Source organism: Natronoarchaeum rubrum, assembly GCF_024494695.1.
Genome location: NZ_JANHDP010000008.1, coordinates 112,462 through 222,147 on the forward strand (window position 1 = coordinate 112,462; position 109,686 = coordinate 222,147).

Sequence of the window (109,686 nt, forward strand, 5' to 3'; positions counted from 1 at the left end):
GGACGATTTCGGCGGTTCGTCGTTTTCGCTACTCCTGTAGCGACTGCACCGGTCCGGAACCGATCTCGCTCGACTCACGTTTCACCTATTCTTTTTGTGACTTGACGGCGTAGCTCGGGCCATGCGTTCCAGTCCGACGGCCGAGACGCTCGCCGCGTTCGCCGTCGTGTTCGTCGTGCAGCAGGCGCTCAGAGTCGTCGCCCCGGTGCTGGAGTTCGCGCTGTTTTACCTCGCGGTACCGCTGGAAGTACGACCGTGGACGCTCGTGACGAGCGTGTACGCACACGATCCGACCGGGCTGGGCCACCTCCTCTCGAACGCCGTCGCGCTGGCGATCGTCGGCTTCGCGCTCGAACGCTACACGACGCGCTGGCGGTTCCACACCTTTTTTGTCCTGACGGGCGCGGCCGCCGGGGCGTTTCAAGTGCTGTTCACTCAGCTGTTGGTTCAGGCGGGGGTCGTCCCACGAGCGGTGCCGGTACTCGGCGCCAGCGGCGCCGTGTTCGCGCTGTTCGGCTACGTGCTGACGGGCAACCGGCTCACCGGGGGCATCCTCGACCGGATCGGCCTCGATCCGCGCTGGCAGCTCCTGCTGTTTCTCGTCGCCGCGGCGCTCGTGACGCTCGCGACGGCCGCTCCCGGGATCGCACTGGCAGCGCACTTCTTCGGCTTCCTGCTCGGGCTGCTGGCCGGACAGGCGAACCTGCTACGGCCGAGCACGTCCGAGCCGGACGCGCCGCCGATGCCCGAGTACTGACCCGTGCGAACGAGTCGCGCTCGTTCGCCGAAACGCAAGCCTGAAATAGCCATCCCGAGTTAACATCTGTTGCTGCGGGCTCGTAGATCAGTGGTAGATCGACACCTTCGCAAGGTGTAGGCCCCGGGTTCAAATCCCGGCGAGTCCATCCCGATTTTTGACGTTGTCAAACTATTGCCGTAGCGCCCGCTGTCGGCGCTGATACGGCATTTTACAAAATCATCTCCGCCCGTAGAAACCGCTCTCGAAACCGAGTGATTGCGCACTCGGTAGTCACACCCGTGCAGGCGGGCGATTCGATCGAAGGGTTTCCGGGGTCTGTGTGCTGTTCGCAGCCCGATCCCCCTGTAGCGCTAGCCGTCTCTCCGGTGAGGCTTACGCTTCGGTTGGGGTCGGCGGGTGCGACGCTACCGAAGCGATTGCGACGCCGAGTCGAGGACGGGCAACGCCTGCTCGGCGGGCGATCCATCCCCGATCGTATCTCCCGGTCTCCGAGCGAAGGACGAACATTCACATCACACGATGGCAAGATTTTTAGTCAGTTGCACGAATTATTACTTCGCGGTGGCCTGGACGCTGCCGCTCGTCGATCCGTTGGCATATCGAGGGTAATACGCAGGAGTTCCCTGTGGGCGGGTGGGTGCCCGCCACTCGCACATATTTGATACGAACAATTACTTCAAAAATATAACATTGCCAACAGCAATTACCGATAGCATACGTGAATTTATATTTCTCAAGCCAGTACGTTCGGTACCAGCACTGCGCTGGGTACCGTACGGCGACCGAAGTCCCGATCGAGCATCCATTGACTGGTATCCAATCGCCGTACGGTACAGGCCTAATACGCGGCCCTCCGGCTGCGGGCGGGTAGATAGCCCCGCCGCCTCACCATCATGTTCTGCCGCATTCATTTTTAGAAAACAGTCGTCACTCACGGGCACGGTCCAGTAGTGGCGCGATAACGCCGCGAATCGGCGAACGCTCCGCGGACCGACCGCCGCGAACTGGCGGGACGTTCGCCGCTGAAAGAGAGTCGCCCGGAACCTAGAAGTGCGGCCCGAAACGTCGTCGAACCATGCTGGACAGGTTGCTCGGACGCGCATCGCTCAAGGAGCGCGTCTCCGAGTTGGAAGACGAACGGGAGAGTCTCCGCGCGCAACTGGAGGCCGAGCAGGAGCGCCGCGCCGACGCCGTCAGCGACCGACAGGACGCCCAGGAGCGGGTCAACCGGCTCGAAGACAAGATCGAACAGCTCGAGGACGCCCTCGATCGCCGGGACGACGCCGACGACGGGATCGAGTTCCGCGGCGTCGAGGAGTTGCGGGGCCCGCGCGTCGACGCCGTGCTCAACCGACTCGAAAGCGTCGAGACCGATCCCGAGGGGATCATGACTGCGATGGTCGACGGCGCCCCCTCCGAGGCCGTCCGCGATGCGTTCGGCGAGCGGGCGCCGCTGGTCGCCCGCGCGGCGCCGTGCCTCGCAGTCACCGACGACGCCGGCGTCGTCTCGGCCGCGCTGGACGTGCCGGTCGCGCCCGAACCGTTCGCGATGTGGAGCGACGGCGTCGAGCTCGACCGCGAGTGGTTCCGCCCGACCGGCCGGTACGCCGTCGCGCTGGTACGGGCCGACCTGTTCGCGCTCGGCGAGTACGACGGGCGCGAGCGCCGCTCCGTCTCGGGCTTTCGCAGCGGCGTCAAGAGCGACCACTCGAAAGGCGGGTTCTCGCAGGGACGCTTCGAGCGCCTGCGCGACGAGCAGATCGACGAGCACCTCGGGAAGTGCCGCGAACGGATCGCCGAGCGCGAGGCCGACCGGCTGTACCTGCTGGGCGACGCCGCGGCGATCGACCGGCTCGACGTCGACGCCGCGGCGACCGACGCCGTCGGCGCGACGGGCGATCCCGAAGACGCGCTCGCTGATGCGGTCCGCGAGTTCTTCTCGGTCCGTCTCTACCGGCTCTGAGTCGTGTGGGGGCGCCGTGAGAGCCCACCGCAGCCCGGTTTTTATCCGCCGCGGCGTCGTAGCGTCTCGCGGGACCGGCGGTTCGACCGATGATATCTATGACGAGTCACGACAGCCAGACCGGCGAGGAGCCGGCGGACGCGACGACCGGGAGCGAGGAGGAGGCATCGTTCGTTCGAAAGCACGTCACCGGCGGCACCGCGGCCATCGCAGTCGGCGGCCTGTCGCTGGTGCGGGCGCTCCGGGCGCTGGGAACGAATTCGCGGCGCGCGGCGTTCCACGGGGCGCTCGGCGCGGCCGGGATCGCGCTCGGGATTGCGCAGCGTCAACGCTCGGATGCCGACGGGACGTCGCCCACGGGACTGAACGAGGGGGAAACGATCACGTTCGAGAACCAGGACGACGAGAACGGCGGCGGGATGGACGAGGGCGAGGCGACGGGCACCTCGACCGACGAACTGAGTAGTTCGACGCCCGACGAGGCCCGCGAGGACGACGGCATCTCGGAGGCGGCGGTCGCCAACGAGCCGGCCGAAGCCGCCGGCCCGTCTTCGACCGATTCCGTCCCCGAGCAGACCGACTCGACCGAACCCGAGGCGACGCCCGAGGACGACCCCGAGGTAGACGAGGAGGTGGCGAGCCTCGAGGACAAAGACGAACGCACGACGCCGGGCGAAAAGGCCGACACGCCCGAGGAAGAGATCGCCGAGGAGACCGACGACGGGGATCCCGGCGAGGACGAGGCGACGACCGCCGACGAGACGACCGACGACGATGACGGCGGAGAGCACCGCGACGACGAGTCGTAACTCGGCGCACCCGACTCGCTTCTGAGGGACGTTACGCGATCAGATAGCCGCCGACGCCGACGAGGATAGCGCCCAGCACGATCTTCAACCGGGCGGGGTCGACGCGGTGGGCGATCGACCATCCCACGACGACGCCAGCGACCTGCGGAACGCCGACGAGCACGGCGTACGGCACCGACACGGCCCCCTGCGCGAAGTATCCCGCGGTCGCGAACCCGGAGATGAAGATCGACTGTACCTGCGCGACGCCGAGCGCCAGCAGGATCGGCACGCCGAGCACGACCAGCGCGGGGACCGCCAGCACCGGCCCGCCGACGCCGACCAGACCGCTGGCGACGCCGAGGCCGAACCCGAGCGTGCCGAGCGCGGCCTGCCCGTCGCGAGTCGACGCGTCGACCGAGACGATCGGTTCGAGTTCGCGCCACTCCCGGTACAGCAGGGTTGCGCCCGTCAGTCCCGCGACGGCGCCGAGCAGGATTCCGAACAGGTTCCGTGAGACGTAGCTGTTGAGCGCCGCGCCGGCCAGCGCGCCGACCACGCTCGCCGAACTGAGGATCGCGGCCATCCCGCGTCCGCCACCGTCGAGCAGTTCGCCGGAACGCGCGTACGCGACCGTTCCGACGAGGCCGGTCACGATGAACGTGGCATGGGCCGTCCCGGCCACCTCGGCGGACGACAGCGGCGTGAGGGCATACAGCGCGACCGTCACGAAGATGCCGCCCGGTCCGATCGTCGTGATGCCGACGCCGGCGACGAGCGCGATCGCGACGAGCGCCGCGATCAGGGCTAGCGAGAGTACCACCCTAGAATCCGCCGCCGGTGATGAGGCCGACAAACTTCTCGACTGCCAGCACCGCGAGCACGATCGCGAGTAGCACCAGCACGGCGTTGACCAGATTCAGCCAGCGGCTGTTGCGGTGTTCGCCCATCGTCTCGCGGTCGTTGACCGCCCAGAACAGCAGGGTGGCGGCGACCGGCAGCGCGAAGATGCCGTTGTACGTCGGGAACAGGATCACCATGTCGACGACCGTCAGGTCGAGCACGGCGCTGACGACCGGCGAGAGGACGCCGATCCCGGTCAGGCCCGCGAAGACGAGCGAGAAGAGCCGATCGCCCTTCTCGACGTCGACGCCGGCGGCCTGCGGGATGATGTACGCCGGCGTCCACATGATCGGAATGATGCTGTTGAACGCGGCGGCGATCACGCCGCCGACGAACAGCACCATCGCCCAGGTGCCGAGCACCTCGACGAGCGCCTTACCCGGCGTGAGGAACGTCTCCAGGGACGTGTAGCCCATCGGGCGCAGCAGCGCCGCCGAGGCGATCAGGATCGCGACGGTCGTGATCCCGCCGACCGCGTACCCGACCGAGAGGTCGCGGCGTGCGGCAGGCAGGTCGCTCTGTTCGGTCCACCCCTTCTGGCCGACGAGGATCGACTCGAGGAAGAAGTTCGGCCACAGCGCCGTCGTCCCGAGCAGTCCGGCGGCCACCGCCAGCGCGCCGAACGAGTCCATCGTCGGGACGAACCCCATCGTGAGCTCCCCGGCGGCGGGGCTGCTCGGGAGCGCGACGATGACGTACACGACCAGCAGCGAAAGCATCATCCCGATCATGATGTTCTCGACGGTGTCGTAGTGCAGCAGTCCGACCGCGATCGCGGCGATCGTCGTCACGACGGCGATCGGCTGCCAGGCGACGGCGCCGCCCAGCAGGAACGAGACGCCGGCGCCGACGGCCGCGACCAGCCCGACGGTCCAGGCGACGCAGCCGATCGAGAGGAACAGCGCGATCGTCACGGCCAGGGGGCGTCCGAGCTTCTCGCGGACGAACACCATCAGCGACTCGCCGTGGATGCCCAGCCGGGCGCTCATGTCCTGAGCCATGAACCCCAGCAGCGCGGCGCCGACGACGGCCCACAGCAGGGTGTATCCGTGCATCACGCCCGCCTGGCTCGCGATGTACACCGATCCCGACCCGAAGTAGCTTGCGACCATCACGAACGCCAGGCCGTACTGCTCGGCCAGTCCGGTGATGCTGTCGAGAAGCGTCGCGTTTTGCGTGCTCATCTGTCAGCGAGTCCTCGTCGGTCGATCTGCAGCGCGGCCCGAACTGCGTCAACTGCAGAGGCGTCGGGGACGTACTGCGCTTGGAAGAAGTGATACGCCTGCTTCCGTCCGTTCGTCGCGGTGGAACAGTGTGGTTCGTTCATCGAATGGGAAGACATCGCCGCCGGATCGTTCGACGGCGGCGCCGCTCGTGGTGGGAGCTCAGTCGAGATGCGTCAACCGCTGTCCGACGCTCGTACTGCGTCGCTCCGGCGTCGGGTGCGACGCCGACAAGAATGATCGGCGCCCCAGGCCCGGCCGCCGAAGGAATGACACTCGCCAGTACGCCACGGAGGGCGGTAAGACTTGAACCAAAACACGTGGGCGAAGCCGACGTTGCGGCGGTTCGCCGGAGATTTCGCGGTTCTCCGGGATCCGATCGGGTGCGGAAAGCGTTATTTGCCACCAGCATCTATCATCGTTTATGATTCCCGACTGCCCGCGGTGCGGCGAGCGGATGCACCTCGACGACGAGACATCCAAGCTCGTCGAGTACCGGTGTACGACCTGCAACACCCGCGAAGTCGAGACGCGAACGGGCCGGCGGACGCTCCGGCGGAGCGCGTCGAACGCGGACTGACCAGCGGCGGCGGCACGGAAGTTCGGAACCGAGGGGCGGCAAACGGCGACCCGGCGCGACGGTCGCTCCCGGTACACTTTTTTGTCACCTGTCGAAAGACGATCCAATGGCCGGAAACAGCAAGTCCGTCGTTCTCGCGGCGCTGTTCGCGAACGGCGCGATTGCGATCCTGAAGTTTCTCGGGTTTCTTCTCACGCAGAGCCCGGCGATGCTCGCCGAGACGTACCACTCGATCTCCGACACCGGGAACCAGGTGTTCCTGCTGATCGGCATCCGGTACGGGGGACAGGAACGGGACCGCGAGCATCCCTTCGGGTACGGGAAGGCGCAGTTCTTCTACAGCTTCCTCGTCAGCGTGTTCCTGTTCGGCATCGCGGGCTGGGAGAGCGCGAAGCACGGCTACGAGGCCGTGATGCACGGCGAGACCACGGCGGCGGAAGGGTCCGCGACGATCCCGGTGATCGCCGCGGAGATCCCCGGTGTCTACATCAACTACGCTGTCCTGCTCGGCGCGATCGTCTTCGAGACGTACGCGCTGATCAAAGCCAGGGCGGCGATGAAAGCCGAGATCGAGGAGAAAGGCTACAGCGGCTACGTCGAGGCGTTCCGCAAGACCAGCCGGACGACGCTGCTGACCGCGCTGACCGAAGACACCATCGCGCTGGCGGGCCTGGGGCTCGCGCTCGCGGGGATCTTCCTCACGCGCTGGACCGGCAACTACATTTTCGACGCCTCGGCGGCGCTGCTGATCGGCATCATGCTGATGGGCTTCGCGCTGGCGCTGGCCTGGGAGAACAAGCGCCTGATCCTCGGCGAGAGCCTGCCGACCGACGAAGAGCAGAAGCTCCGCGCGGCGATCGAGGAGACCGACGGCGTCGCCTCGATCGTCGGTCTGCGGACGGTGTACTTCGGGCCCGAGGAGGTGCTTGTCACCGCCGACGTCGCGTTCGAGGAGGGACTCGACGCAGAGACGGTCGAGCGGCGGATCGACGAGCTGGAAGCGCGGATCAAAGAGCTGAACCCGGACATCGGGAAGATCTACGTCGAGCCGGACGGCGGACAGGCGGCCTGAGGAACATCGAACCGTGCGTGCGACGCCGAATCCGGATCGACGACTGGGCCATCACCGGCCGCCGACCGAGCCGTCACCGGCCCCGAACTGCCGACCGGGCCGTCACCGATCGCCGTGTTCCTCGATCGCTTCGTCGAGCGTCAGGTCGCCGGTCGCGACCCGGCGGGCGAGTTCCTCGTCGATCGTCCGGTTCTCCGAGGAGCGCTCCCGCGACCTGTTTTTGATCACCTGCAGCTCGCCGTCGGTCGGTTCGATCTCCCGGCTCTCGATCACTTCGCCGTCGAGTCGGGCGATGTTGACCGCCGCGAGCACGTCGCCCATGCCGCGGGCGCCCGTGCCGAGGTACGGCGTCGTCCCGGTCTCGTCGACGAGTTCGACGCGGACGTCGTCGAGCGCGTCGACGATCCGAGCGCTCTCCAGGCGGGCGCCGTCGCCGACCCGTACCACCGGGTTCTCGGCGTCGGCGACCTCTCGGCGGACGACCTCGGGCGTGTCCTCCAGCGGGACGTGAAACGCGCCGATCACCATCTCCCCGGCCATCACGGCGACGCCGGGCTTGGTCCCCGGGTCGACGCCGACGACGATCCGACCGCCCTCCTCGCGGAGCAGTGCCATCGCGGCCTCGACGGCTCGTCGGGGGCTCTCGGGGTCGGCCGCCACCGTGTCGAACGCCGCTGCGTCCTCGCGCTCGGCGAACGCCTCGTCGGGGCCCGTGATCACGACGCCGGTCGCATCGGGCAGCTCGTCGTCCGGTTCGACGGTGGTAAACTGGACGCCGCGGTCCCGCAGCTCGTTGACGACGCCGTGGTACACCTCGAAGTCCTCGGTCGCGACGACGATCACTGTCCGGCAGTTGGCGTCGGTCCGTGTTAACTCTTAAGACGACGGCCCGACCGCCGGGTGGCGTCGGGACGCCGTTGCGCCGCGGGTCGGACCGGGTGCGGCCACGACGCTGACGCCCGGCCGGCCGTCGCGCCGCGGCCCCGGCGGCGTCAAGCGCCCATACCGGGGAGTTTTTGCGGGGAACGGCCCAACCGTCGGCCGTGAACGCGAGCGAGCCGATTTCGACGGGATGCGGGCCGGTCGACGAGCTTCTGGGCGGCGGGTTCGAGCGCGGGACCGTCACCCAGGTGTACGGCCAGCCCGCGGCGGGCAAGACCAACCTCGCGCTCGGCGCCGCGGTCGAGGTGGCCGCCGGCGGCGGGCGCGCGGTGTACGTCGACACCGAGGGGATCTCGGTCGACCGCTTCGAGCAACTGCTGGAGGCGCGGGTCGGCGAGGACGAGGAGGCGGTGTCGGCCGCGGCCGGCCGCGTCGTCGTCGAGAGCGCCCACGACTTCGAGGAGCAGGCCGAGGCCGTGCGGGACGCCGAGGAGTTCGCGGCCGACGCCGACCTGATCGTCGTCGACAGCGCGACCGGATTCTACCGGCTCGAACGCACCGCCGACGCCAACGCGGGCGACGCCCTGCGGCAGGTCGCCAGCCAGGTGACCCACCTGCTCTCGCTGGCGCGCAAGCACGACCTCGCGGTGGTCGTCACCAACCAGGTCTTTTCGGATCCCGACAGCGACCAGACGCGCGCGCTGGGCGGGCACACGCTCGAACACTGGACCGGGACGGTGCTGCGGGTCGATCGCTACCGGGGCGGCAACCGGAAGGCGACGCTGGAGAAACACCGCGCGAAACCCGCCGGCGAGACCGCGCAGTTCCGGATCACCGACGAGGGCTGCGTCGCGGTCGAAGATCCGGCGCGGTGACCGAGCGGGAGTTTCCGAACAGACGGGACCGGGGCGCCGCCGAACTACGGCGTCACCGCCGAGATCGGCTCGCGGTCGAACGTCTCGCCCCGCTCGGAGAGCCTGACGACGTTCGTCCGCAGGTCGTACGACAGGAATCCGGCCTCCGCTAATTTCGGGAGGTCGACGTGGTGCAGCCTGGCGGCGACGCGCGCTACCTCATCGCACGATCGGCCCGGGCGGGGCTCGTCGTTCTCGCTGCCGACAACCTCGTCGGCCAGGTCGGCCAGCGTCATCGGCATCCCGTACTCTCGAAGGCGACGGAGGACGGTGCGGCGGCGTTCGTCTGCGAGCGGCGCTATTGCGGCGGCGTCCGTCTCGGTCCCAACCATACGCTCCGTAACTGTCCCACGCGGATGAGGAGGATCGTTGTATTGACAACCACCGAGGCAGCGGAGTCAGGTCTTGGATTCCTCGTCGTCCGGGTGGCTCATCGTCAGCGTGCTCTTGACCAGGTTGCGATGCCCCGTGTGGAACCGCTTCGAGAGCGCCTGCTGTGAGATGTCCAGTTCGTCGGCGAGTTCGCTCATGGTCACCTCCTGTGGAACATCGTAGTACCCCGCTTCGAGCGCCTTCACCAGCGTCTCGCGCTGTTTCGGCGTCATGTCGTACTGCGCGCTCGCCATGGGCTGTTCCTGCTCGGTGATCTGGTTGAGCTCGAAGACGATCCCGTGGACGTCGCAGTACTCGCGGAACTCGGAGAGCTTCTCCCGGTCGTCGAAGCGTATCCGCAGCTTCCTCCCCTCGTTTCTGCCCAGCGCGTCGAGGATCGTCGCACCGATCTCGACGTATGCGTACACGATCGTCTCGACGTTGTCGGTCCACTGGGCGCGGTACAGCTTGGCGTCCTCGGTCTCGTCGACCGCCGTGACGTCGGTCACGGTCCCGTCGTCGCGGAACGCCGCCTCGAACTTCGACTGGTCGCCGCCGGTGACCCAGAAGTACGGCATCACCCGATCCTCCATCGTCGCGACGACCTGCTCGATCTCGACGACCATCTCCGGCGCCGCCGTCAAGGAGTGGTGCAAGGCGAAATCCTCCGACGCGACCGAAAACTCCGCGATGACGCTCATGCGGCCGTTTCGATCCGAAATAGAGGCGCTGTTGAAACCCTCATCCGGGGACATGTTCTCCTTTCTTGTTGATGTAGCATGACTGACTGGCGGTGGAGTTTAGTAGCCAGCAAACCACTCAGACAGTATTATGGCTGATGAACCGAGGAGGGATGACGAAGTCGATACCGGTTCGGAGAGGCAACCGACTGGGACCCGACCCCCGCCGCAAGAGCTACTGGAGTTAGATCACGTCTACGAGGCACTGGGTCATCCGCGGCGTCGATACCTCTGTTATACACTGCTTGAAGATACGCAATGGACGCTGACTGATCTGGCGACGAAACTCGCCGCATGGGAGAACGACATCCCCAAGCATGCGGTCACCAACGACCAACGAGAACGGGTATACGTCTCGCTCTATCACGCACATGTCCCGAAGTTAGTTGATGAGGGCATCATCACCTTCGATGACGCGTCTGAGATGATCACTGCCGCCGAGAACGCCGACCACGTCTTGACAGCGCTCAACGGCATGGGAGCAAGTCTCGACAGCATTCAAGAAACACACGCACGGGGTGACATGGATGACGGAGAGCGATAACGGCGGCACCGGGAGTGCCGACGATCCGGCCCTCAACCACGAGACGAACTGGCAACAAGTCGCACAACGACTCTATGAGCCTGACCGAGACGGTGACCTCACGACAGCAATCGTGTTTGCTCTCGCCGAGGCTGAGGATGTCTCCCCGAACGAGATGAAAACCCCGCCGTTGTACGACTCTGTTGACGTAGCTGGGATTGAACAGACATTCTTCGGCTTGGATACTGACGAAGGAGCTCGGCAGGGAACTGGCACTGTCGAATTTCGCTACACCGAGTATCTCGTCAAAGTCAGGAGTGACGGCTGGATTCAAATCTACGAGTCGTCTGAGCCTGAACCGGTGTGAACGGCCACCTGTTGGTTGTGGTTTCAGACCATCTCCAGCCACTGATCTCCGTCACTACACTGGACGGGACACCGAGAGTGTTCGTTCGATGTTGTGAACGACGCACTTGATGGCGAGTTCGCGGAACTGTTTCCACCAGCGACGTGACCGCACGAATGCACCGTGCTTCTGTTTGATCGTCTCAGTGACTGTCTCGTTCATATTCCGTCGATGGTAGAGGTCGCTATCCAGCCGCGCATTCCATGCCTTGTGGGGTGACGAGAACGCTCGGTGCTTGATAAGTGGCCGAATGCCGTGATCACGGGTGAGTTGACGGAGGTTCTGGTCGTCGTATCCGTTGTCACCAGTCAATACCCCGATCGAGTCCGCATTCCGTTTCACCACCTGGGGCGCAATCTGCGTGTCGTGTTTTCGTGTCGTCGTCACGTGAATGTCGAGAACGGCATTGGTCGCCGTATTGACCAGTAGCGTCGTCTTCAGCTGCTGGATGGTGAGGTTCGTTCGCTTCGTGTAGTGTGTTGATGCATGTGCCCGTTCAAACCCGGAGGCATCGATACCCGCGATACCGTTGACCGGCAAATCTGTGAGTGAGACGTTCAGGAGAACCCGCCAGACAGCCATCTTCAAGCGGTCGAAGGCTTTACAGAGCGTCGAGGGGGCCGGGATCGACTCCAGATCGAGAGCGTCACGAATGCGAGGCATTTCGATGAGTTCGTCAACGAAGCCACGGTACGTAGCGGTCTTCTTCACTTTCAGACAGAGCAACACCACGTGTTGGCGGAGCGTGAATCGCTTCCGTGAATAGCGTGTCGAGAACCGAGTTACTGCACGACGAGCCAACACCATCGCACGTTCGGTGAATTGGAGAAGCTGGGATTTCGGGAGGTCATCCATTATCCCTTACGCTACTCACTCGTTATGATTCTCAGTAAGGGTTTCAACAAGGCCGAAACAGAATAAGAGCGCTGAAACCGGCGGCCGGGACGGCGTCGACCGCAGGCCGACGACCCCTTACAGCTCGCCGAGCTTCCGGAGCAGCTGGCCGCGGTGTTCCTCGTCGCTGATCATCCCCTTCCGTTCGAGGACGTTACGCTCCAGCTTGTCGAGCGCGACGTGGAACGCGTTGTCGGCGCCGTACCCTTCGCCCGAGCCGGCCATCTGGCCCTTGTTGGTCCGCATCCGGATCTGGGCCTGGATCAGCGGCGTCCCGCGGAGTTTCTCCTTGTGCTTGTGGAACCGCACGTGGACGTGTTGGACCTGCATCTTCCGGTACTTGTCCGCGACCTGCGTGATGGCGTCGCGCACGTCCTGCCGGCTGATCGTGTCCAGCAGCCGGATGTTGGTAATCTGGACGTCCATCGTCTCCTCTTCGGTGTACGACAGCGCCCGGAGCACGTCGGTCTTCGTGAGGACGCCCGTGACGGTCCTGTCGTCGCCCTCCGGCGTCACGACGAGGCCGCCGTAGTCGTCGTCGAGCATCTGCCGGACGGCCTCCTGAACCGTCGCGTCGAGGGTCGTCGTTCCGACGGGGCTGGACATCGCGTCGTAGACGGGGACGTCCATGATCTTGCTCGCGTCCCCCGATCGGTCGCCGGTCGTCTGGCGCTGGCTCTTGCGGACGGCGATCTCGCTGATGTCGTGGGTCGTGACGACACCAGAGAGGTAGCCGTTCTCGTTGACCACCGGTAGCCGGGAGACGCCGTGCTCTCGGAGCCGATTGATCGCTTTGCCGATGCCGTCGTCCTCGCTGACCGTGATCACCGAGTCGGTGTAGATCTGCTCGACGGTCAGCGCGTCGAGGTTCTCGATCACCGAGTCGAGGATGGCGTCGGCCGTGATGATGCCCCACAGCGTTCCGTCCTCGAACACCGGAGCGACCTTCGTGCCGCCCTCCACGAGCTTGCGAGCGACGTCGCGGATGTTCTCGGTCCGCTGGATCTTGGGAGCCGGATCGTTCCGGCTCGGCTTGATGTGGGACCCGACCTTCGCGTCGTCCTCGACGTGGGACTGGAGCAAGTCGCGCTCGCCGACCACGCCCGCGTACTCGCCGTCGCGGGTGACGATGATCCCTTTCGGGTTCTCCTCGTCGAACAGCGAACGCACCTTGCCCAGTCTCGTCTCGACATCAACTTCGGCGAACTGCTGTGACGCGATGTCAGAAATGTCCATGGTGCTCACAGTGGGTGTACTCCGCGGACACTATTTAAGCTACCGACCATTGTTAACACGTGAAAATAGGTATCAGAGTTGAGAATCGGGCGCGCGAAGCCATCGCTCGAAACGACATCTGCGAACCACAAAAGAGCCGGCCAGGTGTCTAACCCCGAACGAGTGCGATCAGTCAGCGCCGCTCAGACGCCGCGACCCTGCAGCTTTTCTTCTTCGGGAAGGTCGGCGTTGGCGTCGCCGCGCATCCCCGAGCCGATGTCCTTGCTGATCTCGGCGAGCGCGTCGGGATCGTCCCAGTTGTTGACGGCCTCGACGATCGCGGTGCCCATCGCCTCGGGGTCCTCGGCGCCGAAGATGCCCGAGCCGACGAAGATGCCGTCGCAGCCGTGGTGCATCATCAGCGCGGCGTCGGCCGGCGTCGCGATGCCGCCGGCCGCGAAGTTCACGACCGGCAGGCGACCCATCTCGGCGGTCTCGTGGACCAGTTCGGCGGGCGCCTCGTGCTCGCGGGCCCACTTCTCGCGCTCCTGGTGGGTCATCCCCTCGAGTTTGCGGATCGAGCCCTTGATGTTGCGCTGGTGGTGGACCGCCTGGTTGACGTCGCCGGTACCGGCCTCGCCTTTGGTGCGGATCATCGCCGCGCCCTCGTCGATCCGGCGGAGCGCCTCGCCGAGGTTGCGCGCGCCGCAGACGAACGGGGCGGTGAACTCGCGCTTGTCGATGTGGTAGCGGTCGTCGGCGGGCGTCAGGACCTCCGACTCGTCGATCATGTCGACGCCGGTCGCCTCGATGATCTGAGCCTCCTTGGTGTGGCCGATCCGGGACTTGCCCATCACCGGGATCGACACCTCGTCGATGATCGCCTCGACATCGGCCGGGTCGGCCATCCGCGCGACGCCGCCGCGCTTGCGGATGTCCGCCGGCACCGCTTCCAGGGACATCACCGCGACCGCGCCGACGTCCTCGGCGATCCGGGCCTGCTCGCGGTTCACGACGTCCATGATCACGCCGCCCTTCTGCATCCGGGCGAAGCCGCGCTTGACGAGGTCCGTGCCGCGCTTGAGATCTTCGAGATCCGTCTCTGCTGCCATACCGCGCGGTTAGGACCGGCCACACTTAACGGGTTCCTTTGCTTCACTCGTCCAAACCCCCGACAAAAGGAGGGTAGAGCGGACGAAGCCGTCGATCGACGGTGCTAGTGCCGAAGGATCGCCATCGCCATCGGGACGGAGACGAACATCGAGAGGAAGACGAACAGCCAACTCAGAAAGGCCAGCACCACGACGTTGAGGCCCACGATCGTGAGGAGGGCGACGAACTTCTGGCCGAGGCTCATCATGATACCTACCGGTTCGTGTCGACAGTGAAGTATTTTCCGCGACGCCGTCCTCGGACCGCAAGCGGCGTGCTGCCCGATGGCATCGGCCGCTCCGGCCGGAACCGCTACCGTTTTGGTCGCCTCGGAAGACTTCTGTGACGATGCGAGAACTTCCCGAGCGCGACAGGTTGCCCGCCTACCTCGCGCCGGTCCCCGACGCCGTCGAGGATCTGGGACTCCGGAACGTGTGGCTCGTCGTCGCGATCAACCTCGTCGGGACGGCCTTCGGCTTCTGGTTCTACGCGTTCGAGACGGGCCAGTTGCTCGACACGCCGATCGTCATGTGGCCGTGGGTGCCCGACAGCCCCGCCGCGACGCTGCTGGCCGCCGGGGCCTTTGCCTCGTGGGCACGCGGCAACTCGCGGGAGTGGCTCAACGCGCTGGCGTTCTTCGGCAACCTGATCCTCGGCTTCTGGACGCCGTTCGTTCTGCTGGTGTTCGCCGATCGGTATCTCGCCTACCAGTTTATCGGGATGTACCTGTTTCTCTTCTTCAGTCACCTGTCGATGGTCGTTCAGGCGTTCGTGATCTACCGGATCAGCGACTTCCCCCCGAAGGCGGTCGGCGTCGCCGTCGCGTGGTACGGGCTCGATCTGGTCGTCGACTTCTTCATCCCCGTCGTCGGAGAGCCTCACCACACGGTCATCCCGAGACCGCGCTCGGCAGAGATGTGGCTCGGCGCGACGGCGTTAGACGTCGTCGCCGCGGGTGCGGTGCTGCTCACGCTGTTGGCGACGTATCTCTCGCTGTCGATCCGCTCGAAGAAGCTGGAACTTCGGCAGTCAGGGCGCGGCTGACCCGGTCGGATCGCTGAGCGCGTAGCCGAACCCGACCAGAAACGCGCCACACAGCGCCATCACCGCGAGCAGCGGCGCCGATGGCGCCCCGCCGCGAACGACCGCCAGCGCCGAAAGCGCGAGGGCCGCACCGCACGCACCGAACGCGACTCCCGCGGCTTTCCGCTGGAGCGCGACGCCGACGAGCGGGAGGAACGCGAGGGCTGCGACGAGCGCGCCCACCGGCCACCCGCCCGGGTCGACGACGACGTCGATCGCCAGCCACGCGAGGAGGGCGCCGACGGCCGGGCCGGCAGCCCCCCGGAGCGTGAGTACGTCAGTTCCGACGACGCCAGACTCGTCAGTCGCCATAGTCGCGACTTCGGCGTCTGCACGCAAAAAATTGCGGGTGAATTCGCGCGATTCGATCTGCGGCGTCGACGAGGCTCGAGCCTCGCTTAGTTCTGGACGACGACGACCAGGTCGTCGGCCTCGATCATCTCGCCCTCGCCGGCGTAGGTGCGCTCCTCGCGCACCTCGAACAGGTCTGCACCGAGTTCCTCACCGGCGACATGGAGCGCGCCGTCGTCGAGTTCGTACTCGCCGCTTTCGAGGGCGGCGTCGATCTCGCCGACCTTCTCGCCGAACTTCGGCCCGACCTGCGAGTAATCGAGGCTGATCTCGGCGATTTCGGTCGTGACGTCGGCGGCCTCGTCGCGGGCGTCGAGGTCGTCGACGTGCATCACGCCGCGGACGACGTTCTCGAACCCGTCGATGCGGCCGTACACCTCGACGCGGTCGAGTTCGGCGTTCAGCGCGAGCTGGTGCTCGCTCTTGTAGCGCCGCAGCGCGCCGATCACTTCGAGCGCCGTCTCGCCAGATTCGAGGTCAGCGTCGTGGCCCGAGGGCGTCGGCCAGTCGCGCAGGTGGATGCTGTCGTCGGCGATCGAACCGCCGTCGGCGTACAGCGACTGCCAGATCTCCTCGGTGATGTGGGGCAGCAGCGGTGCGAACAGTTCGAGGAAGCGCCGGTGGGCGGTCTGCAGGGCGTAGGCCGTCGACTCGCTGTCCTCGGCGTCGAGGCGCTGTTTCGCGATTTCGAGGTAGTCGTCGCAGAACGTGTTCCAGAAGAACACGCGCAGCTCGTTACGCGCCTTCGAGATTTCGTGATTGTCGAGCTTCTCGGTGAGGCTCTCGATCACGGCGTCCTGACGGGCCAGCAGCCACTCGTCGATCGGGTCGAGCTCGTCGGGCTCCTCGATCTGGTCGGCGGGCGTGAGCTGGTCGACCAGCTTCGAGGCGTTCCAGAGCTTTCGCAGCAGCTTCTCGCCGGTGACGAGATCCTGGTCCTTGAACGGGAAGTCGTCGCCGACTGAGGCACTGGCGGCCCAGTAGCGGATCGCGTCGACGGGGTACTCTTCCATCACGTTCTCGGGATCGACGACGTTACCGCGGGACTTGGACATCTTCTCGCGGTTCTCGTCGAGGACGTGCCCGTTGATCAGCGTCGCGTCGAAGGGGACCTCGCCGGTGTGCTCGTAGCACTTGACGATGGTGTGGAACAGCCAGAACGAGATGATGTCGTGGCCCTGCGGGCGCAGGTCGAAGGGGTACAGTTCGGGGTGGTCCATCGCGAACGCCTCGTCCTCGGCGTCCCAGTCCCAGCCGGCGTTGATCAGCGGCGTCAGCGAGGAGGTCGCCCACGTGTCGAACACGTCCTCCTCGGCCTCGAGCTCGTCGTGGCCACACTCCGGACAGGCGTCGACCGGCGGGTCGTCCGCGAGCGGGTCGACCGGCAGATCCTCTTTCTCGGCCATCACGGGCTCGTCGCAGGACTCGCAGTACCACACCGGGAACGGGATGCCCGAGTCGCGCTGGCGCGAGATCAGCCAGTCCCACTCCAGCCCCTCGATCCAGTGTTCGTACCGCGAGAACATCTTCTCGGGGTACCAGTCCATCTCGCGGCCGGCCTCCAGGTACTCCTCCTTGTGATCGAGGATCTCGACGTACCACTGCTTGGAGACGCGGTACTCGACGGGCGTGTCGCAGCGCTCGTGGACCTGCACGGCGTGGGAGATCTCCCAGCGATCGCGGAGGTGCCCCTCGTCGTCGAGATCCTCGACGATGGCCTCGCGGGCCTCCTCGGTGGACATCCCCTCGTAGTCGCCCGCGAGCTCGGTCATCGTCGCGGACTCGTCGATCGCGACCCGCAGGGGCAGGTCGTGGGCCTGGTACCACTCGATGTCGTTCTGATCGCCGAACGTACAGCACATCACGACGCCGCTGCCTTTCTCCATGTCGACGCGCTCGTCCTCGATGATCGGCACCTCGTGGCCGAAGATCGGGATCCGGGCGCGCTCGCCGACCAGGTCCTGATTGTCCTCGTCGTCGGGATGGACGAACACCGAGACGCAGGCGGGAATCAGCTCGGGACGGGTCGTCGAGATGACGAACTCGTCGCGGTCGAGGTTGTCGCCGACGAGTTCGAACGCAATGTCGTTGAAGTGCGACCCGCGCTCGTCGTCCTCCATCTCGACTTGCGAGATCGCGGTCTCGCAGTCGGGACACCAGATCGCGGGCGCCTTCTTGCGGTACTCGCGGCCCTTCTCGTAGAGGTCGAGGAAGGAGAGCTGCGAGACGCGCTGGACGCGCGGCTCGATCGTCTTGTACGTGTGGTTCCAGTCGATCGAGCAGCCCAGCGACTGCATCTGCTCGGTGAACGAGTCCTCGTACGTCTGGCAGACCTCGCGGCACTTCTGCTGGAACTCGCGGCGCTCGAACTCCTGGTGGCGGATGCCCAGATCGCGCTCGGTCAGCCGTTCCGAGGCGATGCCGTTGTCGTCGTAGCCAAAGGGAAACAGGACGTCGCCGTCGTACATCCGCTGGAAGCGGGCGGCGAAGTCCTGCAGCGTGTGGCCGTACAGGTGGCCCATGTGGAGGCTGCCCGACACCGTCGGCGGCGGCGTGTCGATGGCGTAGGTCGTGTTGGGGTCCTGCTCGGGGTCGCCGTCGTAGGCGTAGGTCTCGGATTCGACCCAGCGGTCCTGCCACTTAGGCTCGACCGCGTCGGCGTCGTAGCCGCCGTCGAGACCCTCGGCGTCGCGCTCGTCGCCTTCGGCGCTCATGCTCTCACCGCCCGCGATGGGCGTCGTCGATGCCGCGAACTCGTCCGTCCGTCGTGTCGGTCGTACATACTGGTCGTTGGTCGCTGAAAGCCGGTCGGGTGCAATACATCCGTCGAAACGGGGTAGGAGTGAGGGGGCTAGGACGCCCCTACGAACACGCCGCGGGGGCCGTCGCAGCCGCTCGGATCGGCAGCGGTGACGGGCATACATACACGTTGCCGACGCGCCCGTCTTAGTGGTTTCGAGTAGGGATCGGGACGAACTGCGTACCGAGCAGCCGGTCTCGGCAGCGGCGTCACTCCGCATCCAGGCACAGCACGGCCAGCGCGTCGTTGCGGTACCGAACGTCGGCGTCGAGATACTCGGCGAGCCGCGTCACGTGCGCGCGGTCGCCCTCGTCTGCGAGACGGAGCGTGATGCGCTCGTAGTCGTCGAGCGCGCGCTCGCCCTCCATCACCAGCGAGAACAGCTCGCGGGGCGCGACGGGATCGCCGTCGTCTAACCGCTCGGCGATGCCGTCGAGTCGGGCCTCGACGGTCGTCTCGACGTCGAACTCGACGTCGACGGTGACGTTGGCGGACTGCTGGTCGATGCCGTAGGCGCGCTCGGCGCCGCTGACTGCCGGGACGAGCACGCGCTCGAAGTCGACGCCTTGCTCCTTGAGCCCGATGTAAGCGAACGAAAGCATCGCGGTGACGCCGTCGACGAACGTCTCGTCGTCGTCCGTGGCGGACTCGAAGATCTGCCGGCGGTCCTTCCGATCGAGCGAGTGGACGAGCAGGTCGAAGTCGACGATCCCCTCCCGGATTCGATTTCGGATGCGCGCCTCCGCGTTGCGCTTGGACTGTTCGTGGCTCATCTCGGTTTCGCCGAGCAGATAGGCTCGATCGGCCGGCGTGAGCACCCCTCGGTCGCGGTCGATGTCGGCGTTCATAATCTAATTCCGGTTATACACAGTCCGTTTTGATCCGAACGTATATCAGCGCTGGGGTGTCAGAGCGAGGTATGTACGATCCCGAACGGCGGCGTCTCGGAGAGCCGTCGGCGCTCACACGCACCCGATCTTGCGGGGGTGATCCGAGCCGATGAGTTCGGACCTCGTAGATCGGTACGCCGACATGCTGGTCGACCACAGCCGGCTGGTGATCATCGTCCTGCTGGTGGCGACGCTGATCGTCGGCGCCGGGGCGGCGCTGGGCAGCGCCGGCGAGGGCGGCATCGGCCAGTTCGAGACCGACTCGCCCGAGCGCGCTGCGCTCGACGAGATCGAATCGACGTACGACACCGACGACGCCGTCGTGACACAGATCGTCGTCCGCAACGAGAGCGGCGACGTGCTGACGAAGGCGTCGCTGCTGGACGGGCTGGAACTGCAACAGGAGATGCGATCCGACGCATCGATCAACGGGACGCTGCGGAACGAAAGTGGCGTCATCGGGCTGGAAAACGTCGTCGCGACCGCGGCGTACTACGAGGATCGGACGAGCCAGCAGGGCAACCGAACCGGCGGGGGCAACGAGTCGGCCGGCGCGGGCGGTGATGACGGGCAAGACGGCGCGGGTGGAGACGCGGCCGGCGCGCCGCCGCCGACGCTCGACCAGCAGATCGCGGCGCTCGAATCGCGGTCGGACGCCGAGGTCGAGGCGCTGCTCGAACGCGTGCTCGCCCCCGACACCGAGACCCGCGGCGACGATCCCTACCAGTTCTTGCCCGCCGACTACGAGCCGGGCGCGACGAGCGCCGACGCGCGGATCACCTTCGTGTTCCAGGTCGACGGGAGCGCGGGCGACGCCGACCCGCAGGCCGCCTACGACGCGCAAGTCGAGATCGACGGGCTGGTCGAGGAGCGCTTCGACGACGCGTTCGTGTTCGGTCAGGGCGTCGTCGACGACGCGTCGACTCGGGCTGTCGGCGACAGCTTCACGATCATCACGCCGGTCGCGCTGGTGCTCGTGCTCGGGGTGCTCGCGATCGCCTACCGGGACGTCGTCGACGTGCTGGTCGGCGTGTTCGGCATCGCCGTCGTCATGGCGTGGCTCGCGGGCGCCCAGGGCTGGCTCGGCATCCCCTCCAGCCAGCTGCTGATCGCGGTGCCGTTCCTGCTGATCGGGCTGAGCATCGACTACTCGCTGCACGTCGTGATGCGATACCGGGAGGCCAGAGAGGGCGACCTCGACACGGACGACGGCGCGACCGGGCGGCGCGATCCGACCACCGCGATGCGCATGGGGATCGCCGGCGTCGTGCTCGCGCTCGCCGCGGCGACGTTCTCGACGGGCGTCGGCTTCCTCTCGAACTACGTCAGCCCGCTGACGGCGATCCGCGACTTCGCGATCCTCTCGGGCGCCGGCATCCTCGCGACGTTCGTCGTGTTCGCGGCGCTGGTTCCCGCGGTGAAGCTGGAGATCGAGCGCCTGTTCGACCGGTTCGGGCGCGAGCGGCGCAACCCCGCGGTCGGCGTCACGCCGGGTCCGATCAACCGGGCGCTCGGTGCTGCTGGGGGACTCGCCCGGCGCGCGCCGATCGGCGTGCTGGTGATCGCGGTGCTGGTCGCCTCGGCGGGCGCGTACGGCGCGACCGGCATCGACACGGAGTTCAACCGGACCGACTTCCTGCCCGAGGATTCGCCCGATTGGGCGAAGTCGCTGCCCGGCCCGCTGGCCGCCGGCGACTTCGACGTGCGCGAGAACGCCCAGTACCTCGGCGCGAACTTCCGCCAGCGCGGTGAGGGGTCGGAAGCGCAGGTGCTGTTACGCGGCGAGATAACCGATCCCGAGACGTTACGCGCGATCGACGGCGCGACCCGCGAGGGCGACCCCGACGACGCGCTTTCGGACCGGCCGGGCGGAAGCGTCGCCGCGGAGACGCCGGTGACGGTGCTGCGCTCGGTCGCCGCCGAGGACGACTCCCTCGCAGCGGCGATCGACGCCCGCGACGCCGACGGCGACGGCTTGCCCGACGAGGACGTCGCCGCAGTGTACGACGCGCTGTTCGACGCCGCGCCGGAACAGGCGTCCAGCGTGCTGTATCGAACAGATGGCGGCGACTACGAGTCGGCTCGACTGACGGTGGGCGTGCAGGGCGACGCCTCGGCCCAGACGGTCGCCGAGGACGTCCGCGCGTTCGCCTCCTCGATCGAGGCGTCGGCGCCGGTGAGCGCCGTCGCGACCGGCGGGCCCGTCGTCACCGCGGTCCTGCAGGACGCGCTGCTGGAGACGCTGATCCAGGCGCTGGCGGTGACGCTGGTCGTGATCGGCGCGTTCCTGCTCGGGCTCTACTGGTGGCGCACCGGCGCGCCCGACCTGGCGGCGGTCACGCTCGCGCCGGTCGTGCTCGCGCTGGCGTGGCTGCTGGGGACGATGGCGCTGTTCGACGTTCCGTTCAACAGCGAGACCGCGGTCGTCACCAGCCTCGCGATCGGGCTGGGCGTCGACTACAGCATCCACTTCACCGAGCGCTTCGTCGACGAACGTCGCCGGCACGACGGGCTCGACGGCGCGCTGTCGGCGACCGTCGCGGGCACCGGCGGCGCGCTGCTGGGCAGCGCCGCCACGACGGCGACCGGCTTCGGCGTCCTCGCGCTGGCGCTGGCGCCGCCGCTCCAGCGCTTTGGCATCGTGACGGGACTGAGCATCATCTACGCCTTCGTCGCCTGCATCACGGTGCTGCCGAGCCTGCTCGTGCTTCGCGAACGCGCGATCGAACGGTGGACGGGACAGGCCAGCGCGGCCGGCGGGGACTGAGACGCCGACCGGGTGCGCCACCTTCATCACGTCGCACTCGCTACCGCAACTCGATGGATCTGACGGACGTTCGTCGCCGCGCCGCCGCGTACGACTCCCTGCTCGGAGCGGTGCTGGTGGTCGTCTACCTTCTCACGGTCACGGTGCTCGGCGCGGTGCTGGCGGGCGACCCGACCAGCAACACGCCGATCGTCTCGGACGCCGCCGCGCTGGCGCTGGTCGCCCACGCCTACAGCCGGGATCGGTTCCCGGAACTCGGCACCTCGCTCGTGGTCGCGCTGATCCTGCTCGCGTGGCTGCTGGCCTTCGAGCCCGCGGTGCCGCTGCTCGACGCCGTCACCGGGCTACCGGGCTGGTTGCAGGGCGACGCCGGGACGCCGCTGGTGCTGGCGGCCGTGCTGGTCGTCGCGTACGCGCTGGTGGTCCGCGGCGTCGTGCCGACGCCGAACTTCGATGGGTCGCGGAACTAAGTCGCTACAGTTCGACGCTGGTTTCCTGATCGTTCGAGTGCGAGCGCACCCACAGCTCGCCGATCCGCGAGAGGCGCGTTCGGTAGGATTTGCCGTGTGACTCCTGTTCGATGTACCCCTTGCCGCCCGGGCCGAGCCGGTCGACGTTGTAGATCACCTTCGACCGGAAGCTGTCGGTGTACTCCTCGTTGAGTTCCTTGGCCAGCTCCTTGGCGAGTTCCGAGATGCTGTCGAACTCGCCGTGCTCGCCCAGCGTGAAGAGGATCAGCTCCTCGAACGGCTTGACGTTCGAGAACGACGCGACCGGCAGCTCGACGATGTGGCGACCGCCGATCTCCTTTGCGCCGATGGTCGTGCCGCGCTCGTCGAACTCCGAGAGCAGCTCCCGGGCGCTGTCGAGGCGCTCGCCGATCCGCTCGTCCTCCGGCGTCCCTTCGGATTGCAGGTCCTCCAGTAGCTCGCGCTGCTTGTGGAGCTCCTTCGCGAGTTCGGTTTCGAGGTACTTCTCCGGGGCGGTGTAGTAGGTGTGGATCTTCTCGCGGTCCTCCTGGCGCTCGACCATGATCGAGTGGGCCGCCGTCGCGAACGCGAAGGAGACGGGCCGGGGCATCGCGCTGATGTTCACCCAGACCTCGTTCCCGCGGTCGAGTTCGTCGTTGATCATCGCGAACGCCTCCTCGAAGGCGGCATCGTAGTCGTACACGTCCTCGAGGACGAACCGGTCAGTTTCGGCGCCCAGCAGGTTCTGGAAGTCCTGTTCGAGCTTCTCGGAAAGATTTTGCGAGTACTCGACGTTGGCCTCGCTCCCCACCGCGCCCTCCAGCAAGACGACCCGGTCGACGTCTAACTGGTCGCGCACGAGCGGCGCGATCAGCCGGTCGTAGTCGAACCCGACCGGAACGATGTGCGTTTGCATACGCGGTCGTTGACAGCCGTCGGTGTTAAAGGGTCTCTTTGCGGGACCCCGCTTACTCGGCGCCCGAAAGATCCGTAAACTGGGCGTCGCGCTCGTCAGCCGAGTGGGCCGTCGCCACCGAGACGCCGACGGTGAGCACGAGCCCGAGGACCATTCCCAGGATCGAGGCGTCCCAGCCCCAGTACGTCCCGGGAACGGCAGGGAGGAACACCGACGACAGGTAGAACGCCTGGCTCGCGCCGACGCCCGCGAGCATCCCCGAGCGTGTCGTCCGGCGCCAGTACAGTGCGACCATCACGGGGAGCGCGAGCTGTGCGAACCCGCCGAACGCGGTCGAGCCGATCTGGACCAGCCCGCCGGGCCGGTAGAGGCTGGCGACGAACGTCGCCGTCGCGAAGACGACGACGCCGATCCGGCCCAGCAGGTCCTCGCGGCGCTCGCTGGCGTCGGGCGAGACGAACGGCCGGTAGAGGTCCCGCGTAAAGTACGACGAGCCCGACAGCAGCATCGAGTCGGAACTGCTCATCATCGCAGCCATCGCGCCGGCGATCACGAGCGCGGCGAACCAGCCGGGCGCGTACTCGTTGAGCAGGATCGGGAGGACGTTCTCCCCCTCGGGTACGGCGACGCCGTGCCCCGCCGCCCACGTGCCCAGGAGGAACGCCGGGACGAACAGCAGGACGACCAGAATCGGCCAGAGCGCGAACGTGCGTTTGAAGACTTTCTTCGAGCCCGCGGTGAAAAAGCGCTGGTTGACCTGCGGGAACATCGCGACGCCGAAGGCGATGCTGACGGCCTGGGAGATCATCCACGCGGGCGAGTAGACGCCGCCCCCGAGCGAGAGGAACTCGGGGTTCGACTCGGCGACGGCGGCGGTCGCGGCGCCCGCCCCGCCGACCGCATTGAGGATCCACAGCGCGGCGGCCCACGTCGCCAGCAGCATGAACGCGCCCTGGATCGTGTCGGTCCAGGCGATGCCGCGCATCCCCGCGAGCACGACGTAGACGATCATGAACGCCGTCACGAGCGCCGCGCCGGACCAGTAGGGGAGCCACCCGCCGGTCAGGCCCGCCAGCGCGGTGCCGGCGCCCATCTGCTGGAGCATGACGTAGGGAAAGAGCCAGAACAAGCTGACCACCGCGACCAGCCCGCGCAGCGCCGACGAACCGAACCGGTCGCCGAGCATCTCGGGGAGCGTGACGTAGCCGTGGCGCTTGCCGATCAGCCACTGCTTGTAGCCGATCACGTACCAGAGGATCGCGAAGAGGATCCCGTCCATCACGCCCATCACGAGGATCCACTCGGGGCCGGAGGCGTAGGCGAGATTCGGACCGCCGAAGAACGTGAACGCCGACAGCAGCGTCGCGAACGTGGTAAACAGCAGGACGACCGTGCCGAACGTCCGCGAGGCGAGATAGAAGTCCTCGGCGGTGCGGTCGGTGAGCCGGTAGGCCAGCAGGCCGACGCCGAGCGCGACCAGGAGGTAACCGACGACGATGCCCAGTTGCAGGGCGACCTGGCTCACGGCCGGTCACCCCCGCGGTCGTCGGCTGCGGTCGCGCCCGCTGCGGACGCTTCGGCGTCCCCGACTGCGGCGTCGCTCTCGATCCAGAGCCCCCACGACCGCTGCGCGAACAGCCAGAAGACGGCGGCGGTCAGCACCATCCAGCCGACGTGCCACCAGATCCAGACGGGGAGTCCCGCGACGACGCGGTCGGAGCCCCAGAGGAACCACGGGATCCCCAGCGCCGCCAGGAGGAGGAACGCGATGCCCCAGCCGATCCGCTCGATCGACGACGTCATTACTAGACGGGTCGCCGTCAGACGCGCTTAAAGATTGCCGTTCGTCACCAGACACTGCGACTGAAGAGAAATATTGTTCGATATTCCGCGACGGTGGCCGATCGGCCGACGACGCACTGGAACGGTGCGCGCGAGGGCTGATCGTGCGTCCGTCGCCGGAGTCCGGACCTATTTCCGTGCGTCGGTCGGAGACCTGACCATGCACACGGCAGTCCAGTTGTACACGCTGCGGGATGTCGACGAGCCGACCGCCCAGTTGATCGAACGGGTCGGTGAGACGCCGCTCGACGGCGTGGAGTTCGCCGCGGCGCCGACCGAGGACGGCGTCGCCGAGACGCTCGCGGACGCCGATCTGACGGCGACGGCCGCGCACGTCCCCGACGACCGGATCGAGCGCTCGACCGAGGAGATCGTCGAGGCATGCGACGCCGTCGACTGCGCGACCGTCGTCGTGCCGTATCTCGACGAGTCGCACTTCGCCGATCGCGACGCCGTCGCAGGGACGGCCGATCGCCTGGAGACGCTCGCGGACCTGCTCGAACCTCACGGGATGCGGCTGTGCTACCACAATCACGACCACGAGTTCGTCTCGCCTCGCGACACGGGGGGCCGGTCGGCGTTCGAGCTCCTCGTCGAGGAGACCGACGACGCGGTCGGGTTCGAACTCGACCTCGGCTGGGCGAAGGCCGCGGGCTACGATCCCACGGAACTGCTCCAGCGCTTCGGCGATCGGATCCCGCTGGTTCACCTCAAAGACGTGAGCGAAGACGGCGAACCGGTCGAACTCGGCGACGGCGTCCTCGACGTGCCCGCCCGCGTCGACGCCGCGCGAGAGGCCGGCGTCGAGGCGATCATCTACGAGCACGACGACCCGACGGATCCGATCGCCTCACTGGCTCACGGCGCCACGGTGCTCGAAGATCCCCACCAGGCGCGGTAGCGGCTCGGCTTCAGCATTCTTCTGAAGCGCTTCGGCGTCCGCGCGAGCGGCAGCGAACGCGGACTCGACGAGTTCGCTCGTCAGGGTCCGGACGCCGCGGCGCGACGCTTCCGGCCGGTCGGAGCGGTCGGGGCGTGGTTTAGTCGGTCGTTACCGAACAATACGTTATGAGTTACCATGTCATCGATCGAAAGGGGAAGCCGAAGGACGCGCCGGCGACGAGAACTGACGACAGGTATTTGAAGGTTCCGACCCAAACATATATAACGCACCATGAAGCCGTTCATGGGACATTCACAACCACGCCCCCGATCGGGGCAGATCATCAATGGACGATACAACGAAATATCTCATCCACGCCGACGTGACCGCGAGCGGGGTGGTCGAACGGAGTGACGTCGTCGGCGCCATCTTCGGGCAGACCGAAGGGCTGCTCGGCGAGGAGCTCGATCTGCGAGACCTCCAGCAGTCCTCGAAAGTAGGGCGCATCGACGTCGAGATCGACAGTACCGGCGGCGAGTCACGCGGTGAGGTGACGATCGCGACGAGCCTCGACAAGGTCGAGACAGCGACGCTGGCGGCGTCGCTCGAGACGATCACGCGGGTCGGTCCGTGTCGCGCGGATCTCACCGTGACGAACATCGAGGACGTGCGCGCGGCCAAGCGCCGCCAGATCGTCGACCGCGCCCACGAGCTGCTCGTCGAGGCGTTCGACGAGACGGCGATGAGCAGTCAGGAGATCCTCGAAGAGGTGCGCCAGCGTGTCCGCGTCGCCGACGTGACCGAGTACGAGGGGCTGCCCGCCGGTCCGCGCGTCGCCGACAGCGACGCGGTCGTAATCGTCGAAGGACGCGCCGACGTGCTGACGCTCCTGCAGTACGGCGTCAAGAACGCCGTTGCCGTCGAGGGGACTGACGTCCCGGAGGTCGTCGCCGAGTTGACGGCCGATCGGACGACGACCGCCTTTCTCGACGGCGACCGCGGCGGCGATCTGATCCTGCGAGAGCTCTCGCAGGTCGCCGACGTCGACTACGTGACGTTCGCGCCCGACGGCCGGTCGGTCGAGGACCTCTCGCGCCACGAGGTGTTCGAGGCGCTGCGGGACAAGGTCCCCTACGACGCCGTCGCCGACGCCTCGACGCCGCGCACCGCGGTCGCCGCGACCGACGGGAGCGCGATGCCCGCGCCGGAGTCGGACGACACCGAGGCGAGTTCCTCGGTGGACGACGACGACGGTCCCGAAAGCCCCGACGAGCCGGCCGTGCCGGACGCCGGAGCCGAATCGGCAGTCGCCGAGACGACGCCGGAAGCCGACGCCGAAGCGGCGGAACCCGAGCCGGACGAAGCCGACGCCGAACCAGCGAATGCAGGCGCAGAACCGACCGACGCTGAACCGGCAGACGAGTCCGCCGAGTCCGAGGAGTCCGCTGACGCCGAGACGACCGTCCCGGAGACGCTCCACGGCCACGTCGAGGCGGTGGTTCGGGGCGAGCGCGGCAGCGTGCGGCTACTCGACGACGAGTTCCGCGAGCTCGACGAGGCGCCCGCCGAGGACGCCGTCGAAACGATCGAGGCCGCGGCGTCGCCGCCGAGCGCGGTCGTGATCGACGGCGAACTCAGCCAGCGGCTGCTCGACGTCGCCGCCCAGCGGGGCGTCTCGCAGGCGGTCGCCCGCTCGCTCGGCGAGTTCACCAAGCGGCCGACGAGCGTTCGGCTTCGCACCGCCGACCAGTTGCTCGGCGACGAGGACTAGCACTCGCCCGTCGGGCCTCCGAACCCTTCTCCGATCAGAGCGGTCGGGCCAGCAACAGCGCCGGGTCGCCGTCGTAGTACTCGGGGTCCCGGTCGACCGTCCTGAACCCCCACTCCTCGTAGAACTCCCGCGCGTCGTCGTTGTCCGGCGAAACCGCCAGTGTGACGAGTCGGACCCCGCGCTCGCCGAGGCGATCGAACAGTCGAGTGAACAGCTGCGACGCGACGCCCTCCCGGCGCCGGTCGGGAGCGACGACGAGTTCGGCGACGTACGCGCGGTCGTCGCTCGGCATCGCGAAGACGTACCCGATCGGGCGCCGACAGTCGCGGTCGCCGCCGGCGTCGAGCAGATCGCTCACATTGGCGTTCTCAGAACGCGAAGCGTTCTGACTGGCTGCGGAAGACGACGAAGTCGTCTTCCGAACGCCGCCGGTCGCGACGAGCACCTCGCCGGGACCGTCGATGGCCTCGCCGAGCGCGTCGGGTGCCGGCTCGGGGAGAAGCGACTGCAGGGCGAGCAGGGCGGGCCGGTCGGTCTCGACGGCGTCGCGGATCACGGCAGCCCCGCCAGTCCGACCGCCAGCGCGAACAGCGTGCCGGCGATCCCGCCCGACAGCGTCGCGAGGAAGTTGACGCTCTGGTTGCCCACGCCGTCCCCCTCGATGGTCGCGCCCAGCAGGCTATCGACGGTCATGCCGGTGACGCCGGCGGCGCCGATCACCGCGGCGCCGTCGAGGGCGATCGAGGGGAACAGCAGCCACGAGAGGACCGCGACGAGCGCGGCGCCGGCGGCGCCAGCGATCTCGCCCTGCCAGGTGATGGCCCCGTCGGTGCCCGGATCGACGCGTTTCAGAGTGGTGATCAGCCGCGGGCGGTCGAACACGCCGCCGATCTCCGAGGAGAGCGTGTCGGCCAGCGCCGTCGCGAGCGAGCCGGCGAACGCAAAGAGGAACAGCGCGGGATCGGCGCCGAACAGGTCGGCCGACGCCGCCGCGTAGCCCAGCACCGCGACCAGCGCGACGGCGGCGTTGCCGAGTACGTTCGCGCTCCCGCGCGCGCCGTCGTTCTCCTCGGCGACGCCGCGCTCGCGCTTCTCGTCGTAGCGGAACTTCGTCGAGAGCCCGCCGATTCCGAAGAACGCGATCATGACGGCGAACCACGGGTACCCCCCGAGCACGATCGCCAGAAACGCCAGCACGACCCCCGCGAGCATCCCCTCCACCGACGCGGTCTCCAGCGCGTAGGAGGTGTACCCCAGCGCGGCGGTCACGCCCAGCGCGACGAGCACGTCCGTCGTCGTGGCGCCGACGTTGAGCGCCGTGATCAGCCAGAGCAGGAGTCCGACCGACAGGATCACGGCTGGGTCGTCGCGCCCGAGCAGGACCGACCGGAGCAAGGCGCCGACGAGCGCGCCCGTCGTCGCCAGCACCGTGACCGCTGCGAAGGGCAGCATCGACGCGTCGATCGCGAGCGCCGTCACCTGGACGGCGGCGACGCCGGCGAGCAGTCCGCCGACGACGAAGCCGACCGCCTCGGCGACCTCGCCGCCGACGCGGTTGCGAGCGATCTCGCCCGCGAAATTGCCGTAGGCGTACAGCACGACCGTCCCGACGAACACTCTGGTCGGCAGGTCGCCGACGGCGGCGAACCCGCCCAGAAGCGCGGCGGCGACCGCGAAACCGACGAGCCCTTTGAGGCGCTCGTCGCGCCGGTCGCCCGGCCGAGCGAACAGCTCGAAGGCGGGGCCGTCCGTGATCGTCGCGGCGGCGCCGGCCACTGCGACGAACGCGGCGACTGCCGCTGCGGGCGTCGCCGCGGCCAGAACCGCGAGGGTCCCGACCGCGGCGAACGCACCCGCACGTCGGACGGTCGATGTCACGTTACTCGCTTCCTTTTACTGAGGCTTACTTAACCTTCCCGAACCCGCGAGCGATCAGAGTCTACTACGCGGAGTCTATCGTCGGGGACGCGCGTCCGATCTGAAATTCGCGTGCATCGAGGGCACAGTCGCGGCGGCGGTCGCATCATTTACCAGCGTGGCCGATAACCATCGGTCGTGGGACTGTACGACCGATATCTCGCGTTGCGGGTCCGCAGGCAGGACGCGCCGCCGCCCGACCACGTCGCCCTGGTCGTCGCCGAGCGCGACCTGCTGGAGCGGGGCTCCTACGAGACGCTGGAGACGTTCTTCCGGTGGGCGTTCGAATACGGCGCCGAGCGCGTGACGGTGTACGTCAGCGTGCTCGACGAAGCCGCCGTGCCGACGCTGGAGCGGTCGCTGAGCGATGTCACTGCGCCGCGGGAGATGGCCGTGCGCGGGCCCGACGACCGGTCGCGCGCCGACGCGCCGATCCAGGTGAGCATCGGGCTCGGCGGCAAGCACGAGTTCACCACGGCCGTGCGATCGCTGGCCGGCGAGGTCGAGGCGGGCGACCTGGAGCCCGACGCGATCTCCGAGGAGGACGTCGAGCAGCGACTCGTGTTCCCTGACGCGCCCGACCTCGTGATCAAGACCGGCGCCGAGCGGCTCTCGGATTTCATGATCTGGCAGTCGGTGTACTCGGAGCTGTACTTCACGGACGTGAACTGGCGGGACTTTCGCAAGCGGGACTACCTCCGGGCGATCCGGGAGTACAAGAATCGGAAGCGGCGGTTTGGACGCTGAGCGCAGCGAAGCGTTCAAACGCCGGAAGACAAGCAAACCGGTCTTCCGGAAGTTCGGTCGGTGAACGAAGTGAATCGGCCGAACGCCGGACGGCGAGCGAAGCGAGTCTTCCGGAAGTTTGGACGCTGAGCGACGCGAGGTGAGCACGGCGAAGCGGAATACGCCCGGTCAGTCGGCGGCCCGATCGTCGGCGTCGAACTCCTCGACGTCGAGTTGCTCGCGTTCGTTGCTGGGCAGCGCGTCGCGGAACCGGTCGAGGACGCTTCTCGCCTCGTCGAGTTCGGCGCTACCGGTCGCTCGCAGGAGCGCGAGCGCGCGGCGAGCCCTGGCGGTCCGCCAAGATTCCTGACGGTGCTCGTAGGTCCGGATCGCACGCAGGAAGTCAACCTTCCGGAACTCGGGCCAGTACGGCGTACAGAAGAACACGGCGGCCTCGTTCCCGTTGGCGTACCACGGCAGGAAGTTGCTGGTGCGCTCGTCGCCGCCGGTCCGGATGATCAAGTCGACGTCCCGGACCGGTCGCTCGTAGAGGCGCTCCTCGACGGTCGCGACGTCGATGTCGTCGGGTGCGATGCTCCCGTCGTCGACGTCATCGAGCACGGAACTGGCTGCTGACAGCAACTCCGCACGGCCGCCGTACGCGAGCGCGATGTTCAGGACGAACCGATCGTACCCCTCGGTCCGGCCCTCCGCGTAGTCGACGGCGTCGCGGACGCGCTCGGGCAGTCGGTCGACGTCGCCGAGCGCGCGGATACAGACGCCGTTCTCGTGGACGCGGTCGGCGTCGGCGAACTCGCGGAGCTTCCCTTCGATCAGGTCGAACAGCGCTTCGAGCTGGTCCTCGGGTCGGTCGAAGTTCTCGGTCGAGAACGTGTACAGCGTCAGCTCCTCGACGCCGAACTCCTGGCACCACTCCAGAACCTGCTCGGTCGTCTCGGCGCCGTGTTCGTGGCCCTCGGTCGCGTCGTCGCCGTTCTGGCGCGCGTAGCGCCGGTTGCCGTCCTGAATAACCGCGACGTGGGTCGGGACCCCCTCGATCTCCCGTCGGAGCAGTCGCTCGTACCCCGACCGGACTCGCCGCCCGAACCACTCTCTCATTACTGGATCGGTCAGGGCGGTCACACATGTGTCTTTCCGTAGCCGCATCGGCGCCGACCGCCGTGAGTGCAGTCGAGAGTAGCCGCAACGATCATCCTACATAAATCTAACCCGCACCGTTTTTATGCTCGTGGCTCCTCTGGGTACATGCAATGGCGAAAGGCGAAGTTGATTTCTTCAACGACACTGGCGGTTACGGTTTCATCGACACCGACGAGGCTGACGAGGACGTCTTCTTCCACATGGAAGACGTCGGCGGTCCCGACCTCGAGGAAGGACAGGAAGTGGAGTTCGAGATCGAGCAGGCCGACAAGGGCCCGCGCGCGAAGAACCTCGTTCGCCTGTAGGTGGCCGACGCCGCGGAGGCGGTTCCGGGCGTCGAGTGGACCTAGTCCGCCGGTCCGCCCGTGCAGCGAGCTTTTCCGTATTTCGCGTCCGATAGCGACGGCGTTGCGACCGACCGCGACGGACCCTCCGTTCTCTCGCTCGCGGGCGGCGTCACGCCTTCGAGACGCGAGCGCCAGACCGTGAGCGATTTACCGCCGCTGGAGCAAGTTCGCGTATGGCCGAGGTACTCGACGAAGAGCTCTACCGGCGCACGAAGCGACTGCTCGAACCCGGCGAGGTCGATCTCAACGGCGCGATCGTCCACACCGACTTCGACGGCGACGACGAGATCGACATGATGCAGGCGACGATCGACGTCGGCGAGATCATCGCCGAACACTCCGGCATCGACCCGAAGGACACGTTCGTCTACTCGGGCAACGACGACTCGGACTTCTCCTCGAACCAGCACCAGGGGCTCACCCTCGACGACGAGGAGTTCGTCTGGGAGTGCCAGCAGCTGCTCCGCGAGGGCAGTTTCGACATCGTGATCTACTACGAGGCCAGCGCGGACCACGAGGCGATTCTGGACGATATCGAGGCGCTGGGCTTCGACGTGACTGGCGTCGAAGGCGAATAGAACGGCGCCACGTCCGGACGCTCGTAACTACTTTGTCTCGCTCGCCGGACGTAGGAGCATGGTCGTTTCGACCGAACCGGTCTGGCAGGAGCTGACCGACGAGTTCGTACAGGAGTACGAGAACGCCGTCGTGTACGCCGACATGGAGCAGGAAACGATTCTGCACGAAGGAGCCCTCCGAATCCTCGCGAACGGGTGGATCGAACTGCCGACCGACCGCATGCTCTCCCCCGAGGCGGTCCACCACATCGACATCTGAACCGCTACAACTGCAGGTGTGACGTAGACCCCGGGCCGTCGTCGTCATCGTCGTCGCGGCTCGGGCCCGCGCGCAGGAACGTGACGTCGTCGTCGACGAGGTACACCTGCCCGTCCTCGACGTCGATCTCGACGCCCGGGAGCGTCGTGTCGGCGGCCTCGCCGTTGTCGCAGTAGCCCGAGCAGGTGTCGAACATCGAGCCGTGCTTCGGGCAGACGACGCCGCCGTCGCGAACGATCGCGCCGACGCCCTCGCGGTAGAGGGGCTGGGCCTCGTGTGTGCAGCGGTTCAACCACGCCTCGACCGGTGGCCGGTCGTCGTCGGCGCAGGGGATCAGAAAGAACTCCTCGTCGTTGCCGTGCTGGTCGCGGACCGTGAACAGCCACGACCCCTCGTCCTCGACCGTGTCGACGCTCGTCAAGCGATAGCGGCCGCTCATGTGGGTTCGTGGGGCCGGCGCCGTGATAACGTCTCGGGCGAATCCGGGCGAGCGGCGACCATCTCTGCAACAGCGAGCGACCCCGCAGCGGCGACCGTCCCGCAGCGGCGTCGCGACGCCGCTGCGACGTCACGCCCGCGCGTCGACAGTACGCCCCGCGCCGCGGCGACCGACGTCGTTTGCCCTGAAAACTAACTGTCGGGACGCGGTAGGGCCCGTATGTCCTACCAGACTACCGTCGGCTGGTCACTGCTGTCCTCCGGGATCGTGACGCTCGTACTGAAAGTGCTCCCCGGCGACTCGCTGTGGTGGGGGATCGGCCTGCTCGTACTCGGCGTCCTGACTCTGTACGTCCGGCAGTAGCGCGGCGTCCGACGGCGGCGAGCGGCGGGCTGCGACCGTCGATATCGGTCACGCCGTCTCGTGCCGAGGGGCTTATGCACCGGCGGTCCTGACCTCCGAGTATGACCACCGACGTCGGCCTCGACGAGCGCGATCGGGCCATCGTCAACGCGTTCCAGGGCGGATTTCCGGTCGTCGAAGAGCCCTTCGAGCCGGCGGCCGCCGCGCTGCGCGAGCGTGATGTCGATCTCGACGCCGACGAACTGCTGGCGCGAGTACAAGAGCTGGACGAAGAAGGCACGCTAACCCGCTTCGGCGCGCTGATCAACGCCCAGGAGATCGGCGGCGCCGCGACGCTGGTGGCGATGCACGCCCCGGAAGACCGGTTCGACGAGGTCGTCGACGCCGTCAACGACCACCGCGAAGTCGCGCACAACTACGAGCGCGAGCACCCACACCTCAACGTCTGGTTCGTGGTGTCGGTCGCCGACCCCGACCGCGTCGAGGAGGTGCTCGCAGACATCGAGGCCGAGACGGGCCAGGAGACGTACAACCTGCCCAAGCAACAGGAGTTCCGCGTCGAGGCGAAGTTCTACGTCGACGGGCCGATCCCCGAGGGCGACGTGGATCTGTCCGATCTCGGCCCCGACGTGACGCCGAGCGGCCGCGATAGCCTGACGCCCGCCGAGCGCGACCTCGTCCTCGAAATCCAGGACGGGCTGCCGATCACCGCGACGCCGTACGCAGACGTGGCCGAAGCGATCGACGCCGAGCCCGCGTGGGTGCGCGAGACGATCAAGCGCTTCGACGCCGAGGGCAAGGTCAGGCGGGTCGGCGTGATCCCGAACCACTACGCGCTTGGCTACACCGAGAACGGGATGACCGTCTGGGACGTTCCCGACGAGAAAGTCGACGAGGTCGGCCCCGAGATCGCGAGCCTGCCCTTCGTCACCCACTGCTACGAGCGCCCGCGCCACGACGGCGTCTGGCCGTACAACTTCTTCGCGATGACCCACGGGCGCAGCGAGGACGAGAGCGCCGAGCGCGTCGAGCAGGTCCGCGAGCGCATGAGCGAGTTCTGGACGGTTGGCGAGGACGACTGGGACACGCTGTTCTCGACGCAGATCCTCAAGAAGACCGGCATCAGGATCGACGAGCGCGCGAGCGCGAACACCGAGACGGACGCCGACGGCGAGGCAGGAACGGACGGCGAGCCCGAGCCGACGCCGACCGGAGGGAGCGAGTAACCGAACGTGTTCGGGCAAACCGGCGAGTGGGGGAGAGACAAACCAGGCGTACGATCGAGAGAACCCAGATGATACCGCTACTCCACGACTTTTCGGGCGCGACGGTGCTGGTCGTCGGCGGCGGGAGCGTCGGCGCCCGGAAGGCCCGGCGATTCGCCCGCGAGGCCGACGTGATCGTGCTCGGCCCCGAGTTCGGCGATCGGGCGTTCGGCGACAGCGAACTCGTCCGCGCGGCGCCCGATCCCGACGAAACCCGGGAGTGGGTCGAGCGGACCGAGCCGGCGCTGGTCGTCGCGGCGACCGACGACGAGGCCGTCAACGAGGCCGCCGCCGAGGCCGCCCGCGACCGCGGGGCGCTGGTCAACCGCGCCGACCGCAGCGGGTCGCGCGACGCCGGCAGCGTCGTCGTCCCCGCGACGGTGCGGGACGATCCGGTCGTGGCCGCGGTCGCGACCGGCGGGACGAGTCCGGCGCTCTCCCGGCAGCTCCGCAAGGAGATTGAAAGCGACCTTGAGGGCGCGGGCGCGATGGCCGAACTGACCGGAAAGTTGCGCGCAGAGCTGAAAGCCGACGTGGACGATCCGGACGAACGTCGGGCGGCGATCAGGGCAGTCGTGCAATCGTCGCGCGTTTGGAAGGCTTTACGTACCGGAGACACTAATGACCGTCAAGTGGCACGGGACGTGATCAACGAGGAACTGGGCGGGGAGCCCGGTGAAACGCCATGCTGACCGGATCGGGCGTGATCACCGGCGTTAGCGTCGCCCACAAGCGGGCGAGCGTCGACGAGGTCGCCGCCGCCGGCGCCGACGACCAGCGAGCCGAGGTCGAGCGCCTGCTCGCCCGGCCCGGCGTCGAGGAGGCGTTCGCGCTCCACACGTGTAATCGCACGGAGGCGTACGTCGTCACCGACGACCCGACGGTCGGCCAGGCGACGCTCGGCGGGTTCGCCGACGAGGTCTCCGAGGACTCGGTGGTGTACACAGACCACGAGGAGAGCCTGGAGCACCTCATGCGGGTCGCCGCGGGTCTCGAGTCGCTCGTGCTCGGCGAGGACCAGATCATCGGCCAAGTCCGCACGGCCTACGAGGACGCCCGCGGCGTCGGCGGCATCGGGCCGATGCTCGACGAGGCCGTCACGAAGGCGATCCACGTGGGCGAGCGCGTCCGCACGGAGACGGCGTTCAACGAGGGCGTGCTCTCGCTGGGCAGCGCCGCCGCCGAGCTGGCGACCGAGGAGCTCGCGATCGAGGACGCGACCGCGCTGGTCGTCGGCGCGGGCGAAATGGGGACGCTGGCGGCCAAGTCGCTGGCCGACCGCGACGTCGCCGAACTGGTGATCGCCAACCGCACCGTCCCGCACGCCGAACACGTCGCCAAGGAGGTCGACACCGACGCCAGCGCGGTCGCCCTGCCGGCAGCCGAGACGGTCGCCGCGCGGGCCGATCTGGTCGTCACGACGACCGCCAGCGACGATCCGCTGCTCGACGCCGACGCCTTCGCCGACGGCGGCGAGACGACCGTCGTCGACGTGGCCCAGCCCCGCGACGTCGCGCCGGAAGTCGCGGAGCTGTCGCCGGTCTCGGTCTTCGATCTGGACGACCTCCAGTCGGTGACCGACGCGACCGAGCGCCGCCGCCGCGAGGCCGTCGACGAGGTCGAGGCGATCATCGATCGAGAGTTCGAGCGCCTGCTCGAACAGTACAAGCGCAAGCGCGCCGACGAGGTGATCGCCGCGATGTACGAGAGCGCCGACCGTATCAAGTCCCAGGAAGTCTCGACGGCCGCCTCGAAGCTCGCCGCGGAGGCCGACGGCGAACTGCCCGAGGCCCAGCGCGAAGTCCTCGAAGCGATGGCGGACGCGCTGGTCAACAAGCTGCTGGCGCCGCCGACCAAGAGCCTGCGCGAGGCCGCTGCCGAGGACGACTGGACGACGATCAACACCGCGCTCCAGCTGTTCGACCCGGACTTCGGCGGCGAAGACGGCCCGCCGGCGTTCGTCAGCGAGCTGCTCGACGAGGAAGCCGGGGACCTGCCGACCGGCGTGTCGACCGACATCCCGGACGAGATCGCGGAGCAGATCCCCGACGACGTCGCGGCCCAGACCGACGACTGAGGCGCGGCTACCGTTCTCCCGGTTACCAGCGAGTTACCGCTCGATAGCGCAGCGCTCGGCGTACTCGACGTCGGCGACCGACGCGATCGCCGGCTCGTCGCCACAGACCGGACAGTCCGGATTCTTCTCGAACTCGACTGTCTCGAACGACATGTCCATCGCGTCGTAGACGACGAGCCGCCCTTCCAGGGGATCACCCCGTCCCAACAGCAGTTTGACCGCCTCGGTCGCCTGTAGGCAGCCCACCGTGCCGGGGAGCACGCCGAGCACGCCCGTCGTCTCGCAGTCCGGGACAGTCCCAGCAGGCGGCGCCTCGGGGAACAGGCAGCGGTAACAGGGAGCGGCGTCGTCGCCCGAGAACGTCGTGATCTGGCCCTCGAACTGGAACACGGCGCCGTGCGTGAACGGGACGCCGGCCAGCGTGCAGGCGTCGTTGACGAGGTAGCGCGTCCGGAAGTTGTCGCTGCCGTCGACGACGAGATCGTACTCCGCCAGCAGCGCGTCGATATTCTCACTGGTGACGCGCGTCTCGTGCGTCTCGACGTCGACGTCGGGGTTGAGCTGGGCGACGAACTCGGTCGCGCTGTCGACCTTCGGCCGTCCGACGTCGGCGTCGCCGTGGATCACCTGGCGCTGGAGATTCGAGCGCTCGACGGCGTCGTCGTCGGCGATCCCGATGCGGCCGACGCCCGCCGCCGCGAGATACTGGATCGCCGGCGAGCCGAGGCCGCCCGCACCGATCACCAGCACGGCGGCGTCCAGCAGGTCCCGCTGGCCCTCGGGGCCCACGTCGTCCATGATGACGTGCCGGGAGTACCGGTCCAGCTGGGCCGGATCGAGGTTCAGGTCGGTCATGCCGGGGAATTGTGGGCAGACTCGCTTAAGACCGAGGGTACGATGACGATCGGCGAGCGCCGCTGTCGAAGCCCTTTACCCCCCACAGCGCCCAACGGGGAGTCAGATGGTCGAAGACGTCACGCCCGACGAGATCGCCGAGCGGATCGAGGACGACGACGCGCCCCAGATCGTCGACGTCCGGAAGCCGACGCAGTTCCGGCAGGCCCACATCCCCGGCGCCGAGAACGTCCCGTTCCCGGAACTGCCCCGCAAAGTCGAGCAGATCGACTGGGACGACGAGATCGTCGTCGCCTGCGCGATCGGCAAGAGTTCACAGAAAGCCGCCCGGATGCTCGAATCCTACGAGGGAGTCGACGACGACGCCGACGTGTACAACCTCGACGGCGGCGTCCGCGCGTGGGACCACGACCTGGCGTCGGGCCGCGACGACGCCGGTACCGACCGGGCGGGAGCAAGCGACGAAGGCCCTGGTTCGGCGTCCGGCGACGCCGACGCGCCGTTCTGATCTTCGAGTGCCGTTCTGATCGCCGGAAGGCGGGTGATCGTTGCACATCCCCGGCCGAGTAGCTACGCTTGGCACGGTAACTGGCAACCTCTGTCACAGTGCCACATTTTAAGTGCGTGGTGTGCGTTGACACACCTTGTATGGCGTCCGCACCCAACGATGCCGGCGACGACGTGCTCGACAGCTTCCTATCGCGTCGCGGTCACGAGACGGAGACAGTGGGATGGGAGCGGAGCTATAATAAGAAGCAGTGTCCGGAGTGCGGCGGCCTTCACGAAACCGACGCGGCGGAGTGTTCGGTCTGTGGCTGGGGGCCGACCGGCCCGACCGTCGCGGACGACTGACCGGCGGGTCGAGTCGTTTCGCCACCACCGGTTTATTCTCGCCGTAGTAACTAGTTGAATACCCGATAGCGTCGACAGTATTATAACTCATTATTTCCTCAGGTAGCGGTGGAGATAGAAATGCCTCGATGCCAGAACTGCGACGCGTTCGTGACGCGGGCGTACGCGCGAGTGTTCACGCCCAGAGGAACCGACGAGCCGCGCGTCTGCCCTCAGTGCGAGGACAAGATCCGCGACGGTAGCGACGTGCGAAAGGCCCGCTCGCCACGTGGCAACTAAATTACGGCGCTCTCGGGGGCGAACCCAGAGGCTTATGGGGTTTCGTGGCGTTACCCATTGTAATGACTGACGCCGATGCGACCGTGACCCGGCTGTTCGGCGGTCCCGGGAGCGGTAAGACGACGGCCCTCCTCGACCGAGTCGACGAGTTGCTCGACGACGACTCGGTCGACGTGCGCGACGTCCTGGTCGTGTCCTACACGCGAGCGGCCGCCCAGGAGATCCGCGAGCGCCTCGCGGAGCGAATCGACGAGAACCCGCGCGCGCTGCAGGGCAACGTCTGCACGATGCACGCGAAGGCCTACGAACTGCTGGATCTCTCGCGGGGCGACGTAGTCGGCGAGTCCGACAAGAGCGACTTCTGCGAGGAGTTCGGCATCGAGTTCGAGGACGAGTACGGCGGCGCCGGCCGCCGAACCGCCCGATCGACGACGCTCGGCAACAAGATCATCGCGACCAGCCAGTGGCTCCAGCGGACCCGCCGCGACGTCGCCGACTGGTACGACGTTCCCTTCCAGTGGGACGAAGAGGAGGTACGCCTGCCCCCCGAGATCGACCCGAACGCCCAGGAGGGCAACAAGTACACGCCGACCTGGCCGAGCGACGACGAGCGGATCGACGTTCCCGAAGCAATCCGGGGGTGGCGCAACTACAAGGGCGACCACGGCCTGACGGGCTTCGCTGATATGCTCGAACGAGTCAAGCAGCGCTCGCTGCTCCCGAACGTCGACTACCTCGTGATCGACGAGTTCCAGGACATCACGACCCTGCAGTACGACGTCTACGAGGAGTGGAAACCCCACATGGAGAAGGTGCTGATCGCGGGTGACGACGACCAGGTCGTCTACTCCTGGCAGGGCGCCGATCCCGCCCTGCTGCTCGACGAAGACGTCGACGAAGACGTGATCCTTCCCAACTCCTACCGACTGCCCTCCGACGTTCTCAACGTGGTCAACCGAGAAATTCGCCACATCGACAAGCGCCAGGACAAGGACCTCAAGCCGCGCAAGGAGGGCGGCGTCGTCGAAGGGATCGAGAGCCCCTCGATGCTCGATCTGGTCCGGAACGTCCGCTCGACGCTGGAGGAGGACGACGACGGGACCGTAATGTTGCTGTTTCGGGCGCGCTACCAGATGTTCCGTTTCATCGACGAGTTCATCACCGAGGGGATTCCCTTCAGCTGCCTGACCGACCAGCGGATGTGGACCGACCGACTCAGCCAGTTCGTCAGCGCCGTCGAGTCGATCGACGCCGACGAACCGATCGACGGGCTCGAAGCCCGCCGGCTGGCCGACATGCTCGCCGACTCGGCGTTCGGCTCGAACGACCGCGATGCGCTGTTCGACGCCATCGACGAGCGCGAGGAGGAAGCCGGCGTCGACGACCTCGTCGATCTGACGATCGAGCCCGAACTGATCGCCGAGCACGTCCCGTTCATGCCCGGCCCGGCGTCGGCGTCGGACATGTCCCGGAAGATCACGAGCTTCCAGTCCAAAAGCATCAAGTCGTACTTCGCGGTCGGCGAGTACCTCGACATGGACCCCGAGCGCGTCCGCGTGGGCACGATCCACAGCGCCAAGGGTCGCGAGGCCGACCACGTGTTCGTCGGGACGGACCTCACCGAGAAGGTCGTCGAGCAGATGGCCGCGACGGTCGAGGACCCGAGCGACGTGCCCGGCTGCGAGGAGTTCACCAAGACGACCGACCCGGTCCCGACGCTGACCGAAAACGAGCGCCGCGTGTTCTACGTCGGCATGAGCCGCGCACGCGAGCGACTCGTGCTCCTCGAAAATCTGGTCGACGGCGCCCCGACGCTGCCGATCGACGTCATCCTGGGCGACGAGCCCAGCGAGGAGCCGATCGACGAGTTGCTCACCAGAGCCCGCCAGCCCGTCGAGGCCCAGTAAGGGGATGGCGGTCGCTCCGACGCCCGACTACGAGCGGCTGGCGAGTAGCGTCGCAGACGCCGACGCCGCGGCGCTCGTCCACGTCGGCGACCGACGCGACCCGGATTTTTCGTACTGCTCCGGCAACCTGGGCTCGGATCGCCGGAGCGCGTTCGTGCTGACTGCCGACGAGGCGCTCCTCTGTCTCCCCGGGGCGGTCGCCGACCGTGCCGAGAGCGCGTTTCCGGGCGACGATATCCGTTCGTTCGATCCTGAGCGGCGCCACCCCGGGCAGACCGCTGCCGACGCGCTGGCCGAGCGGGGCGTCGAGGGGACGGTCCTGACGCCCCCGACGATCGGGCACGACGCCGCGCTGTACGTCGAGCGCGCCGGCTACGAGCTGGCGTCGACCCACGCCGTCGCGCGAGCGCGCGAACGGAAGACCGACGCCGAGCTGGCCCGCGTCGAGCGCGCCCAGTCGATCGCCGGTACGGGGATCGAGCGTGCCCGTGCGGTGCTCGGCGCGGCGACCGTCGACGGCGACTGGCTCGTGCGCGACGGCGAGAAACTGACCGCCGAGCGACTGCGCCGCGAAATCGACGCCGCGATGGCGAACGCGGGCGGCGATCCGGCGCGAAACACGCGGGTCGGCGTCGACGGCCCGCCGACTGATTGCTCACTCCAAGATGCCGACGCCGTCCCGCTCCGCCCGGCCGCGACGATCACCGTCGCCGTCGCGCCGCGCGAACCGGCGGGGTACCACGGCCGTCTCGCGCGCACACTCGTCGTCGACGGCGACGGCGGGTGGGAGCGGCGTGCGAACGTCGCGGTGCGGAATTCGAGGGAGGCCGCGCTCGCGGAACTCGCCGAGGGCGCCGGTACGGCGTCGGCGTCCGTGCGCGGCGAGATAGTCGCCGAACTGGGCGCCTACGGCTTCGACGCCGGCCCCGAGTCCGAGGTCGTCCTCGACGAACTCGGCGGCGGCGTCGGGCTCGAACGCCGGGAGGCGCCGCGGCTCTCGTCGGGCGGCGAACTTCCGGCGGGGACCGCGCTGGCGATCCGACCCGGGCTCTCCGATCCCGAACGCGGACACGTCGAACTCGCCGACATCGCCGTCGTCCGCGAGGGCGACGTCGAACTGCTCGGCGACTGTTCGACGTCGATGGCGGTGAAAAAGTAGCAGTTCGGCCGCGTTACTCCTCGTCCGCGGAGTCCGACTCGTCGGGATCCGGCAGGACGCCGCCGACCATCTTCTCGACGGCGACGAAGGGCAGGTCCTGGGGCGTCGTGAGCACGTGTTCGGCGACGACCAGCAGGACGCCGAGCGCGACGAACAGCAGGCCGATCGTGTTCCCGTCGAGATAGAGGCTGCCGCCGGCGTACACCATCGGGATCGCCACCGCGAGCGTGCCGACGAACGTGATCGACTCCAGGATGCCCAGCTTCATCGGTCGGCCGTACGCCCGTGGCGGGCAAAAGGGCATCGGGACCCGGAAGAGCAACTGTTAGGGGCCGGGCACGCCACGGGGGAACCATGACCGATCCCGCAGACCTCGCGGCGCACGTTCGCGAGGGCGACGTTCGCCTGCACGAACTCGAAGAGCACGCGGACCACGAGACCGCGGCCGAGGCCCGGCGGCGCTACGTCGCCGAGGAGACCGGTGCCGACCTGACGACGGTCGGCGAGTACGCGTTCGACGCCGAAGACGCGGAACCGAACGTCGAGAACATGATCGGCGCTGCGCAGGTGCCGATGGGCGTCGTCGGCCCCGTCCCGGTGGCCGGCGGCGCGGCCGACGGCGACTACCACCTCCCGCTGGCGACGACCGAGGGCGCGCTGATCGCCAGCGTGAACCGCGGCTGCTCGGCCATCCGCTCGGCCGGCGGCGCCGACGCCCGGATCACCGACTCGGGGATGACCCGCGCGCCCGTGTTCCGCGTCGACGGCGTCGTCGAGGGCAAGGAAGTGGTGGACTGGGTGGCGGACAACGAGGACCGACTGCGCGAGGCCGCCGAGTCGACGACCAGCCACGGCGAGCTGCTGGGCGTCGACCCCTACGTCGTCGGCGACTCGGTCTACCTGCGCTTCGCCTACGACACGAAGGACGCGATGGGGATGAACATGGCCACAATCGCCACCGGCGAGGCCTGCGACGTGATCGAGGCCGAGACGCCCGCCGAGCTCGTCGCGCTGTCGGGCAATCTCTGCTCGGACAAGAAGCCCGCGGCGATCAACGCGATCGAGGGGCGGGGGCGTACCGTCACGGCCGACGTCGAACTCGACCGCGAACTCGTCGAGGAGCGGTTCGGCACGACGCCCGAAGCCATCGCGGAGGCCAACACGCGCAAGAACCTCGTCGGCAGCGCGAAGGCCGGCAGCCTCGGGTTCAACGCCCACGCCGCCAACGTCGTCGCCGCGGCGTTCCTCGCGACCGGGCAGGACGAGGCCCAGGTCGTCGAGGGCGCCAACGCGATCACGACGATCGACGACCGCGGCGACGCGCTGTACGCCAGCGTCAGCATCGCCAGCCTCGAAGTCGGAACGGTCGGCGGCGGGACGAAGCTCCCGACGCAGGCCGAGGCGCTGGACGTGCTGGACCTCCGGGGCGGCGGCGACCCGCCGGGGTCGAACGCCGACGCGCTCGCGGAGATCATCGCGGTCGGCGCGCTCGCGGGCGAACTCTCCTTGCTGGCCGCGCTGGCGTCGCGCCACCTCTCCAGCGCGCACGAGGACCTCGGGCGCTGACGGGGGCGCTCTCACTGGCGTCGATACGGAACATCGACCGGTGAAACTGAAACTTCTCCGTTTTCTCCACTGTTGAAGGATTTGCGTGGCGATGGCGACTCGCAACTAGTTTCACTTTCACCGTGCGTTCAAGGCTTGCCTTTAGTGCAAATCGGCCGGTAGGTCCGGACGCGTCCGCACGGGGAGCCCCGGCGGGCGCGCCCATCCATGACAGCAACCGATCGCCGGGACGACGCTCCCGACGAGCAGCGCTGCGCCTGCGAGCGACGCTACCGCTGGCTGGCCCTCCTCAAGCGCGTGCTCCGGATCGTCGCCCTGATCGTCTCGATCTGGACCGCCTTCCAAGCACCGTAGGCGGTGCCGGTCCACCGCCGCCGGTCACAGCAGTCGATACACGCCGCGACTTTTCGAGACGCGGCCGCGCCGGGCGAGCTTCTGGAGACTGTCGCGGACGTACTCCGCGGGAACGTCGCGCTCGCCGGCGTACGCGACTACGTCGTCCTCTGTCGGCTCTTCCAGAGTTCTGAGCCCGTCGAGTACGGTTTCCTTGCGGCTCTGGCCGCCGCCCGCGGATCGCTCCATCGCGCGGTCGGCCGCCTCGTCGACCGCGTCGGCGTCGATGCCCGATCCCTCCAGGTACTCCGTATCGTCGACGACCGCTTCGTCGACCTGCGATTCGAGCTCGGCAAAAGAGTCGACCTCGGCGAACGCCTCGCCGTGGTCCTGCCGGTTGGCGAGCATCGACGCCCGGACCTCGCGGGCGTGGTCCTCGTCGTCGGTTTCGACGAACTTCTTGAGCTTCTCGAACTGGTGGGTCTTGCCACAGCGCTGGCACTGGGCGGTCTGCTGGCGCCCCTCGACCAGCCAGAGCGCGCTGCAGTCGGTGCACCCGACGACCGCGTACATGCGTCGTCGTACCGGTCGGTCGCTAATAACGCCACCGCCGGCGAACGCGAGACGGAGATCGGCCGCGCCCCAGAACGCACGAGGCGACGCCGCCGCCCGAACGCTTAGGTGGGATACCCCGGTAGGGCCCGTCATGGACGTTGTCTCTCCCGCGGACGAAGAGCCAACCGAGGCCGTCGAAGGCGTGCACCTGTCGCTGCTGGCCGGCGGCGATCGGATGAACCTCCAGCGCTTCGAGATCGAACCGGGCGCGGTCGTTCCCGAGCACAGCCATCCCCACGAGCAGACGGGGCTGGTCGTCGAGGGGACGCTGACGTTTGTACTGGCCGACGGCGCCGAGCGCGCGGTCGGTCCGGGCGACACGTACGCGCTCGCTGGCGGCGAGGCGCACGCCGCGGAAAACAGGGGCGACGAGCCGGTCGTCGGCGTCGACGTGTTCAGCCCGCCCCGGACGGACCCCGACTGGCAGGACTGAGCTACCGACCGTAGGCGTCCAGCAGGTCCCGCTCCTCGCGCATGAGCTCACGGACGCCGCGGGTCAAGATGCCCTCGCCCAGCGAGGTCGCGCGGTAGTACGAGTACAGCCCCTCGCTGTCCGGCGTCTTGCGCTTCCGGTTTTCCACGAGGCCGACATCGACCAGTTCGTCGAGGTGGTAGTGCAACGTGTTGGACTCGACATCGAGCGCTTCACGCAGTTCCGCGGCGCTGTGGGGTCCGTCGTCGACCAGCACGTCGAGCACGCGGAAACGGGTCTCGTTGCCCACGGCACGCTGCATCGCGAGGTACTGATCCAGCGACAGCATGCTCCGCTCGGGGAGAATCGACGACTCCGGACGGTCGTCATCGCCGCGCGCTGGGGGTCCACTCTCTGCCATGCTACTCACGACAGTGTTCGTTCCCGGATCGCATAAGCGTTCCCTGACTCAGCATCTACTGATTACATCAACATTTATAAGCTCGACGGGAGAGAGTCGCAGCATGCGCGATCGGATCGTGTCGGAACTCGGCGACCTGCCGTACGGGAGATTTCTGGTCTACGTGATGGGACCCTACCAGGCGTTCGATCCCGACGTGCTCCGGGAGACGACCGACCCCGAGTCAGTGCCGGCATCGATAGACTTCGGAACGCTGGTCGACGCCGAACCGGAGATGGATCGTGACGAAGCGGCGCTCGATCTGCTGTTAGAGGTTCGCGACTCCTTGCGAACGGACGTCGGCGTGAACGCGTTCCTCGCGATCGACATCGATGTCCCACTAGAGGAGATGGACGCCGCGACCCAGAGCGTGGCATTCTCGAAGGCCAGCAACGCGGTCGTGTACGTCGTTCCTCGCGTCGGTGACAATCTCGGCGTCGGAATCGAGGTCGGTTCCGTACTAGAAGCGCTGTTCACCGACGGTCCCGGCGACCACCGGGAGCGAGTGGTTTTCGCCCACGAGTCCGGCGTCCGCAGCGCCATGATCGCGGCGGTTCGAGACCGCTGGGACGCGCGGGTCGTCAGTTACGAGGATCGGGACGAACTCGTCGAGCGAGTACAGCTGTTCGTCCGCGACATCGCCCGCAAGGAACTTCGGGGCGACCTCGGCCGACTCGACGAGTGACGGTTACGCATCCGTAGATAGCGACCGCCGCATCTCGACGTGGGGGATGCCGGCCTCCTCGAACTCCTCGCCGCGAGCTTCGTAGCCCAGCCGCTCGTAGAAGCCCGCGGCGCGCGTCTGGGAGTGGAGTTTCAGTGTTTCGAGCTCCCGCGCGCGCGCCGCGGCGTGCACGGCGTCCATCAGGTCGCGCCCGACATCGTCGCCGCGGCGGGACGCCAGCACGGCGACGCGTTCGACCTTGCCGACGCCGCGAGTCGGGAAGCGGAGCCGCGCCGCTCCGATCGGCTCGTCGCCGTCGTACGCGACGAAGTGGACGGCATCGGCGTCCGGCTCGTCGTGCTCGTCGTACTCCAGTTCCTCGTCGACATCCTGTTCGTCGACGAAGACGGTCCGGCGCACCGCGAACGCGTCCTCGCGCGACGACTCGTCGGCCGCGACGCGAACTTCGGTCATGAAGGTGACGTAGTGAGCGAAGCGGCGAGAACGTTACGACGACGCCCGACCGGGGGAGAGATCGTCGGCGCCGCGGCTACCGGGGCGACGGCAGAAAGAAAATCGCAGAGTGATCGTCCGAGAAGTTGTTTACGACAACTTCTCGATGTTCTGGCGGCGAAGCCGCCAGAGCCCGAGAAGCTCTCTACGAGAGTTTCTCGATGTTGCTGACGACTTCGTCGGCGTACTCGCTGGTCGAGAGCTTCTCGGCGTCCTCGAGGTTGCGCTCGAGGTCGTAGGTGACCTTGCCCGAGGAGATCGTCTCCTCGACGGCGTCCTTGACGAGCTGGGCGGCGTCCTCCCAGCCGATGTAGTCGAACATCAGGGCGCCGGAAAGCGTGATCGCGGAGGGGTTGGCCTGGTCCTGGCCGGCGCGCTTGGGCGCGGAGCCGTGGACCGGCTCGGCGAGACAGCGGGCGTCGCCGAAGTTGGCGCCCGGCGCGATGCCGAGGCCGCCGATCTGGGCGCCGGCGGCGTCGCTGAGGTAGTCGCCGTTGAGGTTCGGCATCGCCATGACGTCGAACTCGTCGGTGCGCAGTTGCATCCACTGGAGCATCGCGTCGGCGAGGCGTTCCTCGACCATCACGGCGCCCTCGGGGATGTCGATGTCCTCCTGGGTCTCCCACAGCGAGTCGGGGGCGGCGAAGACTTCCTCGTCGGGGTACTCCTCGTCGGCGACCTCCATGCCCCACTCGGAGAACTGCCCCTCGGTGAACTTCATGATGTTACCCTTGTGGACGAGCGTGACCTTGTCGCGGTCGTGCTCGAGGGCGTAGTCGATGGCCTCGCGGACGAGGCGCTTGGAACCCTTCTCGGTGATGGGCTTGATGCCGATGCCGACCGGGCCCTCGTGGATGGTCGAGTCGAAGCCCATGTCCTGCTCGACGAAGTCGCGAACCTGCTCGACCTCGTCGGTGCCGGCCTCCCACTCGATGCCGGCGTAGACGTCTTCGGTGTTCTCTCGGAACGTCACCATGTCCATCTCCTCGGGCGACTTCATCGGCGACGGGACGCCGTCGAGGTAGTAGGTCGGGCGGACGTTCGCGTACAGGTCCAGCGTCTGGCGGAGCGCGACGTTGAGCGAGCGGAAGCCGGCGCCGACGGGCGTCGTCAGCGGGCCCTTGAGCGCGACGCGGTGCTCGCGGATCGCCTCGACGGTCTCGTCGGGCAGGTTCTCGTCGTACTTCTCGCGAGCGGTCTCGCCGGCGTAGACGCGCATCCAGCTGATGTTGCGTCCTGTCGCTTCGGCGGCAGCGCTGAGAATCTGCTGGGCGGCGGGGCCGACGTCCTTGCCGATCCCGTCGCCGTGGATGACCGGAATGATCGGGTTCTCGGGGACGTCGAGTTCCTGTCCTTCGGCGTCCGAGGCGGTGATCTTCTCACCGTCGTCGGGGACTTCGACTCTGTCGTAGCTCATGGTCGTTTCTACGGTATCCTGTCGGGGCTAAAAGGGCTGCCATTTGCCGCTGTCGTGCAAAACTTACTCGACCCCGAGTTGGCCGAGCTATCAAGGATGCGGCGCCGAGATGGAGACGTATGCAGGTGATCGTTCACGGTGGCGCGGGCGACCGACCCGATGAACCCGACGAGCGCCAGGAAGTCCTCGACAGCGCGGCCGACCGCGGAGCCGAGGCGTCGGCGCCGCTCGACGCCGTCGACGCCGCGGTGGGAGTGCTGGAACGCTCGCCGCGGTTCAACGCCGGCACCGGCGGGGCCCGCCAGAGCGACGGCGTGGTCCGGACCGACGCCGGCATCATGACGAGCGAGCGCGCAGTCGGCGCGGCGTGCTCGATGCCCGGCGTCGAGCGGGCGGTCAGCGTCGCGCGGATCGTCCTCGAAGAGACGCCCCACGTCCTGCTCAGCGGCGAGCACGCCGTCGCGCTCGCGGAGGACTACGGCGTCGAGACCGGGGTCGATCTTCTGACCGATCGAACGAGAGAGCGCTGGGATCGCACGGCGCCCCCCGAGGGCCCGCCGAGCGAGCAACTCCCGTGGATCCACGACCACTTCGGCGCGACCGGGGAGGCGATGCCCGAAGGCGACGACGACCGGGATCGAGATGCAGACGGTGGGGACGCGCCGGACCGCGATCCCACGGACCACGACACCGTCGGCGCGGTGGCGACCGACGGCGAGCGGGTCGCCGCGGCGACGTCGACCGGCGGGCGCTGGTACGCGCTGGCGGGCCGAGTCGGCGACGTTCCCCAGGTCGGGAGCGGCTTCTTCGCGACGCCGTCGGGCGGCGCGAGCGCGACCGGCGCCGGCGAGGCCATCGCGACGAACGGATTGGCGCGCCGGGCCGTCGGGCTGCTCGACGACGGCGTCGACGCCGCCGGCGCCGCGGATCGCGCAATCGACGCGTTCGACGCGGAGACCGACGCCGAAGCGGGCGTGATCGTCGCTGACCGCGACGGCGGCCTCGGTAGCGCGTTCAACAGCGCGGCGATGCAGACCAGCGCCGCCCGCTCCGAGGAGTGAGATCGGGGCCGTCGCTACCGGCGGCGCGGGTCGAAAAAAGTCGTATTCGAAGCGGGCGGTCGACGATCAGGCTGCGCTCGCGGAGGCCGCCGGCGCCGCAACGAGGATCGGCCCCTCGCCGCTGGCCGGGGTCGCGACTAGCACCGCCTGCTCGTCGTCCGCGTCTTCGCCGTCGGTCGCGTCGTCGTCAGTCGCATCCTCGTCGTCCGCGGTCGCGTTCCCGTCGTCCGTGACGTTCTCGCCGTCAGTCTCGTCGTCCTCGTCCATCATCGTGTCGTCGTCCGTAGCGTTGTCCTCGTCCACCATCACGTCGTCATCGTCAGTCGCGTTCGCCTCGTCGTCGGATTCGTTGTCGTCGCCGAGGATCCCGTCCTCGTCCATCGATTCGTTGTCGTCGGTCGCGTCGTCGGCCATGCCGCCGAGCGAGACGCTATCGATCGACCAGCTGTGCGCACTGGCGTTACCGACCGTGACGCTCTCGACGCTGAGCTGCTCGATCGTGACGTTCTGGACGCCGGACATCTGGCTGCCGCCGGCGTCGGTTTCGTTCTGCGATACCGACTCGTTATCGCCGCCGAGGATTCCGTCGTCGGTGGCGTTGTCGTCGCCGGACTCGTCCTGCGTGCCGGCGGCGATCTGACCGTCCGTCTGCGTGTCGACGCCGATCTGCATCGACTGGGCCGACATGTGCTCGACGGTCATCTCGGTGACGTCGAACTGCTCGACGGTGAGCGAGTGGATCCGCATCTCGTCGCTCTCGTTCATTCCGGACTCGTTCATTTCGTCGGCGGCGTCGTCCCCGGACTCGTTGTCGCCGTCGAGGATGTCGCCGTCGTCGGATTCGTTGTCGTCGCCGAGGCTCCCGTCGTCACCGGTGTCGTTCTGCATCCCGGCGTCGTCCATCTGACCGCTGACGGTGAGCTGCTCGATCGCGAGCTGTTCGACGCTCATCTGCTCGATCGTCGTGTTCTCGACGGTCAGGCGCTGACCGTCGGACACGTTCGATTGATTCCCCACGTTCGAGTGATTCTCCATCTCGAACGCCATCGTCTCGCCTTCGAGATCCTCCATCGAGACGTCCTCGAGCGAGAGGCTCTCGAAGTGGACGCCCTCGAACAGCAGCGTCCCCTGGCCGTCGGACGCCGCGGCGTCGCTCGCCTCGTCGCCCAGCTGGACGTTCTGGACGTCCAGTTGTTCGATGGTCACGTCGTGCAGGGTGGCGTCCTGTAGTTCGACCGTACCGGCGCTGGCGTTCTGGACGGTCGCGTCTGTGCCGTCGTCGACCGTGTCTGTCCCGTCGTCTTGCTGGAATCCTGCGTCGCCCGCCGCGCCCGCGATCCCGGCGACCCCCACGCCGGTCGCGACGAGCACGACGACGAACACGACTCCAAGTTTGTGCAATGTAGCTCTCATGCTGGCGCCACCGATATGTCCGTCCGTCAAGGGGATAAACGGGTTCGACCGTTTAGCAATTTTAGGACATCTAGAGGACCCACAGAGAGATCTGCGTCGTTTAGATGAAATTTCACATGGAGACGAAACGTTCGTGAACGGCCTAACGTCGGCTTTCCTGCCGGCAAGTGCCGGCCCCATTGGGTAGTTCCGCGACGCCGACGCGGAAACGACGGCGCCCCATCGAGGACACCTACAAGCGAACGAACCGGTTCCGTTCGCTACAGTTACTCGGAGATCCGATCGGCGAATCGCGTTCCGGCGTCCCGACGCCGAAAGTAATCCGGGCGAACTTCCCGGCGCCGCCGGAGGGCCAGCCTTACCCGGCCCGGCCGGAAATACGACGATCGTCGAGACGAAATTTTAATATCGTCGAACCCAATCGTTCGCCCGATGAGTGGGCACCGACGCGACGGTCGACGCCGCTGTCCGGCCTGCAGGAGCGCGCTGGTGAACGTGCAGGGACTCGCGGACTGCCCGGACTGTCGCTGGACGGACGCGAACGGCGACGCGTAGCGGTTCGCGACCGGGGACACTGCGTAACGCCTTTGCCCGTTTCCGACCACGTCCACGGTATGGCAGACAGCGACGTCGATCTGGACGCCGAGCAGTACGAGAAACACCGGGAGGCCGGGGAGATCCTCGCGCAGGTGCGCGAGGAGGCCGCCGAGCGCGTCGAGGTCGGCGCGAGCCACCTGGAGATCGCCGAGTACGCCGAGGACCGCATCCGCGAGCTCGGCGGCGAGCCGGCGTTCCCGGTCAACATCAGCATCGACGAGGAGGCCGCCCACGCGACGCCCGGCGCCGGCGACGAGACGACGTTCGGCGAGGAGATGATCAACCTCGACATCGGCGTCCACGTCGACGGCTGGCTCGCCGACACCGCAGTCACCGTCGACCTCTCGGGCAATCCCGAGCTGGCCGAGGCGCCCGCCGAAGCGCTCGACGCCGCTCTCGACATCATCGAGCCGGGCATCGAGACGGGCACGATCGGCGCCGAGATCGAAGACGTGATCGAGGGGTACGGCTACAACCCCGTCGTGAACCTCACCGGCCACGGACTGGGCCACTGGGAACAGCACACCGAGCCGACGATTCCGAACCGGTCGGTCTCGCAAGGGACCACGCTGGAGGTCGGCGACGTCGTCGCCATCGAGCCGTTCGCCACCGACGGCACGGGCAAGGTCAACGAGGGCAGCGACGAGGAGATTTTTGCGCTCGAACGCGAGGGGTCGGTCCGAAACCGCCAGGCTCGACAGGCGCTCGAACAGATCACCGAGGAGTTCAAGACGCTCCCCTTCGCGACGCGCTGGCTGGACACGAGCCGAGCGAAGATGGCACTCCGCCGACTCAAGTCCGAGGACATCGTCCACGGGTATCCGGTGCTAAAGGAAGATGACGGCGCGCTCGTGAGTCAGAAGGAACATACGATCATCGTGACCGAAGACGGCTGCGAAGTGACGACGAAGTAACGCTCACGCGTTGTTCATCCGCTGGCTGGACCGGGCGCCGCAGTTCTGGCACTCGGACACGCGGTACGGTTCGCGAGAGAACTGCGCGTTCTCTTCCTTGCGGCTCTCCGTCCTGATCTGTACCGAAACCTGATGTAAGGTCTTCCTATCGCAGTCGTCGCAGTGTTCTCTCAGCCCGTCGAAGGAGTCATCTGTCGTTGCCATGCTACCTTCGCCTACATACCACCTCCACATAAAAACCCTACTCAGTTGACCCCAATTTAAGGGATTAATTGCGGTACGGCAACGGGGTATTCCACGAGAACGTACGAGAGCCGTTGAAATTGTTCAAAAACGACTTAGAACAACCCGTTTCACTTCAGACTGATGTTTGGTAGAAAGATATAAATATAGAACTTTGGGAGTGGTTGTTTCGTATCAGCGACGACGTCGAGCCTACTCGGGGCGTCGCACAGCAACTATGCGGCCGGGGCGAACAGTGAGGGTATGGAACAGGTGTTCGCACCCTGGCGGATCGAATGGGTGGAGCGCGACGGCGACGGCGGCGACGACCGGTGTCCGTTCTGCGCGCTCCCCGAGCAGTCGGCCGACCGCGAGAACCGGATCGTCGCCCGGAGCGAGCGGGCGTTCGTCCTGCTCAACAACTACCCGTACAACCCCGGCCACGTCATGGTGATCCCGCGGGACCACACCGGCGACTACCGACAGCTCGATGAAGAGACGCTGCTCGATCACGCCCGACTCAAGCAGCGGACGATCGACGCCCTCGACGCCGCGTTCGGCCCCGACGGAATGAATGCGGGATTGAACCTCGGCGGCGACGCCGCGGGCGGGTCGATCGACGACCACCTCCACACCCACGTCGTGCCGCGCTGGAGCGGAGACACCAACTTCATGGCGGTGATCGGCGAGACGAAGGTGATCGTCGAGGCGCTGGAGGACACGTACGACCGACTGCACGAGGCGTTCGCGGCTCAATCCGGAGCCAAGCTCCCCGACGACGACGCCGCCGTGCAGATCGTCGAACCCCGGTCCTAACCCGACGACGCAGTCGACACCTCCTTACTGGTGGCACGCAAAGCGGGCGACAGAATGGAGCGCAAGGCGGCGCTCAGGCGCGTCGGACTCGTCGTGCTGGTGGGCAACGTCCTGCTGGTCGCGGCCAAAGCCGCCGTCTGGTACCGGACTGGCAGTCTCGCGGTCGGCTCGGAAGCCGTCAACAGTCTCACCGACGTGGCCTACAGCGTCGTGATCCTCGGCGGGCTCTACCTGACGACCCAGCCGCCGGACATCGAACATCCCCACGGCCACGAGCGGATCGAGCCGTTCGTCTCGCTGTTCGTCGCCGCGGGCATCTTCGCCGCCGGCGGGGCGATCCTCTGGAGTTCGGTCGGCGCGATTCGCGGCGGCGACATCGCCGTCGCGCGGGGGCCGACGGCGGCCGTCGTCCTCGCCGCGTCGGCCGCGATCAAGTACGGGCTGTATCGCTACTGTCTGCGCGTGGGCGAGACCAACAACTCGCCGGCCGTCACCGCGACGGCGCTGGACAACCGCAACGACATTCTGGCGTCGGTCGCCGCACTGGTCGGCGTGCTCGGTGCGCAGGCGGGCTACCCCATCCTCGACCCGATCGCCGCCAGCGCCGTCGCGCTCGCGATCCTCTACACCGGCGTCGAGGTGGTGCTGGACAACGTCAACTACCTCGTCGGTGCGGCGCCGCCCGAGGATCTGCGCGCGGAGATCGTCCGGCGTGCGCTGGCCCACTCGGAGGTCGAGGGCGTCCACGACGTCGTCGCTCACTACGTCGGCCCGGAGATCGACGTGAGCCTCCACATCGAGGTGGAAGGCGAGCGCACGCTGCTGGAGGCCCACGAGATCGAGTCCGACGTGATCGAGTCGATCCGCGATCTGGACGAGGTCGACGACGTGTTCGTCCACGTCGATCCCCGCGAGCTCGGCGAGTGGAAAGACGACTACGCCGAACAGCTCGCCGCGAGAGACGGGGAGTGAGCGGGCCGACGGGCGCCGACAGAATCACCAGTTTTTAGCCCCGAAACGGCCGTTCTCACGCCGCGGGAATCGGTTCGGCGGTTCTTGGGACCGCGGCGTCAACGTTCAGGTAGAGCCACCGATGACTCCGATGGACGCCGAAGGCGACGAGAATCGTCACCTCGATCGGGACGCCGAAGATGCCGATGCTCACGAGGGCGCGGTCGCGGTCGAAACCGAAACGGGACTGCTCGTCTACGAGCCCGGGCGGCCGGACGCCTGGATCCACGCGGACTGCGAGCGCGACGTCACGGAGTGACTCGCCTCGCGACGAGATCGGACGCGGCGGCCGTACCGAGAACACACCGGCCGCGCCGAGGTACGGACCACCGGCCGCGCCGAGGCACTGACTGCAGACCGTAGTTCGATCCGAACTATGACCGAAATCCCCGACGCTCGATCCGTCGACCACCCGCTGCGAGCGGTGCTACACGTCACGCCCGACCCGAAAGCGGCCTGCTCCGTCGTTTCGGCCGGAGCTCCGGACGAGCAGGTGTCGCTGAACGGATCGATCAGCGGCGGAGACAGCGTCGGGACGGCCTGCCACGCCGACGTCACCGTCGACGACGGCGACCGCGAGCAGCGTCGGCTCGTCAGCGACGCCGCGAACGACCACTGCATCTGCCCGGCGTTCTCGGCGCACCGTTGCGTCGCAGCGGTCGAGCGCGTTCTCGAGGACGCCGTCGTCGTCCGGCTGTCGGTGCCCGACCGGGAGACGCTCCGGGACGTCGTCGCCGATCTGCGCGAGCGGGACGCCGACGTCGAGCTCGCGCGGTTGGACGCCGACACCGCCGCTGAGCGGACGCTCGAACTCGACGCCGGCGACGTGACCGACGCCCAGCGCGAGGCGATCCGGGTCGCCGAGCGGCTGGGGTACTACGAGGACCCGCGCGAAGCGGACCTCGGCGACGTGGCCGGCGAGCTGGGAATCTCACGATCGGCGGCGTCCCAGCGGCTCAACGGCGCGGCGTCGACGCTCGTGCTCGAACTGCTTCGGACTGAGGCGGACCGGGACGATCGGTCGGCCTGACGCGACCAGTTTTAAAGGCTTCAATATCCACGACAGTCGATACCGCCGCGCGGTGCGTACGGTTACACGTGATGGAACGAGACGTCCGTCGATCCGATCGGAGCGGGACGGCAGCCCGTCGAGGAGGGGACGAGATCTACGTCGCGGAGTTCGTCTGCGACATCGACGAGGGCCACGAGATCGACGAGCGGCTGGTGTTCGAGGCGTCGCTGGACGCCAGCGCCGAGCCGGGCGCCTTGGGCGTCGACATCGATCGCTCGACGGTGCCGTCGGGTAGACGCCTGCGCGTCGCCGTCGAGTTCGCGAGCGAGCGCGCCCGGCGACGGTTCTGGGACTCCGGCGCGGGAGCCGACCTCGTCGACGCGCTCCGCGAGACGGTTCCCGCGGGCGCGCTCGCGAACAGCGAGATGACCGAACGGACCCGCGTGACGGCCGACTGACCGCGTTGGGCGTTCTGCGGTGCGATTCTCAGCAAGTGAGAGCCCGCGACCACCTTATGACGGGCCGCATCGAACCTGAAACCATGAGCGCCGACACTCCCACCTGTGAGGCCTGGGCGCCCGACGAGTGCGAGGGGACGCCACACTGCCCGCCGCGCTGTCCGCGTTTCGTCGACAAGATCGGCGACACCTGGACGATCGAACCCGTCGGAACGTCGGGTCGCGACGCGCTGTCGGCGATGTACCGCGACTTCGACCCCGGCGAGCGCGCACAGGGGTTGCCCCCGATCGGCGAGGAGCGCATCGACTCGTGGCTCGACGGGTTGCTCGTCGACGGCTGCAACTTCGTCGCTCGGGCGGGCGAGCGCGTCGTCGGCCACGCCGCCTACGTCGCGTCCGCCGACGCCGAGCCGGAGCTCGCGGTGTTCGTCCACCAGGACTATCAGGGCCGCGGGATCGGGACCGAGCTGTGTCGCCACCTGATCGCCACCGCGGCGGCGGCCGACCGCGACGCGCTGGTGCTGGAAGTCGAGCCGGCCAATCGGCAGGCGATCGCGGTCTACGAAAAGCTCGGCTTCGAGCGCGTCGAGGAGCGCTCGGCCGACGACCCGCTCCGGCGGTCGCTGTCGTTCGAGATGCGCCTACCGCTGTGGGATTCCCGCGTGACGGATACCCAGAACCCGCCGATCGTCGGCGACTGACGCTTTTCGCCCGTCGCCTCTCGACCGCTATCCCAGCACGACGAGCATCGCGACCATCGTCCCGACGCCGAGCGCGAGCCCGGCGACCAGTTCTCTCTGGCCGCCCCCGGGCAGGTCGCGTCCCTGATCCAGCCCCTCCGGAATCAGGTCGTGGACGATCAGGAACACCATCGCGCCCGCGGCGAAGCCGAACCCGTAGGGCAGGATGCGGCGCGCGACGACGACGAAGTAGTACGCGATCACCGCGGCGATCGGCTGGGGGAGACTGGAGAACACTGCCCACCAGACCGCCCGCCACTTGCCGACGCCGTAGGTGCGCAGCGGGATCGCGATCGCCAGCCCCTCGGGGACGTTCTGGATCGAGATGGCCAACGTCATGAACACCGCGAGCGCCGGGATTCCCGCGGCGGCAGTCGCGCCGCCGACGTCGACGCCCAGGTCGGCGAACGCCACGCCGATCGCGACGCCCTCGGGGAAGCTGTGGACCGTCAGCGCGCCGACGATCAGCACCATCTTCCGGTAGTCGGCGGCGGCGAACTCCCGGGGCTCGAACTCGTGGTTCGAGAGCACTCGGTCCGACGCGACGATCAGCAGCGCGCCCCCGACGACGCCGATCCCCACCTGCAGCGCGGTGCCGGCGCGCAGCCCCTCCAGAACGAGCCCGAACGTCGAGGCGGCAAACATGATGCCGGCCGCGAGCCCCCACAGCGCCACCGTCATCCGGTCGCCGATCTCGTCGGTCACGAAGAAGGGGGCGACGCCGAGTCCCGTCGCCAGCGCCGTGAGTAGTCCCGCACCGAACACGACGCCGAGGTTCGTCAGCGAAACCATTGGCCACCTCGTGTCGGAGCGGTACGGAGCGGCCGCGCGAACAGGCTATCCATATCAGAGAGGTATACTCACCGCGTACAAGAAACACCTGTTGACTGCCACACAATGCTACCGAGGTGTAGGATTGATACGCCGTCCGTGCGTAGCCTCGGTATGAGCGTCAGCGGCCTCTGTCAGATCTGCGAGAGCCAGACTGCCAGCCACGACTGCACGCGCTGCGGGATGCTCGTCTGCGACGATCACTTCCGCGAGGCCTCGGGCCTGTGCGCGCAGTGCGCGAGCGAGGGGACGCCCGGCGAGGGCGGCGGGCCGATTCAGGAGTTCTGAACGGGTGCGCGGACGGAGGCGCCGCTACGGCGTCGACGCAACCGAGAAGGAAAAGCGGAGTTACTCCTCGACGAGAACGGCGTTGACCTGCCCGGTCTGGCCGGGGCGGGAGGTCACGCGCGCGTCGCCTTCGCTGGTCGCGATGACGGCGCCCTTCGTGACGATGTTTCGGCGGGCGTAGTTCGGGTCGGCCTCGTTCTCGACGACGTCCTCGATCTCGACCTCGACGGTCTCGTCGCCGACCGCGACGTTCGCGTTCTCCACCGACAGCGCGCGGATCTTCACCGTGTTGCCGCGGGCGTCGATGGTGCGGAGCTGCGACTCGCCGAGCGTCGTCTCGGCGGGCTGGCGGCCCAGCTGGTGCTTCTTTCGGTCGCTGTTCGGGCGCAGTCGTCCGCCCGTTCGCTTTCGCGTGGAGCGTCCGTGGTCGTCCATACGGGATGGAACCGCCGGGACGTACTTGAATGGATCGACTTCGACCCCCGGAAATCGGCAGGTTTACCGGGCCCCTCGCTCCAACGAGTGACGATGAGTCTGGAGGTCGCCGTCGCCGCGCCGTTCCGCCAGCGCGGCGTCGATCGGATGGCCGAAAACGAGTTCGTCGTCGCGCTGTCGCTCGACCGGGACTGGTTCTCCCCCGATCAGGCAAAGCGCCTGATCGACGTCGCGACCGGCAGGGGGCTGCTGGAGCGCGACGAGAACCACCTCGAAGTGGGGTTCGACGTCGACGCGGTGGAGATCCCCGAGGGCTTTGTCCCCGATGAAGAGGTCATCCAGGAGCGCTCCCCGTTCGAGCAGACGCTGGCGGCGCTGGTCGACGACGGGATGGAAAAACAGGCGGCCGTGGCCGGGATCAACTCGCTCCAGTCCGAGCTTGGCGTGACGATCGAGGCCGCCGCGGTCGTGTTCGCCCGCCGCAACGGCGTCGAGGTGCCACAGATCGCCGCCCAGGCCCGTGACGCGCTCGGCGGCGACGACTGACGCGGTGGCGGCGACTGAGCACGGTAACGGCGTCCTCGCCGAGCGGCAGGCTGCGGGGCGCCGAACTGCAATCGGAACGCCGAAGCGACATCGCACGAAACTCCGAGTATGGTCGAGAGACGCGTCAGTGACGGCGTCCGGATCGCGCAGTTACTCTCTTCTGAACTCGACGGCCGCGAGGACGGCGCGCTCGACCGGCTCGCGGTGACGAGCGCCGACCGCTCGGTGGAGGCCTCCCCCGAGGGAGAGCGGGCCTACGACGTCGAGCGGGCGGGCGAGGCGTTCGCCCGCGCGTTCGTCCACGAGGATCGGGTCCGACTGGAACTAAAGAACGGCGGCGAAGCGGTCGCCGACCGCGTCGCGGGCGACGGCCTGCGCGCGTCGGTCGGCGACGAGGGGACGGGCGAACTGCTCGTCGAGAGCGGCGCCGCGGTCAAGCGAGCGGTCGACGCGCTCGAGGGCGCTGCAATCGATTTAGAAGAGAATAGAAGTAGTTAGGTACGTGGTCGAGGTCGACGTACTACAGGGATCCGTTAAGTACGTCGGACCGATTCCGATTTGAGCGTTTTCAGTCTCATCGCGGGCACCGACGGTGACCACGGCACCGATGCATCCTGGGTCTTCGTGGCTGTCGCCGTAGTACGCAGTATAGTCGTCCTTGGTGAACGAGTATTCTTGAGAGCTAGCTTCGGTGTTACCGGACTCGTCGACATGGAGAGCACGGACTGTGTACTCTCCTGGTTCCGACCATAAGGGCTCGATGATCGTCGACGCTGCTCTGTTCCCGGCGTCAGCCGCCGTGAGCTCGATAGTCCGATCTAGGAGATCCTCGTCGCCCCGCTCGACCATGAGACGAATCCGGTTTCGGACGAAGGAGGAGTTGATAACTACGATTCTCCCAAGCACAGTTCCCGACGCCCCGAAACTGAGAGCTGATGAACAGCCGGCGAGGGAAGTACTCCCGACTACGGACACACTTTTGAGGATATCACGACGGTCCATCCATTGAAACATCTACATGAGTGCGAGAATATAACTGCTATGTAAGTGCGACGTGACCATTCAATCGCAGTCCGGTGAGAGTCTCGCAACCACTGCAGGGAGCCGCGCAGCCAATTCCGCCCGGTCGACGTGAGCGTCGGCGCGGTCGTCGGGCGCCGGACCGTCCGGAGAGATGATCTGTATCGCGGTCATCCCCGCCTCGGTCGCGCCCCGAACGTCGGCGTCGACCTCGTCGCCGACGTAGACGGCCGCGTCGGCGTCGATGCCGAGCGCGCCAAGGACGGCTCGGAACGCGCGTTCGTCCGGTTTCCCCGCGGGGAGTTCGCCCGTGACGACGGTCGCGTCGAACAGGTCGGTCCACCCCAGCGTTTCGATCTTGTCGTGCTGGGCGCGCACGGGCCCGTTCGTGAGCAGTCCGACGCGGTAGTCCTCGCGCAGGTCGGCGACGAGGCCCGCGGCGCCGTCGACGGGTTCGAGCGCGTCGGCGATCGCCGCGCGGTAGGCGTCGGCCGCCGCTTCGGGATCGGCGTCGGTCGCGCGCCCTTCAAATAGCTCGGCGAAGATCGGCGCCCGGGACTCGCCGGTCAGGTTCCGACCGTGAGCGTCGAGATACTCCTGTCGAGACGCCTGCGGGGCGTCGACGGCGTCGAGCGCCTCGGCGAGCAGCGTCGCGCGGTCGCGGCGGGGGACCGCCAGCGTGTAGTCGAGATCGAAGACGACCGCGTCCGGAGGCATACCCGACCGTAGTCGCCGCGAGAAGTTGAGCGTGCCGGCTCTCGACGCGCATCGATATCTTGTAGTGGGCCGCCCGCCCACGGGCGTCCATGAGATTCTTCGAGCGCCTCGCCGACCGGATCGACGCCGTCGACAGCGTCGTCAGCGTCGGCCTCGACCCCGACCCGGATCGGCTTCCCGAGCACCTCCTCGATCGCGATCTGCCCCGCTGGGCGTTCAACCGCCGGATAATCGACGCCACTCACGAGCACGCCGCGGCGTTCAAACCGAACGCCGCGTTCTACGAGGACCCCGACGGCTGGCGCGCGCTGGAGGAGACCATCGCGTACGCGAAGGGCAAGGACGTGCCGGTGATTCTGGACGCCAAGCGCGCCGACATCGGCAACACGACGCGCCAGTACGCCGACCTGCTCGACGACGAGGCCGACGGCCCCGCGGCGGACGCCATCACCGTCAACCCCTACATGGGGCGAGACTCGCTCCAGCCGTTCCTCGACAAGGAGGACAAGGGCGTCTTTATTTTGTGTCGGACGTCGAACCCCGGCGGCGCCGACATACAGGATCTGGAACTCGCAGAGGGGGATCTGGTCTACGAGCGCGTGGCTGCGCTGGCCGACGGCTGGAACGGCAACGACAACGTCGGGCTCGTCGTCGGCGCGACGACGCCCGACGAACTCGAAGAGGTCCGCGAGCAGGTTCCCGATATTCCCTTCCTCGTGCCGGGCGTGGGCAGCCAGGGCGGCGACGCCGAAGCCGCGGTCGAACACGGGTTGGCGGACGGCGTCGGCGTCGTCAACTCCTCGCGCGGGATCATCTTCGCCTGGGAGGACGACCAGTCGCGCCGCCGAGCGACCGAGGGCGACGAGGAGCAGTTCGCGGGCGCCTCGGGCGAAGCGGCGCGGCGGCTCAAGCGGCGGCTCAACCAGTACCGATAACAGGGCGGTGGGGCAGTGGAGCGGCGGGCGCCATCACACGGCCGCGTCGTGCCTGACGCTACGCGGAGCGCCCGCAATTTCGAGGTTTATGCGCAACATACCGGCTTCTAACGGTAGCTTTCCGTAGACAGACCGTACATAACAATCAGAGGATGCTGTGAATCTATCGTAGAACAGTGCTACCGAGCAACCGAACTGCAAGGAAACTGTCTGCGGTACGCATCGGCCAGCCGAGAGCTTGTCAAGGGAGATCGGGAGGGAGTCGACAGTGAGCAGCGCCGCGACGCCGGGCGCCGGCAGCACGGATGCGACCCCGCGACGAACGGGAATCGACGACGAGAGCGAAGGCGACACCGAACCGCTCTCGCAGGACATCGCCTTCGAGATGTTGAGCTGCGAGCGACGGCGTGACGTGCTCCACTACCTCCGCCAGAACGGCGGTACAACCGAGTTGCGCCCGCTCTCGCGCCAGATCGCCGCCTGGGAGAACGACAAACCGGTCGAGGCGGTGACATACAAGGAACGAGCGCGCGTTCACACCGCGCTTCGGCAGGGTCATCTGCCGAAGATGGACAGCTGCGGCGTCGTGGAGTACGACGCCGATCGCGGGACGATCGCGCTGACAGAGCGTGCGAGCGATCTTGAGGTCTATTTGGACGTCGTCCCCCACGACGACATCTCGTGGAGCGCGTACTACGCCGGACTGGGCGGGCTCTCGATCGCATTCGCGACGCTCACGCTCGTCGGCGCGTTCCCGTTCGGCCTCCTGCCGGCTGGCGGCGGCACGCTGGTCGTCGGGGTCCTCCTCCTCGGATCGGCCATCGGCCACCGGCTCTACGAACGACGGATGCGAGTCGGGAGCGACGGACAGCCGCCAAGGTAGTTGTTTTAGCCCGGCGGCGCCGGCATCGGTTTCTGTTCGCGACGGATCGACGCGATCGGGAAAAAGGAGGTGCGAACGGCGGCCCGCTACGTCGAGTTGTTAGGTTCGTCGCAGGGCTTTGCCTTGAAGTCGAAGTTCGCCTGAATCTTCCCCTTCTTTTTGAGGTTCGCGTGCTTGGGGATCCACCACTCGAAGCCGATGTACCCCGTGTTGGAGTTCTCGATGCACCAGTCGTCCTCGTCGTGGTCGCCGCAGACGCCGAATCGGACGCCGGTCATCGGACGCCGTCGGCCGTGATCGTCGTTATCGTCGTGGCCGTCGTAGCGCGGCGCCATCACGGTGCCTTCCCGAGCGCGATCGAACACGGTTAGATCCGTCCGGTCGCCGGCGGCGATCTCGATCCGACAGATCGGCAGGTTACTCTCCCACTCGAAGCCGACCGGCTTGCCCTTCTTGCCCTTGATGACCTTCTTGATGTAGATGCAAAGGTCCGGAAGCGGCTTGTCCTCGTTCCGGGCGACGTAGCCGGTCCCGTCGATGCACAGCTTAACGCCGTCGTCGAGGTGTTTCAGATCTTTGACCTTCTTCTCGTCGACGCACTCGTCGACGTTGTCGTCAGTGATCCACCCAGGATCGTACTTCTCCGCAGGCGGTGTCTCCATACTGCTCGTGTTGTCCCGCGGGTAGGCGTAGTAGTGAATCCCCTCGCGATCGAAGGGGCCCGCGACGTAGGGATCGCTCGAAACGTGGACGCCCTTCTTCAGTTTGCGCAGGACCTTCTTGAGCGATCCCTGGGCGATGATCGGCTCGTAAGGCTGGTAGACGTTGTCGCCGCGGTTGTCGTGGCCGTCGCCGTTTCCGTTGCCGCCGTTACCACCGTTATCGTCGACCGCACAGCAGACGTCGATGTTGCTGATTCCCTGGCCGGTGGGCGTCGAGAACGTAGCTTCGTCGAGGATGACGGGTTCCTCGAACACGTAGACGTTCTCGCCTTCGTTTCCGCCCTTGATGCTCACGATCAGGACGGGCTCGTCCGACGACAGCGTGACGGTACCGGACGTTCTGGCGTCGACCGTGATCGTACCACAATTCCCGGTTGCATCGTCGCCGGCTACGAAGTCACCGCCGAACAGTTCGTCCCCCTCGAGGTCGCCGTCTTCGAATCGGGTGAGTCGGTCCTCGTAATCGTCGCAGTTGTAGTTCCGCGCACCGGGTTCGGGGAACCGCGGGTCGTCACCCGTGACAATGATCTCGTCGATCTCGTCGGTGTCGTCGTCGACCGGCCCCGTGACAACCGGGAAGAGAATCGGGCCGTTGTCGCCATTGTCGCCGTTGTCGCCGTTGTCCGGCGGCTCGGCGCCGTCGAACTCGTCGTACCAGACGCGCGCCCGAGCCAGATGTGCGAGCTTCTTGTCGACGTGGACGTCTTTCGCTTTGAGCTTGAGCTTCCCCGGCTGGTCACAGAGATGATAGCTCAGCGTCACCTCGCCGCCGTAGCCCGGCTTGACGCCGTGGTAGTTGATCAGCGGGTCGCCCGGGCTCGTGTAGTCGTCGTTCGTTCGCAGGTCGGAGCTGAGGGGGTTCTCGACGTCGATCAGGGCGTCACTCATCATCCCCCCGTCGCAGTAATCGATGTCGTCGTCCTGGTGGCGGTCGTTGTTCTCGTCCGGGAACGCCTCGACGTTCTTCCACTCGCCACCCTTGTAGAACGCCTCCTGCCAGTCGATCGCGACCGGAACGTCGTACTTGTCGTCGTAGTTCTTCTCGCCCGCGGCGACGCCGTGCGCGCCCAGCGCGATCCCGGCGCCGGAGGCGCCGATACCCGCGAGGACGTTGCGTCGCGTGATGTTCGGTTTGGATTCCTTCGACATGCTTTCACCGTGTGCCCCCGGTTCACCCGGGAACACCACACGAGATGCTGACCGGAGACACCCCGGTATATATACGCAACAAGATGGGTGTTAGAGAGCCACCTTCCGAAATCGAAGTCGATACATTCGAGCGCGGTCGGTGCGGTAAGGCCGTTATATCGCAAGTAAAATTACGTAGGTCGCAACTGTCGGTGCCGGGTCACAGCGGGACTCCCGAAGTAGGTCCAGACGACCAAAGCGGGGATCGAATCGGCCGTCGTCAGGGACGCGGCGCCGCCTTCTGCAGAGCAGTCTCGGCGACGTTGCCGCCGTAGTCGGCGCTCCGGGACAGCGAGTCGACGATCAGTCCCAGCAGCTGGGCCTCGTGAGGATCGAGCTCTCGAAGCAGTTCGTCGACGTGCCGGGCGCGCTCGTCGAGGGCGAGGATCGACTCGCGGGCCTCGTGGGCCAGCTCCGTCGACGTCGAACTGTCGTCGGCCAGCAACGCGTCCATCGACCGATCGACGATCTCGGCGGCGTCGTCGTGGAGCGATTCGATCTCGTCGGCGACGTCCTCCGGCACGTCGTCGAGCTTGCGCGTCAGCTGGCCGATCTTGGCGGCGTGGTCGGCGATCCGTTCGAGCTGGCGGGCCGATGAGTGATAGTCGAAACAGTCCTCACGGGGCAGCCCCAGCTCCTTGGCCGCACGCGGCGATCGCAGCGTCGCTCGGAAGATTCGCGAGACGACGAACCAGAGCCGGTCGACGTCGTCGTCGCGCTCGATGACGTCCAGCGCGAGATCCTCGTCGTTTTCGACGAGCGCGGTGACGGCGTCTTCGAGCATCGACTCGGCGATCAGGCGCATCCGCGTGACGGCGTTGGTGATCGACAGCTCCGAGGAGTCCAGCAGATCCTGTAGCACGACGCGCTCGCCGGTCTCCTCCAGAACTTCGACGCCGACGAGACTCTGGGTGGCGCTCCGGATGGCGCGACGCTGGTCGCTGGTGATCTTGGTCCCTTCCAGCGCGATGCGGTCGAAGCCGCTGACGTACATCGTCATCACGGCGCGCGTAAGTCGATCGCCCTCGAGGTCGGTGACGTCGAGCGTGCCTTCGGTGCGTTCGCTCTCGGTCTTGGGCGTCAACAGCAGCGAGTCCTCCTCGCTGTGGAACTCGACCTCGCTACCGGCGCTGACGTCGTTCTCGGTCGCCCACGACTTCGGGAGCGAGACGGTGTACGTCGAGCCGCCGGTGAGCTGGACCTTCCGCGTTTCCATGTAGAGAGCTATCGGTCGGAGTTACATAAAGACATGCAAAATCTATAGACCACATATCACCGCGAGATACCTCGAGATAGCACGAAGTAGACGTCCGCAATAGCTGACGGCACAGATCCCTACGAAGTGCCTTCCAGAATCTATGTAGCACTATATACCGATCATAGAAGCGTATTTACACCCTCGTACCCGTCCTTACCACGATGGCAAGAGTCCGCGCTGCCGTCGCCCCCGAACGGCGGCGCCAGATCGGACCGTCCGCGGCCCGTACCGGCCACAGCCCCCGAACTTCAGTGAGCGATCAATGAGTGACTCAATCGGCGATACGACAGCTCCCGAGATAGAGACGGAGACAGAGAGCGAGGTGGAAACGGGTTCCGAATCCGTCGCCGACGCGGCGGTAGGCGACGAAGCGGACCCGACGATCACGACCGTCGACAACCCGGTCGTCGAAGCCAACGAACTCACCGTCCACTACGACGACGTGCAAGCGCTCCAACCCGTCTCGATGGGTATCCCGGAGGAGGAGGTCACGGCGATCATCGGCCCCTCCGGGTGCGGCAAGTCGACGTTCCTGCGCTGTATCAACCGGATGAACGATCTGGTCGACGCGGCGCGGATGAACGGCGAACTCCGGTTCAAGGGCAAAAACGTCTACGACGACGACGTCGATCCCGTCGCGCTGCGCCGGAAGATCGGGATGGTGTTCCAGAAGCCCAACCCGTTCCCGAAGTCGATCTACGACAACGTCGCCTATGGACTGAACGTCCGAGGCGACACCGAAAACCTCGACGAGCGCGTCGAGCGGGCGCTCAAGCGCGCCGCGCTCTGGGACGAGGTCAAAGATCAACTCGACGAGTCGGGGCTGGAACTCTCGGGCGGCCAGCAACAGCGGCTCTGCATCGCTCGGGCGATCGCGGCCGATCCGGAAGTGATCCTGATGGACGAGCCCGCCAGCGCGCTCGACCCCGTGGCCACCTCGAAGATCGAGGACCTGATCGCCGAGTTAGCCGAAGACTACACCGTGATCGTCGTCACGCACAACATGCAGCAGGCCGCACGAATCTCCGACAAAACGGCCGTGTTCCTCACCGGGGGCAAACTCGTCGAGTTCGACGATACCCAGAAGATCTTCGAGAACCCCGATCATCAGCGCGTCGAAGACTACATCACCGGGAAGTTCGGATAACCCCCGCTCGACGCCGATACCCGAGTTGGCGGTGCGTTTTGCGTTCTCCGACTGTGCCTCGTGACCCGGAGTCGTATCTGTCAGTACTGCTCAATTGAACTCCGAAAACCTAGTCGAAACTACGTACGCCGGATAACGCGTACCGAGTAGGTACGAATAGAACTGACCTCTATACATGAGCGTACAGTCTCCGAAAGATGCCCGTCGACTTCGTTCGCTAAAATCTCGATAGAGGCCTTTTCGACGCCTATTTCGCGGAGTATTCGGGATCTATATAGAACTATGGTCCGGGCTATAGCAAAATTAGAACGGTATTTCAGTAGGTGTCGACTTGATACACTCGATGGCAAGCAATCGACCCGACTCGCAGCGTTCGATCGTCTCCCGACGAAAGTTCCTGGGCGCAGCCGGCGGCGCCGCGGCGCTCTCGGTCGCCGGCTGTCTCGGCGGCGGCGGCAGCGGTCTGTCGGGCGAGGTCGTTGTCACCGGGTCGAGCACGGTGTACCCGGTCTCGCAGGCCATGACCGAGGAGTTCAAGAGCGAAAACCCCGGCGTCGATCCCTCGGTCGACCCAACGGGAACAGGCGCAGGATTCGAGAACAGCTTCTGTACCGGTAGCAGCGACATCAACGGTGCGTCGCGCCCGATCACCGACAGCGAACTCCAGAGCTGTCGTGACAACGGCGTCGAGCCGGTCGAGTTCCAGGTCGCCAGCGACGCGCTGACGGTCGCGGTCAACACCGAAAACGACTGGGCGGAGTGTGTCACCGAAGATGAACTTCGTCAGATCTGGAAGCCCGACCCAGCCCAGACGTGGAGCGACGTTCGCTCGGAGTGGCCCGACGAGGAGTTCGAGCGCTACGGTCCCGCGACGACGTCGGGGACGTTCGACTACTTCACCGAGCACATCATCGGCGAGGCGCGGTCCCACACCGACGACTACCAGTCCTCCGAGAACGACAACACGCTGATTCAGGGCGTCCAGGGCGCCCCGTACACCATCGGATACTTCGGGTACGCATACTACGACCAGAACAGAGACTCGCTCAAGGCCCTGAGCATCGACGCCGGAGACGGCTGCGTCGAGCCAAGCCTCGACAACGCCCAGAGCGGCGACTACCCGCTCGCGCGCCCGCTGTACATCTACGTCAACCGCGAGGAGCTCAGAAACAGCGACGTGGTGCAGCAGTTCGTCGAGTACTACCTGACCCAGTCGTCCAGCGACATCGTCAGCGAGATCGGGTACGTCCCGGCCGGCGACGAACTCCAGCAGCAGAACCTCGACAAGCTCGAAGCCATCGTCAGCGGCGACGACGAGGGATCGGGCAATCAGTCGAGCGGGAACACGTCCAGCGGCAACGAGTCGGCCTGACCGATTCGTTTCCGAAGACGGTAACTAACCCCCCACCCTCAATAGACCTATATTCATGTCCGGAGAACAGCCCAGACTAACCACGGACGGCTCCCGCCGGTCGCTCAAGGAAAGCGCCATCAAGGCGGCGCTTTTCGGTTGTGCGGCCCTGTCGATCCTCGTCACGGGCGGGATCATCCTGACGCTCGGGATCGACGCGATCGAGTTCTTCACCCGAGTGTCGCCGGTGGACTTTTTCACCGGGACCGAGTGGAGCCCCGTGATCAAGCCGTACAGCTACGGCGTGTTGCCGCTGATTTTGAACACGCTACTCGTCACCGTCCTGTCGGCGCTCATCGCGCTGCCGGTCGGCCTCGCCGCGGCGATCTACCTCAGCGAGTACGCGAGCGAGCGGATGCGCTCGATCATCAAGCCCGGCCTGGAGATCCTGGCGGGGATCCCGACGGTCGTGTACGGCTACTTCGCGCTGGTGTACATCACGCCGTTTATCGACGACTACCTGTTCCAGGTCAGCACGTTCAACGCGCTGTCGGCCTCGATCATGGTCGGCGTGATGATCATCCCGATGGTCTCCTCGATCAGCGAGGACGCGCTCAGCGCCGTTCCGGACGAACTCCGACAGGGAGGCTACGGTATGGGCGCGACGAAGTTCCAGGTGTCGACCGGCGTCGTCGTCCCCGCGGCGGTCTCGGGAATCTTCTCGTCGTTCATCCTGGGCATCTCTCGGGCGATCGGCGAGACGATGATCGTCGTCGTCGCGGCGGGCCAGAGCGCGAAGATGATCTACCCGGGCAACATCGACGAGGTCGTCGTCTCCTCGATCGAGACGATGACCGTCGCGATGGTCAAGCTCGTCACCGGAGAGATCTCGGCCGACGCGACCCAGTACAAGGCGATGTTCGCGATCGGGCTGACGCTGTTCGCGATGACGTTCGCGCTGAATCTCGCGAGCAACCTCATCGAGATGCGCTACAGGGAGGAGTACAAATGATCGAGACGCGCTACGATACGACGCTCGACGCCGAGGTGACAGCCTGATGGCGACTGAATCGTCCGATTCGGGCTGGTTCGGAGACGGAACGGAGACCGGTGCGATCAAGGGACGGCTGTTCGCGTGGGCCTGTCTCGGTGCCACCCTGTTCGGCATCGGGATGGTGATGATCCTGCTGGTGTACGTGGTGATGGACGCCTTCGCCATCGGCCAGCCCAACACGGCGCCGTGGCTCGACTGGGGCTTCCTGACGAACGCGACGTCGCGATTCGCCGATCAGGCGGGTCTGTACCCCGCGATCATCGGCTCGGTGATGATGATGGGCGTGATCGCGCTGTCGGCGCTGCCGATCGGCGTCGGCGCCGCGATCTACCTCGAGGAGTACGCACCGGACAACAAGCTCGTGCGGTTCATCGAGATCAACATCGGCAACCTCGCGGGCGTCCCCTCGGTCGTCTACGGCCTGCTCGGACTGGCGGTGTTCGTCCAGATCATGAACCTCGGGATGGGGACCGTGATCGTCGGCGGGTTCACCGTCGGACTGTTGATCCTCCCGATCGTCATCATCTCCGCGCAGGAGGCGCTTCGCGGCGTTCCGGACTCCCGCCGGCAGGCGTCGTTCGGCATGGGCGCGACGCGCTGGCAGACGACCAAGAACGTCGTGCTGCCCGAAGCGCTGCCGGGCATTCTGACGGGAACGATTCTCGCGCTGGGTCGCGCGATCGGCGAGACGGCGCCGCTACTGATGATCGGCGCCGCCGCGACGGTGTACTCGCCGCCGACCGGGCTGTTCGATCGCTTCTCGGCGATGCCGCGCCAGATCTACGCCTGGGTCGGCATGCCGGCGGAGGCGTTCCAGTACGGCGTGATGGCTGCCGGCGTCGTGACGCTGCTCGCGGTGTTGCTCCTGATGAACGCCAGCGCGATCCTCATCCGGAACAAGTACCAGCGCGAGTCGTAACCGCCGTCGCAACTTCTCGCTGCCGCAGATTTTGTCGGTCGCCGTCGCAACTATCGTCCCGCCACGTTGGGCAAAACCTAACCGCGGGCCGTCCTATGGTCGAGACATGTCTTCGGGCCGGGACCCAGTGCAGCAGGCCGCCGGAGAAGATCGGGACCTCTACGAAGTGTCGAACTGGGAACCGCGCTCCCGGCTCGACCGGTTCATCGTGGGCATCGACGGCGGCGTCCGCCGGATCGCCCAACTGCTCGTGTACGCCGTCGCCGGGCTGATCGGACTCTCGGTGGTCGCGCTCTCCCTGTGGGTGTTGCTCGCGGAGTTCCGCATCGGGAATCTCGATGCGGTCACCGATCCCGTCGTGACCGCGCTGGTCGTGCTGTCGGTCGTGCCGGCGCTCGCGCTCGCGGGCTACGTCTGGCGCGCCGACGTGACGACCGGCGAGCCGATCGGACTGCTCGCCGTCACGTTTCTGCTGATACTGCTGCTGGCGGGGTTCGTCGCGATCCTCAACGAGCTCGGCGGGCTCGTGCTCGGCGTTCGGGAGGGCGCCTTCGGGCTCGGGACGATCCTGTTTTACTATCTGGTCGTCGGCCCCGTCGAGGAGACGGCCAAGCTACTCGCGGTGCGGCTCCACGCCTACCGGAGCGACCGCTTCGACGCCGTGATCGACGGAGCGGTGTACGGCGCCGTCGCCGGCCTGGGCTTCGCGACGATCGAGAACGCGCTGTACATCACGCGAGCGCTGGAGCCGGCGGCGACCGCGCTCGACACGATCGCGGCGGCCGACGGCATCACCGCCGCGCGAGCGCTGGCCGGCCCGGGCCACGTGATCTACTCGGGCGTCGCCGGCTTCTACCTCGGGCTGGCGAAGTTCAACCGCGAGTACGCCGTGCCGCTGGTGCTGAAGGGGCTGCTCATAGCCGCCCTGCTCCACGGCACGTACAACGTCGGCGCGTCGATCGTCCCCGGGCTGGTCTACCAGTCGACCTCGCTGTCACCGCTCGCGTCGACGATGGCGTTCGTCGTCCCCTTCGACGCGCTGGCGGGCTACTACCTCTACCGCAAGATCCGGAACTACCGCGACACCTACCGCGCGGTCGAGGCCGAGCAGTGGGACGACCGGGTCCCGCTGCCCGAACTGGCCGAGTTCGACCCGTCGACCGATAAACCCGCGGTCGGTAGCCCAGACATCGCAGATGCCGACGCCACCGCTCGATCCGCAGCGGGTCGACCGGACGAAACGAACGCCGAGAGCGGCGACGCCATGACTGAGTCCGGTACCGCAGACGAGAGCGACGACGGAACTGCCGACGCAGCCGGGGCGGACGACGAGCGGGAGCTACTGGACGCCGATCGGACCGCGGCGTCGCGGTCGGACGAGGAGAACGAGGACTCGATCGACGACTGGGAGTTCTGACCGTCGCCAGTCAGCGGTAGCCGTCGAGCAACTGCTCTGCGTACTTCGCGATCACGTCGACCTCCAGGTGGACCGGGTCGCCCGGCTCCTTCTCGGAGAGCGTCGTCAGCTCGTAGGTCGTCGGGATGATCGCGACGGTGATCGCCTCGTCGGTGCGCTCGGCGACGGTGAGGCTGATGCCGTCGAGCGTGATCGATCCTTTCTCGACGACGTACGGCGCGAATTTCTCGGGGAGCGCGAACTCGAACTCCCAGTCGTCGCCGACGCGGCGCACGTCCCGAACCTCGGCGGTGGCGTCGACGTGGCCCTGGACGACGTGGCCGTCGAACCGGCCGTCGGCCGGCATCGCGCGTTCGAGATTGACCCGGTCGCCCTCCGCGAGCGTCCCGAGGTAGGTCTTCGCGATCGTCTCGGCCGCGAGGAACGTCTCGAACCAGCCCTCACGAGATTCCTCGACGGTCAAACAGGCGCCGCTGACGCTGACGCTCTGGCCGTGCGCTAAGTCCGCGGTCGTCTCGTCGCCCGCGATCCGCAGCCGGACGCCCTCGTCGGTCTCGGTGCGGCCGACGACCTCGCCCGTCTCCTCGACGATGCCGGTGAACATGTCGTTCCGTAGGTGACCTCGCGTCGAAAGGATTCCGCATCGGCGTCACGCCGTCGACGAGCGGTGCCGCGACGTCGCGGCGGCCTCCCCAACCGTTTTGCCGATGCCGCGCGCCGGCTTTCCCATGACCGAGGCCGCAGACCTGCTCCTGATCGGAGCGGAGGTCCACACGCTCGCAGAGCCCGACCGGACGGCCGAGGCCGTCGCCGTTCGAGACGGCGAAATCGTCCGCGTCGGAGCGGAGTACGAGGTGAAATTTCTCGAAGGCGTCGAGACGAAAGTGATCGACCTCGACGGCGGCGTCGTGCTGCCCGGGTTCATCGACGCCCACACGCACATCCAACTGCTCGGCCAGTACGAGCTGCACGCCGACCTCTGGGGGATCGAGCGCCGCGACACCTGCCTCGACGCGCTCCGAGATCACGCCGCCGAGCTCGACGCCGAAAGCGAGGAGGCCGACAGCCCGGCGGACGACTGGGTGATCGGCTTCCGGTACGACGAGAGCGCGTGGGAGGACGATCGCCCGCTGACCCGAGAGGATCTCGACGCCGTCGCCGAAGACCGGCCGGTCGCCGTCTTCCGGATCGACGTCCACAGCGCGTCGCTGAACTCGGTCGCCCTGGAGCGGCTTCGCGATGACCTGCCGGACGAGGACGTGCGGACCGAGAACGGGGAACCGACCGGCGTGATCGTCGAGGACGCGCTGGACGTACTCTGGGAGCGCGTCGCGCCCGATCGGGAGGACGCCCGCGAACTGCTGGACGCCGCCCAGAAGCGCGCCCACCGGCTGGGCGTCACCGGCGTCCACGACATGGTTCGCAACACCGCCCTGCCGTGGGCCTACCGTGCGCTCGACCGGGAGGACCGCCTGCGCCTGCGCGTCCGGCTCAACTACTGGGCCGATCATCTCGACGCCGTCGCGGAGGCCGGACTGGCTCCCGGCGCGGGCAGCGAGTTCGTCCGAACGGGATCGATAAAGAGCTACACCGATGGATCGATCGGCAGTCACACCGCGCGACTGCGCGAGCCCTACGCTGATCTGGACGGGGGTGACGCCGACGCGGACGCCGACCGGCACGGCCAGTGGGTGATCGAACCGGACGAGCTACAGGAAATCGTCGCGGACGCCGCAGCGTCCGACTTCCCGGTCGCGGCGCACGCGATCGGCGACGCCGCCATCGACGCCGCGCTGAATGCGTTCGAAGACGCCGGCGCCGCACCCGGAGATCCGAATCGACGCTACCGCGTCGAACACGCCGAACTGGCCGACGACGAGCAACTTGCCCGGATGGCCGACGCGGGGATCGTCGCCTCGGCCCAGCCGAACTTCCTGCAGTGGGCCGACGAGGGCGGGCTGTACGACCGCCGCCTCGGCGTCGAGCGGCGCAAGCGGGCCGACCGGTTCCGGCTCTGGCTCGACGCCGGCGTCCCGGTGGCGTTCGGCAGCGACTGCATGCCGATGGATCCCCTGTACGGCGTCGACCACGCGGTGAACGCGCCGACCGACGCCCAGCGTCTCTCGGTGATCGAGGCGTTGCGAGCCTACACCTACGGGAGCGCGTTCGCGGCCGGCGACGAGAATAGGTTAGGGACGATCGAAGTGGGGAAGAAGGGAGATTTGGTGGCGCTGGAACGCTCGCCGTGGGAGCACTCCGAGACGATCGACGAGATCGGCGTCGCGCTGACCGTCGTCGACGGTGACGTGGTGTACGACGGCCGCTGATCTCTCTTTCGGATGACTGTCGAGTGGAACGTTCTTCACAGCCCAACACCAGCAGGTATCTCCGCCGAATAACAACTTCGTCGGTCGAAATGATCTCCAGCAGCTTATTGAAAACAAAATCTTTTCAATACTGCTCTCTGAAGTTGCTAGCAATCACTGGTGGCTCACCGTGGCACGAATGGAAACAGCCGACATCGAAACCGACCTCAGCCTCTTCAAGTACGACAACCTCGAACAGCTGCCCGAACAGTACCGGGAGCTGGACGAGGCCGAGCGGTCGGAGCGCATCGAGGCCGCGCTCGACGCGCTCGGCGACGACGTCGTGATCCTCGGCCACAACTATCAGCGCCGGGAGATCGTCGAGCACGCCGACTTCATCGGCGACTCCTACCAGCTCTCGAAGGAGGCCGCCGCGGCCGACGCCGAGTACGTGATCTTCGGCGGCGTGACGTTCATGGCCGAGAGCGCCGACATCATCACCGACGACGATCAGACGGTGATCCTCCCGAGCATGGAGGCGTCCTGCCCGATGGCCGGGATGGCCGAGGCGCTGCAGGTCGACGCCGCGTGGGCCGAGATCACCGACGCCGCGCCCGACGAGGAGATCATCCCGATCACGTACATGAACTCCTACGCCGATCTGAAGGCCTTCACCGCCGAGCACGGCGGCGCGGTCTGTACCTCCTCGAACGCCCACCTCGTGTTCGAGTGGGCTCTGGAGAAGGGCGACAAGGTGCTGTTCCTGCCGGACAAGCACCTCGGCGAGAACACGGCCCACCGGCTCGGCCTCGAAGACGAGACCGCCGACTGGGATCCGTGGGATCCCGAGGGCAAGGACGCCGAAGAAGTCGCCGAGTCGGATATCATCCTCTGGGACGGCTACTGTCAGGTCCACGAACGCTTCCGCGAGAGTCACATCGAGAACATCCGATCCGAGCACCCCGACGCGAACGTCGTCGTCCATCCCGAGTGCCGTCGCGAAGTCGTCGAAGCCGCCGACGTGGTCGGCTCGACCAGCACGATCTGCGAGGTCGTCGAGGAGGCCGATCCCGGCGATCAGTGGGCGATCGGCACCGAGATCCACCTGACGAACCATCTCGACCGCTGGCACCCCGAGGTGGAGGTGCTGCCGCTCTGCGGCGACGCCTGCATGGACTGCAACGCGATGCGCCAGATCGACCCCAACTACCTGACCTGGGTCCTCGAAGAGCTCGTCGCGGGCCGCGAGCGCAACGTGATCGAGGTCGCCGCGCGCGAGAAGGAGCTCGCCGAGGTGGCGATGAACCGAATGTTGGAGCTGCAGGGGTGAGCGAGGATGGCCACTGACTCCACGGACGACAACCCGCTCGCACAGACTCGCGAGGCGACCGGCGCCGATACGCTCCTCGCGGACGGGGCGGGCGAGCACCTCACCGCAGACGTGCTCGTCGTCGGGTCAGGCATCGCCGGCTGCGCCGCCGCGCTCGCGGCGGCCCGCGAGGGCGCCGACGTGCTCGTCGTGACGAAAGCCGAGCGTCCCGAGGACGCCAGCACCGACTGGGCCCAGGGCGGGATCGCTACCTCGCGGGACGATCCGGAGTCGTTCAAGCGCGACGTGATCGAGGCCAGCGCGGGCACCGCCGACCCCGACGCGGTCGACGTGCTCGTCGATGACGCCAACGACGCCGTCCACGACGTGTTGCTCGACACGCTCGACGTCGGCTTCGACACGAGCGCAGAGGACGCGGACGAGGCCGGAAACGACGGCTCCGAGGCGTTCGACTTCGCTCGCGAGGCCGCCCACTCCAAGGAACGGATCCTCCACGTCGACGCCTCGACGGGAACCCACATTCTCCGGCCGTTCCTCCAGTATCTCGACGACCACGAGCACGTGACGATCCTCGAGGACACGGCCGCGCTCGACCTGCTCACCCACGAGGGGCGCGTGCACGGCGCCCAGCTCGATCGGACGCCGTCGGGCGAGCGCGCGCCGACGGGCTATCCCGTCTTCGCGGGCGCGACGATCCTCGCGACCGGCGGCGTCGGCGCGCTGTACCCGCGGTCGACGAACCCACCGGGTGCGACCGGCGACGGCGTCGCGATGGCGGCGCTGGCCGGCGCCGACGTCGAGGACGTGGAGTACGTGCAGTTCCACCCGACGGCGTTCGATCCGGACGCCGGTGCCGAGCGCGGCGACGCCGCAGGCGAGGACGCCACTGCTGGCGAGCACAAGCCGACGTTCCTGATCAGCGAGGCGGTCCGCGGCGAGGGCGCCCTGCTCCGGAACGGCGCTGGAGAGCGGTTCATGCCCGAGTACCACGAAGACGCCGAACTCGCACCACGGGATGTTGTCGCCCGCGCGGTCCAGCGCGAGCGCGAGGCGACCGGCGAGGTCGTGCTAGACGTCGAGCCGATCGATTTCGCGAGCGAGTTTCCCGATCTCGCGAGCGAGTGCGAGGATCGCGGCGTCGACTGGCCCGAGGGCATCCCCGTCGCGCCCTGCGAGCACTTTCTCTGTGGCGGCGTCGCCGTCGACGACCGCGGCCGAACGAGCCTGGATCGGCTGTTCGCGGTCGGCGAGTGCGCGCGCACCGGCGTCCACGGCGCCAACCGGCTGGCCAGCACCAGCCTGCTCGAAGGGCTGGTCTGGGGGCTGCGCGCCGGCGAGACGTCGGTCGGCGTCGAACCCGAGGTCGTCGAGGCGCCGGACCTGCTGGACAGCGATCCCGCGCTCCCCGATCGGTTCGCCGCCGAGAAGTTTACCCGCCTGCGTCGGGTGATGGACGAGCACGTCGGACTCCGCCGCGATCCGGAGGGCCTCCGGCGCGCGGCCGCCGTGCTCCGACGGCTCAAGGGCGAGGTCGACGCCTACGTCCGGACGCGAACCGCACGGGACCTCTACGAGCTTCGCAACGCCAGCGTCACCGCCTTGCTGATCGCGCGGGCGGCCGCCGAGAACCCCGAGTCGGTGGGCTGTCACTATCTCGTGGAGGCCGACGCGCCTGACACCGCCTCGCAAGCGGGCGCGGACGACTGAGATGCCCGTCACCGACCGCCAGGTCGAGCGCTGGTTGCGCGAGGATCTGGGCCATCACGACGTGACCAACGACGTCCCCGGCGAGACGACGGGCCGGCTCGTCGCGAAAGAGCGCGGCGTCGTCGCGGGCATCGAGGCGGCGACGGCCGTCTTGGAGTACCTCGGCGTCGGCGTCCTCGACGCCGCGGCGGACGGCGACCGGATCGAGCCGGGCGACGCCGTGCTCCGGGTCGAGGGCGACGCGCAGGACGTGCTGCGAGCCGAGCGCGTCGCGGTGAACGTCGCCGGCCACGCCTCCGGCGTCGCGACGAAGACGCGCGCGGCGGTCGACGCGGCAAGATCCGAGTCCGACGGCGTCGAGATCGCCGCCACGCGCAAGACCACGCCGGGACTGCGCGGCGTCGAGAAGCGCGCGGTCGTCGCCGGCGGCGGCGACACCCACCGGCTCGACCTCTCGCACATGGTGATGGTGAAGGACAACCACGTCGCCGAGATGGGCATGGCGGAGGCCGTCGCGCACTTCCGCGAGAAAGCGTCGTTCGCGACGAAGATCGACGTCGAGGTCGAGACGCCCGAGGACGCGCCGCGGGCCGCCGACGCTGGCGCCGACATCGTCCTGCTCGATAACATGACGCCCGCCGAGACGGGCGAGGCCGTCGATCTGCTGCGCGAGGTCGACCCGGATGTCCTCGCGGAGGCCTCGGGCGGCATCACCGTCGAGACGGTGCCCGAGTACGCGCGGACGGGCGTCGACGTGATCTCGATGGGTTCGCTGACACACAGCGCGCCGACGCTGGATCTATCCTTCCGGACGGGCCGTCGGTCCTGACTCGATCCCTGTCGTTTGTTACCGTTTGACATCCCTTTCGCCTTTCGCGACAAACAGTACTCACGAGTACCGCCGGACGCGGCCGGCGATCGGGGCGTCGGCGCGGCAAAACTTACTCCGACGTCGCGGCATCCTCTCCGAATACCGAACCGTATTCGCACGACGTGAGAGGGACGCTACTCTCGAACGGTCGTCTGCAACTAACTGGAGAGGCGTCGTGCGTCCGCTCATGCAGCGACGCAACCTGCTACGGACGGTCGGCATCGCATCGGCACTCGGGACGGGGTCGACGGGGACGCTCGCGGCCCAGTCCGGCGACGGAGCACAGAACGACGGCGGAGGGGAGTGTGCGCTCCCGGACTGCATCCATCCGACGCTGGGGTACTCCGGACTGGCCGGCGAGAGCGCGGACTCGCTCCCCGACGGCCTCCAGCCGGACCACGAGGTCGCCCTGGAGACGCGAGCGGGCGGAGAAGGAGGCGGTAGCGGGGAGGGGACCGGCGGCGCCGGCGGAGGCGAGAGCGGGAACGGCGGATCGGGCGGGAATGAAGCTCCTCAGCCGCCCGAGAGCGCAGAGGAGCTCCCCGATTTCGTCTTCGAACCGACGGGTCTGGCCGTCGAGTCCGGCGACGTGGTCCGGTTCACGCTCGCGGCGCCGGACCACACTGTGACGTCGTACCATCCGGTGCTCGGGCGCCAGCGCCGCGTGCCGGAGGGCGTCCCGCCGTTCTCGTCGCCGGTGCTGGGCGCCGAGACGTTCTGGCTGTACCGCTTCGACGAACCGGGCGTCTACGACGTCCTCTGTGCGCCACACGAAATTTTCGGGATGGTCGGCAGGATCGTCGTCGACGGCGGCGAGGCGAACTTCGGGGAGGAAGCGTACCCCGCACAGCGCGGGCCGGAGTTCACCGCGGCGACCGTCTTCGACGACGACGCGCTCGCCCCGACGAACATCGTCGAGACGGGCACGGTGAGCTGGGACGATCTCGCCGACGAGAGCAAGGCCATGCAGATCGAGTTCGCCGAAACGCCCGATGGGGGCGCTCAGGAAGGCGATGGTGACGGCGGAGATGGCTCCGGCGGGGACGGCGACGTGAGCGTCGGCGACGAACAACTCGAAGACGGCGCGCTGGAGATCACCGAACACGAGTTCGTGGTCGAGGAGGGGATACTCGGCGGCGTAACGGTCGAGGGAATCGTCGAGAACACCGGCGACGAGAGCTACAACAGCGTCGAGGTGCTGGTGACGGTGTACGACGAAGAGGGCAACCAGCTCGATCAGTACTTCGATATCACGTCCGACCTGTCAGGAGGCGACAGCTGGCAGTTCGAGGTCGTTCCGCTCGAAGAAGCGGGCGAGATCGCCGAGTACGACATCGCGGTGGAAGGAACTCAGTTCTGAGGCATCCAACCACGGGGTGTCGTTTTTTGTCGTGCAAGCGGTAACGATCGGTGGACGGGCGACGCGCCCCGCGATCCGCCGCGCGCAGTCGACCGGACGCGAGACGATGACCGAACTAGATCGTTCCCCCGAGACGATAGCACCCCTCGACCAGTCGGTGCTGGCGCGCTTCGAGCGCCCGCGCGTCGAGGAGCCGGTCCGGCTAGCCGTGCTGGCCGACGCCCATCTCGCGACGCGCGCCGAGGGGTCCTGGAAAGCGCTCCACCGCACCGAAGCCGCGCTCGAACGCGCGATCGCGGACGTGAACGATCGGGGCGTCGACGGCGTGCTCGTCGCCGGTGATCTCACGAAAGACGGCGAGGCGCGCAACTTCGACCGGTACGAGCAACTGATCGGACGCCTCGACGCGCCGACCGCGACGATCCCGGGCAACCACGACGTCCCGAAGGCGGAACTCGACCACCGGGTGATGCCGGTCGAGAGGTTTACCGAGCGGTTCTGCGAGAACGGGCTGCCCGCCCGCCGGTCGTTCGGCGGCGTCGACGTACTCACCCTGAACACCGCGACGCACCCGCACGGCCGCCTTCGCACGTCGCACGACGGCGTGGTCGGAGCGCGCCAGCGCCGGTGGCTCGACGACGCGCTGGCCGACGCCGAGACGCCGATCGTTCTGGGGCACCACCCCGTGCTGTCCCTCCCCGAGCACGAACAGTTCTCTCGGAGCCACTTCACGCTGCGCGACGCCGACGCGACGCTCGACGCGCTCGCTCGTCACGACGTTCCGCTGGTGTTCTCGGGCCACCACCACCTGCCGGCGACGAACCGCGAGCGCGGCGTCCGCGAGGTGATCGCGCCCGCGCTGTGCTCGTACCCGCGCGCGTACCTGCTCGCGGAGGTCGGCCCCGAGGGCACGACGATCCGATTCGTCCCCGTCGAGACGCCGACGGGCGCCGTCGACGTGCGCGTCCACGGCGCGGGCGGGAATCGGGTCGGCCGCAAAGTGACGGAGTGGGCCGAGCGTCGACTCGCCGCGTTTCCGCTCGTCGACGAGCGGGGAGGCGAGTGAGATGCCGTCCGGCGACGCTGACGCCGAACAGCGAACGCCGAAGGGGACGTCCCGCCGGACGATGCTGCGCTCGATCGGCGCGTTGGGCGTGCTCGGCGCGGTCGACGCCGGGCGCTGGGTCGGCCCGTGGAACCGTCCCTTCACCGTGCTCCGAACGCCGGCGTCGACGCGGCTGGCGGACGTCGGGACGCCGGAGGAGCGCGAAGCGCAGTCCGACGCGGACGCAGCGGCGTCCGGACGCCGATCGCTGGGCGATGATCCGGAGCTGGCCGTCGAGCGCGTCCCGACACCGACGGCCGCGCTGTCGGGGCTCGTCGATGGGCGCGCCGCGGCGGCGGAGCTCGATCCTCTCGCCGCGCTGCTGGCCGAGCGAGCCGGCATCGGCACCGTCGCGCTGCGGGCGACCGACGAGCGCCTGAACGATAGCGACGGTCGACGCGTCGAGAGCGTCCTCGCGACCGCTCGCGGGGATATCGCTGGCATCGAGGACCTGCGCGACCGGAGCGTCGTGCTCGGCGACCCGCTCTGTGGCATCGACTCGCTGTACCCGCTCGGGACGATCGAGGACGCTCTCGGCGACGACGCCGCGCTCCAGTGGGTCGACAGCGGGAGCGCGACAGGCGTTGCGGAGGACGCCGCGGCCGTCGGAACGACCGCGACTGCAGCCGACCGGGCCGGCCTGCGCACGGTCGCGATCGCCGGTGATCTTTCCCGACCGGTCGTCGTCGCGAGCGCCGCGATGCCCCGGGTCGAGCGCGAGCGGTTCGTCGACGCCGCGCGCGCCGTCGCGTCGGACCGAGAAGGGTGGTTCGGGACCGTCAGCCGGGTCGACGCCGACGCGCTGGACGCCGTCGCGGAGCGGGCCGCCGCACTGGGCGTCCGCCTCGACGCGCTGTAGGGCAGGTTGCCGGAATCGCCGATCCGGCGACGCGGCGAGAAGTATAATCCGACGCCCAACAGACGCTTACGGCCCGCACCGTGGTGTGTGCTCCTGCAATGCTCTCGATCACAGTACGACGCCGGAGGGCCGACGGATGACCGATCTCGGCTACGCGCTCATCAGCGAGGAGCACGGCCCGGACGCGCTGGTCGACAACGCGGTCCGCGCGGAGGAGGTCGGCTTCGAGTACGCGACGATCTCGGATCACTTCCACCCGTGGACGAGCACGCAGGGCGAGAGCCCGTTCGTCTGGAGCACGATCGGCGCCATCGCGCGCGAGACGGAGGAGATCGAACTGGGAACCGCGGTGACCTGCCCGACGGGGCGGATCCACCCCGCGATCGTCGCGCAGGCCGCCGCGACCGCCGCGACGATGCTGCCCGATCGATTCTTCCTCGGCCTCGGCACCGGAGAGGCGCTCAACGAGCACGTCGTCGGGGAGCACTGGCCGCCCCACCACGTCCGCCTGGAGAAGCTCGTCGAGGCCGTCGACGTGATCCGGACGCTCTGGGACGGCGGCATGCACAGTCACGACGGCGAGCACTTCACGGTCGAGAACGCCCAGCTGTTCACGCTGCCCGACGACCCGCCGCCGCTCTATCTGGCCGCCGACGGGGAGTCGAGCGGGCGGGCGGCGGCCGACGTGGGCGACGGAATCATCAGCACGGCGCCGCGCGAGGGCGTCGTCGACACGTACGCCGAGAGCGCGGACGATCCCGGCCCGAAGCACGGCCAGCTGACGGTCTGCTGGGCCGAGACCGAGGACGAAGCGATCGAAACCGCCTACGAGCAGTGGCCCAACACTGCGCTGGCGGGCGAACTCACCCAGTTGCTCCCGACGCCGACACACTTCGAGCAGGCCTGTGGGATGGTCGAGAAAGAGGACGTCGCCGAAAAGGTCGTCGCCGGCGACGACGCCGACGAGTACATCGAGCAGATCGAGCAGTTCGAGGACGCGGGGTACGATCGCGTCCACGTCCACCAGATCGGCCCCGATCAGGAGGGGTTCCTGGAGTTCGCGCGCGAAGAGATTCTTCCGTCGTTCTGATCGGTGGCCGACCCGCCGCTGGGGCCGACGCCGCGGACGCTGCGGACGTCGATCGGTGGCCGGCGGTCCAGCCGGTCCGACCGTTTATACCGGATGCCGCGGCGAGAGTCCCCATGCCAACGTACGAGGCGTTCCTGTCGGACGACCGGGCGATCGAGGGGCTACCGATCAGACTCGTGGTCGCGATCGTCGTCGGCGTCGCCAGCCTCAGCATCATGATGTCGATGCTCGGCGGCATCGGGACGCTCGGATCGACGGAGCTGGACGCACAGCCCGAACAAGAAGTGATCGACGCCGACGACCGGACGCTCGGCGTGACCGTCGTCGACGAGAGCGGCGAGCCGGTCGAGGGCGCGACGGTCGTCGTCGACGGCGACTCCGCACAGCTCGACGAGATCGCGACCGGCACCTCGGGCGAGGACGGGACGGCGTCGGTCGAAATCGACCCCGAACTCCGCGAGAATCAGGACCGGGGCACGCTGCAGATCGACATCAAGCCGCCCAGCGGCACCGACTTCCAGGATAAGCGACAGAACACAGAGGTGCTAGTCGTCGACCGGTAGGCGGCGTCAGCACGTCGGGTCGTCCGGCGGCGGCCGGACCGTCGCGCGACGCCGCTGCCCGATCAGCGATCCTCCCAGTCGATCCAGTCGCGCTGCCAGCCGTGGCGGGACTCGGCTTCGCGGCGGGCGCGCTCGCGATCCTCGCGAGCCGTTCGGTTGCGCTCGACCGCGTCGACCTGCTCGCCGTCGACCAGCAGCGGCGCGAACGCCACGCCGCCGAGTTCTTCGGCCTCGCCGTCGGCGTCGAACGCGGTGAGCGACTGCTCGCTGGCGCCCCGCGGCAACACCAGCCGGCCGTCCTCGGCCAACTGGTCGAGCAAGGCATCGGGCGGCCGGACGGCGGCGGCTTCCAGCAGGATTCGGTCGTAGGGCGCGTACTCGGGCAGTCCGTCGGCGCCGTCGCGGCGGTCGACCAGCACCTCGCCGTAGCCGGCGTCCGCGAGGTTGCTTCTAGCTTCGAGCACGAGGGGACGTGCGATATCGAGGGCGTGGACGTTGCGGGGACCGGCGATCTCGGCTGCGACGGCGGCGGTGTAGCCGACGCCCGCGCCGACGATCAGCACCGACTGTTCCGATTCGACGTCGAGCGCTTCGAGCAGTCGCGCCGCCGTGCTCGGGGCGAGAATTCGCGTCCCGAGGCGCTGATGGCTGGTGTCGGCGTACGCGCCGCGATCGTCCTCCACGAACTCGTGGCGCGGGACCTCCCGCATCGCCACGCTCACCTGATCGCTGCGGACGACCGCCTTTGCCTCGTGTTCGAGGCTGTCGACCATGTCGTCGCGCAGCACCGCGGGTTCCATGTTTCAGGCGACGGTCCGGACGGTTAAGAATCGCGCGGCTGCTCGAGGTTGGCTGGCCTGCTATCGCAAGGAAGCACGGAGCAATCGGGCGAACGGCACCGCTCCGCGGGTGAGCAGCTGCGCGCTGACGCCGCGGTTCATCCGCGCATCTGCACGAACCTGACGCCGCCACGGTCCTCGACGTCGAACTCGCCGTCGGATCGCTTGCGGTACCGCTGCAACGTCTGGCTACGCGTACCGATCGGCGCCAGCGCGACGCCGCCCTCGCGCAGCTGTTCGCCGACGGCGTCGGGGAACTCGCGGGCAGCGCAGGTCAGGTACGCCGCATCGTAGGGGGCGTGCTCGGGCCAGCCCTCGCGCCCGTCGCCGACGCGGACCGAAACGTCACCGTAGCCGAGTTCGGCGAGCGTCTCGCGGGCTCGATCCGCGAGATCATCGCTGTACTCGACGCTGTAGACGTGCTCGGGACCGACGGCCTCGGCGGTGACCGCGGCGTGGTAGCCACAGCCCGTGCCGACCTCGAGCACGTCGTCGCCCGGTGCGGCGTCGAGCAACTCGACCATGATGCCGACCATGTGTGGCGCGCTGATCGTCTGGTCGTCGCCGATCGGCAGCGGGCGGTCGGCGTAGGCGTTCCCGCGGCGCCCCTCGGGGACGAACTCGTGACGCGGCACCGCGCGAAGGGCGTCGAGCGTCGCCTCGTCGGTGACCCGGTCGCTCTCCGCGAGTCGGTCGACCATCCGGTCGCGTCGGACCTCGAACGAGTCGTCGGGAGCGTCGTCGGAGCCGAACATGGATAGCAGGCGTCGGATGGTGCGGGGGAGTCGCACGATTCGAGCGAGTTGGCCCCTAGATCGTGGAACCGCCTTACCAGGCCGACCAGGCGGTCGTCGACTCGTCGCGAACGTACAGTCGCTTCACGTCCTTGGCGGTCGCCGAGTCGCCGGGGTGGTCGAGCTTGTCGTGGTTGTAGCCGACGGCGTCGTCGCGGACGTAGATCCCCTCGACGGTGAACTCTTCGCCGCCGAGCTCGTCGGTGGCGTCGACCGTGAACTCGTAGTCGCCGGGGACCTGCAGCGTGACGCTGCGGGTGTCGTCTCGCTTCCCGTCTTTCGGATGAATCGTCGCGTTGACGCCGACGTTGCCCACCGCGCGCGTCCAGATCGTGTCGACGTCCTCGGCGGTCGCTCCCTCGACGCGTCCGCCGGTGTCGAGTTCGAGGCTGGTGATCCGGACGGTCATGATCGCCTCCTCCGTGTCGAGGACGAACTCCTCGCCGACGGCGAGCGTCTCGTCGGCCGGCGGCTCGGCCGTCGCGGTGAACGATTCGCCTTCCTGAGAGACGACGACGTTCCGCTGGACCGTGGTGTCGCGCTCGATCTTCGTCTTGTGGACGTGATCGCACTCCGTGCATCGTACCGTCGCCTGGCCGCCGTCCTTGAGCAACTCGTGGACCGTCTCGACGTCCGGCGAACACGAGGGGCACGCGGCGGCCACGCGCTCCGCAGTCTCAGTCATACTGGTGTGGTAGCGCCCCCGAGCGTATAAGCAGTGGGAGTGACGGGCGGCGATAGCCGGCGAACGTCGACAGCGAGAGCGTGCCGGGACAACAAGCGGAGGCTCTGTGATAGGTTTGCGCTGCCGACGCGTCGCCGGCAAGCCTTCCCAGTCCGATAGCACTTTTACCGCAAGAGGAGCACCCTACCAGTATGGCTCGAAACGATTTCCAGCAGCAACTCGCTGACCTGGAGGAAGACGTACTGTACATGAGCGAACTCGTCCTCGAACGGCTCCGCAAGGGACTCGACGCGCTCGAACAGAAAGACCGCGAGACCGCCCGAGAGGTCATCGAGGGCGACCACGAGATCAACCAGCTGTATCTCGAACTCGAACAGGACTGCATCGACCTGCTCGCGCTCCAGCAGCCCGTCGCGAGCGACCTGCGCTTTATCGCCTCGTCGTTCAAGATCATCACCGACCTCGAGCGCGTCGGCGACCTCGCGACGAACCTGGCGGAGTACTCGCTGAACGCTTACGAGGACGTGTTTCCAGAAGTCGACGTGCAGGCGATCGGGGCGCTGACCCACGACATGATCGAGGACGCGATGGCCGCCTACGCCGAGCGCGACACCGACGCCTGCCGAGCGATCGCGGCGGGCGACGACGAGCTCGACGAGCTGTGCGAGCAGGCCAGCCAGACCGTCGTTCGGGACCTGATCGAGCGCGAACTCGACGCGCCCGAGGACGAGGAGATCGAGGAGCTGCTCAACGACGTTTCGCGGCTGCTCCTGACGATCCGGGACCTCGAACGCGTCGGCGACCACGCGGTCAACATCTCCGCGCGGACGCTGTACATGGTCGAGAGCGACGACGAACTGATCTACTGAGAACGGTTACTGGCCGTCGTAGCGCCACGTCTCGCCGCCCCAGCGCGGATCGACGACGCCCGGCAGATCGCCCAGCCGGTCGCTGACAGTTTCCCACCACGAGTCGGGGTCGTCGTACCCCGCCGCGTGAGAGGGGTAGACGTCGCGCTTGAACTCCGCCTCCTCCAGCTCTTCTTCCTCGCGCAACCGATCGAAGGCGGCGCGGACGGCGTCCCGGCGCCAGTCGCACATCATCTGGCTGATGCCGGGCATCTCCATGTCCTTCAACAGTTCGTCGACGCGCTCGTCGATCGGGCGGTCGTCGCTCTCGGCGCCGGCGAACGTCGCGCGCGGCCGAAACCACACCGTCAGCGGCGGCTCATCGCGCACCTGTTTGCGCCGGAGCTCGCCCGCTCGACAGAGCGCGTCGAGCTTGCTGCGCGCCTCGTACTCGGTCGTCGCGATGGCGTCGGCGATCTCGGCGGCGGTGCGTGGCTCGGCGCCGTCGAACTCGGTCAGCAGCTCCTCGTCGGGGACCTCCTCGACGAACTGGCCCCAGCTGCGATCGTCGTTGTCGCTCATGGGTCGACCTCTCCGGACGGCATCATTTTTTCCTTTCTCGGCGGTCGGTAATGTAGTTGTGGGTGGTCGGCGGGGAGACCATCGGTCGACAGCCGACACCGATTTGACGGTCCCCCGCAAAAGCGCGGGTGATGACCGACGACGAGTCGACGTTCGAAGCGATCCCGGGCGAGGGAATGGAAGCTGAGGACGCCCACGCCCCGCTGGACGTTGAGGCGGCGTTCGACGACGTGACAGTCGTCATCCCGTCCGCGCGGGAGGACAACTACACCCTGCAGAGCCTGCCCGAGTTCGTCGACTACGTCGTGGCGCGCGACGAGGGGCTCAACGTCGCTCGGAACCGCGGAATCGAGCGAGCCGAGGGCGACTGGATCGTCCTCGCCGACGACGACATCACCTTTCCGACTCGTCTGACCGCGATCCTGATCGACTCGATGCACCCGGGACAGCTCGTCGGACTCGAAGACTTCTGGCCGATGGACTGGGTGATCGGCCGGTTCATGATCTTCCACCGTTCGCTGTGGGAGCGCGCCGGCGGCTTCGACGAGCGGCGGCCCCACGGCGGCGACACGGACTTCGCCGTCAGCTGCGAGAAAGCGGGCGCGACGACGCTCCGCCTCCCGCGCAACGCCATCCCGCACCACGACGCCGAATCGTCGTTCTCGACGTCGAGCCACGCCGAGTGGCTGTGGTACCTGCTGCGCCGGCATCCGCTGGCGATCGCCCCGAAAGCCGTCAAGCTGGGGCTGTCGAACCTCGGCGTCCTATCGCCCGAACCGGATCGCAAAGAGTATCCTGACGACTGGCAAAGCCAGATCTACCGCCGACCCTCCGAGGACCGCAACTCATGACCGATCCAAACGTTCTGCTGATCGTGATGGACAGCGTTCGGGCCGCGAACACGAGTCTCCACGGCCACGAACACGAGACGACGCCGTTTCTCGAACGGTTCGCCGACCGAGCGACGGTGTACGACCAGGCCCGGAGTCCGGGCACGTGGAGCCTCCCCAGCCACACCAGCATCTTCACCGGGCTGCACGTGATGGAACACGGCGTCACGCGCGCTCGCCACCAGCTGCGACCGGGCTACACGATCTTCGAGGAACTGGGCGACGAACACGAGTACGCGACCGGCGTTTTTTCGGAGAACACCTGGATCACCGACATGCCGGTGGGGCTCAGAGACACCTTCGACACCGTCGAGGGCGCTCGCAACCTGCCGTTCCCGGACGCCGTCGATCCCTCGAACTTCGTGCTCTCGGAGGGACAGGGCAAGTACGGCGCGTTCCTCAAACACTGTCTGGACCGCGACGACACCGCCAAATCGATGGTCAACGGCGCGTTCACGAAGCTCGCGTGGGACTTCCCCCGCTTGCTGCCGGACCGGTTCACGTCGAGCACGCCGGCCCGCGTGTACGGCGATCTATTTCTCGACTGGGAGGCCGACCGCGACGGGCCGTGGGCAGCCTGCGTGAACTTCATGGACGGCCACCTACCCTATCTCCCCGACGAGGAACACGACCAGTGGGGCGGCGGGAAGCTCCGCTCGCTGCAGGACGAGATGGACGACCAGGTCTGGGAGTTCAACGGCGGCCAGCGCCCCTGGTGGCAGCGCAAGGCGCTCGAAGGGCTGTACGACGGGACGATCCGCCAGATGGACGCCGAACTCGAGCGCGTGCTGACGACGCTCGAAGAGCGGGGGAGCCTGGAAGACACGCTCGTCGTGATCACGAGCGACCACGGCGAAGGGTTCGGTGAGCCGAGTCGCATCAGGCCCGACGCCCGCGTCGCGGCCCACGGCGCCGGAATCCACGAGGTACTGACCCACGTCCCGCTGGTGGTGCAGTTCCCCGGACAGGACGCCGGAGCGAAAGTCGAGGATCCGGCGTCGCTCACCGAGTTCCCGTCGGTCGTCCGCGACGCGCTGGACGCCGATGCGACGCGGGACGACGGATCGTTCGTCCCTGAGGGCCCCGTGATCGTCTCCTCGCACGGCCTCGAGGAACCGATGGAGGAGCGTGCACGACGATACACCGGCGAACTCCACCGGTTCAACGGCGACTGTCGGGCGGTGTACGAGGGAAGCGGTCACGACGTGACCAAGTTCCTCTCGTGGCGCGACCGGCGCGCGACGATCGCCGTGAACGACGCGAAGTCGTCCTACAGGTCCAGCGACACCGACGACGGGCGCGTCGACGAGGCGTTCGCGGATATCGACGATCGGAGCGTTCGCGAGGACTCGGACGGCATCGAGGAGGTCGACGAGGCGACGAAGCAGCGACTGGAGGATCTGGGGTACGCGTAGCGGCCCGCCGACCCGGCAGTCGGACTGGGCGCCGACCGCGATCCGCCTGAGCGGGAATACAGCATTTAAATATCTGGCCGCGCCCCCCTCCAGTATGCAGTCCTCGCCCGACGAACGCCCAAACATTCTCCTGGTGGTTCTCGACAGCGTTCGGGCGTCGAACACCTCGTTGCACCGACACGACAACGAGACGACGCCGTTTCTCGAACAGTTCGCCGACGAAGCCACCTGGTACACGCAGGCGCGATCGCCCGGAACCGAGAGCCTCTCCAGCCACACCAGCATCTTCACCGGACTGGACGTCCGCGAGCACGGCATCACCGACCGTCGACAGCGGCTCGAACCGGGCCACACCGTCTGGGAACGCCTGTCTGACGACGGGTACGAGACCGGCGTCTTCTCGAACAACCCGTTTCTGACGGAGTTGCCGGTCGGGCTCGACGGAACCTTCGATCACGTCTGCGGCCGCCGACAGGAACAGCCCTACCCCGACGCCGTCAACCCGAAAAACTTCGTGATCGACGCCGCCGACAGGGGGCCGCGGAAGTACGTCGACTTCGTTCGCGAAGCGGTGGACAACGGACGCGTCGCGGAATCGCTGTTGAACGGGCTGTCGTTCAAGCTCGACGGCTCGCACGAGAAACTGCTCCCGACGTTTCTGGAACCCGACTCGTCGGCCGAACAGTACGCCGACCAGTTTCTGGCGTGGCAACGGGACCGGGAGGGCCCCTGGGCGGCGTGTGTCAACTTCATGGACGCCCACTACCCCTACGAGCCCGGGCCGGAACACGACCGCTGGGGCGGCGACGAGCTTCGCAGGATCCAGCGGCAGATCGAGGATCAGGCGTGGGAGTTCGTGGCCGGCGACCGGCCCTGGGGCGAGCGTCACGCGATCGAAGCGCTCTACGACGGCGCGATTCGGCGCATGGACGCCGCCGTCGAACGGATCGTCAGCGGGCTTCGGGAGGCCGACGAGCTCGAGGAGACGATGATCGTCGTCACGGCGGATCACGGTGAAGGGTTCGGGGAGCGAAGCCGCGTCAGGCGCGAGGCGAGGGGAGTCGGGCACGGAAACGGAGGGATACCCGAGTCGGTGCTTCACGTCCCGCTGCTCGTGAAATATCCGGGACAGGAGGAGGAACGTCGGTGCGACAGCCTGACCTCGCTGACCGAGTTTCCGTCGGCCGTCGACGCCGCGCTGGAGCGAGACGCCGACGCCGACTCGTTCTTGCCGTCCCGGGAGCGAGTCATCTGTTCGACCGACGGCGTCGACCCGGACACGGCCGAGCGCGCACGAGAGTACTGCGGGTCGATCGAACCCTACGACGAGCCCGCCGACGCGGTCTACGAGGCCGATGACGGGACGGTCCGCAAACACGTTCGCTGGGGCGACGAACGCCGAACAGTGCGCGTTCGAGATGCGCACTCCGCGTGGATCGAGCCGGACGGGGATCTGGATGTCGACGCCGTCCTCGCCGAACTATCGGACGCCGACGTGCGCGACGCGCCCGGCGAGGAGGTAGGCGCCGAGGTGGCCGAGCGCCTCGAGGATCTGGGGTACGCGTGACTCGCCGTGACGGTAGCGGAGAACGTATAAACCGACGTCAGAGTGATGTAGGTATGGACGCGGGCCCGACGTACTCCATCGCCGTCTGCAACTACAACATGGCGGAGACGCTGGAGCGAGCCCTCCGAAGCATGATCGAGCAGGTCGACCCCGACCGCTTCGAGGTCGTCGTCGTCGACGGGGGCTCCAGCGACGGCAGCCGGGAGATTCTCCGAGAACTGTCCGAGGAGTACGACAATCTCCGTGCGGTGCTGGATCGCGCCGACGAGTGCGACCACCTGGGCGGCGATCGCAACATCTCCTTCGAGGAGGCGGAGGGCGAGTACGTCCTCGAATCGCTCGACACGGACGACCGGTACTTCGAGGGGATCATCGAGGACTTCGTCGACATCTACCACCGGCTGGAAGCCGAGATCGACACCCAGTTTTTCCTCTCGGGGACCGGCATCAACATGGCGCCCCGCGAACTCCTGCTGGAGGTTCCCTACTACGACCTCGGTGGGGCGGAGGACCGTGACTTCTGGCGTCGGCTGTTCGCTCGCGACGCGCTCGTCTGGCTCGACCACGGCCCCGTCTCGGAGGAGATCGGGTATCACATGTCGTTTACCGACGAAATTCGGCGCGATCTCCACGGGAAGGTCTGTGATTTCCAGTCGGGGATCTCGCTGCCGTCGGCGCTGCGATGGTCGCTGTACCACGAACGACAGTTCATCCTGGAGCGGGACCGGGGACCGATCCAGAACACGTTGAAGAAGCCCTACGACTTCGCGTCGCACCTGTACGCCTATCTGAAAGCCCGAAACCTGGAACAGCACGAGGCGCCGCCCGAGTTCCGCGAGAAGGGAGCGCTCGAACGACACATTGCACGAGAACGGGCCACGCTGCCGGAGCTCGCCGAGCGGTTCGACTTCGACGTCGACCCCGCCGAGTTCAGCGAGGCCGGGCGACGAGCGTACTTGGGAGAATGAGCGGCGAGGACACCCACGAACTCGATCTCGGTCGCGAGGCGATGGTTGGCTTCGCGTCGAACGCCGCGATGATGGCGTTCGGCTTCGCCGGGGTCGTGCTGTTCGCGCGGGTGCTGGGCCCCGCCGGCCTCGGCGCCTACTATCTCGTCCTGGCAGGGGGACGTACTCTCTCACAGCTCAGCAACGGCGTCGGCGCGGCGGTGAAAAAACGGGCGAGCGAGGCGGACACCGACCCGCGAGCGTTCCTCGGCGTCGGGCTGCTGGCACACCTCGCGGTGTCGGTCGCCGTCGCCGTCCTCGCCGTGCTCTTCGGGCCGCTGATCGAACGGGTCGTCGACGTGCCCCGACTCGCGGTGAGCGTGTCGGCGATCGTGTTCAGCCTCGGTCTGTTCCAGATCTGTAACGAGCTGTACGCCGGGATCGGGAAACCGGGCTACGCGTCGTGGGCCGACACCGTCCGGTCGATGCTGACGCTGCTGCTGCAGGTCGCGTTCATCCTGCTAGACTGGGGACCGTTCGGGCTCGTCGTCGCCTTCGCCGCGGCCAGTTTTATCTCCGGCGTCGGCGTCTGGGTCGCCTCAGGCGTCGTGCCGCGACTACCGTCGCGCGAGACCGTCGAATCGACCGCTACGTACGCTCGCTGGAGCGTTCCAGATAATATAGTTAGTGACCTATACGGCCGTGCAGATATCATCATCGTGGGTATATTCGCAGGGAATACTGCAGTGGGGTTCTACGAGACTGCGGTCAGACTGGTCCAGCCCGGAGCGTTCTTCGCGACATCGATTAGTGGTCCCTTGACGGTGAAAGTGAGCGGCTTGTCCTCTCGTAACCACAAGATTATTCCGGATCTCAAGAATGCGATGTCATACGCGGGACTGCTTGCGGTCCCGATTTTCTTCGGAGCGACGGCGATGTCTACCGAGATCATGCAAACAGTCTTTGGTAGTGAGTTCACCGGTGCTGGATCAGCACTCATCGGCCTTGCCGTCTTCCAGATCCTCAATGGATATGCGAAACCATTTGAATCGGTGATTAGCGGCTCCGATCGGATTCGCCTGCAGTTCGGCGTGTCGGTGGTCGTCGTTGTGGTTCATCTACCTCTCGCGATAGCCTTGGGGAGCATCTATGGACTTGAAGGAGTTATTGCGTCTACAGTTTTTGCAGAGGTACTCAGGCTTTCCGCATACCAACTGCTCACAAGACGGCTGTTTAAGGAGTTCGTCGCACCGCGTCCAGTTGCTGCTCAACTCGTTTCGGGCGCCCTCATGGGCATACTAGTATTCGTCGTAGTCGAGACGATAGTCGCTATTCGGGGGTGGCCATCGTTGCTCTTACTTGTCGCTGTCGGAGCGACGGTGTACTTTACGGCGCTTGGGATGATAAGCAGTCACTTCCGAGTCACGCTAAATAACGTTCTCCGCCCCGTAGTAAATTACTCAGAATAACAGAAGTAGACTACCGACCGATTGCTTGATTGGTGTGGACTCGAATATTCTGAATGACCAATGAATCAGTCGCAACAAAACAATATCGTTCTCCTCTGTTTGGATTCGGTTCGCAAAGACTATTTTGAGGAGTATGCAACCAGATTACGCCAGATTTCAGACATAGAGTTTCTTCAGTGCCGAGCTGCCAGTGGGTGGTCAGTGCCAAGCCATGCTTCGATGCTGACAGGAACTCTCCCTCACCAACATGGAGTACACGCCTATAACCGAAACTTTTCGGAGCTCACGCGAGAGGATACGTTCCTCAAAGACCTGCCGGACCACCGCGCCCTCGGAGCGTCCGCAAATGTATACGCCAGCGAGGCTTTTGGCTTCGACGGCCCATTCGATGAGTATCGATCAGTTTCTCCAGATCGCCGGTTCCCTGAAGGAATGGACGTTGAGCGTTGGGGACAGCAGTGTAATAAAACTGGGATCAACCGGTATGTAGCGTTCATCCGTGCCGCGCTGGCTCACGAACACCAGTTCGCTAGCCTCGCGAACGGCGCGTTTACCGAACTCGCAAATCGCCTTGACAATGCACCGCTCCCCTCGCCGTTCGATGACGGGGCACGAGTTGTTTCGAAGGAAGTGAGAAGCCTCATCGACCAGAATAAAGAGCCGTTTTTTATGTTTGCAAACCTCATGGACGCCCACGGCCCGTTCAATCACGTCCTGAGCTACGATCGATCCTTGTATGACGTTCCACTATCTTGGAATTCTGGGAAGTACAGCACCCATAAGCTCAATACGGAGGGAATCACAGAGGATACGCACCACCACGTTGAACACACCCGAGAACTATATGTAGGTGCAGTTGACTACCTAGATCGGAAAGTTAGCGATCTGGTCAACTGGCTCAACGCCAACACGGAGCGCGAGACGGTCGTCGTCATCACTGCCGACCACGGCGAAAACTTAGGATTTGACGCCGACGAGGAACTGCTTGCTCACAGGGGCGTACTTACTGAAGGACTATTGCATGTTCCCCTAATTGTGGTGAATGCTCCCGACAGTTGGAAGGACATCGATCAGTCCCGATACGTATCCCATTGCTCACTAGGCGGGTTACTCGTCGGCCTCGCAAACGGCGAGGTGCCCGATATCACCGCCGACCGCGTCGCAGGCGAGCGGATCGGCTCGAATGTACCTGAAGCTGCAGACGAGGACGAGCGCGCCGAGTGGGACCGGATGATCCGCGTCGTCTACGACGGCGAGACGAAGTACGAGTGGGACTCGGCGGACGAGACGACCCGGTACCGGCTCGACGCCGAGCGGCCGAACTGGCAGGAGCCGACCGAGGGCGACGTGCCGGTCGAGGAGCTCGAAGCCGAGTTCTTCGACGAGCCCCTGGCCGAGTACAAACAGCGAGCCAGAAGCCGGAGCGAAGCCGCCGACGTCGACGACGTGATCGAGGATCGGCTCTCGGATCTCGGCTACGTCTAACGCGTCTGGACGCCGGAGGACCGCAGGACGCCACAGCACGAAGAGCATTTGAGCCTCCCCCTCCTGAGAGCCGACAATGCGTAACATCGTCCTCCTCTGTCTGGACACGGTCCGCAAGGACTACTTCGACGAGTACGCGCCCCGCTTGCGCGAGCGGGCCGATCTGGAGTTCTCGCAGTGCAGGGCGGCGAGTTCCTGGAGCGTCCCGAGCCACGCGTCGATGTTCACCGGCGAGCTTCCTCACCGTCACGGCATCCACACCCACAACCGGGACTTCTCCGAACTCGCCCGCGAGGACACGTTTCTGGCCGACCTCCCGGACCACCGCGCGGTCGGCGCCTCGGCGAACGTCTGGGCGGGCACCTCGTTCGGCTTCGACGCGCTGTTCGATTCCTTTTCGGACGTCTCGCCCGACAGGCGATTTCCCGCCGGCATCGACGTCGGGCAGTTCGGGCAGCGCTGCGACGCGACCGGCGTTCGGCGCCACGCCGCGTTCGTCCGCGAGGCGCTGGATCACGAGCATCCCGCGGCGAGCCTCGCGAACGGCGCGTTCGTCCAGATCGACGACTGGCTCTCGCGGCTCCCGGTGCCGAACCCGTTCGACGACGGCGCGGCGATCATCGCGCGCGAGGCCCGCTCGCAGGTCGACGACGGCCCGGAGCCGTTCTTCCTGTTCGCGAACTTCATGGACGCCCACGGACCGCTCCACCACGTCAGGGGGTACGACCGGTCGCTGCACGACGCGCCGCTGTCGTGGACCTCGGAGGACGTCGACTTCGGAACCGCCGTCGAGGCCGACGATCGAGAGCAGATCGAGCGGTACACCGACCTGTACGGCGCGTCGATCGACTACCTCGATCGGCAAGTGTGTGACCTGATCGACTGGCTCGACGCGAACACCGACCGCGAGACGACGGTCGTCGTCACCGCCGACCACGGCGACAACATGGGGACGGCGGTCGACGGCGGCCGCTGGGGCCACGTCGAGAGCACGCTCACGGAGGGGCTGTTGCACGTCCCGCTACTCGTCGTGAACGCGCCCGAGGAGTTCGACGCCGTCGACGAGTCGCGCTACGTCTCCCACTGCTCGCTCCCCGAGTTGCTCGTCGGCCTCGCGAACGGCGAGGTGCCAGACGTGACCGCAGACCGGATCGCCGCCGAGCGGATCGGGCACAGCGGGCGGCTCAGCGACATCGACGACCACCGCGACACCGAAGCGGACAGTCTGGTGCGCGCCGTCTACGAGGACGACCGCAAGCACCTGTGGGGGAGCGGCGACGACCGAACGGTCTTCCGGCTGGATCCCGAGCGGGCGTGTTGGGAGGAGCCGACCCAGGACTCGTTCGATCCCGACCGCTTCGCAGAGATGTTCGACGTTCCTGCGGGCGAGTACAAGGACCGCGCCGCCGCCGGCGACGAAGAGATGGATGTCGACGGAACGATTCAGGACCGGCTGGCCGATCTCGGGTACCTGTCGTAGATCCCTGGCTCCGAGAGGCGCGATGCCATCACTCGGACCGGTACAGCCGTTCGAGATCGTCGACGACGCCGTCCCACGTCGGGAGCGTCGTCGGGTCGGGCGTTCGCGTCGCCGCCTCCCGGATCGCCGCCGCGACCGACTCGGGGTCGACGTCGCGCGCACCGACGCAATCCGGGCGGTCGGTCCAGTCCGCGAGCGCGCCCTCGGCGAGGACAGCGCAGGGCGTCCCGGCGGCCAGCGCCTCGCCGACCGAGAGTCCGAACGCCTCGAACGACGACATCGTCGCGTAAGCGTCGGCGCCGGCGTACAGCCCCGGAAGCTCGTCGTCGGGCACGTAGCCCAGCAGTTTCACGCGGTCGGCGACGCCCGCCTCGGCCGCCGCCGCGCGGAGATCGTCGGCGTAGGGACCGCTGCCGGCGACGAGGAGATCGTACTCGGGGAGCTCCGGCAGCGCGCGGACGACGTGCTGGACGCCCTTGTACTCCTCCAGACGACCGACCGTGAGCAGGTACGGTCGGTCGCGCTCCCGCGGAGCGGCGCCGCGGAATCGCTCGACGTCGATCCCGTTGGGAATCACCGTCGCGTCGACGCCGAAGTCCTCGCGTAGCAGGTCGCGCTCGTGATCGCCGACCGCGACGACGGCGTCCGCGCGATCGAGCGCCCGGCGGCCGAGCGTTCGGTAGACGGTCAGCAACCGATCGCGAACCGCGCTCGCGCTGCCGCCGTGGTAGTGGGTCGTCGCGACGAACCGCTCGTCGTCGACGGCCAGCGCGGCGAACAGCAGCGGCAGCGAGTGGTAGTTGTGCGCGTGAACGACGTCGGCGTCGACGTTCCTGACGCTCCGGACCACGCCCGGCGCGACGTGGAACGCCCCGCCCGGAGCGACGCCGCGATGGCGCCGCACGGCGACGCCGTTCCGGGTTTCCGCGGTCGACACGTCGTCTCCGGCGTCGGCCGTCGCGACCGTCACGTCGTGACCGCGCTCGGCGAGACGTTCGCTGATCTCCCTGACGTGCGTCTCGACGCCGCCGGTTTGGGGAGGGTACCGCGGGACGACCTGGAGAATCCTCACTCGAACGCCTCCCGGGACTCGCGGTCGATCTCCCAGGTGCCCGAAACGTCGCCGGTCACCAGCTGGACGGCGCCGACCAGCAGCGACACCTGCGCGTCGACGACGGCGTGGAGCGGCTGGAGCGGGCCGAGCAGGTCGCGCTGGCCGAGCCAGAACGCCGCGGCGCCGACGGCCGGCAGCGCGAGGCCGGGCAGCCCGGCGACGCTCAGCGCGGCGGCCGTCGACAGCGCGGCGGCCAGCACGGCGAGCCACGGCGAGACGATCATGAACCACCAGTTGAAGGGGAGTACGGCACGTCCGTACTTTCCGTATCGGCCGAGCATGTCGCGGTTGCGCACGAGCGCCTGCACGAGTCCCAGCGCGCGCCGGTCCTTTCGCTTGCGGCGCGCGCCGAACGCGGAGACGCCGGACTCGGCGAAGCGGAGGGCGGGATCCATCACGACGCGTCCGCCAGCACGGCGGATCGCGACGGCGATCGACGTGTCGTCGGCGATCGTGTCCGGCGGGATCGGCGCGAACGCCTCGCGTCGGAACGCGAAGCAGGGGCCGTGGGCGATGAAGGCCGAATCGAGGCGCGTCTCCAGGGACTGGATCCGCGCGAGCATGTCCCGGTAGTCGCGTTCCACGTCGCTGTCGCCGATCACGTCGGCCTGCCGACCGGTGACGGCGTCGACCCGATCGTCGGCGAGGGTCGCGACGGCCTCGCGCAAGACGTCGGGCGCGAGTTCGGCGTCGCAGTCGGTCCGAAAGACGACCTCGCCGTCGGCCGCCCGGATCGCGTCGTTGACGGCGCTCGCGACGCCGCGGCGTTCTTCCTCCTCGATCAGCGTCAGCTCGGGGGCCTCGCGGTCCGCGAAGAACGCTCGGACGCGATCTGGCGTCGCGTCGTCGCTGGAGTCGACGACGACGATCTCGACGCGGTCCATCGGGTAGTCGAGATCGCAGAGGCGCTCCAGTTTCCCCTCGACGATCCGCTCCTCGTCGTAGGTCGGGAGGACGACGCTGACGGTCGGTTCGTACTCGGGATCTTTCTCGACGGCCGATCCCGAGGGACGATACAGGGCGTACAGCGCGAGAAACGCCGCGTACGGCAGCCCGGCCACCGCGACGACGAGCAGCGCCGCGCCCACGAGCGGGTGCATGTCCCCAAGAAGCCAGTCACCGACTAAAGCTTCTGTGAACGATGATCGATAGGACCACTGACGAGACGTGATCGATCGGAAGTAGATCGTAGCGACGACTTAGCGGCGGGCTGTTCGCTCAAGCGCGCCTTACCGGCCGGTCAGAGCGCCGCGTCCGGGTCGTCCGCGTTCGCGCGCTCCATCGCGCGCTCGGCGTACCAGACCACCGAGAAGTCCTGCGGGCTCGGCAGCGCGCAGGCCGCCCACGCGACCGCGGCGGCGACGACGCGAGGATCGCCCGTCGCCAGCGGGTCCGGCAGGACGCCGAAGACGACCAGCGCGAACGGCGCCAGCAGCGCGAGCGGCATCAGCGCGGCGGCGCGCAGCCCCCACGCCGGCGCGTCGGCCGGAACGTTGCGGGGCCGCACCGACGCCCAGGTGCCCAGCAGGCTCGCCCGGAGCAGGCCGGCCGACTCGCGGTCGGTCAGCCAGCGGATCTCGCAGTCGACGCCGATCGCGCGCAGCGCGAGCGCGTGGGCGTACTCGTGGGCGACGGTGCCGACGCCGAGGGTGCAGAGCAGGACGGCGCCGACCGCGACGAGCGAGAACGGCGTCGACGCGAGCGAGAGAGGATCCATAGGACGGTCGTACTCGTCCGGGTAGCCGCGGTAGGACCGCTTTAAACTGTCGGTCCGGCGCCTCTTCCTCGGGATTCCGAGAGGTGCCGACGCTGAGGCGTCGGAAGTGTGACCTTACCGGCGATCGGCCCGCCGTCCGACCTACCGGACCGAACCGCGCCGGGGCGCGGGCGTGACGAACAGGCGAACGAAGGACGCGGAACACAACGTAGAAGGCGCCGACGCGTCGAGTGGCGGCATGGTCGGCAAAGTGGATCCGGAGACGCTGGCGCGGGTGCTCGCCGGAACCGGCGCGTCGAGCGCGGCGGTCGGCGTCGGTCCCGGATTCGGCGAGGATGCGGCGGCGATCGAGTTGGGCGACCGGACGCTCGTCGTGAGTTCTGACCCGATCTCGCTGGCGGCCGAGCGCATCGGTACGCTCGGCGTCCACGTCGCGTGCAACGACGTCGCGGCCAGCGGCGGCGACCCCGAGTGGCTGACGAGCGTCCTCCTGCTTCCCGGCGACGCCGACGACGCGACGATCGACGCCGTCGTCGCTGACCTCGACCGGGAGGCCGCCGCGCTCGACGCGACGATCGTCGGCGGCCACACCGAGTACGTCGATCAGCTGGAGCGCCCGTTGCTCTCGCTGACGGCGATCGGCACGACCGAGCGGTTCGTCTCCACCGGCGGCGCCGAACCCGGCGATCGCGTCGTGCTGACGAAGGGCGCCGGCATCGAGGCGACCGCGATCCTCGCGACGGACTTCGCCGACGAACTCGATCTCCCGGCCGACGCCGTCGACGCCGCGGCGTCCTTTTTCGAGTCGATCAGCGTGGTTCCCGAGTCCCGCATCCTCCGCGAGCACGCCACGGCGATGCACGACCCCACGGAGGGCGGCGTGCTGGGCGGGCTGGTCGAGCTGGCCCGCGCCGCCGAGGTGGGTATCGAACTGGAGCGAACGGCAGTCCCCGTGCGCGAGGAAACCGAACTGGTCTGCGACGCGATGGGCGTCGACCCCCTGCGGACGTTCGGCTCGGGCGCGCTGCTGGCGACGCTGCCCGCCGACCGCGTCGACGACGCGCTGGCCGCGCTCGACGACGCCGGGATCGAGGGGGCGGCGATCGGCCGGGTCGTCGAGAGTGAGCGACCCGGAGTCGATCTCGACGGGGAACAGTTCGAGGAGCCGCCCCGGGACGAGCTGTACCCGCTCTGGGAGTAGTGCGGTGACGCCGGGGGCGGAATCAGCTCGCCGAACGCGTCGGCAACCGAACTAGACGAGCACGCCGGCAAACCGAATCAGCTGGCGCGAACGAACTTCTCGCGGCGCGTCGACGACCGAATCGCATGTCGGCAGTCAAAATCATCAAGGTACTCGGCACGTCAGAGGAATCGTTCCACGACGCGACCCAGGAAGCCGTCCGCGAGGCGTCCCGGACGATCGAGGACGTTCACGGCGTCGAGATAGAGGACCAGACCGCGTCGGTCGAGGACGGCGAGATCACCCAGTACAAGACGACCGTCGAGGTGGCGTTCCCGGTCAAGCACGGCGGAGAGTGACGCCGCGTCCGGGCGGTACGCAGGCCAGCACGATCAGACCAGCACGCGTTCTAGCGCGACGACGACACCGCTATCGGAATCCGGATCGCCGATCAGTCGGCCGAGACAGACCGCGGCGTCGTCTGGCGTGAAACAAGCGACCAGCGGAGCCTCGTCGCGCGCCTCCGCTGTGGCGTCGGCCGCCGCGTCCGGTGCGGCGTCCGAATCGATCGAGAGCACGCCCGGCGCGTACACTGGCGCGCCCTCGGCAACCTCGCGCGCCGCGCTCTCGGCGATCGTCACGTGCGGGAGGTGATCGAGCGCGCGCTCGGCCGGCTCGACGACCTCGCGCAGCGGCGCCTCGTCGCCCTCCTCGAGGAACGCCAGCGCGTCGACCAGATCGTGCATCGTGTGCATGTCTCTGTCGTCGAAGGGATCGGTCGCGGTCCGACGCAGGTCGCCCATGTGCGCGCCGGTGCCCAGCGCCAGCCCGAGATCGTGACAGAGCTTTCGGACGTACGTGCCGCTCTCGCAGCGAATTTTCAGAAGCGCCTGCCGATCGCGGATCTCCAGCAGGTCGAGGTCGTAGATCTCGCGCGTGCGCAGGCGGCGGGTCACCGCGCTCTTGCGCGGCGGCTTCTGGTAGAGATCGCCCTCGAAGCTGTCGACCACGGCCTCGGCGTCCCGCGGCGCGTCGTCGTGGAGTTCCAGCACCGCGACGTACTCCTTGCTCCCCTCCAGAAACACCTGCGCGAGGCGGGTCGCGTCGCCCAGCAGCACCGGGAGACAGCCCGTCACTTTGGGATCGAGCGTGCCGGCGTGGGCCGCGGCCCACTCGCCGGCGGAATCGTCGGGTTCGACGTGCTCGCCGGTCGCGTCGCGTACCCAGCCCGAGACCTGGTGGGCAGAGGGGCCGGGCGGCTTGTCGAGATTGACGACGCCGAACGCGAGCAGCTCGGCGGGCGAGCGTTCGTCGGGCGGGCCGCGGATCATAGTGGGGACTCTCGCATCTCAGAAGTCGTAGTCGACGCCGGTGATCGGCGTCTTGCCCTCGTCCTCGTCGGGGTCGTAGCGCTCGACGGCGTCGACGACCAGCGACGGGACGGCCGACTCGCCCCAGCGGGCGGTGTTGACCGTCAGGTCGTAGATCGAGAGGTCCTCGATGTCGATGTCGTAGTACTCCAGGTAGCGCTGGCGCTCGCTCGCGGCGCGCTCTTTGGTCTCGTCGAGCGCCTGCGCGACGGGTTTGTCCTCGCGATCGGCGATCCGGCGCGCGCGAACCTCGATCGGCGCGTCGAGCCAGATGCGTACGTCGGCCTCGTCGGCGGCGAGCCAGCCGGCGAGTCGGGATTCGAGCACGACATCGTCGCGCTCGCCGGCGACCTCCTGGAGCCGTCGGTCGAGGTCGCGATCGATCTGGGGGTCCTGCTCCGCGAGCTCGTTGAACTCCGCGAGCGTGTGGCCTCGCTCGTCGGCGAGCTGGCGGAAGATGTCGCCCCCGCTGACGTGCTCTACGTCGAACGCCTCCGCGAGCGCGGCGGCGGTCGTGGACTTTCCGGCGCCGGGCGGGCCGGAAACGGTCAGTAACATACACACACTGAGCGACTGGCGCTAAAAGAGGTTTTGAACTCGGGCGGGAAGATGCGAACCGCAGGATTGCGATCCGGTTCGGCGGAAAGCGTCGCCGGACCGCGAGTTCGATCGCGGCACCGCACGACCGAGAGCGACCGGCGGGTCAGGTCGAGGGCGTCGTCTGGATGTTCAGCGGCTTCGCGAACAGCTGGCGGAACCCCATCGTCGAGAGGAAGTACCAGACGATCCACGCCGGCATCGGGCCGAGGATTCCCTCGGACCACTGGATCTCGCCGACGAACGGCAGGATCGCCGTCTGCTCGGCCGTCGGGATCTGGCCCGTGTTGGTCATCCAGTAGAGCCACAGGAAGATGGGGATCGTCAGCACCATGATCCACACCATCGGGCGGAACTGCTCTTTGAACATGCCGAGCTGGTCGCCCATGGCCTCCATCTGCTCTTCCTGAATCCGGTCGAGGGCCTCCTCGTCGCCGCGTTCCTTCGCGGCCTTGCGCTTCTCCTGGATGGCCTGCATCTGCTCTTGGTACTCGGCCATCTTCTCGTTGTCCATCAGGTTCGCCTGCAGCAGCATCGAGTACACCGAGGTCAGCATCGCGACGACCATCACGACGGCGTAGAACGGGAGCACGGCGTCGATCGGTCCGAGCAGGAGATCGAGCGAATTGCCGATCGTGTCCCGGACTGGGTTGAAGTAGTAACCGATCATCATGCCCAGCGTCGCGAGCCCGGCCAGCTTGTCCCACTGGGACCAGGAACTGTCCTCGCTGTCGACGTCTGGGGTGTCTGGCATCTCGACCGAGCCATCGTCGCCGACGACCTGTTCGACGCCCTCCGGGTCCGAGAGGCGGAAGGCGTCGCCCTCGGCGCTCTGGAGGACGCCGCGCTCGATCAGTCGTCCCCACTGGCCGCTGGTGACGTCGCCCTCGACGTCTTGCCACTCGATCTCGCCGCCGTTCTGGTCGGCGACGCGTTTGACCGACGCCAGCGCGTCGGCGAAGCTCTCATCTTCTTCGATGAGAGACTGCACTTTCTCCGCGGTGCGCACCATTTGACGGTGGCTAGGTGACCCCCCGTAATCAACCTTTTACTCTCGACGCGTCGTTACCGGGGCGGTCGCGAACCGGTTCGTCGTCGAGAATAACGGGACCCCCGAGTGCGTGACCGCTCAGCCGCGCCAGCGCAGGACGCTCGCGGCCCACGTGTAGCCGGTGCCGGCCGCGAGAAAACAGACGGTGTCGCCCGGTTCGACCCTGCCGCGGTCCAGCCCCTCGTCGAGCGCGAGCACCTGATCGACGCTCTGGACGTGGCCGTACTCGTCGAGGTAATACCCGTCGGTCTCCGGGTCGACGCCGAGTTCCGCCAGCAACCGGTCGTGGAAGGAGCGCTTCATGTGGGTCAGCGCGACGAAGTCCAGATCCGAGCGATCGAACCCCGACCGCTCCAGCGCGTCGTCGGCCACTTCGAGGTAGTTCGGCAGCGAGACGGGCGCGAGACGCTCTTTCATCCCCTCGGGATCGGGCACGTCGAGCGCGTGGGCGCCGGTCGTCACCGTCTCCTCGCTCGCCGGGTTGCGCGTCCCGCCGCCGGGCATCACCACGTCCCGCGAAAACGAGCCGTCGGTGACGGCCGCGCTCCCGTGGATCTGCGCGCGGGCGCGGTCCCCGGCGTCGCGTTCGAGCACCATCGCCGAGGCGCCGCTGCCGAAGTTGAACATGAACGAGGAGTCCTCGTTACCGTAGTTCACGAGATCCTCCTCGCGGCTGGCGGCGACCAGCAGCGCCGAGTCGACGTCGCCCGCGAGCAGCTGCGCGCGAGCCTGTCGGATCGCGATCGGCGCGCCCGCACACAGCGAGTAGCTCTCGGTCGCGTACGCCGACTCGGCGCCGATCCGCTCTGCGACGTCGGCCGCGGCGCTCCAGACGACGTAGTCCTTGAACTCGCTGCCGTGGTACAGCACCAGATCGAGGTCCAGCGCGGCGAGGTCGGCGTCGGCGAGTGCGTCCTCGGCCGCGGCGACGCACATGTCGGAGGGATGGTCGGCGTCGGGCGGGCAGACGCGCTTCTCGCGGACGCCCATCTTCTCGACGACGACCGACTCGGGGATGTCGCTGCGATCGGCGATCTCCGCGCCGGTCAGCCGCTCGTCGGGCAGGTACCGGCCGTAGCCGGTGAGCGAGACCGTCACCGCTGCCACCCCCGGACGCGGGAGCGCAGTCGGTCGGGGAGACGTTCGGCGACGGTGCCGCCCAGTCGGTCCCGGAGCGTGCCGAGGATTCCCCGCGGGACGTAGAGGACGAAGAGGATGAACACGATCCCCAGATACAGGTCGGCCCGCCCGTCGACGAGCACGTTGATCACGTCGGCGACGCTGACGCCGCCGACGCCCGAGGACAGCGTCGACTCGGGCAGCACGCGCCGCAGGTAGCGCGCGATACCGTGGTACTCCGTCGAGAGCACGCCCTCGATCCCGCCCTTGAACAGGTAGCCGTACAGCGGCCCGGCCAGCGTGCCGAAGCCGCCGATGATCGCGGCCAGCAGGGCGTCGGCGGTGACGAACAGGTCGAAGGTGTTCTCCGGCGCGACCGACCGTCGGTAGCCGGCGAACAGCGCGCCGGCGATCGCCGCGAAGAAGCCGCTGATGGCGAACGCGACCAGCTTGAACCGGTAGACGTCGTAGCCGACCGCGCGGGCGCGCTCCTCGTTCTCGCGGATGGCGATCATCACCCGACCGAACGGCGAGTGGACGATCCGCTGGAGCGCGAAGTAGCTGACGAGCACGATCGCGCCGATGGCGTAGTACGACGCCCACGTCGCGTCGACGGCGATCCCCGGCCCGAACTCGCCGAAGTTCGTGCCGACGATCCGCCCGATCTCGACCTGGAGCGCGTCGACGCCGGGGACGCCGATCGAGAACCCCTCGCCGGCGCCGATCGAGGCGCCGTCGCGCGGGTTGGAGCTGACGTAGTCCCAGTTCCGGATGAACACGTGGGCGACCTCGGCGAACCCGAGCGTGATCATCGCGAAGTAGACGCCTGAAAGGCGGAACGAGACGGCGCCGACCAGCAGCGCGATGCCGACGACGACCAGCCCGGCGATCAGGAGCAACGCCATGAACGGCGTTCCCGGGCCGAGCAGGGGCACCTTCCCGGTCGCGGCCAGGATGACGAAGTACGCGCCGACGCCGTAGAACAGCGCGTGGCCGAAGGAGAGATAGCCCGTGTAGCCGCTGATGAAGTCGAAGCTCACCGCGAACAGGCCGATGTACAGCACCGCGACCATCGTGTCGATCCGCGGCAGGAACACGTCGAGTTCGGCGCCCAGCGGCGTCCGCACCAGAATCGCGTAGACGAAGGGATACAGCGCGAAAGCGGCGACGACCGCGATGTGGACGGCGTGGTCGCCGAGCAGCCCTCGGGCGTAGCCGAACCGCGACCCCGTCGACGCGTCGCCAGCGTCCGCGGACGCGTCGCTGGAGTTGGCCGACGCGTCACTCACCGCCGACGCCGAGGCGTCGGCCGGCTCGGTGGGGTCGCTAATGGCCGCCCACCTCCGCGACGCCGAACAGGCCCTGGGGCCTGACGATCAGGACGCCCACGAGCACGAGGAACGTCACCATCTCGGGCAGGCCGGGGAAGGCGACGTGGTTCTGGAACAGCCAGGTCATCAGCGCGTCGGTGAGTCCGACGATGCCGGCCGCGACGACCGTCCCCCGGAACGAGCCCAGGCCGCCGATGATCACGACGACGAACGCGACCAGCAGCGTCTCGACGCTCAGCGGGACGGTCGCGCCGAAGCGCGGGTCCCACATCAGCACGGCGCCGGCGACGCCGGCCAGCCCCGCGCCGACGCCGAAGACGACCGTGAACGCCTTCCGGACGTCGACGCCGAGCGCGCGGGTCATCTCGGGGTCCTCGCTCCCGGCGCGGATGTACAGCCCGTAGCGCGTCCGGGTGAGAAACGCCCAGATGCCGGCGACGACGAGGGCGCCGAGCAGCACCTCGAACAGGTACAGCCCGCGCGTGGAGACGCCGGCGACGGTGTACCAGTTCGAGAGGAAGTCGGGCGCGGTGCCGATCGCCGCCTGCCACTTGCTCCGGGGCTGGAGCCCGTTCAGTTCGACGACGATGCGCGCGAGTTCGTCGAGCACCAGCACGAGCCCGAAGGTGAGCAGGATCTGGAACAGCGGCTCGCGGTCGTAGATCGGTCGGATCAGCGTCACCTCGACGGCGCTGCCGAGCAGCGTGAGCGCGCCGAACGTCGCGGCGATCGCGAGGAAAAACAGCACGAACCGCGCGGGGCCGTTCATGCCGGCGGAGACCGTCACGACCATCACCGCGCCGCCCAGGTACGCGCCGATCATCGTCAGCGAGCCGTGCGCGAAGTTCAGCACGCCCATCAGCCCGAAGATCAGGGAGAGCCCGCTGGCGATCATCACGTACAGCGCCGACTTCGACAGGGCGTCAAGCACGATGCGCGCGATCGTTCCCGGCTGGAGCAGATCGATCAACACGTCGACGAACGCGAGCGTGAGCAGGTCGATCATGCGCTGAGATACCTCCGTATCATCTCGTCGTCCTGCGATACGGCGTCGGAGTCGCCGCTCTCGACGACCTCGCCGTGGTCGAGCAGGTAGAACCGGTCGGTCAGGTCCATCGCCATCGGGAAGTTCTGCTCGACGAGCAGCAGCGTCACGTCGTCGGCGAGCGTCCCGAGCGCGTCGACGACCTCCGCGACGATCTGGGGCGCGAGCCCCTCGCTGGGTTCGTCGACCAGCAACAGGTCGTTGTCGCCGACGAGCGCGCGGGCGATGGCGACCATCTGCTGTTGCCCGCCGCTCAGATCGCCGGCGTCGCGGTCGCGGTGGTCCCGCAGCGCCGGGAAGGCGTCGAGCGCCTCCTCGACTTTCGCCGCTGTGTCGGCGTCGGGCCGCGTCGCGACGCGCAGGTTCTCCTCGACGCTGAGGTGGCCGAACATCCGGCGCTCCTCGGGCACCCAGCCGACGCCCCGGCGGGCGATGTCGTGGGTCTCCTCGCCGGTGACGTCGACGCCGTCCAGACGCACCGAGCCCTCGCGGGGCGGCGTCAGGCCGAGGATCGATCGCAGCGTCGTCGTCTTCCCGACGCCGTTGCGCCCCACGAGCGCGACGTTCTCGCCGCGTTCGACCGCGAGGTCGACGCCGCGCAGCACGTGGCTCTCGCCGTAGTAGCTGTGGACGCCGTCGAGTTCGAGCGCGGGCGCGTCGGCGCTCACGCCGCCTCACCTCCGGCGTCGGAGTCGGGTCCTGCGTCCGCGGCATCGTCGGCGTCCGTCGTGTCGCCGTCGCTCGGATCGGTATCGCCTGCCGCGTCGGCTCCGGGCTCGTAACCGCCGAGGTACGCTTCTTGCACGGCCGGGTCTTCCCGCACGGCCTCCGGCGGGCCGTCCGCGATGAGCGATCCCTGGTGGAGCACGGCGACCCGGTCGCTGACGTCCATCACGACGTCCATGTTGTGCTCGACGAGCAGCACCGCGTGGTCCGCGGCGACGCTCCGGATCAGCTCGACCAGCTGGTCGATGGCGTCGCTGGAGACGCCCGCGGTCGGTTCGTCGAGCAGCAAGACGTCGGGGTCGCCCGCGAGCGCGACGGCGACTTCGAGGTGCCGTTTCTGGCCGTGGGAGAGCGTCTCCGCGGTCGTTTCGGCTTCGTCGGCGAGTCCGACCCGTTCGAGGATCGCACGGGCCTCGCGCTCGTACTCGTCGAACGCCGAGACGTTCCGCCACAGCTTCCAGGCGTCGGCGCCGCCGTGGGCCTGCGCGGCCACCCGGACGTTCTCCAGCGCCGTCGCCGTGGGAAAGAGGTTCGAGATCTGGTAGGATCGGTGAAGCCCGCCCAGCGCCGTCTCGTGAGGCTCGGCGTCGGTGACGTCGACCCACTCAGCGCCGCCTGGGCTCCCAGTGTCGCCCTCGTCTCTCGTTTCGGTCTCACGAAGCTCGACACGTCCCTCAGTGGGCGACAGCGATCCGGTGAGCAGGTTAAAGAACGTCGTCTTGCCGGCGCCGTTGGGGCCGATGAGCGAGCACAGTTCGTTCTCCCCGAGCTCGAAGTCCACGCCGTCGACCGCCGTCAATCCGCCGAACTGTTTGGTGAGTCCGGTAGTACGTATCATCCTTGAAGGTTACAGTTCATCCCGTCGGCGTCCTGCGGAATCGTCACCTCGTCGGCGCTCACGGTCGTGAGCGGTTCGCTCGGCATGATCGCGGCGTCCCAGTTGTCGGCCCACTCGTCGGTGGTGGGCACGGGGTTGGCGACCGTCATCGCCGACCGGGCCTGGTTGTTGTACTCCTGGTACGTGTACGCGCCCTCGCCTTTCGGCGTGTCCTGAACGGTCATGCCGGTGAGCGCGTCGACGATGTCGTCCGCGCCCGTCGAACCAGACTCCTCGACGGCCTGCACGAGCGAGGACGCCGCGGTGAACGTCCCGCCCGAGAACAGGTCGGGGACGGTCCCGTAGGCGTTCGTGTAGGACTCGACGAACGTGTCGTTGATCTCGTTGTCGTACTGGTTCCAGTGGTACCGCGTCGTGAACGGTCCGAGCTTGGCGTCGCGGAGGTCCTGTGCGGTGAAGTCCTCGCCGAAGGTCCGCTGGGCGACGCCGCCGATGGCCGCGTTCGAGATCTCCGTCGCGAACCCGCCGAACATGCGGAGGTCGTAGTCGCCCGACAGCCCCGTCGAGAGGAAAGCGGGGAGCGTCGAAACGGTGAACCCGCCGATCACGGCGTCGGCGTCCTCCTCGACGGCGTTGTCGTAGAGGCCGCCGAACTGGGAGTACCCCCGCGGGACGAACTGCTCGCCGACGATCTCGATCCCCTCGCTCTCCAGCACCGACCGGTAGTTCCGGGCGACCGCGCGACCGAAGCTGTAGTCGGCGGCCATGATGTACACCCGCTCGACGTCGGTCTCGTTGGCGACGTACCGCCCGCCGCTGCGAGCGTCCATCGCCGTGTGTTCGCTGGCCCGAAACACTCGATCGCTGCAGTACTCGCTGGACGACGTGATGTCGGACGCCGCGGCGGGTCCGGCGACGAACGGCGTGTCCGTGTTCGCCACGACGGACGTGATCACCCGCCGGGCGGACCCGGAGTTCGCCGTCCCGAACAGCACGTCGACGTTGCGGTTCTCGACGAGGTCGGTCGCGACCGACTGGGCCTGGTCGGCGCTGAACTGCGTGTCCTCGATCAGGAGTTCGTAGTCGTAATCGTCGCCCTCGATGGTTTGCTCGCCCGCGGAGTCGACGTCGAGCGGCTCAGCGTCGTGTTTGTACGCGAGCCCCGAGAGGAACCCCCAGAGGCTCTGCTGGCCGTAGTACTTCAGGTCGCCCGTCAGCGGCTGCATGACGCCGATTCGGAGCGTGCCGCCGCCGCCACCGCCCGGACTCTCCTCGCTGAGACAGCCCGCGAGGCCGGCCGCACCGAGCGCGCCCGAGCTTTTCAGAATCGATCGCCTGGAAATGCGTGTCATTGTATCTCAATATGTCGGGCGAACGCAGCAAAGACACCCGTGTTGATATACAAACCTCGCTAGGTGTCGGCGCGGCGTCGCTCAGTCGTAGGTCAGCGTCATCCCGCCGTCGAACAGCAGATCGCCGCCGTTGAGATGGCGAGCGAGTCGCGAGAACCCGATCACGAACAGGTTCCCCACGTCGACGGGAGCCATCATCTCCTTGGCGCGAGCCTGGCCGAGCATCACGTCCTCGACCACCGCCTCCTCCGAGATGCCGCGCTGCTCTGCGGTATCGGGGATCTGGTTCGTCACGAGCGGCGTCTCGACGTAGCCCGTGCTGACCGAAAAGGAACGAACCGTCCCGTCGCCTTCCGCTGCGATCGACTGGGTGAGCCCCCGAAGCCCGAACTTGGCGACGTTGTACGCGACCTTGTCGCTCGTGACGTAGTGGCCGTGGACCGACGCCATGTTGCCGACGCAGCCGCCGTCCGCCTCGCGCATGTGGGGGAGACAGCGCTTCGCGAGGTACGTCGGCGCGCGCAGCATGACGTCCTGAATCTCGTCGAACCGCTCCATCGGGAACGCCTCGATCGAGGCCACGTGCTGGAGCCCGGCCACGTTCGCGAGGTATCGGAGCTCGCCCAACTCGGCCGCGGCGTCGACGAGCGCGTCCATCGCGGCGTCGTCGCGCAGATCCGCGGGGACGGTTTCGACCGTTCCCTCGACGGCCAGTTCCGCCGCCCGGTCGGCGGTCCCTTCGAGACCGTCCTCGTCGACGTCGGTCGCGACGACG

119 protein-coding genes and 1 tRNA gene (1 of these 120 only partly in view) are annotated in these 109,686 nt (G+C 67.4%); 69 read left to right on the plus strand and 51 right to left on the minus strand.

Annotated features, from left to right (window positions below; genetic code table 11):
- The first annotated feature begins 121 nt into the window (after window positions 1-121).
- From NO931_RS18640 to NO931_RS18655, 4 genes are all read left to right on the plus strand, one after another.
- Window positions 122-757: a rhomboid family intramembrane serine protease gene (locus NO931_RS18640; RefSeq protein ID WP_256393870.1), complete on the plus strand. Its 636-nt coding sequence runs from the start codon at window positions 122-124 to the stop codon at window positions 755-757.
- Window positions 758-833: 76 nt separating this feature from the next.
- Window positions 834-905: transfer RNA gene (locus NO931_RS18645), tRNA-Ala, on the plus strand.
- 930 nt (window positions 906-1,835) lie between these two features.
- Window positions 1,836-2,723 carry a Vms1/Ankzf1 family peptidyl-tRNA hydrolase gene (locus NO931_RS18650; RefSeq protein ID WP_256393871.1) on the plus strand — a complete coding sequence of 296 codons (888 nt, stop codon included), beginning with the start codon at window positions 1,836-1,838 and terminating at the stop codon, window positions 2,721-2,723.
- A gap of 98 nt (window positions 2,724-2,821) precedes the next feature.
- Complete coding sequence (locus NO931_RS18655; protein WP_256393872.1) at window positions 2,822-3,532, plus strand: prolipoprotein diacylglyceryl transferase; 711 nt, start codon at window positions 2,822-2,824, stop codon at window positions 3,530-3,532.
- Window positions 3,533-3,563: 31 nt separating this feature from the next.
- Here NO931_RS18655 and NO931_RS18660 read toward each other — a convergent pair whose 3' ends face one another.
- A complete protein-coding gene (locus tag NO931_RS18660; protein ID WP_256393873.1) occupies window positions 3,564-4,334 on the minus strand; it encodes a sulfite exporter TauE/SafE family protein in 771 nt (256 codons plus the stop codon).
- A gap of 1 nt (window position 4,335) precedes the next feature.
- Window positions 4,336-5,598, minus strand: a complete 1,263-nt coding sequence (locus NO931_RS18665) for an NRAMP family divalent metal transporter (protein ID WP_256393874.1) — start codon at window positions 5,596-5,598, stop codon at window positions 4,336-4,338.
- A 463-nt stretch (window positions 5,599-6,061) separates the two neighbouring features.
- On the opposite strand from NO931_RS18665, the gene NO931_RS18670 reads away from it, so the two are divergent.
- Window positions 6,062-6,217 carry a hypothetical protein gene (locus NO931_RS18670; RefSeq protein WP_256393875.1) on the plus strand — a complete coding sequence of 52 codons (156 nt, stop codon included), beginning with the start codon at window positions 6,062-6,064 and terminating at the stop codon, window positions 6,215-6,217.
- 106 nt (window positions 6,218-6,323) lie between these two features.
- Entirely contained in the window at window positions 6,324-7,289 is a 966-nt protein-coding gene (locus NO931_RS18675) for a cation diffusion facilitator family transporter (protein WP_256393876.1), read from the plus strand.
- A gap of 102 nt (window positions 7,290-7,391) precedes the next feature.
- Here the strand turns inward: NO931_RS18675 and NO931_RS18680 are convergent, their stop codons facing one another.
- The gene (locus NO931_RS18680) at window positions 7,392-8,132 is read right to left on the minus strand and encodes a hypothetical protein (RefSeq protein WP_256393877.1); all 741 of its coding nucleotides are present in this window, start codon (window positions 8,130-8,132) and stop codon (window positions 7,392-7,394) included.
- Between the two features lie 200 nt (window positions 8,133-8,332).
- Here NO931_RS18680 and radB point away from each other — a divergent pair, with 200 nt between their 5' ends.
- A complete protein-coding gene (gene radB, locus NO931_RS18685) occupies window positions 8,333-9,046 on the plus strand; it encodes a DNA repair and recombination protein RadB (protein WP_256393878.1) in 714 nt (237 codons plus the stop codon).
- Window positions 9,047-9,090: 44 nt separating this feature from the next.
- Here radB and NO931_RS18690 read toward each other — a convergent pair whose 3' ends face one another.
- Together NO931_RS18690 and NO931_RS18695 are read right to left on the minus strand one after the other, a co-directional pair.
- Window positions 9,091-9,417: a DUF7344 domain-containing protein gene (locus NO931_RS18690; protein ID WP_256393879.1), complete on the minus strand. Its 327-nt coding sequence runs from the start codon at window positions 9,415-9,417 to the stop codon at window positions 9,091-9,093.
- Window positions 9,418-9,483: 66 nt separating this feature from the next.
- Window positions 9,484-10,158, minus strand: coding sequence for a helix-turn-helix domain-containing protein (locus NO931_RS18695; RefSeq protein WP_256393880.1), 675 nt, complete (start codon window positions 10,156-10,158; stop codon window positions 9,484-9,486).
- 130 nt (window positions 10,159-10,288) lie between these two features.
- Here NO931_RS18695 and NO931_RS18700 point away from each other — a divergent pair, with 130 nt between their 5' ends.
- Window positions 10,289-10,741, plus strand: coding sequence for a DUF7344 domain-containing protein (locus tag NO931_RS18700; RefSeq protein ID WP_256393881.1), 453 nt, complete (start codon window positions 10,289-10,291; stop codon window positions 10,739-10,741).
- Window positions 10,725-11,087, plus strand: coding sequence for a HalOD1 output domain-containing protein (locus NO931_RS18705; RefSeq protein WP_256393882.1), 363 nt, complete (start codon window positions 10,725-10,727; stop codon window positions 11,085-11,087). The genes NO931_RS18700 and NO931_RS18705 overlap by 17 nt, the downstream gene beginning before the upstream one ends.
- 54 nt (window positions 11,088-11,141) lie before the next feature.
- On the opposite strand, the gene NO931_RS18710 is transcribed toward NO931_RS18705, so the two are convergent.
- The 4 genes from NO931_RS18710 to NO931_RS18725 all read right to left on the minus strand — a co-directional run bounded on the left by NO931_RS18710 (window position 11,142) and on the right by NO931_RS18725 (window position 14,595).
- A complete protein-coding gene (locus NO931_RS18710) occupies window positions 11,142-11,981 on the minus strand; it encodes an IS5 family transposase (protein ID WP_256393883.1) in 840 nt (279 codons plus the stop codon).
- Between the two features lie 117 nt (window positions 11,982-12,098).
- Window positions 12,099-13,256: a CBS domain-containing protein gene (locus NO931_RS18715; RefSeq protein ID WP_256394029.1), complete on the minus strand. Its 1,158-nt coding sequence runs from the start codon at window positions 13,254-13,256 to the stop codon at window positions 12,099-12,101.
- 182 nt (window positions 13,257-13,438) lie between these two features.
- Window positions 13,439-14,347 (minus strand): pyridoxal 5'-phosphate synthase lyase subunit PdxS, encoded by a 909-nt coding sequence (pdxS, locus tag NO931_RS18720; protein ID WP_256393884.1) that lies wholly within the window; start codon window positions 14,345-14,347, stop codon window positions 13,439-13,441.
- A gap of 104 nt (window positions 14,348-14,451) precedes the next feature.
- Window positions 14,452-14,595, minus strand: a complete 144-nt coding sequence (locus NO931_RS18725) for a hypothetical protein (RefSeq protein WP_256393885.1) — start codon at window positions 14,593-14,595, stop codon at window positions 14,452-14,454.
- Window positions 14,596-14,735: 140 nt separating this feature from the next.
- Here NO931_RS18725 and NO931_RS18730 point away from each other — a divergent pair, with 140 nt between their 5' ends.
- Window positions 14,736-15,431: a DUF1405 domain-containing protein gene (locus tag NO931_RS18730; RefSeq protein WP_256393886.1), complete on the plus strand. Its 696-nt coding sequence runs from the start codon at window positions 14,736-14,738 to the stop codon at window positions 15,429-15,431.
- Here the strand turns inward: NO931_RS18730 and NO931_RS18735 are convergent.
- The 3 genes from NO931_RS18735 to NO931_RS18745 form a co-directional block, all read right to left on the minus strand.
- Window positions 15,417-15,782 (minus strand): hypothetical protein, encoded by a 366-nt coding sequence (locus NO931_RS18735; protein WP_256393887.1) that lies wholly within the window; start codon window positions 15,780-15,782, stop codon window positions 15,417-15,419. The two genes, NO931_RS18730 and NO931_RS18735, sit on opposite strands and share 15 nt — an antisense overlap.
- Before the next feature lie 86 nt (window positions 15,783-15,868).
- Window positions 15,869-18,535 (minus strand): valine--tRNA ligase, encoded by a 2,667-nt coding sequence (locus NO931_RS18740; protein WP_256393888.1) that lies wholly within the window; start codon window positions 18,533-18,535, stop codon window positions 15,869-15,871.
- Between the two features lie 295 nt (window positions 18,536-18,830).
- The gene (locus tag NO931_RS18745) at window positions 18,831-19,469 is read right to left on the minus strand and encodes a DUF8102 family protein (protein WP_256393889.1); all 639 of its coding nucleotides are present in this window, start codon (window positions 19,467-19,469) and stop codon (window positions 18,831-18,833) included.
- A 151-nt stretch (window positions 19,470-19,620) separates the two neighbouring features.
- Here NO931_RS18745 and NO931_RS18750 point away from each other — a divergent pair, with 151 nt between their 5' ends.
- Both NO931_RS18750 and NO931_RS18755 read left to right on the plus strand, forming a co-directional pair.
- Window positions 19,621-22,278, plus strand: a complete 2,658-nt coding sequence (locus tag NO931_RS18750; RefSeq protein ID WP_256393890.1) for an efflux RND transporter permease subunit — start codon at window positions 19,621-19,623, stop codon at window positions 22,276-22,278.
- 53 nt (window positions 22,279-22,331) lie between these two features.
- Entirely contained in the window at window positions 22,332-22,748 is a 417-nt protein-coding gene (locus NO931_RS18755; protein WP_256393891.1) for a hypothetical protein, read from the plus strand.
- Between the two features lie 4 nt (window positions 22,749-22,752).
- Here NO931_RS18755 and NO931_RS18760 read toward each other — a convergent pair whose 3' ends face one another.
- The 3 genes from NO931_RS18760 to NO931_RS18770 are packed head-to-tail and all read right to left on the minus strand — an operon-like array spanning window position 22,753 to window position 25,467.
- On the minus strand, window positions 22,753-23,664 hold the full coding sequence (locus NO931_RS18760) for an HFX_2341 family transcriptional regulator (RefSeq protein WP_256393892.1): 912 nt from the start codon (window positions 23,662-23,664) through the stop codon (window positions 22,753-22,755).
- Between the two features lie 52 nt (window positions 23,665-23,716).
- Window positions 23,717-25,189 carry a sodium:solute symporter family protein gene (locus tag NO931_RS18765; RefSeq protein ID WP_256393893.1) on the minus strand — a complete coding sequence of 491 codons (1,473 nt, stop codon included), beginning with the start codon at window positions 25,187-25,189 and terminating at the stop codon, window positions 23,717-23,719.
- On the minus strand, window positions 25,186-25,467 hold the full coding sequence (locus NO931_RS18770) for a DUF3311 domain-containing protein (RefSeq protein ID WP_310737332.1): 282 nt from the start codon (window positions 25,465-25,467) through the stop codon (window positions 25,186-25,188). The genes NO931_RS18765 and NO931_RS18770 overlap by 4 nt, the downstream gene beginning before the upstream one ends.
- 199 nt (window positions 25,468-25,666) lie before the next feature.
- Here NO931_RS18770 and NO931_RS18775 point away from each other — a divergent pair, with 199 nt between their 5' ends.
- On the plus strand, window positions 25,667-26,407 hold the full coding sequence (locus NO931_RS18775) for a sugar phosphate isomerase/epimerase family protein (RefSeq protein WP_256393894.1): 741 nt from the start codon (window positions 25,667-25,669) through the stop codon (window positions 26,405-26,407).
- 328 nt (window positions 26,408-26,735) lie between these two features.
- The gene (dnaG, locus tag NO931_RS18780) at window positions 26,736-28,160 is read left to right on the plus strand and encodes a DNA primase DnaG (RefSeq protein WP_256393895.1); all 1,425 of its coding nucleotides are present in this window, start codon (window positions 26,736-26,738) and stop codon (window positions 28,158-28,160) included.
- Window positions 28,161-28,194: 34 nt separating this feature from the next.
- Here the strand turns inward: dnaG and NO931_RS20780 are convergent, their stop codons facing one another.
- Window positions 28,195-28,716, minus strand: a complete 522-nt coding sequence (locus NO931_RS20780; protein WP_256393896.1) for a GNAT family N-acetyltransferase — start codon at window positions 28,714-28,716, stop codon at window positions 28,195-28,197.
- Complete coding sequence (locus NO931_RS18790; protein WP_256393897.1) at window positions 28,713-30,038, minus strand: DUF92 domain-containing protein; 1,326 nt, start codon at window positions 30,036-30,038, stop codon at window positions 28,713-28,715. Before NO931_RS18790 ends, NO931_RS20780 begins: the two co-directional genes overlap by 4 nt.
- A gap of 177 nt (window positions 30,039-30,215) precedes the next feature.
- On the opposite strand from NO931_RS18790, the gene NO931_RS18795 reads away from it, so the two are divergent.
- Window positions 30,216-30,824 (plus strand): undecaprenyl diphosphate synthase family protein, encoded by a 609-nt coding sequence (locus tag NO931_RS18795; protein WP_256393898.1) that lies wholly within the window; start codon window positions 30,216-30,218, stop codon window positions 30,822-30,824.
- A 168-nt stretch (window positions 30,825-30,992) separates the two neighbouring features.
- On the opposite strand, the gene uppS is transcribed toward NO931_RS18795, so the two are convergent.
- Window positions 30,993-31,922 carry a polyprenyl diphosphate synthase gene (gene uppS, locus NO931_RS18800; RefSeq protein ID WP_256393899.1) on the minus strand — a complete coding sequence of 310 codons (930 nt, stop codon included), beginning with the start codon at window positions 31,920-31,922 and terminating at the stop codon, window positions 30,993-30,995.
- A 152-nt stretch (window positions 31,923-32,074) separates the two neighbouring features.
- Here uppS and NO931_RS18805 point away from each other — a divergent pair, with 152 nt between their 5' ends.
- From NO931_RS18805 to NO931_RS18815, 3 genes are all read left to right on the plus strand, one after another.
- Window positions 32,075-32,269 carry a cold-shock protein gene (locus NO931_RS18805; protein ID WP_256393900.1) on the plus strand — a complete coding sequence of 65 codons (195 nt, stop codon included), beginning with the start codon at window positions 32,075-32,077 and terminating at the stop codon, window positions 32,267-32,269.
- A 215-nt stretch (window positions 32,270-32,484) separates the two neighbouring features.
- Window positions 32,485-32,889 (plus strand): DUF5778 family protein, encoded by a 405-nt coding sequence (locus NO931_RS18810; RefSeq protein WP_256393901.1) that lies wholly within the window; start codon window positions 32,485-32,487, stop codon window positions 32,887-32,889.
- A gap of 58 nt (window positions 32,890-32,947) precedes the next feature.
- Window positions 32,948-33,148 (plus strand): hypothetical protein, encoded by a 201-nt coding sequence (locus NO931_RS18815; protein WP_256393902.1) that lies wholly within the window; start codon window positions 32,948-32,950, stop codon window positions 33,146-33,148.
- Window positions 33,149-33,152: 4 nt separating this feature from the next.
- Here the strand turns inward: NO931_RS18815 and NO931_RS18820 are convergent, their stop codons facing one another.
- Window positions 33,153-33,587 (minus strand): Rieske (2Fe-2S) protein, encoded by a 435-nt coding sequence (locus NO931_RS18820; protein WP_256393903.1) that lies wholly within the window; start codon window positions 33,585-33,587, stop codon window positions 33,153-33,155.
- Window positions 33,588-33,806: 219 nt separating this feature from the next.
- On the opposite strand from NO931_RS18820, the gene NO931_RS18825 reads away from it, so the two are divergent.
- The 4 genes from NO931_RS18825 (at window position 33,807) to hemA (ending at window position 37,292) form a co-directional block, all read left to right on the plus strand.
- Entirely contained in the window at window positions 33,807-33,950 is a 144-nt protein-coding gene (locus tag NO931_RS18825) for a hypothetical protein (RefSeq protein ID WP_256393904.1), read from the plus strand.
- Between the two features lie 101 nt (window positions 33,951-34,051).
- Complete coding sequence (ahbB, locus tag NO931_RS18830; protein WP_256393905.1) at window positions 34,052-35,176, plus strand: siroheme decarboxylase subunit beta; 1,125 nt, start codon at window positions 34,052-34,054, stop codon at window positions 35,174-35,176.
- A 68-nt stretch (window positions 35,177-35,244) separates the two neighbouring features.
- On the plus strand, window positions 35,245-35,907 hold the full coding sequence (locus NO931_RS18835) for a precorrin-2 dehydrogenase/sirohydrochlorin ferrochelatase family protein (RefSeq protein ID WP_256393906.1): 663 nt from the start codon (window positions 35,245-35,247) through the stop codon (window positions 35,905-35,907).
- A complete protein-coding gene (hemA, locus tag NO931_RS18840) occupies window positions 35,901-37,292 on the plus strand; it encodes a glutamyl-tRNA reductase (RefSeq protein ID WP_256393907.1) in 1,392 nt (463 codons plus the stop codon). The genes NO931_RS18835 and hemA overlap by 7 nt, the downstream gene beginning before the upstream one ends.
- A 33-nt stretch (window positions 37,293-37,325) precedes the next feature.
- Here hemA and ubaA read toward each other — a convergent pair whose 3' ends face one another.
- Window positions 37,326-38,147 carry an SAMP-activating enzyme E1 gene (ubaA, locus tag NO931_RS18845; RefSeq protein ID WP_256393908.1) on the minus strand — a complete coding sequence of 274 codons (822 nt, stop codon included), beginning with the start codon at window positions 38,145-38,147 and terminating at the stop codon, window positions 37,326-37,328.
- A 106-nt stretch (window positions 38,148-38,253) separates the two neighbouring features.
- On the opposite strand from ubaA, the gene NO931_RS18850 reads away from it, so the two are divergent.
- From NO931_RS18850 to NO931_RS18865, 5 genes are all read left to right on the plus strand, one after another.
- Window positions 38,254-38,655, plus strand: a complete 402-nt coding sequence (locus NO931_RS18850; RefSeq protein WP_256393909.1) for a rhodanese-like domain-containing protein — start codon at window positions 38,254-38,256, stop codon at window positions 38,653-38,655.
- Between the two features lie 140 nt (window positions 38,656-38,795).
- A complete protein-coding gene (locus NO931_RS18855) occupies window positions 38,796-38,999 on the plus strand; it encodes an HVO_0416 family zinc finger protein (RefSeq protein ID WP_256393910.1) in 204 nt (67 codons plus the stop codon).
- Between the two features lie 120 nt (window positions 39,000-39,119).
- Entirely contained in the window at window positions 39,120-39,278 is a 159-nt protein-coding gene (locus tag NO931_RS20945) for a DUF7563 family protein (protein ID WP_445668789.1), read from the plus strand.
- A gap of 62 nt (window positions 39,279-39,340) precedes the next feature.
- A complete protein-coding gene (locus NO931_RS18860) occupies window positions 39,341-41,185 on the plus strand; it encodes a UvrD-helicase domain-containing protein (RefSeq protein WP_256393911.1) in 1,845 nt (614 codons plus the stop codon).
- Between the two features lie 4 nt (window positions 41,186-41,189).
- Window positions 41,190-42,344, plus strand: a complete 1,155-nt coding sequence (locus NO931_RS18865) for a M24 family metallopeptidase (protein ID WP_256393912.1) — start codon at window positions 41,190-41,192, stop codon at window positions 42,342-42,344.
- A 13-nt stretch (window positions 42,345-42,357) separates the two neighbouring features.
- Here NO931_RS18865 and NO931_RS18870 read toward each other — a convergent pair whose 3' ends face one another.
- Window positions 42,358-42,612 (minus strand): DUF7533 family protein, encoded by a 255-nt coding sequence (locus NO931_RS18870; RefSeq protein ID WP_256393913.1) that lies wholly within the window; start codon window positions 42,610-42,612, stop codon window positions 42,358-42,360.
- Between the two features lie 86 nt (window positions 42,613-42,698).
- Here NO931_RS18870 and hmgA point away from each other — a divergent pair, with 86 nt between their 5' ends.
- Complete coding sequence (gene hmgA / locus NO931_RS18875) at window positions 42,699-43,910, plus strand: hydroxymethylglutaryl-CoA reductase (NADPH) (RefSeq protein ID WP_256393914.1); 1,212 nt, start codon at window positions 42,699-42,701, stop codon at window positions 43,908-43,910.
- 207 nt (window positions 43,911-44,117) lie between these two features.
- Window positions 44,118-44,264 (plus strand): hypothetical protein, encoded by a 147-nt coding sequence (locus NO931_RS18880; protein ID WP_256393915.1) that lies wholly within the window; start codon window positions 44,118-44,120, stop codon window positions 44,262-44,264.
- A 24-nt stretch (window positions 44,265-44,288) separates the two neighbouring features.
- On the opposite strand, the gene NO931_RS18885 is transcribed toward NO931_RS18880, so the two are convergent.
- A complete protein-coding gene (locus tag NO931_RS18885; protein ID WP_256393916.1) occupies window positions 44,289-44,816 on the minus strand; it encodes a DUF5817 domain-containing protein in 528 nt (175 codons plus the stop codon).
- A gap of 133 nt (window positions 44,817-44,949) precedes the next feature.
- Between NO931_RS18885 and NO931_RS18890 the strand changes: the two genes are divergently transcribed.
- The gene (locus NO931_RS18890; protein ID WP_256393917.1) at window positions 44,950-45,291 is read left to right on the plus strand and encodes a cupin domain-containing protein; all 342 of its coding nucleotides are present in this window, start codon (window positions 44,950-44,952) and stop codon (window positions 45,289-45,291) included.
- 1 nt (window position 45,292) lies between these two features.
- Here the strand turns inward: NO931_RS18890 and NO931_RS18895 are convergent, their stop codons facing one another.
- The gene (locus tag NO931_RS18895) at window positions 45,293-45,691 is read right to left on the minus strand and encodes a winged helix-turn-helix domain-containing protein (protein WP_256393918.1); all 399 of its coding nucleotides are present in this window, start codon (window positions 45,689-45,691) and stop codon (window positions 45,293-45,295) included.
- A gap of 103 nt (window positions 45,692-45,794) precedes the next feature.
- Here NO931_RS18895 and NO931_RS18900 point away from each other — a divergent pair, with 103 nt between their 5' ends.
- Complete coding sequence (locus tag NO931_RS18900) at window positions 45,795-46,415, plus strand: DUF7509 family protein (protein ID WP_256393919.1); 621 nt, start codon at window positions 45,795-45,797, stop codon at window positions 46,413-46,415.
- Window positions 46,416-46,418: 3 nt separating this feature from the next.
- Here the strand turns inward: NO931_RS18900 and NO931_RS18905 are convergent, their stop codons facing one another.
- Window positions 46,419-46,868, minus strand: coding sequence for a GNAT family N-acetyltransferase (locus NO931_RS18905; RefSeq protein WP_256393920.1), 450 nt, complete (start codon window positions 46,866-46,868; stop codon window positions 46,419-46,421).
- Window positions 46,869-47,052: 184 nt separating this feature from the next.
- Window positions 47,053-48,324, minus strand: a complete 1,272-nt coding sequence (gene icd / locus NO931_RS18910) for an NADP-dependent isocitrate dehydrogenase (RefSeq protein ID WP_256393921.1) — start codon at window positions 48,322-48,324, stop codon at window positions 47,053-47,055.
- Window positions 48,325-48,443: 119 nt separating this feature from the next.
- Between icd and NO931_RS18915 the strand changes: the two genes are divergently transcribed.
- Window positions 48,444-49,385: an isoaspartyl peptidase/L-asparaginase gene (locus NO931_RS18915; protein WP_256393922.1), complete on the plus strand. Its 942-nt coding sequence runs from the start codon at window positions 48,444-48,446 to the stop codon at window positions 49,383-49,385.
- Between the two features lie 66 nt (window positions 49,386-49,451).
- Here NO931_RS18915 and NO931_RS18920 read toward each other — a convergent pair whose 3' ends face one another.
- The gene (locus NO931_RS18920; protein ID WP_256393923.1) at window positions 49,452-50,798 is read right to left on the minus strand and encodes a hypothetical protein; all 1,347 of its coding nucleotides are present in this window, start codon (window positions 50,796-50,798) and stop codon (window positions 49,452-49,454) included.
- 432 nt (window positions 50,799-51,230) lie between these two features.
- Between NO931_RS18920 and NO931_RS18925 the strand changes: the two genes are divergently transcribed.
- Together NO931_RS18925 and map are read left to right on the plus strand one after the other, a co-directional pair.
- Window positions 51,231-51,353 carry a hypothetical protein gene (locus NO931_RS18925; RefSeq protein ID WP_256393924.1) on the plus strand — a complete coding sequence of 41 codons (123 nt, stop codon included), beginning with the start codon at window positions 51,231-51,233 and terminating at the stop codon, window positions 51,351-51,353.
- Between the two features lie 59 nt (window positions 51,354-51,412).
- Window positions 51,413-52,309: a type II methionyl aminopeptidase gene (map, locus tag NO931_RS18930; protein WP_256393925.1), complete on the plus strand. Its 897-nt coding sequence runs from the start codon at window positions 51,413-51,415 to the stop codon at window positions 52,307-52,309.
- Between the two features lie 3 nt (window positions 52,310-52,312).
- Here the strand turns inward: map and NO931_RS18935 are convergent, their stop codons facing one another.
- On the minus strand, window positions 52,313-52,513 hold the full coding sequence (locus NO931_RS18935; RefSeq protein WP_256393926.1) for a DUF7835 family putative zinc beta-ribbon protein: 201 nt from the start codon (window positions 52,511-52,513) through the stop codon (window positions 52,313-52,315).
- Window positions 52,514-52,795: 282 nt separating this feature from the next.
- Between NO931_RS18935 and NO931_RS18940 the strand changes: the two genes are divergently transcribed.
- The 6 genes from NO931_RS18940 to NO931_RS18965 all read left to right on the plus strand — a co-directional run bounded on the left by NO931_RS18940 (window position 52,796) and on the right by NO931_RS18965 (window position 56,529).
- The gene (locus NO931_RS18940) at window positions 52,796-53,347 is read left to right on the plus strand and encodes an HIT family protein (RefSeq protein WP_256393927.1); all 552 of its coding nucleotides are present in this window, start codon (window positions 52,796-52,798) and stop codon (window positions 53,345-53,347) included.
- A 54-nt stretch (window positions 53,348-53,401) separates the two neighbouring features.
- Window positions 53,402-54,319 (plus strand): cation diffusion facilitator family transporter, encoded by a 918-nt coding sequence (locus NO931_RS18945; protein WP_256394030.1) that lies wholly within the window; start codon window positions 53,402-53,404, stop codon window positions 54,317-54,319.
- Window positions 54,320-54,440: 121 nt separating this feature from the next.
- Complete coding sequence (locus NO931_RS18950) at window positions 54,441-54,617, plus strand: hypothetical protein (RefSeq protein WP_256393928.1); 177 nt, start codon at window positions 54,441-54,443, stop codon at window positions 54,615-54,617.
- A 117-nt stretch (window positions 54,618-54,734) separates the two neighbouring features.
- The gene (locus NO931_RS18955) at window positions 54,735-55,388 is read left to right on the plus strand and encodes a helix-turn-helix domain-containing protein (RefSeq protein ID WP_256393929.1); all 654 of its coding nucleotides are present in this window, start codon (window positions 54,735-54,737) and stop codon (window positions 55,386-55,388) included.
- A 71-nt stretch (window positions 55,389-55,459) separates the two neighbouring features.
- Window positions 55,460-55,828: a hypothetical protein gene (locus NO931_RS18960; RefSeq protein WP_256393930.1), complete on the plus strand. Its 369-nt coding sequence runs from the start codon at window positions 55,460-55,462 to the stop codon at window positions 55,826-55,828.
- A gap of 83 nt (window positions 55,829-55,911) precedes the next feature.
- The gene (locus tag NO931_RS18965) at window positions 55,912-56,529 is read left to right on the plus strand and encodes a GNAT family N-acetyltransferase (protein WP_256393931.1); all 618 of its coding nucleotides are present in this window, start codon (window positions 55,912-55,914) and stop codon (window positions 56,527-56,529) included.
- A gap of 27 nt (window positions 56,530-56,556) precedes the next feature.
- On the opposite strand, the gene NO931_RS18970 is transcribed toward NO931_RS18965, so the two are convergent.
- Complete coding sequence (locus NO931_RS18970; protein WP_256393932.1) at window positions 56,557-57,360, minus strand: ZIP family metal transporter; 804 nt, start codon at window positions 57,358-57,360, stop codon at window positions 56,557-56,559.
- Window positions 57,361-57,513: 153 nt separating this feature from the next.
- Between NO931_RS18970 and NO931_RS18975 the strand changes: the two genes are divergently transcribed.
- The gene (locus NO931_RS18975) at window positions 57,514-57,687 is read left to right on the plus strand and encodes a hypothetical protein (RefSeq protein ID WP_256393933.1); all 174 of its coding nucleotides are present in this window, start codon (window positions 57,514-57,516) and stop codon (window positions 57,685-57,687) included.
- Between the two features lie 60 nt (window positions 57,688-57,747).
- Here NO931_RS18975 and NO931_RS18980 read toward each other — a convergent pair whose 3' ends face one another.
- Window positions 57,748-58,122, minus strand: coding sequence for a 30S ribosomal protein S8e (locus tag NO931_RS18980; protein WP_256393934.1), 375 nt, complete (start codon window positions 58,120-58,122; stop codon window positions 57,748-57,750).
- A gap of 93 nt (window positions 58,123-58,215) precedes the next feature.
- Between NO931_RS18980 and NO931_RS18985 the strand changes: the two genes are divergently transcribed.
- Both NO931_RS18985 and NO931_RS18990 read left to right on the plus strand, forming a co-directional pair.
- Window positions 58,216-58,668, plus strand: coding sequence for a DUF2240 family protein (locus NO931_RS18985; protein ID WP_256393935.1), 453 nt, complete (start codon window positions 58,216-58,218; stop codon window positions 58,666-58,668).
- A gap of 108 nt (window positions 58,669-58,776) precedes the next feature.
- Window positions 58,777-59,166, plus strand: coding sequence for a DUF7993 family protein (locus tag NO931_RS18990; RefSeq protein ID WP_256393936.1), 390 nt, complete (start codon window positions 58,777-58,779; stop codon window positions 59,164-59,166).
- On the opposite strand, the gene NO931_RS18995 is transcribed toward NO931_RS18990, so the two are convergent.
- Window positions 59,143-59,670, minus strand: a complete 528-nt coding sequence (locus NO931_RS18995; protein ID WP_256393937.1) for a hypothetical protein — start codon at window positions 59,668-59,670, stop codon at window positions 59,143-59,145. The genes NO931_RS18990 and NO931_RS18995 overlap by 24 nt on opposite strands.
- Window positions 59,671-59,730: 60 nt before the next feature.
- Window positions 59,731-60,405, minus strand: a complete 675-nt coding sequence (locus NO931_RS19000; RefSeq protein ID WP_256393938.1) for an HAD family hydrolase — start codon at window positions 60,403-60,405, stop codon at window positions 59,731-59,733.
- A gap of 89 nt (window positions 60,406-60,494) precedes the next feature.
- Between NO931_RS19000 and pyrF the strand changes: the two genes are divergently transcribed.
- A complete protein-coding gene (pyrF, locus tag NO931_RS19005; protein WP_256393939.1) occupies window positions 60,495-61,340 on the plus strand; it encodes an orotidine-5'-phosphate decarboxylase in 846 nt (281 codons plus the stop codon).
- 268 nt (window positions 61,341-61,608) lie between these two features.
- Window positions 61,609-62,223 carry a DUF7344 domain-containing protein gene (locus NO931_RS19010; protein ID WP_256393940.1) on the plus strand — a complete coding sequence of 205 codons (615 nt, stop codon included), beginning with the start codon at window positions 61,609-61,611 and terminating at the stop codon, window positions 62,221-62,223.
- 86 nt (window positions 62,224-62,309) lie between these two features.
- On the opposite strand, the gene NO931_RS19015 is transcribed toward NO931_RS19010, so the two are convergent.
- Both NO931_RS19015 and NO931_RS19020 read right to left on the minus strand, forming a co-directional pair.
- On the minus strand, window positions 62,310-64,094 hold the full coding sequence (locus tag NO931_RS19015; protein WP_256393941.1) for a hypothetical protein: 1,785 nt from the start codon (window positions 64,092-64,094) through the stop codon (window positions 62,310-62,312).
- A gap of 259 nt (window positions 64,095-64,353) precedes the next feature.
- A complete protein-coding gene (locus tag NO931_RS19020) occupies window positions 64,354-65,349 on the minus strand; it encodes a phosphate uptake regulator PhoU (RefSeq protein ID WP_256393942.1) in 996 nt (331 codons plus the stop codon).
- A gap of 304 nt (window positions 65,350-65,653) precedes the next feature.
- Here NO931_RS19020 and pstB point away from each other — a divergent pair, with 304 nt between their 5' ends.
- The 5 genes from pstB (at window position 65,654) to NO931_RS19045 (ending at window position 71,279) form a co-directional block, all read left to right on the plus strand.
- Entirely contained in the window at window positions 65,654-66,538 is an 885-nt protein-coding gene (pstB, locus tag NO931_RS19025; protein ID WP_256393943.1) for a phosphate ABC transporter ATP-binding protein PstB, read from the plus strand.
- Window positions 66,539-66,881: 343 nt separating this feature from the next.
- Entirely contained in the window at window positions 66,882-67,910 is a 1,029-nt protein-coding gene (locus NO931_RS19030) for a PstS family phosphate ABC transporter substrate-binding protein (RefSeq protein ID WP_256393944.1), read from the plus strand.
- 55 nt (window positions 67,911-67,965) lie between these two features.
- Window positions 67,966-68,901 carry a phosphate ABC transporter permease subunit PstC gene (pstC, locus tag NO931_RS19035; protein ID WP_256393945.1) on the plus strand — a complete coding sequence of 312 codons (936 nt, stop codon included), beginning with the start codon at window positions 67,966-67,968 and terminating at the stop codon, window positions 68,899-68,901.
- A gap of 46 nt (window positions 68,902-68,947) precedes the next feature.
- Entirely contained in the window at window positions 68,948-69,862 is a 915-nt protein-coding gene (pstA, locus tag NO931_RS19040) for a phosphate ABC transporter permease PstA (RefSeq protein ID WP_256393946.1), read from the plus strand.
- A gap of 106 nt (window positions 69,863-69,968) precedes the next feature.
- A complete protein-coding gene (locus NO931_RS19045) occupies window positions 69,969-71,279 on the plus strand; it encodes a PrsW family intramembrane metalloprotease (RefSeq protein WP_256393947.1) in 1,311 nt (436 codons plus the stop codon).
- Window positions 71,280-71,289: 10 nt separating this feature from the next.
- On the opposite strand, the gene NO931_RS19050 is transcribed toward NO931_RS19045, so the two are convergent.
- Window positions 71,290-71,883 carry a riboflavin synthase gene (locus NO931_RS19050; protein WP_256393948.1) on the minus strand — a complete coding sequence of 198 codons (594 nt, stop codon included), beginning with the start codon at window positions 71,881-71,883 and terminating at the stop codon, window positions 71,290-71,292.
- 124 nt (window positions 71,884-72,007) lie between these two features.
- On the opposite strand from NO931_RS19050, the gene NO931_RS19055 reads away from it, so the two are divergent.
- The 9 genes from NO931_RS19055 to NO931_RS19095 all read left to right on the plus strand — a co-directional run bounded on the left by NO931_RS19055 (window position 72,008) and on the right by NO931_RS19095 (window position 82,470).
- Window positions 72,008-73,606 carry an amidohydrolase gene (locus tag NO931_RS19055; protein ID WP_256393949.1) on the plus strand — a complete coding sequence of 533 codons (1,599 nt, stop codon included), beginning with the start codon at window positions 72,008-72,010 and terminating at the stop codon, window positions 73,604-73,606.
- Between the two features lie 169 nt (window positions 73,607-73,775).
- Window positions 73,776-74,915, plus strand: a complete 1,140-nt coding sequence (gene nadA / locus NO931_RS19060; protein ID WP_375142086.1) for a quinolinate synthase NadA — start codon at window positions 73,776-73,778, stop codon at window positions 74,913-74,915.
- A 6-nt stretch (window positions 74,916-74,921) separates the two neighbouring features.
- Entirely contained in the window at window positions 74,922-76,622 is a 1,701-nt protein-coding gene (locus tag NO931_RS19065) for an L-aspartate oxidase (protein WP_256393951.1), read from the plus strand.
- A gap of 1 nt (window position 76,623) precedes the next feature.
- Window positions 76,624-77,451, plus strand: coding sequence for a carboxylating nicotinate-nucleotide diphosphorylase (gene nadC / locus NO931_RS19070; RefSeq protein WP_256393952.1), 828 nt, complete (start codon window positions 76,624-76,626; stop codon window positions 77,449-77,451).
- Window positions 77,452-77,680: 229 nt separating this feature from the next.
- Complete coding sequence (locus NO931_RS19075; protein ID WP_256393953.1) at window positions 77,681-78,853, plus strand: FxLYD domain-containing protein; 1,173 nt, start codon at window positions 77,681-77,683, stop codon at window positions 78,851-78,853.
- 106 nt (window positions 78,854-78,959) lie between these two features.
- Window positions 78,960-79,919 (plus strand): metallophosphoesterase family protein, encoded by a 960-nt coding sequence (locus NO931_RS19080; protein WP_256393954.1) that lies wholly within the window; start codon window positions 78,960-78,962, stop codon window positions 79,917-79,919.
- A 1-nt stretch (window position 79,920) separates the two neighbouring features.
- Window positions 79,921-80,817 carry a PhnD/SsuA/transferrin family substrate-binding protein gene (locus tag NO931_RS19085; protein WP_256393955.1) on the plus strand — a complete coding sequence of 299 codons (897 nt, stop codon included), beginning with the start codon at window positions 79,921-79,923 and terminating at the stop codon, window positions 80,815-80,817.
- Window positions 80,818-80,953: 136 nt separating this feature from the next.
- The gene (locus tag NO931_RS19090; RefSeq protein WP_256393956.1) at window positions 80,954-81,907 is read left to right on the plus strand and encodes a TIGR03557 family F420-dependent LLM class oxidoreductase; all 954 of its coding nucleotides are present in this window, start codon (window positions 80,954-80,956) and stop codon (window positions 81,905-81,907) included.
- 113 nt (window positions 81,908-82,020) lie between these two features.
- Window positions 82,021-82,470 carry a DUF7382 domain-containing protein gene (locus tag NO931_RS19095; RefSeq protein ID WP_256393957.1) on the plus strand — a complete coding sequence of 150 codons (450 nt, stop codon included), beginning with the start codon at window positions 82,021-82,023 and terminating at the stop codon, window positions 82,468-82,470.
- A gap of 62 nt (window positions 82,471-82,532) precedes the next feature.
- On the opposite strand, the gene NO931_RS19100 is transcribed toward NO931_RS19095, so the two are convergent.
- The 3 genes from NO931_RS19100 to NO931_RS19110 all read right to left on the minus strand — a co-directional run bounded on the left by NO931_RS19100 (window position 82,533) and on the right by NO931_RS19110 (window position 84,788).
- Entirely contained in the window at window positions 82,533-83,270 is a 738-nt protein-coding gene (locus NO931_RS19100; RefSeq protein ID WP_256393958.1) for a protein-L-isoaspartate O-methyltransferase family protein, read from the minus strand.
- Window positions 83,271-83,407: 137 nt separating this feature from the next.
- Window positions 83,408-84,073 (minus strand): protein-L-isoaspartate(D-aspartate) O-methyltransferase, encoded by a 666-nt coding sequence (locus tag NO931_RS19105; RefSeq protein ID WP_375142087.1) that lies wholly within the window; start codon window positions 84,071-84,073, stop codon window positions 83,408-83,410.
- A gap of 64 nt (window positions 84,074-84,137) precedes the next feature.
- Window positions 84,138-84,788 carry an HVO_0476 family zinc finger protein gene (locus tag NO931_RS19110; protein ID WP_256393960.1) on the minus strand — a complete coding sequence of 217 codons (651 nt, stop codon included), beginning with the start codon at window positions 84,786-84,788 and terminating at the stop codon, window positions 84,138-84,140.
- A gap of 191 nt (window positions 84,789-84,979) precedes the next feature.
- Between NO931_RS19110 and phoU the strand changes: the two genes are divergently transcribed.
- Window positions 84,980-85,657 (plus strand): phosphate signaling complex protein PhoU, encoded by a 678-nt coding sequence (gene phoU, locus NO931_RS19115; protein ID WP_256393961.1) that lies wholly within the window; start codon window positions 84,980-84,982, stop codon window positions 85,655-85,657.
- 6 nt (window positions 85,658-85,663) lie between these two features.
- Here phoU and NO931_RS19120 read toward each other — a convergent pair whose 3' ends face one another.
- Window positions 85,664-86,218 (minus strand): FaeA/PapI family transcriptional regulator, encoded by a 555-nt coding sequence (locus tag NO931_RS19120; protein WP_256393962.1) that lies wholly within the window; start codon window positions 86,216-86,218, stop codon window positions 85,664-85,666.
- 131 nt (window positions 86,219-86,349) lie between these two features.
- Here NO931_RS19120 and NO931_RS19125 point away from each other — a divergent pair, with 131 nt between their 5' ends.
- From NO931_RS19125 to NO931_RS19155, 7 genes are all read left to right on the plus strand, one after another.
- Window positions 86,350-87,069, plus strand: coding sequence for a glycosyltransferase family 2 protein (locus NO931_RS19125; RefSeq protein ID WP_256393963.1), 720 nt, complete (start codon window positions 86,350-86,352; stop codon window positions 87,067-87,069).
- Entirely contained in the window at window positions 87,066-88,523 is a 1,458-nt protein-coding gene (locus NO931_RS19130; protein ID WP_256393964.1) for a sulfatase, read from the plus strand. The genes NO931_RS19125 and NO931_RS19130 overlap by 4 nt, the downstream gene beginning before the upstream one ends.
- Window positions 88,524-88,617: 94 nt before the next feature.
- Entirely contained in the window at window positions 88,618-90,090 is a 1,473-nt protein-coding gene (locus NO931_RS19135; protein ID WP_256393965.1) for a sulfatase, read from the plus strand.
- Window positions 90,091-90,143: 53 nt separating this feature from the next.
- Entirely contained in the window at window positions 90,144-91,058 is a 915-nt protein-coding gene (locus tag NO931_RS19140; RefSeq protein WP_256393966.1) for a glycosyltransferase family 2 protein, read from the plus strand.
- A complete protein-coding gene (locus NO931_RS19145; protein WP_256393967.1) occupies window positions 91,055-92,506 on the plus strand; it encodes a lipopolysaccharide biosynthesis protein in 1,452 nt (483 codons plus the stop codon). Before NO931_RS19140 ends, NO931_RS19145 begins: the two co-directional genes overlap by 4 nt.
- 60 nt (window positions 92,507-92,566) lie before the next feature.
- Window positions 92,567-93,991 (plus strand): sulfatase-like hydrolase/transferase, encoded by a 1,425-nt coding sequence (locus tag NO931_RS19150; protein ID WP_256393968.1) that lies wholly within the window; start codon window positions 92,567-92,569, stop codon window positions 93,989-93,991.
- A 76-nt stretch (window positions 93,992-94,067) separates the two neighbouring features.
- A complete protein-coding gene (locus tag NO931_RS19155; protein ID WP_256393969.1) occupies window positions 94,068-95,471 on the plus strand; it encodes a sulfatase-like hydrolase/transferase in 1,404 nt (467 codons plus the stop codon).
- A gap of 28 nt (window positions 95,472-95,499) precedes the next feature.
- On the opposite strand, the gene NO931_RS19160 is transcribed toward NO931_RS19155, so the two are convergent.
- The 3 genes from NO931_RS19160 to NO931_RS19170 form a co-directional block, all read right to left on the minus strand.
- Window positions 95,500-96,543: a glycosyltransferase family 4 protein gene (locus tag NO931_RS19160; protein WP_256393970.1), complete on the minus strand. Its 1,044-nt coding sequence runs from the start codon at window positions 96,541-96,543 to the stop codon at window positions 95,500-95,502.
- Window positions 96,540-97,685: a glycosyltransferase gene (locus NO931_RS19165; RefSeq protein WP_256393971.1), complete on the minus strand. Its 1,146-nt coding sequence runs from the start codon at window positions 97,683-97,685 to the stop codon at window positions 96,540-96,542. Before NO931_RS19165 ends, NO931_RS19160 begins: the two co-directional genes overlap by 4 nt.
- 140 nt (window positions 97,686-97,825) lie before the next feature.
- A complete protein-coding gene (locus tag NO931_RS19170) occupies window positions 97,826-98,302 on the minus strand; it encodes a hypothetical protein (protein ID WP_256393972.1) in 477 nt (158 codons plus the stop codon).
- Window positions 98,303-98,540: 238 nt separating this feature from the next.
- On the opposite strand from NO931_RS19170, the gene NO931_RS19175 reads away from it, so the two are divergent.
- Both NO931_RS19175 and NO931_RS19180 read left to right on the plus strand, forming a co-directional pair.
- Window positions 98,541-99,503 carry an AIR synthase family protein gene (locus NO931_RS19175; protein ID WP_256393973.1) on the plus strand — a complete coding sequence of 321 codons (963 nt, stop codon included), beginning with the start codon at window positions 98,541-98,543 and terminating at the stop codon, window positions 99,501-99,503.
- Window positions 99,504-99,628: 125 nt separating this feature from the next.
- Complete coding sequence (locus tag NO931_RS19180) at window positions 99,629-99,841, plus strand: dodecin family protein (RefSeq protein ID WP_256393974.1); 213 nt, start codon at window positions 99,629-99,631, stop codon at window positions 99,839-99,841.
- A 33-nt stretch (window positions 99,842-99,874) separates the two neighbouring features.
- On the opposite strand, the gene NO931_RS19185 is transcribed toward NO931_RS19180, so the two are convergent.
- From NO931_RS19185 to NO931_RS19230, 10 genes are all read right to left on the minus strand, one after another.
- On the minus strand, window positions 99,875-100,813 hold the full coding sequence (locus NO931_RS19185) for an RNA-guided pseudouridylation complex pseudouridine synthase subunit Cbf5 (RefSeq protein ID WP_256393975.1): 939 nt from the start codon (window positions 100,811-100,813) through the stop codon (window positions 99,875-99,877).
- A gap of 18 nt (window positions 100,814-100,831) precedes the next feature.
- Window positions 100,832-101,410 (minus strand): (d)CMP kinase, encoded by a 579-nt coding sequence (cmk, locus tag NO931_RS19190; protein WP_256393976.1) that lies wholly within the window; start codon window positions 101,408-101,410, stop codon window positions 100,832-100,834.
- A 145-nt stretch (window positions 101,411-101,555) separates the two neighbouring features.
- Window positions 101,556-102,461 (minus strand): DUF106 domain-containing protein, encoded by a 906-nt coding sequence (locus tag NO931_RS19195; RefSeq protein WP_256393977.1) that lies wholly within the window; start codon window positions 102,459-102,461, stop codon window positions 101,556-101,558.
- Between the two features lie 117 nt (window positions 102,462-102,578).
- Window positions 102,579-103,598, minus strand: a complete 1,020-nt coding sequence (locus NO931_RS19200) for a 3-oxoacyl-ACP synthase (RefSeq protein ID WP_256393978.1) — start codon at window positions 103,596-103,598, stop codon at window positions 102,579-102,581.
- A complete protein-coding gene (locus NO931_RS19205) occupies window positions 103,595-104,821 on the minus strand; it encodes a branched-chain amino acid ABC transporter permease (RefSeq protein ID WP_375142088.1) in 1,227 nt (408 codons plus the stop codon). The genes NO931_RS19200 and NO931_RS19205 overlap by 4 nt, the downstream gene beginning before the upstream one ends.
- Before the next feature lie 124 nt (window positions 104,822-104,945).
- A complete protein-coding gene (locus NO931_RS19210) occupies window positions 104,946-105,956 on the minus strand; it encodes a branched-chain amino acid ABC transporter permease (protein WP_256393980.1) in 1,011 nt (336 codons plus the stop codon).
- Complete coding sequence (locus NO931_RS19215; RefSeq protein ID WP_256393981.1) at window positions 105,953-106,663, minus strand: ABC transporter ATP-binding protein; 711 nt, start codon at window positions 106,661-106,663, stop codon at window positions 105,953-105,955. The genes NO931_RS19210 and NO931_RS19215 overlap by 4 nt, the downstream gene beginning before the upstream one ends.
- On the minus strand, window positions 106,660-107,559 hold the full coding sequence (locus NO931_RS19220; protein ID WP_256393982.1) for an ABC transporter ATP-binding protein: 900 nt from the start codon (window positions 107,557-107,559) through the stop codon (window positions 106,660-106,662). The genes NO931_RS19215 and NO931_RS19220 overlap by 4 nt, the downstream gene beginning before the upstream one ends.
- The gene (locus NO931_RS19225; RefSeq protein WP_256393983.1) at window positions 107,556-108,911 is read right to left on the minus strand and encodes an ABC transporter substrate-binding protein; all 1,356 of its coding nucleotides are present in this window, start codon (window positions 108,909-108,911) and stop codon (window positions 107,556-107,558) included. The genes NO931_RS19220 and NO931_RS19225 overlap by 4 nt, the downstream gene beginning before the upstream one ends.
- A gap of 81 nt (window positions 108,912-108,992) precedes the next feature.
- Window positions 108,993-109,686: the 3' portion of an SDR family oxidoreductase gene (locus tag NO931_RS19230; protein WP_256393984.1), read on the minus strand. It continues 155 nt past the right edge of the window; 694 of the gene's 849 nt are visible here — the last part of the coding sequence; its start codon lies off the right edge, out of view — the gene reads right to left on this strand; the stop codon is at window positions 108,993-108,995.

Excerpts from the sequence above, each read along its gene's own strand:
- NO931_RS18640 (WP_256393870.1), top strand. The coding sequence starts at position 122 with ATGCGTTCCAGTCCGACGGCCGAGACGCTCGCCGCGTTCGCCGTCGTG.
- NO931_RS18650 (WP_256393871.1), top strand. The coding sequence starts at position 1,836 with ATGCTGGACAGGTTGCTCGGACGCGCATCGCTCAAGGAGCGCGTCTCC.
- NO931_RS18655 (WP_256393872.1), top strand. The coding sequence starts at position 2,822 with ATGACGAGTCACGACAGCCAGACCGGCGAGGAGCCGGCGGACGCGACG.
- NO931_RS18665 (WP_256393874.1), bottom strand. The coding sequence starts at position 5,598 with ATGAGCACGCAAAACGCGACGCTTCTCGACAGCATCACCGGACTGGCC.
- NO931_RS18670 (WP_256393875.1), top strand. The coding sequence starts at position 6,062 with ATGATTCCCGACTGCCCGCGGTGCGGCGAGCGGATGCACCTCGACGAC.
- NO931_RS18675 (WP_256393876.1), top strand. The coding sequence starts at position 6,324 with ATGGCCGGAAACAGCAAGTCCGTCGTTCTCGCGGCGCTGTTCGCGAAC.
- NO931_RS18690 (WP_256393879.1), bottom strand. The coding sequence starts at position 9,417 with ATGGTTGGGACCGAGACGGACGCCGCCGCAATAGCGCCGCTCGCAGAC.
- NO931_RS18695 (WP_256393880.1), bottom strand. The coding sequence starts at position 10,158 with ATGAGCGTCATCGCGGAGTTTTCGGTCGCGTCGGAGGATTTCGCCTTG.
- NO931_RS18700 (WP_256393881.1), top strand. The coding sequence starts at position 10,289 with ATGGCTGATGAACCGAGGAGGGATGACGAAGTCGATACCGGTTCGGAG.
- NO931_RS18705 (WP_256393882.1), top strand. The coding sequence starts at position 10,725 with ATGACGGAGAGCGATAACGGCGGCACCGGGAGTGCCGACGATCCGGCC.
- NO931_RS18710 (WP_256393883.1), bottom strand. The coding sequence starts at position 11,981 with ATGGATGACCTCCCGAAATCCCAGCTTCTCCAATTCACCGAACGTGCG.
- NO931_RS18715 (WP_256394029.1), bottom strand. The coding sequence starts at position 13,256 with ATGGACATTTCTGACATCGCGTCACAGCAGTTCGCCGAAGTTGATGTC.
- pdxS (WP_256393884.1), bottom strand. The coding sequence starts at position 14,347 with ATGGCAGCAGAGACGGATCTCGAAGATCTCAAGCGCGGCACGGACCTC.
- NO931_RS18725 (WP_256393885.1), bottom strand. The coding sequence starts at position 14,595 with ATGATGAGCCTCGGCCAGAAGTTCGTCGCCCTCCTCACGATCGTGGGC.
- NO931_RS18730 (WP_256393886.1), top strand. The coding sequence starts at position 14,736 with ATGCGAGAACTTCCCGAGCGCGACAGGTTGCCCGCCTACCTCGCGCCG.
- NO931_RS18735 (WP_256393887.1), bottom strand. The coding sequence starts at position 15,782 with ATGGCGACTGACGAGTCTGGCGTCGTCGGAACTGACGTACTCACGCTC.
- NO931_RS18740 (WP_256393888.1), bottom strand. The coding sequence starts at position 18,535 with ATGAGCGCCGAAGGCGACGAGCGCGACGCCGAGGGTCTCGACGGCGGC.
- NO931_RS18745 (WP_256393889.1), bottom strand. The coding sequence starts at position 19,469 with ATGAACGCCGACATCGACCGCGACCGAGGGGTGCTCACGCCGGCCGAT.
- NO931_RS18750 (WP_256393890.1), top strand. The coding sequence starts at position 19,621 with ATGAGTTCGGACCTCGTAGATCGGTACGCCGACATGCTGGTCGACCAC.
- NO931_RS18755 (WP_256393891.1), top strand. The coding sequence starts at position 22,332 with ATGGATCTGACGGACGTTCGTCGCCGCGCCGCCGCGTACGACTCCCTG.
- NO931_RS18760 (WP_256393892.1), bottom strand. The coding sequence starts at position 23,664 with ATGCAAACGCACATCGTTCCGGTCGGGTTCGACTACGACCGGCTGATC.
- NO931_RS18770 (WP_310737332.1), bottom strand. The coding sequence starts at position 25,467 with ATGACGTCGTCGATCGAGCGGATCGGCTGGGGCATCGCGTTCCTCCTC.
- NO931_RS18775 (WP_256393894.1), top strand. The coding sequence starts at position 25,667 with ATGCACACGGCAGTCCAGTTGTACACGCTGCGGGATGTCGACGAGCCG.
- dnaG (WP_256393895.1), top strand. The coding sequence starts at position 26,736 with ATGGACGATACAACGAAATATCTCATCCACGCCGACGTGACCGCGAGC.
- uppS (WP_256393899.1), bottom strand. The coding sequence starts at position 31,922 with ATGAGAGAGTGGTTCGGGCGGCGAGTCCGGTCGGGGTACGAGCGACTG.
- NO931_RS18805 (WP_256393900.1), top strand. The coding sequence starts at position 32,075 with ATGGCGAAAGGCGAAGTTGATTTCTTCAACGACACTGGCGGTTACGGT.
- NO931_RS18810 (WP_256393901.1), top strand. The coding sequence starts at position 32,485 with ATGGCCGAGGTACTCGACGAAGAGCTCTACCGGCGCACGAAGCGACTG.
- NO931_RS18815 (WP_256393902.1), top strand. The coding sequence starts at position 32,948 with ATGGTCGTTTCGACCGAACCGGTCTGGCAGGAGCTGACCGACGAGTTC.
- NO931_RS18820 (WP_256393903.1), bottom strand. The coding sequence starts at position 33,587 with ATGAGCGGCCGCTATCGCTTGACGAGCGTCGACACGGTCGAGGACGAG.
- NO931_RS18825 (WP_256393904.1), top strand. The coding sequence starts at position 33,807 with ATGTCCTACCAGACTACCGTCGGCTGGTCACTGCTGTCCTCCGGGATC.
- ahbB (WP_256393905.1), top strand. The coding sequence starts at position 34,052 with ATGACCACCGACGTCGGCCTCGACGAGCGCGATCGGGCCATCGTCAAC.
- NO931_RS18835 (WP_256393906.1), top strand. The coding sequence starts at position 35,245 with ATGATACCGCTACTCCACGACTTTTCGGGCGCGACGGTGCTGGTCGTC.
- hemA (WP_256393907.1), top strand. The coding sequence starts at position 35,901 with ATGCTGACCGGATCGGGCGTGATCACCGGCGTTAGCGTCGCCCACAAG.
- ubaA (WP_256393908.1), bottom strand. The coding sequence starts at position 38,147 with ATGACCGACCTGAACCTCGATCCGGCCCAGCTGGACCGGTACTCCCGG.
- NO931_RS18850 (WP_256393909.1), top strand. The coding sequence starts at position 38,254 with ATGGTCGAAGACGTCACGCCCGACGAGATCGCCGAGCGGATCGAGGAC.
- NO931_RS18855 (WP_256393910.1), top strand. The coding sequence starts at position 38,796 with ATGGCGTCCGCACCCAACGATGCCGGCGACGACGTGCTCGACAGCTTC.
- NO931_RS20945 (WP_445668789.1), top strand. The coding sequence starts at position 39,120 with ATGCCTCGATGCCAGAACTGCGACGCGTTCGTGACGCGGGCGTACGCG.
- NO931_RS18860 (WP_256393911.1), top strand. The coding sequence starts at position 39,341 with ATGACTGACGCCGATGCGACCGTGACCCGGCTGTTCGGCGGTCCCGGG.
- NO931_RS18865 (WP_256393912.1), top strand. The coding sequence starts at position 41,190 with ATGGCGGTCGCTCCGACGCCCGACTACGAGCGGCTGGCGAGTAGCGTC.
- NO931_RS18870 (WP_256393913.1), bottom strand. The coding sequence starts at position 42,612 with ATGAAGCTGGGCATCCTGGAGTCGATCACGTTCGTCGGCACGCTCGCG.
- hmgA (WP_256393914.1), top strand. The coding sequence starts at position 42,699 with ATGACCGATCCCGCAGACCTCGCGGCGCACGTTCGCGAGGGCGACGTT.
- NO931_RS18880 (WP_256393915.1), top strand. The coding sequence starts at position 44,118 with ATGACAGCAACCGATCGCCGGGACGACGCTCCCGACGAGCAGCGCTGC.
- NO931_RS18885 (WP_256393916.1), bottom strand. The coding sequence starts at position 44,816 with ATGTACGCGGTCGTCGGGTGCACCGACTGCAGCGCGCTCTGGCTGGTC.
- NO931_RS18890 (WP_256393917.1), top strand. The coding sequence starts at position 44,950 with ATGGACGTTGTCTCTCCCGCGGACGAAGAGCCAACCGAGGCCGTCGAA.
- NO931_RS18895 (WP_256393918.1), bottom strand. The coding sequence starts at position 45,691 with ATGGCAGAGAGTGGACCCCCAGCGCGCGGCGATGACGACCGTCCGGAG.
- NO931_RS18900 (WP_256393919.1), top strand. The coding sequence starts at position 45,795 with ATGCGCGATCGGATCGTGTCGGAACTCGGCGACCTGCCGTACGGGAGA.
- NO931_RS18905 (WP_256393920.1), bottom strand. The coding sequence starts at position 46,868 with ATGACCGAAGTTCGCGTCGCGGCCGACGAGTCGTCGCGCGAGGACGCG.
- icd (WP_256393921.1), bottom strand. The coding sequence starts at position 48,324 with ATGAGCTACGACAGAGTCGAAGTCCCCGACGACGGTGAGAAGATCACC.
- NO931_RS18915 (WP_256393922.1), top strand. The coding sequence starts at position 48,444 with ATGCAGGTGATCGTTCACGGTGGCGCGGGCGACCGACCCGATGAACCC.
- NO931_RS18920 (WP_256393923.1), bottom strand. The coding sequence starts at position 50,798 with ATGAGAGCTACATTGCACAAACTTGGAGTCGTGTTCGTCGTCGTGCTC.
- NO931_RS18925 (WP_256393924.1), top strand. The coding sequence starts at position 51,231 with ATGAGTGGGCACCGACGCGACGGTCGACGCCGCTGTCCGGCCTGCAGG.
- map (WP_256393925.1), top strand. The coding sequence starts at position 51,413 with ATGGCAGACAGCGACGTCGATCTGGACGCCGAGCAGTACGAGAAACAC.
- NO931_RS18935 (WP_256393926.1), bottom strand. The coding sequence starts at position 52,513 with ATGGCAACGACAGATGACTCCTTCGACGGGCTGAGAGAACACTGCGAC.
- NO931_RS18940 (WP_256393927.1), top strand. The coding sequence starts at position 52,796 with ATGGAACAGGTGTTCGCACCCTGGCGGATCGAATGGGTGGAGCGCGAC.
- NO931_RS18945 (WP_256394030.1), top strand. The coding sequence starts at position 53,402 with ATGGAGCGCAAGGCGGCGCTCAGGCGCGTCGGACTCGTCGTGCTGGTG.
- NO931_RS18950 (WP_256393928.1), top strand. The coding sequence starts at position 54,441 with ATGACTCCGATGGACGCCGAAGGCGACGAGAATCGTCACCTCGATCGG.
- NO931_RS18955 (WP_256393929.1), top strand. The coding sequence starts at position 54,735 with ATGACCGAAATCCCCGACGCTCGATCCGTCGACCACCCGCTGCGAGCG.
- NO931_RS18960 (WP_256393930.1), top strand. The coding sequence starts at position 55,460 with ATGGAACGAGACGTCCGTCGATCCGATCGGAGCGGGACGGCAGCCCGT.
- NO931_RS18965 (WP_256393931.1), top strand. The coding sequence starts at position 55,912 with ATGAGCGCCGACACTCCCACCTGTGAGGCCTGGGCGCCCGACGAGTGC.
- NO931_RS18970 (WP_256393932.1), bottom strand. The coding sequence starts at position 57,360 with ATGGTTTCGCTGACGAACCTCGGCGTCGTGTTCGGTGCGGGACTACTC.
- NO931_RS18975 (WP_256393933.1), top strand. The coding sequence starts at position 57,514 with ATGAGCGTCAGCGGCCTCTGTCAGATCTGCGAGAGCCAGACTGCCAGC.
- NO931_RS18980 (WP_256393934.1), bottom strand. The coding sequence starts at position 58,122 with ATGGACGACCACGGACGCTCCACGCGAAAGCGAACGGGCGGACGACTG.
- NO931_RS18985 (WP_256393935.1), top strand. The coding sequence starts at position 58,216 with ATGAGTCTGGAGGTCGCCGTCGCCGCGCCGTTCCGCCAGCGCGGCGTC.
- NO931_RS18990 (WP_256393936.1), top strand. The coding sequence starts at position 58,777 with ATGGTCGAGAGACGCGTCAGTGACGGCGTCCGGATCGCGCAGTTACTC.
- NO931_RS18995 (WP_256393937.1), bottom strand. The coding sequence starts at position 59,670 with ATGGACCGTCGTGATATCCTCAAAAGTGTGTCCGTAGTCGGGAGTACT.
- NO931_RS19000 (WP_256393938.1), bottom strand. The coding sequence starts at position 60,405 with ATGCCTCCGGACGCGGTCGTCTTCGATCTCGACTACACGCTGGCGGTC.
- pyrF (WP_256393939.1), top strand. The coding sequence starts at position 60,495 with ATGAGATTCTTCGAGCGCCTCGCCGACCGGATCGACGCCGTCGACAGC.
- NO931_RS19015 (WP_256393941.1), bottom strand. The coding sequence starts at position 64,094 with ATGTCGAAGGAATCCAAACCGAACATCACGCGACGCAACGTCCTCGCG.
- NO931_RS19020 (WP_256393942.1), bottom strand. The coding sequence starts at position 65,349 with ATGGAAACGCGGAAGGTCCAGCTCACCGGCGGCTCGACGTACACCGTC.
- pstB (WP_256393943.1), top strand. The coding sequence starts at position 65,654 with ATGAGTGACTCAATCGGCGATACGACAGCTCCCGAGATAGAGACGGAG.
- NO931_RS19030 (WP_256393944.1), top strand. The coding sequence starts at position 66,882 with ATGGCAAGCAATCGACCCGACTCGCAGCGTTCGATCGTCTCCCGACGA.
- pstC (WP_256393945.1), top strand. The coding sequence starts at position 67,966 with ATGTCCGGAGAACAGCCCAGACTAACCACGGACGGCTCCCGCCGGTCG.
- pstA (WP_256393946.1), top strand. The coding sequence starts at position 68,948 with ATGGCGACTGAATCGTCCGATTCGGGCTGGTTCGGAGACGGAACGGAG.
- NO931_RS19045 (WP_256393947.1), top strand. The coding sequence starts at position 69,969 with ATGTCTTCGGGCCGGGACCCAGTGCAGCAGGCCGCCGGAGAAGATCGG.
- NO931_RS19050 (WP_256393948.1), bottom strand. The coding sequence starts at position 71,883 with ATGTTCACCGGCATCGTCGAGGAGACGGGCGAGGTCGTCGGCCGCACC.
- NO931_RS19055 (WP_256393949.1), top strand. The coding sequence starts at position 72,008 with ATGACCGAGGCCGCAGACCTGCTCCTGATCGGAGCGGAGGTCCACACG.
- NO931_RS19065 (WP_256393951.1), top strand. The coding sequence starts at position 74,922 with ATGGCCACTGACTCCACGGACGACAACCCGCTCGCACAGACTCGCGAG.
- nadC (WP_256393952.1), top strand. The coding sequence starts at position 76,624 with ATGCCCGTCACCGACCGCCAGGTCGAGCGCTGGTTGCGCGAGGATCTG.
- NO931_RS19075 (WP_256393953.1), top strand. The coding sequence starts at position 77,681 with ATGCAGCGACGCAACCTGCTACGGACGGTCGGCATCGCATCGGCACTC.
- NO931_RS19080 (WP_256393954.1), top strand. The coding sequence starts at position 78,960 with ATGACCGAACTAGATCGTTCCCCCGAGACGATAGCACCCCTCGACCAG.
- NO931_RS19085 (WP_256393955.1), top strand. The coding sequence starts at position 79,921 with ATGCCGTCCGGCGACGCTGACGCCGAACAGCGAACGCCGAAGGGGACG.
- NO931_RS19090 (WP_256393956.1), top strand. The coding sequence starts at position 80,954 with ATGACCGATCTCGGCTACGCGCTCATCAGCGAGGAGCACGGCCCGGAC.
- NO931_RS19095 (WP_256393957.1), top strand. The coding sequence starts at position 82,021 with ATGCCAACGTACGAGGCGTTCCTGTCGGACGACCGGGCGATCGAGGGG.
- NO931_RS19100 (WP_256393958.1), bottom strand. The coding sequence starts at position 83,270 with ATGGAACCCGCGGTGCTGCGCGACGACATGGTCGACAGCCTCGAACAC.
- NO931_RS19110 (WP_256393960.1), bottom strand. The coding sequence starts at position 84,788 with ATGACTGAGACTGCGGAGCGCGTGGCCGCCGCGTGCCCCTCGTGTTCG.
- phoU (WP_256393961.1), top strand. The coding sequence starts at position 84,980 with ATGGCTCGAAACGATTTCCAGCAGCAACTCGCTGACCTGGAGGAAGAC.
- NO931_RS19120 (WP_256393962.1), bottom strand. The coding sequence starts at position 86,218 with ATGAGCGACAACGACGATCGCAGCTGGGGCCAGTTCGTCGAGGAGGTC.
- NO931_RS19125 (WP_256393963.1), top strand. The coding sequence starts at position 86,350 with ATGACCGACGACGAGTCGACGTTCGAAGCGATCCCGGGCGAGGGAATG.
- NO931_RS19130 (WP_256393964.1), top strand. The coding sequence starts at position 87,066 with ATGACCGATCCAAACGTTCTGCTGATCGTGATGGACAGCGTTCGGGCC.
- NO931_RS19135 (WP_256393965.1), top strand. The coding sequence starts at position 88,618 with ATGCAGTCCTCGCCCGACGAACGCCCAAACATTCTCCTGGTGGTTCTC.
- NO931_RS19140 (WP_256393966.1), top strand. The coding sequence starts at position 90,144 with ATGGACGCGGGCCCGACGTACTCCATCGCCGTCTGCAACTACAACATG.
- NO931_RS19145 (WP_256393967.1), top strand. The coding sequence starts at position 91,055 with ATGAGCGGCGAGGACACCCACGAACTCGATCTCGGTCGCGAGGCGATG.
- NO931_RS19150 (WP_256393968.1), top strand. The coding sequence starts at position 92,567 with ATGAATCAGTCGCAACAAAACAATATCGTTCTCCTCTGTTTGGATTCG.
- NO931_RS19155 (WP_256393969.1), top strand. The coding sequence starts at position 94,068 with ATGCGTAACATCGTCCTCCTCTGTCTGGACACGGTCCGCAAGGACTAC.
- NO931_RS19165 (WP_256393971.1), bottom strand. The coding sequence starts at position 97,685 with ATGCACCCGCTCGTGGGCGCGGCGCTGCTCGTCGTCGCGGTGGCCGGG.
- NO931_RS19170 (WP_256393972.1), bottom strand. The coding sequence starts at position 98,302 with ATGGATCCTCTCTCGCTCGCGTCGACGCCGTTCTCGCTCGTCGCGGTC.
- NO931_RS19175 (WP_256393973.1), top strand. The coding sequence starts at position 98,541 with ATGGTCGGCAAAGTGGATCCGGAGACGCTGGCGCGGGTGCTCGCCGGA.
- NO931_RS19180 (WP_256393974.1), top strand. The coding sequence starts at position 99,629 with ATGTCGGCAGTCAAAATCATCAAGGTACTCGGCACGTCAGAGGAATCG.
- NO931_RS19185 (WP_256393975.1), bottom strand. The coding sequence starts at position 100,813 with ATGATCCGCGGCCCGCCCGACGAACGCTCGCCCGCCGAGCTGCTCGCG.
- cmk (WP_256393976.1), bottom strand. The coding sequence starts at position 101,410 with ATGTTACTGACCGTTTCCGGCCCGCCCGGCGCCGGAAAGTCCACGACC.
- NO931_RS19195 (WP_256393977.1), bottom strand. The coding sequence starts at position 102,461 with ATGGTGCGCACCGCGGAGAAAGTGCAGTCTCTCATCGAAGAAGATGAG.
- NO931_RS19210 (WP_256393980.1), bottom strand. The coding sequence starts at position 105,956 with ATGATCGACCTGCTCACGCTCGCGTTCGTCGACGTGTTGATCGATCTG.
- NO931_RS19220 (WP_256393982.1), bottom strand. The coding sequence starts at position 107,559 with ATGATACGTACTACCGGACTCACCAAACAGTTCGGCGGATTGACGGCG.
- NO931_RS19225 (WP_256393983.1), bottom strand. The coding sequence starts at position 108,911 with ATGACACGCATTTCCAGGCGATCGATTCTGAAAAGCTCGGGCGCGCTC.